111 protein-coding genes, 1 tRNA gene and 1 pseudogene (2 of these 113 running past the window's edge) are annotated in these 115,104 nt (G+C 70.2%); 63 read left to right on the top strand and 50 right to left on the bottom strand.

Annotated elements, in window-relative coordinates:
- From LV79_RS17370 to LV79_RS17330, 8 genes are all read left to right on the top strand, one after another.
- On the top strand, positions 1-92 hold the final stretch of the coding sequence (locus LV79_RS17370) for a YncE family protein (RefSeq protein WP_253837984.1). 547 nt of this gene lie to the left of the window's left edge; only the last 92 of its 639 coding nucleotides appear in the window; its start codon lies off the left edge, out of view; its stop codon occupies positions 90-92.
- 846 nt (positions 93-938) lie between these two features.
- A complete protein-coding gene (locus LV79_RS17365) occupies positions 939-1,595 on the top strand; it encodes a hypothetical protein (protein WP_253837983.1) in 657 nt (218 codons plus the stop codon).
- A complete protein-coding gene (locus tag LV79_RS17360; protein ID WP_253837982.1) occupies positions 1,592-2,002 on the top strand; it encodes a phage holin family protein in 411 nt (136 codons plus the stop codon). Before LV79_RS17365 ends, LV79_RS17360 begins: the two co-directional genes overlap by 4 nt.
- A gap of 10 nt (positions 2,003-2,012) precedes the next feature.
- Complete coding sequence (locus LV79_RS17355) at positions 2,013-2,612, top strand: DUF3618 domain-containing protein (protein ID WP_253837981.1); 600 nt, start codon at positions 2,013-2,015, stop codon at positions 2,610-2,612.
- A 1,203-nt stretch (positions 2,613-3,815) separates the two neighbouring features.
- Positions 3,816-4,199 carry a hypothetical protein gene (locus tag LV79_RS17350; RefSeq protein WP_253837980.1) on the top strand — a complete coding sequence of 128 codons (384 nt, stop codon included), beginning with the start codon at positions 3,816-3,818 and terminating at the stop codon, positions 4,197-4,199.
- Positions 4,200-4,664: 465 nt separating this feature from the next.
- Positions 4,665-6,776, top strand: a complete 2,112-nt coding sequence (gene tkt, locus LV79_RS17340) for a transketolase (protein WP_253838547.1) — start codon at positions 4,665-4,667, stop codon at positions 6,774-6,776.
- 40 nt (positions 6,777-6,816) lie between these two features.
- On the top strand, positions 6,817-7,917 hold the full coding sequence (gene tal / locus LV79_RS17335; RefSeq protein ID WP_253837978.1) for a transaldolase: 1,101 nt from the start codon (positions 6,817-6,819) through the stop codon (positions 7,915-7,917).
- Between the two features lie 328 nt (positions 7,918-8,245).
- A complete protein-coding gene (locus LV79_RS17330) occupies positions 8,246-8,635 on the top strand; it encodes an ATP-binding protein (RefSeq protein ID WP_253837976.1) in 390 nt (129 codons plus the stop codon).
- Positions 8,636-8,696: 61 nt separating this feature from the next.
- Here LV79_RS17330 and LV79_RS17325 read toward each other — a convergent pair whose 3' ends face one another.
- Both LV79_RS17325 and LV79_RS17320 read right to left on the bottom strand, forming a co-directional pair.
- On the bottom strand, positions 8,697-8,942 hold the full coding sequence (locus LV79_RS17325; protein ID WP_253837973.1) for a helix-turn-helix domain-containing protein: 246 nt from the start codon (positions 8,940-8,942) through the stop codon (positions 8,697-8,699).
- 68 nt (positions 8,943-9,010) lie between these two features.
- Positions 9,011-9,214: a hypothetical protein gene (locus LV79_RS17320; RefSeq protein ID WP_253837972.1), complete on the bottom strand. Its 204-nt coding sequence runs from the start codon at positions 9,212-9,214 to the stop codon at positions 9,011-9,013.
- A gap of 216 nt (positions 9,215-9,430) precedes the next feature.
- On the opposite strand from LV79_RS17320, the gene LV79_RS17315 reads away from it, so the two are divergent.
- Positions 9,431-9,673, top strand: coding sequence for a hypothetical protein (locus LV79_RS17315; RefSeq protein ID WP_253837970.1), 243 nt, complete (start codon positions 9,431-9,433; stop codon positions 9,671-9,673).
- Between the two features lie 202 nt (positions 9,674-9,875).
- Here the strand turns inward: LV79_RS17315 and LV79_RS17310 are convergent, their stop codons facing one another.
- Positions 9,876-10,178 carry a hypothetical protein gene (locus LV79_RS17310; protein ID WP_253837968.1) on the bottom strand — a complete coding sequence of 101 codons (303 nt, stop codon included), beginning with the start codon at positions 10,176-10,178 and terminating at the stop codon, positions 9,876-9,878.
- Positions 10,179-10,242: 64 nt separating this feature from the next.
- Positions 10,243-10,671 (bottom strand): hypothetical protein, encoded by a 429-nt coding sequence (locus LV79_RS17305; RefSeq protein WP_253837966.1) that lies wholly within the window; start codon positions 10,669-10,671, stop codon positions 10,243-10,245.
- 381 nt (positions 10,672-11,052) lie between these two features.
- Here LV79_RS17305 and LV79_RS34805 point away from each other — a divergent pair, with 381 nt between their 5' ends.
- Genes LV79_RS34805 through LV79_RS17295 form a run of 3 tightly spaced genes read left to right on the top strand, consistent with a single transcriptional unit; the run spans position 11,053 to position 12,579 of the window.
- The gene (locus tag LV79_RS34805; protein ID WP_372495350.1) at positions 11,053-11,463 is read left to right on the top strand and encodes a helix-turn-helix domain-containing protein; all 411 of its coding nucleotides are present in this window, start codon (positions 11,053-11,055) and stop codon (positions 11,461-11,463) included.
- Positions 11,424-12,092 carry an NsdA family TPR-like regulatory protein gene (locus LV79_RS17300; protein ID WP_253837964.1) on the top strand — a complete coding sequence of 223 codons (669 nt, stop codon included), beginning with the start codon at positions 11,424-11,426 and terminating at the stop codon, positions 12,090-12,092. The genes LV79_RS34805 and LV79_RS17300 overlap by 40 nt, the downstream gene beginning before the upstream one ends.
- Before the next feature lie 31 nt (positions 12,093-12,123).
- The gene (locus LV79_RS17295; RefSeq protein WP_253837962.1) at positions 12,124-12,579 is read left to right on the top strand and encodes a hypothetical protein; all 456 of its coding nucleotides are present in this window, start codon (positions 12,124-12,126) and stop codon (positions 12,577-12,579) included.
- 291 nt (positions 12,580-12,870) lie between these two features.
- Here LV79_RS17295 and LV79_RS17290 read toward each other — a convergent pair whose 3' ends face one another.
- Complete coding sequence (locus LV79_RS17290) at positions 12,871-13,569, bottom strand: hypothetical protein (RefSeq protein ID WP_253837960.1); 699 nt, start codon at positions 13,567-13,569, stop codon at positions 12,871-12,873.
- Between the two features lie 741 nt (positions 13,570-14,310).
- On the opposite strand from LV79_RS17290, the gene LV79_RS17285 reads away from it, so the two are divergent.
- Entirely contained in the window at positions 14,311-14,655 is a 345-nt protein-coding gene (locus LV79_RS17285; protein WP_253837958.1) for a helix-turn-helix domain-containing protein, read from the top strand.
- 8 nt (positions 14,656-14,663) lie between these two features.
- On the top strand, positions 14,664-15,419 hold the full coding sequence (locus LV79_RS34910) for an NsdA family TPR-like regulatory protein (RefSeq protein WP_486303580.1): 756 nt from the start codon (positions 14,664-14,666) through the stop codon (positions 15,417-15,419).
- Between the two features lie 516 nt (positions 15,420-15,935).
- Here LV79_RS34910 and LV79_RS17280 read toward each other — a convergent pair.
- A complete protein-coding gene (locus tag LV79_RS17280; protein WP_253837956.1) occupies positions 15,936-16,475 on the bottom strand; it encodes a hypothetical protein in 540 nt (179 codons plus the stop codon).
- 278 nt (positions 16,476-16,753) lie between these two features.
- Complete coding sequence (locus LV79_RS17275) at positions 16,754-16,954, bottom strand: hypothetical protein (protein WP_253837954.1); 201 nt, start codon at positions 16,952-16,954, stop codon at positions 16,754-16,756.
- A 1,463-nt stretch (positions 16,955-18,417) separates the two neighbouring features.
- On the opposite strand from LV79_RS17275, the gene LV79_RS17270 reads away from it, so the two are divergent.
- From LV79_RS17270 to LV79_RS17260, 3 genes are all read left to right on the top strand, one after another.
- On the top strand, positions 18,418-19,842 hold the full coding sequence (locus LV79_RS17270) for a hypothetical protein (protein WP_253837952.1): 1,425 nt from the start codon (positions 18,418-18,420) through the stop codon (positions 19,840-19,842).
- Between the two features lie 106 nt (positions 19,843-19,948).
- Positions 19,949-20,476, top strand: coding sequence for a hypothetical protein (locus LV79_RS17265; protein ID WP_253837951.1), 528 nt, complete (start codon positions 19,949-19,951; stop codon positions 20,474-20,476).
- Between the two features lie 498 nt (positions 20,477-20,974).
- A complete protein-coding gene (locus LV79_RS17260; RefSeq protein ID WP_253837950.1) occupies positions 20,975-22,255 on the top strand; it encodes a chymotrypsin family serine protease in 1,281 nt (426 codons plus the stop codon).
- A 574-nt stretch (positions 22,256-22,829) separates the two neighbouring features.
- On the opposite strand, the gene LV79_RS17255 is transcribed toward LV79_RS17260, so the two are convergent.
- Positions 22,830-23,153, bottom strand: a complete 324-nt coding sequence (locus tag LV79_RS17255) for a hypothetical protein (protein ID WP_253837949.1) — start codon at positions 23,151-23,153, stop codon at positions 22,830-22,832.
- Between the two features lie 322 nt (positions 23,154-23,475).
- On the opposite strand from LV79_RS17255, the gene LV79_RS17250 reads away from it, so the two are divergent.
- Positions 23,476-23,859: a hypothetical protein gene (locus LV79_RS17250; RefSeq protein ID WP_253837948.1), complete on the top strand. Its 384-nt coding sequence runs from the start codon at positions 23,476-23,478 to the stop codon at positions 23,857-23,859.
- 62 nt (positions 23,860-23,921) lie between these two features.
- Here the strand turns inward: LV79_RS17250 and LV79_RS17245 are convergent, their stop codons facing one another.
- Together LV79_RS17245 and LV79_RS17240 are read right to left on the bottom strand one after the other, a co-directional pair.
- Entirely contained in the window at positions 23,922-24,740 is an 819-nt protein-coding gene (locus LV79_RS17245; protein ID WP_253837947.1) for an NAD(P)H-binding protein, read from the bottom strand.
- Positions 24,737-25,117, bottom strand: a complete 381-nt coding sequence (locus LV79_RS17240) for a hypothetical protein (RefSeq protein ID WP_253837946.1) — start codon at positions 25,115-25,117, stop codon at positions 24,737-24,739. Before LV79_RS17240 ends, LV79_RS17245 begins: the two co-directional genes overlap by 4 nt.
- Before the next feature lie 114 nt (positions 25,118-25,231).
- On the opposite strand from LV79_RS17240, the gene LV79_RS17235 reads away from it, so the two are divergent.
- Positions 25,232-26,095, top strand: a complete 864-nt coding sequence (locus LV79_RS17235) for a LysR family transcriptional regulator (RefSeq protein ID WP_253837944.1) — start codon at positions 25,232-25,234, stop codon at positions 26,093-26,095.
- 159 nt (positions 26,096-26,254) lie between these two features.
- On the opposite strand, the gene LV79_RS17230 is transcribed toward LV79_RS17235, so the two are convergent.
- Positions 26,255-26,848, bottom strand: coding sequence for an NADPH-dependent FMN reductase (locus LV79_RS17230; RefSeq protein WP_253837942.1), 594 nt, complete (start codon positions 26,846-26,848; stop codon positions 26,255-26,257).
- Between the two features lie 430 nt (positions 26,849-27,278).
- Here LV79_RS17230 and LV79_RS17225 point away from each other — a divergent pair, with 430 nt between their 5' ends.
- Together LV79_RS17225 and LV79_RS17220 are read left to right on the top strand one after the other, a co-directional pair.
- The gene (locus tag LV79_RS17225) at positions 27,279-27,806 is read left to right on the top strand and encodes a hypothetical protein (RefSeq protein ID WP_253837940.1); all 528 of its coding nucleotides are present in this window, start codon (positions 27,279-27,281) and stop codon (positions 27,804-27,806) included.
- 147 nt (positions 27,807-27,953) lie between these two features.
- Positions 27,954-30,368 carry a polysaccharide lyase 8 family protein gene (locus LV79_RS17220; protein WP_253837938.1) on the top strand — a complete coding sequence of 805 codons (2,415 nt, stop codon included), beginning with the start codon at positions 27,954-27,956 and terminating at the stop codon, positions 30,366-30,368.
- Positions 30,369-30,390: 22 nt separating this feature from the next.
- Here the strand turns inward: LV79_RS17220 and LV79_RS17215 are convergent, their stop codons facing one another.
- On the bottom strand, positions 30,391-30,867 hold the full coding sequence (locus LV79_RS17215; RefSeq protein ID WP_253837936.1) for a hypothetical protein: 477 nt from the start codon (positions 30,865-30,867) through the stop codon (positions 30,391-30,393).
- A 179-nt stretch (positions 30,868-31,046) separates the two neighbouring features.
- Here LV79_RS17215 and LV79_RS17210 point away from each other — a divergent pair, with 179 nt between their 5' ends.
- The 5 genes from LV79_RS17210 (at position 31,047) to LV79_RS17190 (ending at position 33,595) form a co-directional block, all read left to right on the top strand.
- On the top strand, positions 31,047-31,475 hold the full coding sequence (locus LV79_RS17210; RefSeq protein WP_253837935.1) for an SRPBCC family protein: 429 nt from the start codon (positions 31,047-31,049) through the stop codon (positions 31,473-31,475).
- A gap of 174 nt (positions 31,476-31,649) precedes the next feature.
- Positions 31,650-31,943, top strand: coding sequence for a DUF6480 family protein (locus LV79_RS17205; protein ID WP_253837933.1), 294 nt, complete (start codon positions 31,650-31,652; stop codon positions 31,941-31,943).
- Positions 31,944-32,092: 149 nt separating this feature from the next.
- Complete coding sequence (locus LV79_RS17200) at positions 32,093-32,686, top strand: DUF6000 family protein (RefSeq protein WP_285470007.1); 594 nt, start codon at positions 32,093-32,095, stop codon at positions 32,684-32,686.
- An 87-nt stretch (positions 32,687-32,773) separates the two neighbouring features.
- A complete protein-coding gene (locus tag LV79_RS17195; protein WP_253837929.1) occupies positions 32,774-33,055 on the top strand; it encodes a hypothetical protein in 282 nt (93 codons plus the stop codon).
- Positions 33,056-33,223: 168 nt separating this feature from the next.
- Positions 33,224-33,595, top strand: coding sequence for a hypothetical protein (locus tag LV79_RS17190; RefSeq protein ID WP_253837927.1), 372 nt, complete (start codon positions 33,224-33,226; stop codon positions 33,593-33,595).
- Between the two features lie 30 nt (positions 33,596-33,625).
- Here LV79_RS17190 and LV79_RS17185 read toward each other — a convergent pair whose 3' ends face one another.
- Positions 33,626-34,540 carry a phosphotransferase family protein gene (locus tag LV79_RS17185; RefSeq protein WP_253837925.1) on the bottom strand — a complete coding sequence of 305 codons (915 nt, stop codon included), beginning with the start codon at positions 34,538-34,540 and terminating at the stop codon, positions 33,626-33,628.
- A gap of 176 nt (positions 34,541-34,716) precedes the next feature.
- Here LV79_RS17185 and LV79_RS17180 point away from each other — a divergent pair, with 176 nt between their 5' ends.
- Entirely contained in the window at positions 34,717-35,142 is a 426-nt protein-coding gene (locus tag LV79_RS17180; protein ID WP_253837924.1) for an Imm1 family immunity protein, read from the top strand.
- Between the two features lie 40 nt (positions 35,143-35,182).
- On the opposite strand, the gene LV79_RS17175 is transcribed toward LV79_RS17180, so the two are convergent.
- Complete coding sequence (locus LV79_RS17175; RefSeq protein ID WP_372495349.1) at positions 35,183-35,824, bottom strand: lytic polysaccharide monooxygenase auxiliary activity family 9 protein; 642 nt, start codon at positions 35,822-35,824, stop codon at positions 35,183-35,185.
- 240 nt (positions 35,825-36,064) lie between these two features.
- Between LV79_RS17175 and LV79_RS17170 the strand changes: the two genes are divergently transcribed.
- The 9 genes from LV79_RS17170 to LV79_RS17130 all read left to right on the top strand — a co-directional run bounded on the left by LV79_RS17170 (position 36,065) and on the right by LV79_RS17130 (position 46,324).
- A complete protein-coding gene (locus LV79_RS17170; protein WP_253837922.1) occupies positions 36,065-37,054 on the top strand; it encodes a M4 family metallopeptidase in 990 nt (329 codons plus the stop codon).
- 132 nt (positions 37,055-37,186) lie between these two features.
- Positions 37,187-37,597 (top strand): ATP-binding protein, encoded by a 411-nt coding sequence (locus LV79_RS17165; RefSeq protein WP_253837920.1) that lies wholly within the window; start codon positions 37,187-37,189, stop codon positions 37,595-37,597.
- Between the two features lie 334 nt (positions 37,598-37,931).
- A complete protein-coding gene (locus tag LV79_RS17160) occupies positions 37,932-42,020 on the top strand; it encodes a CLIPPER-2 domain-containing protein (RefSeq protein ID WP_253837917.1) in 4,089 nt (1,362 codons plus the stop codon).
- A gap of 352 nt (positions 42,021-42,372) precedes the next feature.
- Positions 42,373-42,465, top strand: a complete 93-nt coding sequence (pqqA, locus tag LV79_RS17155) for a pyrroloquinoline quinone precursor peptide PqqA (RefSeq protein ID WP_253837915.1) — start codon at positions 42,373-42,375, stop codon at positions 42,463-42,465.
- A 3-nt stretch (positions 42,466-42,468) separates the two neighbouring features.
- A complete protein-coding gene (gene pqqC, locus LV79_RS17150; protein ID WP_253837913.1) occupies positions 42,469-43,152 on the top strand; it encodes a pyrroloquinoline-quinone synthase PqqC in 684 nt (227 codons plus the stop codon).
- Positions 43,149-43,418 carry a pyrroloquinoline quinone biosynthesis peptide chaperone PqqD gene (pqqD, locus tag LV79_RS17145; protein WP_253837911.1) on the top strand — a complete coding sequence of 90 codons (270 nt, stop codon included), beginning with the start codon at positions 43,149-43,151 and terminating at the stop codon, positions 43,416-43,418. Before pqqC ends, pqqD begins: the two co-directional genes overlap by 4 nt.
- Positions 43,415-44,479, top strand: a complete 1,065-nt coding sequence (gene pqqE, locus LV79_RS17140) for a pyrroloquinoline quinone biosynthesis protein PqqE (RefSeq protein ID WP_253837909.1) — start codon at positions 43,415-43,417, stop codon at positions 44,477-44,479. Before pqqD ends, pqqE begins: the two co-directional genes overlap by 4 nt.
- Complete coding sequence (gene pqqB, locus LV79_RS17135) at positions 44,476-45,336, top strand: pyrroloquinoline quinone biosynthesis protein PqqB (RefSeq protein ID WP_253837901.1); 861 nt, start codon at positions 44,476-44,478, stop codon at positions 45,334-45,336. The genes pqqE and pqqB overlap by 4 nt, the downstream gene beginning before the upstream one ends.
- Before the next feature lie 202 nt (positions 45,337-45,538).
- Positions 45,539-46,324: an AfsR/SARP family transcriptional regulator gene (locus LV79_RS17130; protein WP_253837899.1), complete on the top strand. Its 786-nt coding sequence runs from the start codon at positions 45,539-45,541 to the stop codon at positions 46,322-46,324.
- On the opposite strand, the gene selA is transcribed toward LV79_RS17130, so the two are convergent.
- Together selA and LV79_RS17120 are read right to left on the bottom strand one after the other, a co-directional pair.
- Complete coding sequence (selA, locus tag LV79_RS17125) at positions 46,311-47,585, bottom strand: L-seryl-tRNA(Sec) selenium transferase (RefSeq protein WP_253837897.1); 1,275 nt, start codon at positions 47,583-47,585, stop codon at positions 46,311-46,313. The genes LV79_RS17130 and selA overlap by 14 nt on opposite strands.
- Positions 47,586-47,606: 21 nt before the next feature.
- Positions 47,607-47,698, bottom strand: a tRNA-Sec gene (locus tag LV79_RS17120).
- 35 nt (positions 47,699-47,733) lie between these two features.
- Between LV79_RS17120 and selD the strand changes: the two genes are divergently transcribed.
- The 10 genes from selD (at position 47,734) to LV79_RS17070 (ending at position 55,820) form a co-directional block, all read left to right on the top strand.
- Positions 47,734-48,711, top strand: coding sequence for a selenide, water dikinase SelD (gene selD / locus LV79_RS17115; protein ID WP_253837895.1), 978 nt, complete (start codon positions 47,734-47,736; stop codon positions 48,709-48,711).
- Positions 48,712-48,734: 23 nt separating this feature from the next.
- A complete protein-coding gene (locus LV79_RS17110; protein ID WP_253837893.1) occupies positions 48,735-49,388 on the top strand; it encodes a DUF899 domain-containing protein in 654 nt (217 codons plus the stop codon).
- A 16-nt stretch (positions 49,389-49,404) separates the two neighbouring features.
- Complete coding sequence (locus LV79_RS17105) at positions 49,405-50,991, top strand: selenocysteine-specific translation elongation factor (RefSeq protein WP_253837892.1); 1,587 nt, start codon at positions 49,405-49,407, stop codon at positions 50,989-50,991.
- A gap of 437 nt (positions 50,992-51,428) precedes the next feature.
- A complete protein-coding gene (locus LV79_RS17100; protein ID WP_253837888.1) occupies positions 51,429-52,109 on the top strand; it encodes a hypothetical protein in 681 nt (226 codons plus the stop codon).
- Between the two features lie 5 nt (positions 52,110-52,114).
- Positions 52,115-52,576, top strand: a complete 462-nt coding sequence (locus LV79_RS17095; RefSeq protein ID WP_253837886.1) for a hypothetical protein — start codon at positions 52,115-52,117, stop codon at positions 52,574-52,576.
- On the top strand, positions 52,548-53,090 hold the full coding sequence (locus tag LV79_RS17090) for a hypothetical protein (RefSeq protein ID WP_253837884.1): 543 nt from the start codon (positions 52,548-52,550) through the stop codon (positions 53,088-53,090). The genes LV79_RS17095 and LV79_RS17090 overlap by 29 nt, the downstream gene beginning before the upstream one ends.
- Positions 53,091-53,248: 158 nt before the next feature.
- Positions 53,249-53,791 carry a hypothetical protein gene (locus tag LV79_RS17085; RefSeq protein WP_253837882.1) on the top strand — a complete coding sequence of 181 codons (543 nt, stop codon included), beginning with the start codon at positions 53,249-53,251 and terminating at the stop codon, positions 53,789-53,791.
- A 65-nt stretch (positions 53,792-53,856) separates the two neighbouring features.
- Positions 53,857-54,207 carry a hypothetical protein gene (locus LV79_RS17080; RefSeq protein WP_253837879.1) on the top strand — a complete coding sequence of 117 codons (351 nt, stop codon included), beginning with the start codon at positions 53,857-53,859 and terminating at the stop codon, positions 54,205-54,207.
- A 59-nt stretch (positions 54,208-54,266) separates the two neighbouring features.
- Positions 54,267-54,974, top strand: a complete 708-nt coding sequence (locus tag LV79_RS17075; protein ID WP_253837877.1) for a hypothetical protein — start codon at positions 54,267-54,269, stop codon at positions 54,972-54,974.
- 120 nt (positions 54,975-55,094) lie between these two features.
- A complete protein-coding gene (locus tag LV79_RS17070; RefSeq protein WP_253837875.1) occupies positions 55,095-55,820 on the top strand; it encodes a dienelactone hydrolase family protein in 726 nt (241 codons plus the stop codon).
- A gap of 516 nt (positions 55,821-56,336) precedes the next feature.
- Here the strand turns inward: LV79_RS17070 and LV79_RS33965 are convergent.
- The 7 genes from LV79_RS33965 to LV79_RS17035 all read right to left on the bottom strand — a co-directional run bounded on the left by LV79_RS33965 (position 56,337) and on the right by LV79_RS17035 (position 65,494).
- Positions 56,337-59,105 carry a S8 family serine peptidase gene (locus LV79_RS33965; RefSeq protein WP_285470015.1) on the bottom strand — a complete coding sequence of 923 codons (2,769 nt, stop codon included), beginning with the start codon at positions 59,103-59,105 and terminating at the stop codon, positions 56,337-56,339.
- Positions 59,106-59,645: 540 nt separating this feature from the next.
- A complete protein-coding gene (locus LV79_RS17060; protein ID WP_253837873.1) occupies positions 59,646-59,909 on the bottom strand; it encodes a hypothetical protein in 264 nt (87 codons plus the stop codon).
- Between the two features lie 179 nt (positions 59,910-60,088).
- Positions 60,089-60,964 (bottom strand): NAD-dependent protein deacetylase, encoded by an 876-nt coding sequence (locus LV79_RS17055; protein ID WP_253838543.1) that lies wholly within the window; start codon positions 60,962-60,964, stop codon positions 60,089-60,091.
- A gap of 287 nt (positions 60,965-61,251) precedes the next feature.
- Positions 61,252-61,863 carry a dienelactone hydrolase family protein gene (locus LV79_RS17050; protein ID WP_253837871.1) on the bottom strand — a complete coding sequence of 204 codons (612 nt, stop codon included), beginning with the start codon at positions 61,861-61,863 and terminating at the stop codon, positions 61,252-61,254.
- Between the two features lie 66 nt (positions 61,864-61,929).
- Positions 61,930-63,987: a xanthine dehydrogenase family protein molybdopterin-binding subunit gene (locus LV79_RS17045; RefSeq protein WP_253837869.1), complete on the bottom strand. Its 2,058-nt coding sequence runs from the start codon at positions 63,985-63,987 to the stop codon at positions 61,930-61,932.
- Positions 63,984-64,976, bottom strand: a complete 993-nt coding sequence (locus LV79_RS17040) for an FAD binding domain-containing protein (RefSeq protein WP_253837866.1) — start codon at positions 64,974-64,976, stop codon at positions 63,984-63,986. The genes LV79_RS17045 and LV79_RS17040 overlap by 4 nt, the downstream gene beginning before the upstream one ends.
- Positions 64,973-65,494: a (2Fe-2S)-binding protein gene (locus LV79_RS17035; RefSeq protein WP_253837864.1), complete on the bottom strand. Its 522-nt coding sequence runs from the start codon at positions 65,492-65,494 to the stop codon at positions 64,973-64,975. The genes LV79_RS17040 and LV79_RS17035 overlap by 4 nt, the downstream gene beginning before the upstream one ends.
- 205 nt (positions 65,495-65,699) lie before the next feature.
- Between LV79_RS17035 and LV79_RS17030 the strand changes: the two genes are divergently transcribed.
- Positions 65,700-67,355, top strand: a complete 1,656-nt coding sequence (locus tag LV79_RS17030; RefSeq protein WP_253837857.1) for a sensor histidine kinase — start codon at positions 65,700-65,702, stop codon at positions 67,353-67,355.
- A gap of 183 nt (positions 67,356-67,538) precedes the next feature.
- Positions 67,539-68,345, top strand: coding sequence for a hypothetical protein (locus LV79_RS17025; protein WP_253837855.1), 807 nt, complete (start codon positions 67,539-67,541; stop codon positions 68,343-68,345).
- A gap of 151 nt (positions 68,346-68,496) precedes the next feature.
- Here the strand turns inward: LV79_RS17025 and LV79_RS17020 are convergent, their stop codons facing one another.
- On the bottom strand, positions 68,497-69,129 hold the full coding sequence (locus LV79_RS17020) for a response regulator (RefSeq protein ID WP_285470019.1): 633 nt from the start codon (positions 69,127-69,129) through the stop codon (positions 68,497-68,499).
- Positions 69,130-69,283: 154 nt separating this feature from the next.
- Here LV79_RS17020 and LV79_RS17015 point away from each other — a divergent pair, with 154 nt between their 5' ends.
- Genes LV79_RS17015 through LV79_RS17005 form a run of 3 tightly spaced genes read left to right on the top strand, consistent with a single transcriptional unit; the run spans position 69,284 to position 71,754 of the window.
- Positions 69,284-70,195 (top strand): hypothetical protein, encoded by a 912-nt coding sequence (locus LV79_RS17015; protein ID WP_253837851.1) that lies wholly within the window; start codon positions 69,284-69,286, stop codon positions 70,193-70,195.
- A 9-nt stretch (positions 70,196-70,204) separates the two neighbouring features.
- The gene (locus tag LV79_RS17010) at positions 70,205-70,942 is read left to right on the top strand and encodes a hypothetical protein (protein WP_253837849.1); all 738 of its coding nucleotides are present in this window, start codon (positions 70,205-70,207) and stop codon (positions 70,940-70,942) included.
- Positions 70,943-70,998: 56 nt separating this feature from the next.
- Positions 70,999-71,754 carry a homocysteine S-methyltransferase family protein gene (locus tag LV79_RS17005; protein WP_253837846.1) on the top strand — a complete coding sequence of 252 codons (756 nt, stop codon included), beginning with the start codon at positions 70,999-71,001 and terminating at the stop codon, positions 71,752-71,754.
- Here LV79_RS17005 and LV79_RS17000 read toward each other — a convergent pair.
- The 7 genes from LV79_RS17000 to LV79_RS16970 all read right to left on the bottom strand — a co-directional run bounded on the left by LV79_RS17000 (position 71,729) and on the right by LV79_RS16970 (position 80,126).
- On the bottom strand, positions 71,729-73,375 hold the full coding sequence (locus tag LV79_RS17000; RefSeq protein WP_253837844.1) for an ABC transporter substrate-binding protein: 1,647 nt from the start codon (positions 73,373-73,375) through the stop codon (positions 71,729-71,731). The genes LV79_RS17005 and LV79_RS17000 overlap by 26 nt on opposite strands.
- Positions 73,376-73,398: 23 nt before the next feature.
- The gene (locus tag LV79_RS16995) at positions 73,399-74,655 is read right to left on the bottom strand and encodes an ABC1 kinase family protein (protein WP_253837842.1); all 1,257 of its coding nucleotides are present in this window, start codon (positions 74,653-74,655) and stop codon (positions 73,399-73,401) included.
- A 17-nt stretch (positions 74,656-74,672) separates the two neighbouring features.
- The gene (locus tag LV79_RS16990) at positions 74,673-75,311 is read right to left on the bottom strand and encodes an NHL repeat-containing protein (protein ID WP_253837840.1); all 639 of its coding nucleotides are present in this window, start codon (positions 75,309-75,311) and stop codon (positions 74,673-74,675) included.
- Positions 75,308-76,198 carry a class I SAM-dependent methyltransferase gene (locus LV79_RS16985; RefSeq protein WP_253837838.1) on the bottom strand — a complete coding sequence of 297 codons (891 nt, stop codon included), beginning with the start codon at positions 76,196-76,198 and terminating at the stop codon, positions 75,308-75,310. The genes LV79_RS16990 and LV79_RS16985 overlap by 4 nt, the downstream gene beginning before the upstream one ends.
- 70 nt (positions 76,199-76,268) lie before the next feature.
- A complete protein-coding gene (locus LV79_RS16980) occupies positions 76,269-77,465 on the bottom strand; it encodes a DUF6004 family protein (protein ID WP_253837836.1) in 1,197 nt (398 codons plus the stop codon).
- A 691-nt stretch (positions 77,466-78,156) separates the two neighbouring features.
- A complete protein-coding gene (locus LV79_RS16975; protein WP_253837834.1) occupies positions 78,157-79,380 on the bottom strand; it encodes an ATP-grasp domain-containing protein in 1,224 nt (407 codons plus the stop codon).
- Between the two features lie 95 nt (positions 79,381-79,475).
- Positions 79,476-80,126, bottom strand: coding sequence for a winged helix-turn-helix transcriptional regulator (locus LV79_RS16970; protein ID WP_253837832.1), 651 nt, complete (start codon positions 80,124-80,126; stop codon positions 79,476-79,478).
- Between the two features lie 175 nt (positions 80,127-80,301).
- On the opposite strand from LV79_RS16970, the gene LV79_RS16965 reads away from it, so the two are divergent.
- The gene (locus tag LV79_RS16965) at positions 80,302-81,162 is read left to right on the top strand and encodes a class I SAM-dependent methyltransferase (protein ID WP_253837830.1); all 861 of its coding nucleotides are present in this window, start codon (positions 80,302-80,304) and stop codon (positions 81,160-81,162) included.
- 51 nt (positions 81,163-81,213) lie between these two features.
- Here the strand turns inward: LV79_RS16965 and LV79_RS16960 are convergent, their stop codons facing one another.
- The 8 genes from LV79_RS16960 to LV79_RS16925 form a co-directional block, all read right to left on the bottom strand.
- Positions 81,214-81,750: an EF-hand domain-containing protein gene (locus LV79_RS16960; RefSeq protein WP_253837828.1), complete on the bottom strand. Its 537-nt coding sequence runs from the start codon at positions 81,748-81,750 to the stop codon at positions 81,214-81,216.
- A gap of 109 nt (positions 81,751-81,859) precedes the next feature.
- Positions 81,860-82,420, bottom strand: a complete 561-nt coding sequence (locus tag LV79_RS34520) for an EF-hand domain-containing protein (protein ID WP_253837827.1) — start codon at positions 82,418-82,420, stop codon at positions 81,860-81,862.
- Complete coding sequence (locus tag LV79_RS16950; protein ID WP_253837826.1) at positions 82,417-83,313, bottom strand: homocysteine S-methyltransferase family protein; 897 nt, start codon at positions 83,311-83,313, stop codon at positions 82,417-82,419. Before LV79_RS16950 ends, LV79_RS34520 begins: the two co-directional genes overlap by 4 nt.
- Before the next feature lies 1 nt (position 83,314).
- Positions 83,315-84,187, bottom strand: a complete 873-nt coding sequence (locus LV79_RS16945) for a class I SAM-dependent methyltransferase (protein WP_253837825.1) — start codon at positions 84,185-84,187, stop codon at positions 83,315-83,317.
- A gap of 196 nt (positions 84,188-84,383) precedes the next feature.
- Positions 84,384-86,132 carry an ABC transporter substrate-binding protein gene (locus tag LV79_RS16940; RefSeq protein ID WP_253837824.1) on the bottom strand — a complete coding sequence of 583 codons (1,749 nt, stop codon included), beginning with the start codon at positions 86,130-86,132 and terminating at the stop codon, positions 84,384-84,386.
- Positions 86,129-87,598 (bottom strand): ABC transporter substrate-binding protein, encoded by a 1,470-nt coding sequence (locus LV79_RS16935; RefSeq protein ID WP_253837818.1) that lies wholly within the window; start codon positions 87,596-87,598, stop codon positions 86,129-86,131. Before LV79_RS16935 ends, LV79_RS16940 begins: the two co-directional genes overlap by 4 nt.
- Before the next feature lie 23 nt (positions 87,599-87,621).
- Complete coding sequence (locus LV79_RS16930; RefSeq protein WP_253837815.1) at positions 87,622-88,932, bottom strand: aminotransferase class V-fold PLP-dependent enzyme; 1,311 nt, start codon at positions 88,930-88,932, stop codon at positions 87,622-87,624.
- Positions 88,929-89,564, bottom strand: a complete 636-nt coding sequence (locus tag LV79_RS16925; RefSeq protein ID WP_253837813.1) for an NHL repeat-containing protein — start codon at positions 89,562-89,564, stop codon at positions 88,929-88,931. The genes LV79_RS16930 and LV79_RS16925 overlap by 4 nt, the downstream gene beginning before the upstream one ends.
- Before the next feature lie 125 nt (positions 89,565-89,689).
- Here LV79_RS16925 and LV79_RS16920 point away from each other — a divergent pair, with 125 nt between their 5' ends.
- The gene (locus tag LV79_RS16920; protein WP_253837811.1) at positions 89,690-90,508 is read left to right on the top strand and encodes a methyltransferase domain-containing protein; all 819 of its coding nucleotides are present in this window, start codon (positions 89,690-89,692) and stop codon (positions 90,506-90,508) included.
- Positions 90,509-90,572: 64 nt separating this feature from the next.
- On the opposite strand, the gene LV79_RS16915 is transcribed toward LV79_RS16920, so the two are convergent.
- Entirely contained in the window at positions 90,573-91,925 is a 1,353-nt protein-coding gene (locus tag LV79_RS16915; protein ID WP_253837809.1) for a cytochrome P450, read from the bottom strand.
- A 199-nt stretch (positions 91,926-92,124) separates the two neighbouring features.
- Here LV79_RS16915 and LV79_RS16910 point away from each other — a divergent pair, with 199 nt between their 5' ends.
- The 3 genes from LV79_RS16910 (at position 92,125) to LV79_RS16900 (ending at position 94,398) form a co-directional block, all read left to right on the top strand.
- Positions 92,125-92,775, top strand: coding sequence for a winged helix-turn-helix transcriptional regulator (locus LV79_RS16910; protein ID WP_253837803.1), 651 nt, complete (start codon positions 92,125-92,127; stop codon positions 92,773-92,775).
- A gap of 140 nt (positions 92,776-92,915) precedes the next feature.
- Positions 92,916-93,605 (top strand): crotonobetainyl-CoA--carnitine CoA-transferase, encoded by a 690-nt coding sequence (locus tag LV79_RS16905; protein ID WP_253837802.1) that lies wholly within the window; start codon positions 92,916-92,918, stop codon positions 93,603-93,605.
- A gap of 46 nt (positions 93,606-93,651) precedes the next feature.
- Positions 93,652-94,398, top strand: a complete 747-nt coding sequence (locus LV79_RS16900) for a DUF899 family protein (RefSeq protein WP_253837801.1) — start codon at positions 93,652-93,654, stop codon at positions 94,396-94,398.
- On the opposite strand, the gene LV79_RS16895 is transcribed toward LV79_RS16900, so the two are convergent.
- The 5 genes from LV79_RS16895 to LV79_RS16875 all read right to left on the bottom strand — a co-directional run bounded on the left by LV79_RS16895 (position 94,395) and on the right by LV79_RS16875 (position 104,089).
- Complete coding sequence (locus LV79_RS16895) at positions 94,395-94,808, bottom strand: acyl-CoA thioesterase (protein WP_253837800.1); 414 nt, start codon at positions 94,806-94,808, stop codon at positions 94,395-94,397. The genes LV79_RS16900 and LV79_RS16895 overlap by 4 nt on opposite strands.
- Positions 94,805-100,189 (bottom strand): type I polyketide synthase, encoded by a 5,385-nt coding sequence (locus LV79_RS16890; RefSeq protein ID WP_253837799.1) that lies wholly within the window; start codon positions 100,187-100,189, stop codon positions 94,805-94,807. The genes LV79_RS16895 and LV79_RS16890 overlap by 4 nt, the downstream gene beginning before the upstream one ends.
- Positions 100,186-101,151 carry an enediyne biosynthesis protein UnbU gene (locus LV79_RS16885; protein ID WP_253837789.1) on the bottom strand — a complete coding sequence of 322 codons (966 nt, stop codon included), beginning with the start codon at positions 101,149-101,151 and terminating at the stop codon, positions 100,186-100,188. The genes LV79_RS16890 and LV79_RS16885 overlap by 4 nt, the downstream gene beginning before the upstream one ends.
- A complete protein-coding gene (locus tag LV79_RS16880) occupies positions 101,148-103,052 on the bottom strand; it encodes an FG-GAP repeat domain-containing protein (protein ID WP_253837787.1) in 1,905 nt (634 codons plus the stop codon). Before LV79_RS16880 ends, LV79_RS16885 begins: the two co-directional genes overlap by 4 nt.
- A 74-nt stretch (positions 103,053-103,126) precedes the next feature.
- A complete protein-coding gene (locus LV79_RS16875) occupies positions 103,127-104,089 on the bottom strand; it encodes a DUF1702 family protein (protein ID WP_253837785.1) in 963 nt (320 codons plus the stop codon).
- A gap of 344 nt (positions 104,090-104,433) precedes the next feature.
- Between LV79_RS16875 and LV79_RS16870 the strand changes: the two genes are divergently transcribed.
- From LV79_RS16870 to LV79_RS16860, 3 genes are all read left to right on the top strand, one after another.
- Positions 104,434-105,723 (top strand): aminotransferase class V-fold PLP-dependent enzyme, encoded by a 1,290-nt coding sequence (locus tag LV79_RS16870; protein ID WP_253837783.1) that lies wholly within the window; start codon positions 104,434-104,436, stop codon positions 105,721-105,723.
- A complete protein-coding gene (locus LV79_RS16865; RefSeq protein WP_253837780.1) occupies positions 105,723-106,853 on the top strand; it encodes a trans-sulfuration enzyme family protein in 1,131 nt (376 codons plus the stop codon). The genes LV79_RS16870 and LV79_RS16865 overlap by 1 nt, the downstream gene beginning before the upstream one ends.
- A gap of 79 nt (positions 106,854-106,932) precedes the next feature.
- Complete coding sequence (locus tag LV79_RS16860) at positions 106,933-107,997, top strand: cobalamin-independent methionine synthase II family protein (RefSeq protein ID WP_253837778.1); 1,065 nt, start codon at positions 106,933-106,935, stop codon at positions 107,995-107,997.
- 48 nt (positions 107,998-108,045) lie between these two features.
- On the opposite strand, the gene LV79_RS16855 is transcribed toward LV79_RS16860, so the two are convergent.
- The 5 genes and pseudogenes from LV79_RS16855 to LV79_RS16835 form a co-directional block, all read right to left on the bottom strand.
- The gene (locus LV79_RS16855; RefSeq protein WP_253837776.1) at positions 108,046-108,618 is read right to left on the bottom strand and encodes a carboxymuconolactone decarboxylase family protein; all 573 of its coding nucleotides are present in this window, start codon (positions 108,616-108,618) and stop codon (positions 108,046-108,048) included.
- Between the two features lie 17 nt (positions 108,619-108,635).
- Positions 108,636-108,911 (bottom strand): annotated as a pseudogene (locus LV79_RS16850) (helix-turn-helix domain-containing protein); the annotation flags it as partial.
- 194 nt (positions 108,912-109,105) lie between these two features.
- Positions 109,106-110,389: a copper resistance CopC/CopD family protein gene (locus tag LV79_RS16845; protein WP_253837774.1), complete on the bottom strand. Its 1,284-nt coding sequence runs from the start codon at positions 110,387-110,389 to the stop codon at positions 109,106-109,108.
- The gene (locus LV79_RS16840) at positions 110,386-110,889 is read right to left on the bottom strand and encodes a hypothetical protein (RefSeq protein WP_253837772.1); all 504 of its coding nucleotides are present in this window, start codon (positions 110,887-110,889) and stop codon (positions 110,386-110,388) included. Before LV79_RS16840 ends, LV79_RS16845 begins: the two co-directional genes overlap by 4 nt.
- A 78-nt stretch (positions 110,890-110,967) precedes the next feature.
- Positions 110,968-111,834, bottom strand: coding sequence for an SDR family oxidoreductase (locus LV79_RS16835; RefSeq protein WP_253837771.1), 867 nt, complete (start codon positions 111,832-111,834; stop codon positions 110,968-110,970).
- A gap of 196 nt (positions 111,835-112,030) precedes the next feature.
- Between LV79_RS16835 and LV79_RS16830 the strand changes: the two genes are divergently transcribed.
- The 4 genes from LV79_RS16830 to LV79_RS16815 form a co-directional block, all read left to right on the top strand.
- Entirely contained in the window at positions 112,031-113,146 is a 1,116-nt protein-coding gene (locus LV79_RS16830; protein ID WP_253837769.1) for a M4 family metallopeptidase, read from the top strand.
- A 143-nt stretch (positions 113,147-113,289) separates the two neighbouring features.
- The gene (locus LV79_RS16825) at positions 113,290-113,877 is read left to right on the top strand and encodes a hypothetical protein (protein WP_253837760.1); all 588 of its coding nucleotides are present in this window, start codon (positions 113,290-113,292) and stop codon (positions 113,875-113,877) included.
- A 107-nt stretch (positions 113,878-113,984) separates the two neighbouring features.
- Entirely contained in the window at positions 113,985-115,016 is a 1,032-nt protein-coding gene (locus LV79_RS16820; RefSeq protein WP_308208941.1) for an MDR family NADP-dependent oxidoreductase, read from the top strand.
- Between the two features lie 8 nt (positions 115,017-115,024).
- Positions 115,025-115,104, top strand: partial view of a MerR family transcriptional regulator gene (locus LV79_RS16815; protein WP_253837756.1) — the 5' portion only. It continues 301 nt past the right edge of the window; the window shows 80 of its 381 coding nt (coding positions 1-80); its start codon is at positions 115,025-115,027; its stop codon lies beyond the right edge, outside the window.

The following is a 115,104-nucleotide window of genomic DNA, read 5'->3' as shown; positions in this document are numbered from 1 at the left end:
GGGGACGGACGTTGTTCGCCTCAGGTCATCGCAAGCAGTCCCACGCTGCCGCAGGCGGCGTGACCGCGCGCGTGCGGCTCCTCGGGATGTAGGAAACAGAAGGACTATGAACCGGCACCTGGGTTGAACCTGATCACCCAGAGCAGGAGCGTCAGCCTGTCATGGCCCATCGGGTCGAGCGGAGCAGAAAGTGCTCGGAGACTGGCAGCGACGTGCCGTCAAGGCCGGGCAACCCAGTTGTGACCGTGTCCCAGGATGGAAGCGCGGCGAACGCGGTTGTTGCCATGGCGGCGTAGGGCATCCGCGCGAGCCAGGGGAGTGGTGGGTCGAGCAGCGGGAACCGGGCGTCGCGGGCCCGCAATGCGGAGCGCGCTGTTCGGGCCGGAACGCCTCCCAGGCGTGCGACCAGTTCCGCCTGGTCGCGTGATGGGTCGGTGAAGCCCAGTGCCGAGGCGATCCGCGCGGTGCAGGCGACGTAGTTGTGGTGTCTCGTCTGTTGGAGTGGGTGCGGTCCAACAGACCGCTGATGCGCACGCAGAGGCTGGTGAACGTGGCAGCGCGCGTCCAGTCAGCAGGGGCGGGTCCGCAGCGTTGATAGGTCACGTCGCCGTCGTGCGTCCGAGTTTCGCTCGTGCCCACCGCACCTACGGTCCATTTGGGACCAAATATCTTGGGTTGCGCCGAAGGGCTGGTGGCCGAGGAGGTACTGGTGCCGAAACCACCCCCACGGTGGCCGCGGTAATCGATGTGCGCCGCTATGGCAGTCATCGTCAGCTAGTGCGGTAGCGGCACTCGCAACCGATTGGTTGGTCGATTCGACGAACCACTGAAGGCTGCCCGTTGTCCGTCCTGTGAAAACCTTGCCAGCACGGTGTTTTGCCGCAGATCTCACGGGTAGGCCGTTGCCACGAAGCCGTCCCAGTCCCCAGGAGGACCGAATGACGCAGCAACCCGGCGGCTACGCGCCGTCGCCCCCCACCCGCAGCGGCACCGCCGAGCCGGGTGTCCGCGCCGCTGTCGCCTCGGGCGGGTCGCAGGTCGCCGACACCGCGGCGGAGGGGGTCAAGCAGGTTACCGCACAGGCCCGCGACCAGGTTGGCGGCATGGTCGACAAGGGACTCGACCAGGTGCGCGAGCAGGCCAAGGACACCCAGCGCAAAGCCGCGGACGGGCTGCACACCATCGCCGATCACCTCGATGGTCTGTCGGAGCACTCCGAACAGCCTGGTCTGGTCGACAACGTCGTCCGGGAGACGGCCCGGCGGACCCGGACCGCGGCGTCCTGGCTATCGGACCGCGAGCCGGGTGACCTGGTGGAAGAGGTGCGCGAGTTCGCCAGGCGCAAACCGGGCGCCTTCCTCGCGGGCGCATTGGCCGCGGGTGTGCTCGCCGGTCGGTTGACCCGCGGTCTCACCGCTGCCAGCCGGTCCGACGGTGACCGGGACAGCGCCGCGGAGCACCGCGACCCCATCCGGCCCGCTGTCGCGGACACGGCTTCGGCGCGGCACGCGGTGGCGGAAACGCCGTTCGTCCCACCCGTCCCGGTCCCCGCGGGCGCACCCGCCACATCGGTGCAGAGGCCCGGTCTCGCATGACGCCGCCGACACCGGCCATCCCGCCGCGCGACGTCGAAGGGGTCTCGGTCGGTGCCCTCATGGGCGACATCTCGCGGGACCTGTCCACGTTGGTGCGCCAGGAACTCGCGCTCGCCAAGGCTGAACTGACGTCCGAGGCGAAGAAGGCGGCTCGCGGTGCCGGGATGCTCGGCGGTGCGGGTTTCGCGGGCTACATGGTTGTGCTGTTCCTGTCTTTCGCCCTGTGGTGGGGGCTGGCCAACGTGATCGACGAGGGCTGGTCCGCACTCGTCGTCGCCGCACTCTGGGCGGTCGTGGGCGCCGCGCTGTACGCGTCCGGCCGCAGTGCGCTCGGCAGCGTCGACCCCGTCCCGGAACGCACCGTGGACACCCTCAAGCAGGTCCCCGACACGCTCAAGCCCCAGTGAGGAACACAACGTGAGCACAGATCCCGAGCAGTTGCGCAAAGAGATCGAGGGCACGCAGCGTGTGCTCAGCGCCGACGTCGACGCGTTGGCGGAGAAGGTCACCCCGAGCAGGGTGGTGCACCGCAAGGTGAGTCGTCTGCGCAGGTCCGTGTCAGGCGTCCGGGACACCGTGATGGGCGCGCCCTCGCCGAAGCCCGGTCCGAGCCGAGGGCAGGCGCACCAGGCGGCGAGCGGGGTCACCGACGCCGTGTCCGCTGGAGCGTCGGCCGCGGTGCAGGCCGTGCAGGAGGCTCCCGACGCGATCCGCCGGAACACAGCGGGCAACCCGCTGGCAGTGGGTTTGATCGCTTTCGGTGCCGGGTGGTTGGTGGCCTCCCTCGCCCCGGCGAGCGAGCCCGAACAGAAGGCTGCCGAGAAGGTCAAGGACCAGGTCGCGGGCCCGATGGGTGAACACCTCGGCGCGGCGGCCCAACAGGCGGGTGAGGCCTTACGCGAACCGGCACAGGAGGCCGTCGAGTCGGTGCGATCCAGCGCCGCGGATGCCGCCCAAGCGGTGACCGACGAGGCCAAGTCGGCGTCACAGGATGTCAAGAGTACCGCGAAGTCGTAACCAACCGAACGCGGTCGTCCGCGCGGTCGCCGGAGGGTGTGAGCATACCCAGCACCCTCCGGCGCCTCTCGCAGGCGCAGATCGTCGCTACTCGACGCCTATCGCCGTGATTCGCCAGCCGACACCGCAGGCAACGACGCGGTCCAATTACAGGTGGTCTTTGGCAAGCAAGCGAGGTAACCGCCAAACCTGGTTCACCACGAGTCCCCATGTCCACTCCCTCGATCACTAACCCTATGGCGGCATGTTCTTGGTGCCGACGCAGGGGCGCACGCCCAGCAGTTCGCGGTTGTCTTGGGGGACATTGGCTGCAGGCCGTCGTGGGGACGGCTCGTTGGGCTCCATCGTGCGCCGGGGTTGTCGTCCGAGTTACGATGGGACCACTTCGTCGGGACGTGCCCAGATCCCGCGCTGACGGCGATCCCTTCAACCTTCGCTAGCCATGGTCGGCGGTCGGAAGGTCAGGAGCCGGTCGTGCACTCGAAGCCAACCCTTCGCCCACCGCTCGACGCAACTGGCCCTGGAGTTCCTCGATCGCGGCGAGCCACATGTTCCAGTGGGCGGTGTCGCGGGCCGAGCATGTCGCGCACACCGGGATCGTCGGTCACTTTGTCGAGCCGGGCGGTCTGCAACCTGGCCTGCTGCGGGTCCATCCCGCCCGCGATCGTAGCGACCACTGGGTGATCGGCCACGGCCGCAGCGGTGACGTCCGAGGGCCACTACCTCGCGTACCGGACCGCGATGGCCGCAGTGCACGCAGACCCGCTGCGGAAAGTGCACAGAGGACGCTCGTCGAAGTACACCTAGCCGTGGGCAATCTGGCCAAGGCGTCACGACTGAACCGCCGGTTTAGCGCGCAACTGCGCGCGGAGCTCGGACTCAGGCCTTCGGCCGCCATGCGTGACCTGGTCCGCCCCTTGTGCGGCACCTGACCCGAAGCCGCCAGGCCGAGCTCGACGCGTCGTGACCGCCTTCGCCGTGGTGAGGTTTGCGCACGGCGGGCTGTGGTAGCCGTCATCTGTGATCGAGGCCGGCTTTCGAATGTTGGCCCGCCTCAGGCGGGCTCGTGCTTTCCATCCGCGAGGGAGGACTTTCATCGCCACCCTCAGTGCCACCGCTCACTGCCCCGAGTGGTTGCGCCTGCCGAGGGAAGGCGGTCAAGCGGTCGTCCGTCTGTCCAGAGGGATCGGCCTACCCGGGAACGTGCCGGACATCCTGGGACTGGCCATCCGCGTCGCCGCGGAAGAGCCCTGGGACCTCTTGCTCTCCAGCAGCGCCGCGCGTTTCCCGTTCCCCGCCCGGGCCTGGACCTCAGCGCACTTCAGCACGATCACGACGTTCATCGCCGAGGTCGTGACCGCTCGCGCCACGCACGCGCCCGCTGACGCGAGACTCGACTCCCTGGAACCGTTCGCGCCCCTGCGGTTCACGCTCACCGTGGCGGACGCCGTGGTCGGACACCTGGTCCTCACCACCGCGACGGATACCGAAATCGCCTTCGTCCCGCCGTCCTCCGGTCCGCGCTGGCTCGCCACACTCCGCCGACGGTCCTACGTCGGCAGTCGCGAAGGCAGAACAACGCGATGACCCGGTCGTCGTCCCGTCCCGCCGGTTCCCGACGCGAACCTCGTGGTGTTCGGTCACTCCCACATCCCGATGGACATCACCGGCGCCGGAACACGCGTCTTCAACCCCGGCCCCCGACCGACCACCGCCGCCAACCCCATGGCGCGCTCGGCCTGGGGTGGACTGGGACGCCCGCGATCGTCGTGCGGTCCGGCGGCTTCGGGGACGAGCTCCAGCAGGACTGCGCCACCACCTACGACACCTCTGGCGACCTCGCCAAGGCGTTGAACCACACCCCACTCGCCTGACCCGCTCGCCGCCGGAATGTCCACAGCCGCACCCCAGGGAGAACCGCATCTGATGACTGCCGACGAGACTGATCCCGCTGCGGGGACGAAGAGCACTCGGGCTGAGGCACCCGCCGAGGCCGCGAGTGACGCGCCCACCGGCAACCCCTCCCAGCCGCGCCCCGGCCTCCCTGAGGGGATGGGGGATCTCGACCGCCGCGCGATCCACACCGGGCGTGTACTGGCTATGGACGCCGTGCAGAAGGCAGGCAATGGCCACCCCGGCACCGCGATGAGCATGAGCCCCACCGCGTACCTGCTGTTTCAGAAGTGGCTGCGGCACGACCCAGGCGACCCGAACTGGGCCGGTCGCGACCGCTTCGTCCTGTCAATGGGACATTCCAGCCTCACCCTCTACATCCAGCTGTTCCTCTCCGGTTACGGCCTGGAACTCCCAGATCTGCAGGCGTTGCGCACCTGGGGCTCCCGCACACCGGGCCACCCCGAGGTCAACCACACGCCCGGTGTGGAGACGACGACCGGCCCGCTCGGCCAAGGCGTCGGCAACGCCGTCGGCATGGCGATGGCCGCTCGTCGCGAGCGCGGCTTGCTCGATCCCGATGCCGGCGGGGGTGAGAGCGTGTTCGACCACACGATCTGGGTGTTCGCCTCCGACGGCGACCTCCAGGAGGGGGTCAGTGGCGAGGCGTCGTCGCTGGCAGGCACCCAGGAGTTGGGGAACCTGGTCCTGATCTACGACGCCAACCGGATCTCGATCGAAGATGACACCGACATCGCGTTCACCGAGGACGTCGGCGCGCGGTACCAGGCGTACGGCTGGCACGTGCAGCACGTCGATGACGGCGAGGACCTGGCAGCGGTCGACCGCGCGCTGGCCGCCGCCAAGGCGGAGGCGGGCCGCCCGTCGCTGGTCGTGCTGCGGACGATCATCGGCTGGCCCGCGCCGACCAAGCAGAACACCGGCGCCGCGCACGGATCGGCGCTGGGCGAGGACGAGGTCCGGGCGACCAAGCAGATCCTCGGTTTCGACCCCGACAAGACCTTCGAGGTCGCCCCGGAGGTGCTCGAGCACGCCCGACGAGTCGCGGAGCGCGGCAAGCAGGCGCACACCCAGTGGCAGCAACGCTTCGACCTGTGGCGGGCGGGCAATCCCGAGGGCGCCGCGCTGCTGGAGCGGCTGTCCACCCGGACGCTGCCGCGAGACTGGGCGGACGACCTCCCGACGTGGGACGCCGACCCCAAGGGCGTGGCCACCAGGAAGGCCTCCGGTGAGGTCCTTGCCGCCCTGTACCCGGTCCTGCCGGAGCTGTGGGGCGGTTCGGCCGACCTCGCGGAGAGCAACAACACCGCCGTCAAGGGAACGGCCTCGTTCCTTCCGGCGTCCCGGCAGACCAAGATGTGGTCGGGCGGCCCGTACGGGCGCACGCTGCACTTCGGCGTCCGCGAGCACGCCATGGGCGCGATCATGAACGGCATCGCGGTGCACGGCGGAACCCGCGTGTACGGCGGCACGTTCCTCACCTTCTCCGACTACATGCGCGGCGCGGTCCGCTTGGCCGCACTCATGCAGCTCCCGGTCGTCTACGTGTGGACACACGACTCCATCGGACTTGGCGAGGACGGCCCCACCCATCAGCCGATCGAGCACTATGCGGCACTGCGGGCCATCCCCGGCCTGGACTTCGTCCGCCCAGCCGACGCCAATGAGACCGCGGTCGCCTGGCGCACCATTCTCGAGCACGACGACCGCCCGGCCGGGCTCGCGCTGTCCCGGCAGAACCTGCCCGTTCTCGACCGCGCGAAGTTCGCCTCCGCCGAGGGAGTGGCCAGAGGCGGGTACGTGCTGGCCGAGGCCTCCAGCGGCACGCCCGAAGTCATCCTGATGGGCACCGGTTCCGAAGTGCAGATCGCCATCACCGCCCGAGAGGTGCTGGAGGCCGACGGCGTCGCGACGAGAGTGGTGTCGCTGCCGTGCTGGGAATGGTTCGCCGCCCAGGACCGGGCCTACCGGGAGCAGGTGCTGCCACCCACGGTGCGCGCCCGGGTGAGCGTCGAGGCAGGCATATCCCTGGGGTGGCGGGAGTTCGTCGGCGACGCGGGCAGGATCGTCAGCCTGGACCACTACGGCGCCAGCGCGGCTTACACCGTGCTTTACGAGCAGTTCGGGCTCACCGCCGACGCGGTCGTCGCCGCGGCGCGGGACAGCCTCATCGCGGCCGCGGCGCCGCCGATCGCCCCCCTCGGCCCGGACAACGCCGGCGTGCTGCACACCCCCACCGGTGACCGCTGACCCACTGCTTCCCCACCCCGCGAACTCGGAAGGCACTGCCATGGCACAGAACGACAACCTGGCCGAACTGTCGGCATCAGGAGTCGCGGTCTGGCTCGACGACCTGTCCCGCGATCTCATCCACAGCGGCAAGCTGCGCTCGTTGGTCGAGGACCACTCCGTCGTGGGTGTCACCACGAACCCGACCATCTTCGCCGCCGCGATCAGCGCTTCGGACTCCTACGACGACCAGGTGCACGCGATGGCAATCCGCACGATCAGCGTCGGGGAGGCATTGCGCACGATCACCGCCGCCGATGTCCGCGACGCCTGTGACGTGCTCGCTCCGGTGGCGCAGCGCACCGGCCGTGACGGCCGGGTGTCGTTGGAGGTCTCGCCCGGGGTGGCGCACGACGCCGATGCCACCGCCGCGGAAGCGGCTCACCTCTGGTGGCTGGTCGACCGGCCCAACCTGTTCATCAAGATCCCGGCGACACGGGAAGGCCTGGCCGCGATCACCACATCCATCGCGCGGGGTATCAGCGTCAACGTCACGCTCATCTTCAGCCTCGAGCGGTACCGGGCAGTCATGGACGCCTACCTGTCCGGTCTGGAGCAGCGCTTGCGGGACGGAGGATCCCTCGACGGGATCGAGTCGGTGGCGTCGTTCTTCATCTCGCGCGTGGACACCGAGATCGACAGGCGCCTGGACGAGACCGGAGTGGACCCCTCCCTCAAGGGAAAGGCCGCGCTGGCGAACGCCCGGCTGGCCTACCAGGCCTACGAGCAGGTGTTCTCTTCCGACCGGTGGCGAGTGCTGGAGCGGCAGGGTGCGGCGACGCAACGCCCGCTGTGGGCCTCGACCGGCGTGAAGAACCAGGACTACCCCGACACCTCCTACGTCAGCGACCTGATCGCGCCCAACTCCGTGAACACCATGCCGGAAAGCACCCTGAAGGCCTACGCCGACCACGGCAACCCCGGCGATCCCATCCCGAAGACCTACGACGAGGCGATGCAGGTCATGAAAGCCGTGGCTGATGCCGGTGTCGACCTCGACGACGTCTTCGCAGTCCTCGAGGACGAGGGCATCCAGAAGTTCGTCGACTCCTGGGACGAGCTCACCGAATCGGTCCGCTCGGAGCTCAGAGACAAGGAGTAGGCGGCCGCACCCACGCCATGACCTGCACTTTGTGCGCGCGGAGCCAGGTTCGCCGGTGCTTCCCGATGCTATTCATGTCGCCGCACGTTGGCGACCCGCTAACGCAGCGCGGGAACCTCGGTGATCGTGGTGCCGACGCGATCGGCTCACCGCACCGCGTCCTGAAGACCCCGGCCCGCTCGACCTGCTCACCGTCACCACCACCGTCCACGAAGCACTCCATCCCCCTCGTGCTTGCCCGTACCGTGCGACGACGCTGTGCGGTCGGTCATAGGCGGCCGCACCAGGCGTGAAATTCGCGGGGGCGGGGCATCCGAACCATATGAGCGTGATTGAGTGGGCGGTGTTCACCGCGAGGGTGCCAGTGCGAGTCGAGCAGCTGGCCTCGATCCGTGCCCGGGTCCGGGGCTGGATGGCGGACTGCGCCATCACCCACCACGCCCGCCACGACGTGGTCTGGGCGGCCAGCGAAGCCCTCAGCAGCGCCATCGACCACCTCCGCGGCCGCCCGGGCAGCACCGGCTCCGAAGCCACGCTCACCCTGCACGTCGACCCCGACGTCGTCGTCCTCACCGCCACCGACCACTTCGCCTGGACCGACCCCGGCCCGGCGGCGGTGGACGGACTACGCGTCATAGGCGAAGTGACCGACAGGGTGACCCTCACCACCGACCCCGACACCCGGGTCAGCACCCTCGTCGCGGTCTTCCCACGCTGACAACCGTATCCGTACTCAAACATTGATAAGCCAGTACGCCAAGGCCGTCGAACAGAACTATCTATAGATCACCGGTGGGAGCACCGCGCGCGAGTGCGGCCTCGAGCCCCGCCAGTGATCTCACGGCGGGGCGGTACGCGATGCGGTGGATGTGGCCGGGGTCGAGATTGAGTGCCCGAGACAAGCGCGAGAGTGTGAGGGGGTTGCGGCTGCGCTGGAGGGTGTTGTGGGCGAGTTCGTTCAGGGTGGCGCGCGAGACGCGTGATCGAGCGGCGAGCTGTTGTTCGGTGATGCCCAGCTCGGCCATGCGTTCGCGGATGGTGGCGGCGACGTCGTCCCAGTTGCCGGTAGGACCGGTGCGGGGTTGTGGTGGGGTCATGGTGTCCAGAGCGTGGGTGTGCGGCCGATGATCAGTTGTGGTGCGAGGGGGTCGTCCGGGTGGGGGAGGGCGGCGAGGTGGGTGATGACCTCGATCAGGCCGCCGTCGCGGGTCCAGACGAGGTCGCCGTCGGGGGAGATATCGACGACCCACGCCCGCGCCCGCTGTGGCGCCGCGCGGGACCGGGTCAGCGCCCGCACGCGTAAGTCACCCACCATCCGAAGCCGCCGAGATCGGCGTGGCCCGGTGTCACGTGCGCCTGGAAGCACGGGTGCCTGACCAACAGCGCTCCAGGTCGCGCCGCAGATTGGCTGGCGACAGCAGGGCATCAGGAGACACTCCGGCTGGCACGAGCGGTCCATCAACAAGTTGCACAGGTCGGCCGCCGGCGAACCCTAGGTCGCCAGCTTTGCGAGGTGAGCCTCGGCCACCTTCGCGCGACGAGTCCGCTGTTCAGCCTTGGCCTCACCACGCAGACCGATCAACGCCCCATCGGCAACACCGCGGTCAGCGGCGCACCGGGCGGGGGCTGGTCCCTGCTGTCGCCGGTGGCCCACCACGCCCGCGGCCAGCACCGCGTCGTCGTGGACCAGCGCACCGCGCGCACCACCGCGCCACCGACCCGGCGGGAGCGGGCATCGAGCCGCAGGCCGGGTTGACGCCCACACTGACAGCGGACTCCTGGCGGCGACCCTCGCCTGGCCGTCCATCAGCCGCCATCGCGCGCCGGTATGGTCCTCGACCAGTGCGGTGACCTCAGGGCAAGACAGGATTTCCGTGGCCCGAGCGGTGTTCCCGGCCGCGCACTGCGCGGCCGCCCAGGCCACCAGCGCCCGCAACCGCGTCCCGACGAACAGTCCGTCATCCGCGCATCCAGCGGCGAGGAACCCGGCCTCCACCGCACTGACATAGTCTCCCGCGCGGACGGCCACCTCGCACCACCGAGTCGCCGCCACCATGACCGCGCTGTCGTCCCGACGCCTTTCCGCCGCCACGGTCGCCGCCAGTCGCGCCGCGCAGCGCCTCCTGCTCCTCGCCGATCCAGCCCGCGACGACGGCCAGCGCTGTGTTCACCGCGATCACCTCGTCGGCGTGCGTGACGCCGCGCGACAAGGCGGTCAGCCGTGGCCATTCCCGCACCACCCACCCGCGCGCCAGCTCCACGTCCCGGGCCACCGCCCCCACGGGCCTGCGGATCAGCGGCAGGGGGTCGAACGGCGAGAGGTCGTCATGAGCAACTCCCCGAGGACACGGCACGCCGGATGCGGGTGCCGGAGGTGGACGAACCGGCGCAGACCGGCGAGCCCCTGCCCGTGAGGCGGTGACCGGCGCGCGGAGACGGAATGCCGGACGTATCGGTGGGCGAGTCCGAGGTGTCGACCGGTGGGCACAGACCGCACGATCCGTAGCGGTCGGGCACCAGATGCACCGACGCCACGACCTGGTCGTCGACCAGGACGTCGAGCACCACGCGCCGCCCGGCGCGCGAGCCGTTCTCGACCCGGGTTCGCAACGCGCCCCGCGGGTGCGAGACCCGCTCCGGGCGCGGCCACGTCGAGTGCTCCCCGCCGACATGCAGCACGACCTGCTTGGCCGCCCCCTTGTGCCAGCAGGCGCTCATCGCCCACGACGCCGCCCGGAAACAGGTCGCCGTCACCGTCGCGGGCGCGCCATCACGGGCGCCGGACCTCGCGTGACGACAGTGGATGTGCGCACCGGGCACCACATCGAACTCTGACTGAGCGCCCTTTACGGCCGTCGATGCCGACACTCCGGTCATGCCGCCACCGGCCGTCCGGTGACCTGTTTCCGAAGGAGCGCACGTGGCCGATCGGTGTCCCGCGATGATCGGCGCGCTCGCACCGGTTCCCTGGCAGCGGCCGTCCACTGGAAGGCCACGTACAGGCTGTTCATCGGCGTGGCCTCAGTGGGGAGCGCTAGTCCCGCCACGCGAGCGTGGAGCGGGGCGGTTCCCGACGTGCTGGTGTCGCGGTTCCCGACGTTTCCGGACTCTCGAATCTCATCTCGCACGCTCACAATGAATCGACATCGCGGATCGACTCCACCGTTGTGTCCTCCGGGGAGGTGTTCGCATCGGTGTGTGGTGCATGGTTGTGGCGTCGGATGTGACATAACAGCGCCAGCCATGCGGCCAAGATGGGGCACTTGTGGTGCACCTGCAGCCTTGGCCTGCGGGAATACTTGCTTGATCGTCGACAGGATCGGTGCGCGGAGGTCACCGATGGGACGAATCCAGCCCCGGCGGGTCGGCTTGGTCGCGGCTCGAAAGTGGGCAGGTTTCACCCAGGAAAGGTTCGCCGAGGCCGCGGGTGTGGATCGCTCGACGGTCGGGCGCTGGGAATCCGGTAGTCGGAGTCCGTTGATCTACAAGCATCCGTTGCTGGCCGATTGCTCAAGATCCCGGTGGAGCGGCTGGGCGAATTACTGAGCGAGCCACCAGGCGAGGGGCACATGGCGACCCTCCCGATGCAGAGCGGGTCAACGCACCCGGATACGACACCCACGCCGCTCGACGCGCCATCGTCCACACGACGAACGGATTCGGCCCCTCCGAGTCGGGCCATCACCTCGGATGGCCGAGCCCTCGTCGCGGGCGGGGACCGTCTCGGCGACGAATCCATGCCGGCGGGTTCGCGGAGTGAACCGATCACCGCCGAGTACATCGAGTCGGTCCGTCTGAAAATGTGTCATCTCCTGATGATGGATGCCCAGTTCGGCGGTAATGAGGCGTCGGCGCAGGCTCTGCGCTTGTTCCACTCGACACATCGGCGAGTTGGCGCCAGTCGGTGGCCGCGCTCGTTGCGGCGTGATCTTTACTCGACCGCAGGGGAACTTGCCGAAATTGCTGGCTGGCTGCTCTGCGACGCGGGTAGGCAGCGCGAGGCGCGGCGTCTCAATCACGAAGCGCTGCACTATTTGCGATTGGCAGGAGATCGCAGTCTGGAAATCTTGACGCTCCAGAACATGTCCATGCAAGCCGAATATCTTGATCGTCCTGTCGAAGCTCTGAGTATCGCGGAGTCAGTGCTGGAGAACGATCGTCCCCCCGCGGGTTGAGGCGCTGTTTCAGGCGCGCAGCGCCCACGCGTTGGCGCTGCAAGGACGACATGCCGACGCCGACAGGGCGTTCTCCAAGGCGCACAATCTGTTCCTGGACGGCCTCGGTGCGGATGGCCCGACGTGGGCCTACTGGGTAGACGGTATCCAGTTCGCCTGGTTTGAAGCGAAGGTGCGGACCGCGCAAGGCAACCATGGTCGTTCCGCTGATATCTTTGCTGATGCACTCGCGCATAGCCCGAAGTATCGGGTAAGGGGATTGTACAGTCGCACAACATACTTGTTCGAGAGCTTGGTCGCGGTCGGTGCCTGGCGACAAGCGGAAACGCTCGTATCGCATCTCGAACCATACATCCGCGAAGTCGGATCCGGGCGAACGGCCACGATTCTCGCGGGAGCATTGGGGGCTGTCGATGCCGCGAAGGTGCCGCCCACTTTGCGTGATGGCGCAGTGCACCTACGCGGCTTGCTTGACGGCGCACTTTGAGGGTGCTTAATTCTTGCGACTTGCCATGCTTCGATGGTGTCGAGTCGCTAGGAGTGCTTCGGCAACGCCGTCCTCACCTGGCCCGGTTCAAAGGCTGGGCCAGGTTCGGCTCACCGACGGTACCCGCCGCGCGGTACTCACCGTCGAAGAGGCCATCGGCCTGCTTCCCGACGCCATCTACCGCGCACACTGGCCGTCGCCGGGAGACCGAGTCAGTGCGAACCCGGTCCCCGGCGGGAGCGGTGAGAAGCCTGGATCGTGTCGGACCGCGATGGGTGCGGTGACGAGTGGTCATGCCATTGAGCGGGCTCTGCGGAAGGCTTCGGTCAGGGTGCCGCCGACTCCGGTGTGGTAGTAGCCGCCGGTGCAGGAGATCTCGGCGCTGTACCCGCCCGGGATGGGGTTGTGCCGGGTGTAGCCGCAGTGCTTGCCGGTGTTCGCCGCGAGCTGTGCGAGTGCTCGGGATTCGGTGGTGGCGTCGGTGAGTGTGGTGCCTGCCGCAGGGTAGTAGTAGCCGCCGGTGCATTGGAGCTCGAGGACGTACCCGCCCGGGATGGGGTTGTGCCTGGACTGGGCGCAGTGCTTGCCTGTGCCTGCGGCCAGTTGTGCGAGTGCTCGGGTCTCGGTGGTGGCGTCGGTGAGTGTGGTGCCTGCCGCGGTGTGGTAGTAGCCGCCGGTGCAGGAGATGTCGACGATGTATCCGCCCGGGATGGCGTTGTGCCGGGTGTAGCTGCAAGCGTTGCCCGTGGCGGCGGCGAGTTGCCCGAGGGCGGCTGCTTCGTTGTAGGCCTCGTTGAGCGTCGTTCCGACGGCGGTGTGGGTGTTGCTGCCGCATCGGAGGTCGACGAGGTATCCACCCGGCACAGAGCGGCTGTCGTTCACCGAGCAGCTGGGTGCGGCCGTCGCCGGTGGCGCCGTTGTCACCGATAACCAGAGCGCCGCCACGGACAAGAGTGCCGCGGCTGCCTTCGACAGGATTGCCGTTTTCATCGTGAACCCCCTGCTCGTCAACGCTTCCGGGCACTCCCCTGCCCGCGTGCGCTCAGCGTGCCAGTTTCGCCCTGGGGCTGACCGCCGCCAACGGAGTGATTCCCGCGTCCGGCCAGGCCTGGCTCACGCATGCGAAACGCCCGCGCGGCTGGCAGTCCGACGCCGCTTTCGCTGTCGCGGTACCGATCCACGCCATACACCGTGGGCAGCCTGACTGACCACGAGTTCATGCCGGGGACCTGCACCGTCGACCCGAATCGGTCCACGGTCCGATTCACGCCATGCACGTTCTCGGCCTGGTCTCCGGTTCCTTGCCGCTCGCCGACCGGAGTGTCACAGTCCGGGCGGCCATCGCCGACCCCACCGCCCCGGCGATCCGCGTCGTCGAGGTTCACCGGCGGCGACACATGCCGTGGCGCCCAGGTCCTGCTCATCGACCTACCTCGACGCGGCCTGGCTTGGACATCACCTTCACCGGCGCCCGCCTCGACCCGCACCACCGACACATTGCGCGGCGACCTGACCGTCAAGCGGGTCACCGGATCTGTGGCGGTCGTCGTTGGATCCATCGCTGCCGCGGGCCACTGTCGAGGTAACAAGCACCGCCACCGTGAGCGGCGGGGTTCCGTCGAGCGAACATCCATGCCGGTAGCGAGATCACCCTTACCGGCACGACCACGAACGATCCCTCAGCCACACGCTCGGCGTGCAGGTGGTATTCGAACTCGGCGTCGGGGATTGGTGGCGGCGCGGAAGCGGGCCGGTTTCACCCAGGAGAAGTTCGCCGAGGCCGTGGGTGTGGATCGCTCGACGGTCGGGCGCTGGGAGTCCGGCACCCGGAGTCCGCAGTTCTACCAACGTCCCGAGCTGGCCGACTTGCTCAAGATCTCGGTGGCTCGCCTGGTCGAATTGTTGGACGAGACGTCGACGCCCACCGAACAGACGACCTCCCACACCACAGATGATCTTTCGGCAACGTGTCTTGTGGCCTTCCTGTCGGATCGGAACTGCCGATCGGTACCAGGGGATGGCACGCTCGTCCCGGCGGACACGTCGGTGACGGGCTGCCCGGCGGTGATGCCGTAAGGTCGGTGATGGGGTCGGGAGGCGCGGACGTTGACCAGCTTGTCGACTGCGTTGAAGACCAACCGATCACCGCATCGACCGTCATCTCTTCCCAACCGCCCTTGACATCGACCGTCGACACGGTCGACCTCGAGTTGGCGTGGGAACTGGCGCGAAGGGTCGAGGCCAGCGACGTCTCCAACGAAACCGTCACTCGCATCGAACAGTCTTTCGACTACCTCGCTATCGCCTACTCGACCACCCCGCCTGCTGCCTTGCTGCCGCAACTGCGCACGTACCTGGGCTACGTGAACTCGCTGCTGGACAAACGATCCACGATCGCCGAGAAACAACGCTTGGTAGTGGCTGGTGGGTGGCTATCACTCCTGGCGGCCACCTGCCATATCGACCTGCAACATCAGCGTTCCGCGACCGAATACCTGCGCACGGCCGCCAGCCTCGCCCGACACGCCGGGCACGCCGAGATCCGTGCCTGGTGCTACGAAACCCAGGCATGGCGCGTCCTGACCGACGGCGACTACCCCCGGGCGATCGAGCTGTGCCGCGCCGCCCAACACCACGCCCCCACGGGAAGCTCGGCCGCGATCCAGGCCACCGCGCAAGAAGGCCGAGCCCACGCACGGCCAACTCGGCCGCGACCAGCCTGGTGCCCACCCAGTCCGCGGCCACGAAGTCGAACCTCGCGGGGTCCTCCCGCATGGTTGTCGCCACCCGGTCGACCAACCAGGCCAGCAGCCGTCCGCGGGCCCGCCACTGGTCGGTGAGTCCCGCGCCGATCAGCCACAGCCCGATCGCGAGCAACCAGCCCCACAGACCGGCCTCCCAGGCCAGCACGGCCAGGACCAAGACACCGATCGCCCGGCGGCCCAGCCGCCGGACAGCGCGCCGTATCCGCCACCGCCGGATACTCCGGGTGGCCATCATCAGCACCACCCACACCCCGACCGCCACCCCGGCCGGCAGCAGCGAGAACCCACTGACCGGCCAGAACACCGTGATGGCGCCGACGGTGAGCCAGCCGGGCGCGCGGCGGCTGTCGTGCCAGGCCAGCCGGGTCTCGTCCGCGCCGATCGAGGTCCACCACATGGCCACGGCCTGGCGCGCGACGGTGCGCGAGTGCAGCCACCTTGGCACCCACCGACGCCGACGGCGCGGCCGCCGACGGAGGACAGGCCCGGCGATGTCACCACCGCTTGGTCCGCCCGCGCTCGGCGGCGACTCCGCTGGCGTTGGGGGAGGCGTTGCGGGTCGGTCGGGCCCGAGCGATTGTTCGGTGGTGGTCACAGCGGCATCCGAGCGGCCTCGCCCGCGACGTCGTAGGCCGCCCGCTCGTGGTCCCGTTCTCCGCGCCGCGCTTCGTTGATTCCCCATGACGGGGGCCGGGTGCCGCGTAGTTCGGCGGGGTATCCGGCGGTGGGGTGGCGGCCGTGCCCGCCGGGGTAGACCGGCACGGCCGTGGGGTAGCGGCCCAGGACGGCCGCGGCCACCTGCCGGGGCATCACCCAATCGCGCAGTGGGATGCGGTGGTACTTGGCCGGTGCGCCGGGGAGCAGCCCGACGGGCACCCGGGGCACCTCGACCCCGACGCGGACCCGGCCCCATCGCTCGGCCGCGTAGTCGACCAAGGCGTCAAGACCCTCGGCCAACTTGGCGACGTAGCGGGCGAAGGCGACCCAGTCGTCCTCATCGTTGAACGCCGTGCGGTCGAGTTCGCCGCGGGCGTCGATCGGGCCCATGGTCCAGCCGTGCACCGCGGTGTCCCCGACGCGCAGGACGGCGGCGGTCCAGGTCTGGCCGGGGTCGACACCAACGACCGGCAACGGCGCGGCATCGGGTGGTGGGGGGGACTGAGTGCGGGCGGTTCGGGCTCGTGGGCTTGGTGCTCGACGGCGACGGCCGTCTTGGGCGTACTCAAGGCATCCCCCATGGGTCAGCCACGCCGTCGACCAGACCGCTCGTATTCGCGGTACTGGGGTCGACGTCAGTACCGCCTACTGGGGAGGGACAGGGCCGCGCCTATGTCCCAGGATGCCATGCCAGATCCCGGCCTCGCTGCGACCAGCGCAAACAAGCTCTAGCGGCCAGGCGGGCGTTGGGATCAGGCCGTGGTGCCTGCATCGAGGGTGGCTTGCACGGCGTCGAGCTCGTCGTGGGTGCGCGGGTCGGCGGGATCGACCCCGGCTGCCAGGGCGGCGGCGGTGATGGTCAGGAGGCGGCCCATGACGGCGTGGTAGTGCGGCACCATCTCGATCCCGGCGAACCGTCGACCCGGCGAACGGGCCCTGCACCAGCCCGCCATGGGGTGCGATCCGCACGAGTGGTCGCATGAGAGTCAACGGCTTCTCAGTGCCGTGCAGGCGGATACGCGGCGCTTGGACGACATGGTTGCCGGGAGCCGCTCTCCCATCAGCGCCCGGAGGCCGTGCGCGCCCGAACGCTCTGGATCTTGGCACCCGCGATCACCAGGAAACGGCGCGATGACCGGGTGTTGCGGTGGAGCCCACCTATGCTGACGGACTCCAGCAGTATTCATCTCGCGACGGGGGATCGTTCGAAAAGTTGATCGTGGATGACTCGTGGAGCAATGGGGGTGTTCGCGATGGTGCAGGGGCTGCGCAGGTTGCGGGAGATCGGCGGCGAGCGGGTGAGCGTGCCGCCGATCGAGCGGCGGGTGGGTTAGGCGGCGGATGGTCGGCGCACAGTCATGACCACGGACGCGGCCAAAGCCTCCCAGGAGTGGTCGATTCCAGGATCCCACATGATGTCGTCGCCCGGGGCGGGTCATGGTGTGGCCTCTCTCGGTGAGGACGACGCGGAAGTGGCCGTTGACCAGTATGACCCTGGTCAACGCATGGCCGGTCCAAGCCGCTCGATGTTTGCGCCGGGCGGTGGAGATCCGTAACCGGGTGCTGCACGCGCGCCCGGCGACGGTCAATGATCAGCAGACTGCACCGATGGCTCCAGCCAGGCGTTCACGTCGACTCCGCATACCTACTCGACGGGGTTGTCGAGATGGAACAGATGGTGCGTGAGCTGTCCGCGCTGCGCGCATGCAGCTTGAAGGGCTCCGGTTGTGATGGAGACTCAATTCTTTGGGGGTGGTGTCGGGTGCCGGGTGATGTGAGCGGCACTGCTGGCGCAACCGGTATCCATCGCTGGATCAGCCCAGTGATATCGCCGGACTGCGCCAGTCGGTGACCTAGACCGAGGCCCGCGTTGTCGCCGTGGACTTCGACGACATCATCCTGTGCGCTCTCCTGGGGGCCACTACCCGAGAAACCCATGACAGACCAGCAATCCCGTGGGCGGAGCATCCTAGGTGGTTGGTCACCCCGGCGAACCGGCATTCGCGGCAAACGTCCCTTGTGTCTGGGTGAGGTGGACTGCTTGGCTGTAGTCGATCGACGTGCCTGGGGGTTGCTGTCGGCTGGGGTCTTGTGGCGTGGTTTTTCGCGTGTGCGCGGTCAGGCTTTCTGTCGGCGGTGCGCACCTGGGCGTTTGTGCACCTACGACCTTGAGGTGGTCTACAAGATGGAGATGAATACGGGTCGATTGCGAGTCGTCGGATCGGTCGTGTGTGCGGCCGCGGTGGCAGCGGTTCTGGGGTCTGCCAACGCGGTTGCCGACTCTGGTCAAAGCCCGCGGGTGGACCAGGTGGTCGCTGGGCTACTGGCTCCTACGGCGGTCGAGCAGCACGGGCGCCCACAGCCCGCTCCCTTGGCGTATCCGACGATCACCAGCCCTGGGGAGGCTTCTGGCGCGGTGACCTCTTCAGCCGATGAAGTGGCCTCGTTTCCGCGGCTGCGCCCGTTCGCCGGTGCCGCTCAGGTACCGGTTCCCAGGGTTCCGGCCAAGAACGTGGTCGATCCCGACCGGAAAAGGAACGCCGGGGCGGGCGGGTTGTTCTTCCAGAACGACGCGGCGGGGTTGGACAACAGCACCTTCCCGGGTGGCCAGCCGCCGGACCCGAGCGGGATCGCGGGCGATAACCACTACGTGCAGGTGGTCAACCGGTCCACGATGGCTGTCTACCGCAAGTCGGACCTCACGCGGTTGCGGACGAGCAACCTGCAAACCTTCCTCGGAGCCCCCTCGCCCGTGTTCGACCCGCACGCCACCCTGGACTACACGACGCGACGCTATGCCGTGGCCGCCACGGATGGGACCAGTGTCCACCTCGCTGTCAGCAGCACACAGGACGCCATGGGGTCGTGGTGCGTCTACCACTTCGGTGGCCTCAACGCCGACAACCCGGGCGGCTTGGCGGATTACCCGCTGATCGCGTTCAACGACGCGTTCTACATCAGCGTCACCGAGTTCAACAGCGCGCGGCAGTTCACCGGCAACCGGATGATCATCATCAACCGTGAGGACCTGCTGGCCTGTCGGGGGGTAAGGGTCGGGTTCTTCGCCAACCTCACCTATCCCGGGACGACCGACCGGGTGGGGGCCATCGCGCCGGTCACCAGCACGTCGACGACGAACGTCACCGGCGGGATCGACCAGTGGGTCGCCTCACACGCGGGCGGCGGCTCGGACATCACGATGTTCCGGTATGACACCGCAGGTGGATTGGCCAGCTACCGGATGCCATCGCAGAACTACGCCACACCACCGGACGCGGCACAGCGGAACTCGACGAGTCGGATCGACGCAGGTGACAGTCGGATCTTCCAAGCCACCGACATCCTCTACGCCAACGGCAGTGGAACCGGGTCGATCGTGTTCGCCCTGGCGAGCGCCTGCACCTTCGACGGCAACCCGAACACCTTCGGCTGCATCGAGTGGTTCCGCGTGGCCATTGGCTGCGCGGGTTGCGGCCACAGCATCTCCGACCAGGCCATCTTCGGCTTTGGCGCCGACACCTGGGCGACCTTCCCGTCCACGGCGATGGACGTCGACGGCAACATGATCTTCAACTACGCGTTCTCCGGGACGAACTTCCACCCCTCGGCCGGGACCATCGGCATCCGCGTGCTGCAGGGGTTCACCGACAACTACTTCCAGAACTACGGGGTCAACGTCTATAACCGGGGAGATCCATCGCGCTGGGGCGACTACACCTCCATCTTCCTGGACCCCATCGGGCAAAATCCCGGCAAGACGTTCTGGTCTGCCAGTGAGACCGCGTTGCCGGACAACCAGTGGGGTACGCACATCTCGGGCGTCCAGATCCTCGGCAAGTAGGAGCAACCACTGGGCGTGGGTGTTCCGTCCTCGGATCGGCTCCCCGTTCACGGCGTCGGGGCGACAGGCCAACCCGAGGGCCGACAACACGAGGAAGGGATGCCGCATGGGCGTTCGCCGAGGTGCGAGCACACGGCTGCTCACCGTTCTGGGTGGCACGACCACGATCCTGCTGGCAGCGGGATGTCAAGCGAACGAGCCCGGACAAGGCGCGGTGGCCTCGATCGCCGCCACGACCTCCTCCGCCACACCCACCGTCTGGCAAGTCGCCCCACCCGCCACCGGCACAGTCCAGGTCCAGGCCACCAACCTCACCTCTGCCTGCCTCTCGGGCGACGCCGATTTCACCGACACCGCCACGACCCCCCAGGCATACGAGGCGTGTGTCACCACCGCAACCCGCATCACGCTGCGCCTGGACCCCACCATCGGTCTTTGGGAGACGCCAATCCCCTCGGACCCGTCAACGGTCGCTGTCAAGTCCTCCTCAACGAGCCAGGACGGCACGCTGACCGCCCAACTCGTGGCCCTGCGGCCGGGCACCTCGACCATCACCACCCACAGCGGCCACCCCGGAGACCCACAAGGCCCGCCGTCACTCACCTGGTCCCTGAGCGTCACGGTGTCACGCTGAGACCACCCACCGCTTGGTGCGGTGGCGGCGCGCCAGCCGGTTTGGCCGCGCCCGAGGGCACGCTTACATGGGCAACGAGACGGCCGCGCATGGGGCCGACTTCGACCTCCCCAGCGAGTCGAACGCTCCCGTGCGCGGCAGTGGAGGGTGCGCTTCGTCGTCTACTTCTTGGACCCGAGTACCACAGTTGCGGAGGTAAGGCGGAAGCACGGTGCTCCAGAAGTGGGACAGCGGCCGATTTCAAGTGGAGCGGAAGCCAACAAAAAGCGAAAAGTGCTCCTTGTATCACTGCACTTGTGCGCTTTGCGGATAACTCCTCGAATCTCCACAACGGCCGGTGGGCTCAACCGCTGTCTCGCGGTTGAGTCGACAATGATGGCCGAACAATGGTCGCTTGTTGACACGATCTTCACCCGTCGCCCTTACGGACTATTGCCATTCGGGGTTCGCGACGCCGGACAGGCGGTGTCGTGCCAGATCAATCTTGGGGGATTGATGATGAGAAAGCGAAGGTCGTTGTGCGCCGCGTTGGTTGTGGTCGCCGGTATGGGCCTGGCCGGGATGGCCACGCCTGCCGCCGGGTCCGCGGACGCTACGCTCGGCGAGAAGGTGGAGGCCGCCGCGGCCTCTTCGCCGAACCGATCGACGAGTCGGAAGGAGGGCTCTCCCATTCAGCGGCCAAGGAACGACAAGATGGTCAAGCAGCAGCCGCTGGTCGATTTCGTCCAGCGGGTGCGTGATCTCGTGGTAGCCGAGAAGCTCGATGGCCTGGTGGGGACGCGTATCGATGTGGACGGGTTCTCCGTCACGGTCTACTGGCACGGCCAGCAGCCCGCCGCCCTGGGGGACCTGGTCGACAGGGCGCCGGAGGGTGCTCGTGTCTCGGTCGACTCCGTTCCGTTCTCGGCGACCCAGCTCGACCGAGAGGCGGAACGGCTGATCGCCGAGTACCGCGGCACTGTGCTGCGGGTGGGTAGGAACGACGACTTCACCGGTCTTGATGTCGGCATCTCGACCGGCGTCGCCGCGGCGGAGACGGTGATCCGCAGCGCGATGCCGTTGACATTCCGCCCGGCGGCTCCGCCAAAAAAAGCGGCGGCCCGCTTCGGTGACGTCTCCCCGTACTGGGGCGGCGCGATGATCAGCACCCCGGACAGCTCCACTTGGTGTACGGCCGGATACACGGTCAACCTCGCCGACGGACGCAAGGGGGCGGTGACCGCCGCGCACTGCCACAAGGACGGCAACAGCGTCTGGGAAGCGGGCCTGAACTCGACCACCTACGGCGCCGAGGTCCGGATCAGCCAATCCACCGACTCGATGCTGCTGACCGGCCAAGCCTATGACGACTCGACCTACATCGACGCGTGGGACTCGCCCTACGGGGTGGACGTGCAGGGTTGGCGCAGCCCCATCCTCGGTGAGTACATCTGCGACAACGGTGCGTTCTCCGGGATGGTTTGCGAGAACGTGCTGGTCTGGGACGTCGACCAGATCATCGATCTCGGCGGCGGGAACGTGGTGCACTCGGTGTTCACCACCACCACCGGCCCGAGGTTCGGCAGCGCGGGTGAAGGCGACAGCGGCGGCGCGGCCATCACTTTCACCCAGGCCGGTGGTGAGGACCGTGCTCTCATCCTCGGCGAGATCATCGCGATCTGGACCGAGGCCATCTCCGACGTCTGCCACGGGGTCCAGGACCGACTCTGCGGTCTGTTCGTCGACCACGTCGACGTCAACGCGATCAACAGCGCCTTGAACGTGACACCCATGAACTGAGTTCCGTCCGGACGCCAAGGGGGCGGCAGGCACATCTGCCGCCCCCTTGGTCGCCGTACATCAAGACCATGTCTGGTATCTGTGCTGGCAACGCCTTTGCCGGGGACGCTATACGGCTGATCGACTAGGCGGTCCGCGGCCTTGATCCCGGGCTCGACTCCGGTGCGGGCTCCGACGCGACTACCGTGGTGGGTGGCGGGCAAGGACTGCTCTCGGTCCACCATCCGGCCGATCTCGTCCACACCCGCCGGAAGGCACGACTAGTACTCGAGCCTGTTCCAAGGATATTTGCGTCGGTAGTGGGCGCGGTGCCCCCTTGGTGGTGAAACGCGAGGTACGTCAACGCACTCTGCTCCAGTTGGAGAAGTGACCGCCGCAGTCGCCGCGGAGTAGCTGGCAAGAGGTGATCAGCTGATGCCGGGAGGGCGACCACGGACGAAGGTCACCGTTGCGTTGCTAAGCGGGATGCGTGCGGACGGGCGATCGCGGCGGCATTACCGCGGCCGCCCGTCCGCACGCGCGGATCGTCGACAACCGCTGCTCCTGGAGCACCGGACTCACGGCGACCTGCGGGTCAGCACTCGTACGCGTAGTCCGCCTTGCCTGCGGTCGAGTCCCAGGTGACGGAGAGGATGCGACCCGGGTTGATCGCGATGCAGTCGGGGTCCCAGGCCCAGTCGACCGAGACGGTGGCGTTGATCCGCTTGCTGCAGATGTTCTTGATCTGTGCCCTGCCGGGCTTGTTGCTGTACAGGGACGCGCAGCCCTGGAACACCCCGAGATGGGTGGAGCCGTCCGCCACGGTGGTGGCCGCCGCGGGCGAGGCCCCGGTCACGGCGAGGGTGCCAGCGGCGGCCGTCATGGCCAGGGACATCAGGACGGTGCGAATTCGAGGCATCAGGTGTTCCTCCGGATCTTGGACTCTAGGTGGCTGTTCCTCAGGCGGTAGCTCGTGTCGCTTGATGCCAAGGTGTCCGATCGAACTGGAGCAAACCTTGGGACAACCTTGTATCGAGGGCGGGATGCCCTACAGGGTTGATGTTCGCCAAGGCGCTCCAAGGCTGGTTCCAGTACGCACCACCACCCGGAGCCGCCGGTGATCGACCTATCCGTGGCAGCCTGGTCGACGCCCACAAGATCCGGTCGCGCGACTGGATAACGAGGGGAGCCCGGGAGGCGAGTGAACTGGTGTGCCACTCGTTGATCGACAAGGAGACGCGATGCCCCTTCTCCCCAGGAGCCCTCGCTGGAAGTACCTGGCGGCCGCGCTCGCCCTGGCAGGGGCGACCGGCCTGCTGATCTCCCAGACGTCGACAACCGCCGCCGCGGCCACCGGTCCGCTGTCGTTGAAGTCCTACAGCAGCGACACCGGTCTGCAGACCAGCACCACGTCGTTCAGCAGCCCCGCCGAGGGGGCGTGCCTGGCCGTGAACCAACCACCCCCGCTGACCAACCCGGTCTGGACCGGCATCAACGACACCAACCGCATCGTCGAAGCGTGGTCAGGAGCGAACTGCACGGGCTCCTGGACCCGCATCCTCCCCGGCGTCCCGATGTCGCTCACCACCCTCAAGCCGGTCTCGGTCCGAATCGGCGTCCACTGAGCTACTCGGGACGTCGTGCCCGGTGCTGGGGGGGGCACCGTGGCCGGGATGCGCGGCTTCGATCAGGCGCCGAATGCCCTCGCGTGTTCGCGCAGGAAGTCGTCCAGCGAGCGTGGGGGGCGGCCCAACAGCTGTGCCACGGTGGCGTTCGGGTGTTCCGGGTGGGTGGTGGCCAGGCTTTGGATCTCCAGAATGTGGTCCACGAGCCAGGGGGGTGCGCCGGTCAGGTCGGCTCGGAGTTCGGCCGCGGTGAGGGTGACGCACCGGGCGGGTTTGCCCATTGCTGTGAGTAGAGCCGCGACCTCGGGGTAGGAGAGCGCCTCCGGGCCGGTGAGCAGGTGGGTGCCGGTGCTCTTGCGGCGCAGGGCGGCGACGGCCACGTCCGCCACGTCCCGCGCGTCGACCATGTTCAGCGGGGTGTCGCCGGTCGTGGTCGGGAACGAGCCGGTGGCGCGGATGCGGTCGGCGTGGAAGAGCAGGTTCTGGAAGAAGGCGTACGGCCGCAGGAAGGTGTGGTTGATCCCGGACGCGCGCACCGCGTCCTCGACTCGGTGGTGCATGCGGGCGATAGCGACCGGCGAGTCGGCCGGTCCTGGCGCGGACAGCTTGACCAGGTGGTCGACACCCGCCCGAGCGGCCTCAGCGACCACACCGAGTTCGATCTCCTCCTGGCGCGGACCGTTGCCCATAGCCAGGAACACCCCCGACACGCCCGTCAGCGCGGCCCGCAGCGATCCGGGGTCGGCCGCGTCGCCCACGACCTGTTCGACGCCCGGCGGGAGGCTGCCGGGCGTGCGGACGAGGGCGCGGGTCGGCACGCCGTGGAGACTCTGCAGGACAGCGCGTCCGGTGGTTCCGGTGCCGCCGATGACGAGGATCATGAGTCCTTCTTCCGGTTGGGGAAACGCGCGGCCGTGATGGCACCGCCGAGCGCGGCGGACGGCACAGCGTCGAGGAACAGGGTGGAGTCGAATAGTCCGAAGTGGACAAGGACGATGCTTGCCGCGAACGCCAGGGCCGCACACACCCCGGCGCCGACGATCGCGCGGACCGTCCGGCGTCCACCGCGCGGTCCGAAGGTGACGGCGAGCGCGGCGAGAGCGGACGGGATGGCGATCGTGGTGACCGAGGCCGCCGCCAGCCGTGGGTCGGAGATGGCCAGCGCGCTCGCGTAGCTCATGAGGGCGGGCATGGCGTAGGCCGGGATGACGTTCGCCGCGACCGCCGTGAGAGGTGATCGTTGGGCAGTTCGGGGCACGGGAGCGCTCCTGGAGGTTGGTCGTGGTGACACCTCCCAAGGTAGGAGCGTTGCCTGACGTGCACTAGTGGGTGAGATCTGAACGGACTGTTCCACTCGTGGGACAATGGCCGCATGGAGGAACTGGGTGACGTGGCGGTCTTCGTCCGGGTGGTGGAGGCGGGCAGCTTCTCCGCGGCCGCACGGGCGATGTGGATGCCGAAGTCGTCGGTGAGCCGCCGGGTGGCGCGGCTGGAGAACCGGCTGGGTGTGCGGCTCCTGCACCGCACCACGCGGTCACTCGCGTTGACCGACGCCGGACGCGCCTACCACGCACGGGTGTCGGTGGCGTTGGCAGAACTGGACTCGGCGGCGGGAGCGGCGGCCGACAGCCGGGAGGCACCGCGCGGTGTTGTGCGGTTGGCCGCGCGGCCGGACGTGGGTGTGGAGGTGCTACCGGAGTTGGTGGCGGCGTTCCTGACCCGGTACCCGGAGGTGCGGGTGGAGGTGGAGCTGTCGGTCTCGGCGGACCTGGTCGAGGGCGGTTTCGACCTGGCACTGCGCGCGGGCCCAGGTGGCCGCGGCTCAACCCGGTTGCAGGACACCCGTTTCCGGCTCTACGCCTCACCGGTCTACCTGGCGCGCAAGGGAATCCCGCAGCGACCCACCGATCTGGCGGACCACTCATGCCTGCGCTTCGGCGACGCGGACCAGTGGCTGCTGCACGGCCCACGTGGAGAGGTGCAGGTACCGGTGACCGGCCCACTAGCGGCCGACGACCTGTCCTTCGTGCGCCGTGCAGCGGTGGCCGGGGTCGGGATCGCGCTGCTGCCGGACCCCGCGGTGGCACCGTCGGTGCGCGCGGGCTTGCTCACCTCGGTGCTACCGGACCACCACGCCGAGGGACAACCGCTGCACCTGGTGGTGCCCTCAGACCGCCACCTGCCGTCGCGAGTGGCGGTGCTGCGGGACTTCCTGTTGGCCAACTTCCCGAGGTGACCCCACGGCGTGCTGATCGCGGGGTGACCAAGTGGTGCGGTGAGGGGGACCAGGCGGTCGTAGCGGGGGAGTGGCGGTGCCGAACGACGGTGAGCGGGAGCTAGTCGCGCTTATCCATGCCCGGCAACAGCGCACTGCTCCACTGTGGACGTCCTCGGATCAGAACGCGTACGGGCTCTTCGCTCGCGCCTCTCGCAGCGCCTCGCCCCACCAGACGAGCTGGTCGAGGAGGTCCTTGGCGGCCTGGTCGCTGCCCGCGGGGCTGACCGCGGTGCCGTCCGCGTCGAAGTCGGCCCAGGCGTTGTGGAAGCTGATCATGTTGCGCACGGTGGTGGCGTGCACCTCGGCGAACACCTGGCGCAGGTGCCCGGCCGCGCGCAGGCCACCGCCCATGCCGCCGTAGGAGATCAGGCCGACCGGCTTGGCCTTCCACTCGGCGAGGAACCAGTCGATGGCGTTCTTCAGCGACGCCGGGAAGGTGTGGTTGTACTCCGGGGTGACCACGGCGTAGGCCTCGGCGTCGTTGATCCGCTTGCCGAGGGCGGTGCGGATCGCCTCGACCTCGGGCTCGGCGGGCTGGCCGTAGGCGGGCAGTTGCACCGGCAGCGGGTAGTCGGCGAGGTCGATGACGTCGACCTCGGTGCCGCCGTGGGCGCGGGCCTGCTCGGTGAACCAGGAGGCCACGGTCGGGCCGAAGCGGCCGGTCCGGACGCTGCCGATGATGACGGCCAGCTTCAAGGGGGTGTTCGACATGGTGCTCTTTCCTCTGTCGCGGGGTGGCTGATGATCATTCTGGTGGGTCCTGGCGCCCGGGGTGGCCGGTGGGGTTGATCTTGCCGGTGGCCACCTGGGCCTCGAGCCGACCCTCAACCTGGCTCGGAGTGCTGGGACTCGTCGCTGTCGCCACCTTGGTGGCCGTCACGCACAGGGACCTCGGGAGCGTTCTGGCCACCTGGTTCTACGGCAAGCAGACCTCGGGCACGTCGCTGTGGGGCCTGTCCCTGGTGTGGTGGGGCCGCGTCGGCAAGCTCCTCCAGTTCTTGGCGGGGTTCAGAGGGCAATCTCGGGGTGGCTCATCACCAGGGTCGGTTCCATCAGCAAGGTCAACGGAGACACCCGTCGGTGGCAGCCAGTCGGCCACGGCAATTGGCACCTGCCGGAACAGCCGTGGTTCACCGCGGCCATGATCGACGACCTGCGCGCCACAGTGCTGAGCCGCCTGCCACAGGCGCACACCTGCGCCCACGTCCACCCGCACGAGCTCTGCACGACACAGGTCGAATACGTGTTCGCCCAGGTCACGGCGTTCGTGCGCGACGGCCTGCCGCCTCGTGAGCGGGAGCTCATCGACCAGCGCGAGGCCGTGTTCCGGGTGGAGAGGCACGGCTGCACGGCCATCGTGGTGACGTTCCTGGCGCTGTTCGCGGGTTGGGCGACCTTCATCGTGCACGGCGCGATCACCGGGGCGCTGCCCGAGTGGTTCGCGGTAGTCGGCCCGCTCGGGGCGATCGCCCTGTTCCTGGCCGCGGTGCTGGTGGTCATGCGAGAGCGTGCGCTGCCACTGGGCCTGGTCCTGCGTGGCACGGTCGTCGCCAGCATCACGACCGCGACAACGAAGGTGCTCGACCGCGCCGCGCCCGGCCACCAGCTGCGCTGGCTCGAGTCCCTGCTGTTCGTCACCGGATTCGGATTGGACCTGCTGAGCAGCTAGCGCTGGTCACGGCTGGGCTGGGCGTTGCGTCAGCACGGTAGACGCGCGTCCCCCGGATGGCGCTGCCCCCGTGTTGAAGGAGGCTGGCAGGGTGGAGTCGTTGCCAGCGGGGAATCGGGGGATTCGATGGGCGGCCGGGGTGAGTGGATGGCTTCGAGTGCCTGGACGAGGATGTCCAGGCGGGGCTTCTTGGTCGCGGGCGGCGTGGCGCTGGGGCTGGTGACCGGGGCGGTTCCCGCCGCGGCCACTGAGTTCGCGGCGCTGCGGGTGCGGTGGCGGGATCTCGTGCTGGGCAGCGGGTTCAACCCGACGGTGGAGCCGTTTCGCGGGCGGTTGGTCGGGTTGGGCACCAACGCGCGGAACTGGTGGGGTGCCATGAATCGCGCGACCGGGTCCCTGTGGCCGGACGCGGTGTTCGCTGATCCGGAGCCCGACGAGGACCCGGAGTCGATCGCCTACTCGGGCAAGATCCGCGACAGCTACGAACGGCTGCTGGTGATGGCCACCGCGTACAGCCAGCCCGGCACCGGCCTGACCCACGACAGCACGCTGCTCACCGACGTGCTCCTCGGGCTGCGGCGCCTCCACGACCAGGTCTACAACAAGGACCAAGCCGAGTTCGGCAACTGGTGGCACTGGCAGATCGGTGCCCCGCAGGCGTTGTTGGACATCTACGTGCTGCTCTACGACCGCATCCCCGCCACCGATCGCGCCGACTACCTGGCCGCGGTGGACCACTTCGTGCCGGACGGGGCGGTCGCCGACCGGCCGGGTGTCAGTCTCGGCTCCAACCGCGTCGACCTCTGCCGGGTGCTGGCGCTGCGCGGCGCCGTGGGTGACAACGCCGGGAAACTGGCGGTGGCCCGAGACGCCCTGACCCCCGCGATGGCGCACGTGACCAGCGGCGACGGGCTGTATCCCGACGGCTCGTTCATCCAGCACCAGCGGTTGCCCTACGCAGGCGCCTACGGCGTCACCTACGTGCACAACCTCGGCACGTTGTTCACCTGGCTGGCGGAGTCGTCATGGCGGATCGTCCACCTCAACCGGGAGATCGTGCTCGGCTCGGTCGAGAAGACCTGGGCGCCGCTGATCCTCGACGGCCTGGTGTTCGACGCCGTGTCCGGCCGGGCGATCAGCCGCGGACTGCGGACGGGCGCGACCACGACGTCGATTCCCGAGGACGACCACGCCCGCGGTCACGTGCTCATCGCCGGGATCGCCCTGCTGGCCAAGGGCGCCGAGCCCACGACCCGCGCCCGGTGGCAGGGCCTGGTGAAGGGCTGGATCGAGCGCGACGGGTACAAGCCGGTCCTGAACGACCCCGCTGTCGACTTCGCGAGCCTGGTCCGGCTCAACGCGATCGCCGCCGACCCCGCGGTCGTGGCGGCCCCGGAACCCACTGACCACCGGCTGTTCCCCGAGACCGACCGCGCCGTCCACCGGCGCCCGGGGTGGGCCGCGGTGGTGAGCATGGCGTCCCGGCGGATCGCGCACTACGAGTTCCTCAACGGCGAGAACTCCCGCGGCTGGCACACCGGGGCCGGGATGGTGACCTGGTGGGGTGATCGCGGCCAGTACTCCGACGGGTTCTGGCCGACCGTCGACCCGTACCGGCTGCCGGGTACCACCGTCTCCACCAAGCGGCTGGTCGACGGCCAGGAAGGCGACGGGAGGCTGCCCGTACCCGACGCCGACTGGGCCGGTGGTGCCACCGACGGGACCTACGCCGCCCTGGGGCAGGACCTGCGCGGCCTGGCGAGCAGCATGTCCGCGCGCAAGTCGTGGTTCTTCGTCGACGACGCCGTGATCTGCCTGGGCTCCGCCATCAAGGCAGGCGATGACGTCGCTGTGGAAACGGTGGTGGACAACCGCAACCTGCGAGGCTCTGCCACGGCGGCGCTCACCGTCAACGGGGTCGCCGTGCCAGAGGGCGTGACGGTCACTCCCAAGACCCGCTGGGCGCACCTGGACGGTCACGCCGGGTACCTCTTCCCCGTCCCTGACGGCGCTACCTTGACCACGCTTCGGGAGCAACGCACCGGCCGGTGGCGCGACATCAACATCGGCGGAGCCACGCTTCCGATCACCCGCCGCTACCAAACACTGTGGCTCGACCACGGCGTCAACCCCACCGACGGCACCTATCGCTACGTCGTCCTCCCCGGTGCCACCGCCGCCCGCACCGCCGCGCGCGCGACGACCCTGACCAGTTGGCTCCCGTTCGTGGTCAACACGCCTGCCGCGCAGGGCATCGAACTGCCCGAGATCGGGGTGACCGCCGTGAACTTCTGGGCAGCGGGAACCACTTCGCGGCTCTCGGCCACCGTCGCGTGCTCAGTGCTGGCCCGAGTCCACCCCGACGGCACGGCCACCTTCTGCGTGGCAGCCCCGACTCGGAAGGTCAACTCCCTGACCGTGACCTGGCACCGCCCCATCGCCGCGGTGTTGTCCAAACCCACAACAGTCGCTGCGACCCACGTCGGCACCTCCCTGCGCGTGGACTTCACCGACCTCGCCGCCACGAGAGGCGCGACCCAAGTCGTCCGCGTTCGACTCTGACGGCCCAGCGTCCTTGCCTTGGTCACCGCCAGTCGAAGGGTTCCAGCGTGCGGACGATGGTGAGGCAGCCCAAAAGGATGACGAACGCCAAGCTCACCCAGGCGGCGGTGTCGAGGGTGCCTTCGCGGAGGACTGAGTTGAGGTACACGATCGTGCCCGCGGTCACCAGGGCGACCACACCGACGGACCGGCGCAGAACAGTGGCCTTGGCCGAACTCGCCGCGAGCAGGACTGAGCCAAGCGCGGTCCCGACCACAAGCGCCAAGACCAGCAACGCCTCGAACCCGACGCTGTCCACCATGCCCCACAGCGTGAAGCGCACTTCGTAGACGTTCTCACGCCATGTGCCGCAGGTCAGCGCGAGCAGCGCGCCGGACAGAACGGTCACCAGGAGCGCGCCGCGAAGGTGCTTGGCGGAATCGGCCCGCTCGGCGTCCATGCGCTGCACCTGGATCTGCAGGGACCGCAGTCTCGCCTCGACGAGATCGGGGTCGGTCATCGGGATCCTCCTCCGCCCGGACGTGTTAACGAAGATCACCATAGGGGCGCGGCGAGCAGCCGAAGGGCCGTTTGACCACACCCGGGCACACCGGTAACGACCGCATGGCAGATCGAGTTGCTGTTGGTGGTTGGGACCCGTGCGCACCGGGTAGTGGTGCAGGGCGACAGGAGGCCAAGATGACCAGTCATCAGTACGAAGCTCCGGTAGACCTACCAGCAGAGCAGCTGTTCCGGTACGTCGCGGACCCCGCGAACTTGCCGCGGTTCCTGACCGTCGTTTCCGAAGCTCGTGCGACAGCCCCGGATCGCGTCCAGGTCACGGCCGATGTCGACGGACACCACAGCGAGGTCGAGGCTCGGTTCAGCACGGATGAGGCCACCCGAACCATCCGCTGGGGGAGCCCTGGCCACGACGAGTACCACGGCGAGTTCGTGGTGCACGAGGTCGCCGTGGACAGCAGTCGGGTGGTCGTCCAGCTGAGTACTCCCCACGACGACGGGAACGTCGAACGCGAGTTGGCCGAGGCGGTGGCCGCACTGACCCAGGGTGCGGCCGCTCAGACCGACGCTGAACGCGCCGACCAGCAGGACGGTTGGGCGGGCTAGCACCGGCAGGTTCGACGTGAACTCGCACGCTGCGGGCCCCGCACAACGCGAGCAAGTTCGCACTACACGCGTCGACGCCGCACGGAGACTGTCAGAGTAGGCAGTTCCACGGTTCCATAGAGTGGCCGCGCAGCAGGAGCGGGTAGAACTGACCGGTGCCGGGTAGTCGCGAGGATGACTGATAAGCGCGCAGACCAAGAAGGCACCTTGAGATTGCCTCCCGACGGAGGCCCGCGTGACACCCCGCCGGACCCGGATCCCGATCGGACGCCGGGATTGGAGCCCGGCGGGGGAGTCGCTCCGGGGGACACGCCGCCCGCGTCAGCACAAACGTCCGGTTTGTCGCACCCGCAGCCGATGCCATCGCGGACCGGTGCGGTGATCGTGACCGTGGTTGTGGCGGTCTTGGTGGTGGTGATGCTCGTGTTTGTCGTGTGGGCGATCTCGACCGGGCTCGATGGTGACTGAGAACCTGGCGGCCCGCACCTCGTGGTTGACGATCTCACGGCTGAGGACGGGGGAGCGACGAGGTGCCGGTGCTGGATGTGTTGGCGTGCCGGGGCTTGACCCCGCCAGGGCACAAACACGGCCGTGGGGCCGATGCCAGGTCCGACAGAATGGCGAGTGTGGAACACAACGACGCGGTCGAGCGGTATGTGACGACTGAGCGTAGGCACATGGTGTTGCTTCACGCCAACGTCGTGGTGCGGGGCGAGGAGATGGCCGCGCAGTACGGACCCGGGCTCGCGAGAGACGCGGCGGCCATCTCCGACGGTGACCTCGAGCTACTGTTGAACGGCACCTGGCGGGAGCGGCTGACCGCTGCGTGGCTGGTGGGCATGGACCGCCGTGTGCGGCTCCGGGGTCGCATCGGTGAGTTGCTGCTCGCGAGTGAGGTGGCCCACGCGGGCCAGGGCTACTGCTTCGCGTTGGCGCGGTTCGGCGGCCAAGAGGACTGCCTACTGCTAGCCGCGTACCTCGACAAGTACCTGGCGGTCGACAGGTACTACGACCAGACCTGGGCGATGGGCGCGTTGCTGCACCTGGACTCGCGCCTGGTGACCCGGTATGCGGGGCAGTTCCTGGTCAGCGGATCGTGGCAGCGCTGGTCGGACAAGAACGCCCCGCGTGAGGTCTACATCGGAGCGCACCACCAACTCATGGACAAGCTGTGCGCCTTCGCCGACCAGTACACCCGAGCTACGGCCTGACCCGAACCGAGGGGCATGACCAAGGAACGTGCATCGCGGTCCGATCGGTCGATTGCCTGGTCGATCATGTCCTGCGAGCATGGTGTGATGGCCACACTCGCGAAGGTGCTCGTGCTCGCTGTTCTGCTGACCGGGATGGTCCAGACTCCGGCATCGGCCGCGGACTACACGGTGCCCCGGTCCGCGACGGTGGTCGCGGTCGGTCAGGCGCCTGCCATCGCCAAGGCGAATGCCCAGCGGCGGGCTCGGGCCGAGGTGCTGGAGGCTGGTGTCGACTGCGTCGACTGGGTGGTGACCGAGGTGGCGTCCGGGTGGGTCCCGCCGAAGTACTACCACACGGCCAAGGCCACAGCACTGTGCGTCAGCTGAGGTGCCCTGCGCTTCAAACACCAGGTAGCCACCGCCCCCAATAGAGATCGCGCACAAGTTCACCGAGGGGAAGAACCTGCGCGATCCCCCGGTCGCGGTGCCAATGGTTGGGTGGCGCGATCCGCACTGCGGCTATCGGCGGCACCTGAGGAACTAGAGACTGTCCACGTGGACTTCATCGGTATCCAGCCCTTCGGCGAGACGAGCCAGATCGACGTCGTGCTCGACGAACTGGGGGAGATCGACCTCCGCAACGATGGCGCGGTGGTCGGTATCCGGTTCGTCGCCGGTGCCAAAGCGCTGTCGGTGGTGGTCGACTTCTCCATCGAGGGTCGGGCCGTGTCGCTGGAGTTCGTCGAGGCCGAGGTGATCCAGGTCGAACCAGACCTGCCGATCATCGTCGACCCGACCTACGGACACGCGCTCCTGATCGGCCTCTGGGCTTGGACCGCTCCGGGTGGGAGACGCGGCTGCACGGTCGACACGACGATGATGTCGATCGACCTGTACGCGACCCGGGTGATCGCCAACGTCGAGTAACGCGCGGACCTGCACCTACTCGTCGCTTGCTCAAGGGCCGATCTGGAGCTTGGCGAACCGGGTGGTGAGGTCGTTGATCCAGGTGGTGGGGGAGTGGTGGCCGGGGAGGGGAACTCTGGCTTCGCTGCGCCAAAGGAGGTCGTCCAGGGTGGTGCGGAGGTGCCAGGCCATGATGCGGTCGAGGGAGAGGGACCGGCCGCTGAGGTGTTCGTAGTGCTGGGTTGTGGCGGTCAGCAGCTCGCAGTCGGGGCCGGTGCTGGGGAAGGCGCGCAGGTCGTATTCCGGTTCGGCGGCGGACGTGGTTTCGAAGTCGACCACGAGGGACAGTCGGTCGCCGTTCCAGACCTGGTTGTCGCCGTGGAGGTCGCCGTGCACCAGTACGGATGGGCGCGGTTCGGCCAGAACCTCGTCGGCCCAGGCACACCAGGTGGTGACGGCGGCGTGTTGGTCGGGGCGGACCCATCGGCCGAGACGGGCACGGATCTCGTCGGTCGAGGCCTCCGCTCGTGGGGCGGGTAGCGGGCCGAGTGCTCGCTCGACGGCCGCGCGCGTACTCGGGTCGTGCAGTGCCACCAGGAACTGCGCCAGCTGCCTGCCGGCGTGATCACGGTCGATGGAGTCCACCACAGCGAACAGCGACTTTCCCGGCATCCGCCTGGTGACCAGCAACACCGGCTCGGTGCTACTCGCGACGACCTCGGGCATGAACGGCACCGACAACGCCGTCAACACACCGATCTCATGAGCCAATCGCCGCGCCGCCGGAGCCGACCACGCCACCTTCGCCACGAACTCCTCGCCCACAGCAGCACTCGACGCCATCCACAGCGGCTCGTCCCGCCCCACCAGATCGGGCAGCGTGATCGGGAGCTCAGCCAACCCGGGCGCGACAACCCGCAGCGCGTCCCGCACTGTGTCCACTGAGCACTCGGTCAACCACCGCACGAGCCTGATGGTTCCGCACGTGGGAGAGGCGCGCCAGATGCTTACATCAGCGCCTTGTGTTAGATGTCGCCGCCGGAGATGGAGACTTCGAAACGATTCGCGGGCGAGCTCACGGTCCTGGGGACCGACGCCCGCGGGCCCCCCTTCAAGCGGACCTACCACGGAGAGGCGACGAGGTGACCAAGCCCGATGAACCGATCACCCACCGCGGCGCGATCGCGATCGACGAGATTCCCGCCGGTGTGGACGTCGTGGCCGAGGTGTGTGCGCTGAACTCCGCGGGGGTTGACGTGCCGTGGCTGTGGGAGTTCACGCGGACCCGGCAGAGCTCGCCCAATGACGAGCAGCCCATCTTGACCGCGGGTGTGAACAACTCTGTCGGCGTCCTGGAATGGCGGCAGGGTCAGGACGTGTGGGTACCTGCGTCCGGCGCTAATCCGGACTGGACCGACTATGCGGCCGCGGGTCTTCACCCCTACGCGGTCCGACCGCACACAGGAGTACCCATCGACGCGGTATACGCCGCCATCATGGAGTTCATCACCACGGGCGACCGACCCGCCGGCATCGAGTGGCGCGGCGGGATCTCGATATTCGACTGACCTGACCGCGGGTGGGACGGTGTCCCGCGGCCTGGGTGGGTTAGTTGAAGAGGACGTCGGAGCAGCTGTAGAAGGCTTCGCCGCTGTCGGGCTTGTGGCGTTGCCAGATGGAGAAGATGAGGTGGCGGCCGGTGCGGCCGGACGGGATGGTGGCCTTGAGCTGGTAGGAGCCGCTGGCGCGCGGGGGGTTGAGTTGCTTGTAGAACGGGGTGGCCTCGAGGTCGGACCACTTGAGGGGCTTGGTGGGGTCGTAGCCCTGCTTGGTGACGTAGAGCTCGAAGGTGCCCGGGTGCGGCGCCGTGGCCTTGTAGGTGAACGTGTACGCGCCCGTGGGGAGGGTGGTGGCGGGCCAGTCGGCGCGGGGGAGGTCCAGGCCCTTGTACTTGTCGCGGCCCGCGCTGCAGAGCTTGCCGTCGGGGATGATCTGGCGGCTGTTGCCGTTGGCGTTGGGCTGGTTCACCTCGTCCCAGTCGTAGATCGGCCAGCTCTGGCCGACCTGCACGGCCGCCTTGCACGCGGCCGACCTCGGGTTCTCCGGTCCCTCGGTGAAGCACTGGTAGATGCGGCTGACCGGGTTGCCCATCGACCCGTGGGCCATGGCTGGCGCGGCGACGAGCACGGTCGAGGCGAGCAGCGCCCCGGTCATGGCCACCACGGCGGTGGCGGCGCGACGGATCCCCATCGGTGGTCTCCTCTGCGGCAGGGAACAAAGGTCTAGACCATCATGACCCGCCGACCCACCTCGAGTCCACTGTTGGGAATTCGCCAACCCGCGTGAGCGTTCCGGGTGGTTATCTGTTCATGGCCGGGATCTCTTGTGCCGCAAGCCATTCCGGTCGACCCTGGAGCCGAGGCGGCGAACCTGGGGGACATCGTGGGGAAACGGACAATCCACACGCGTGGACTGGTCATTGGTGCAGTGGTGAGCCTGCTCGCGGCCACACCGTCAGCAGCGCAACCCTCGGGCACGGGGACCGGCGCGTGGAACCAGAACCCGGTGCCGGTGGTGACGACGTTGTCCGGCTCCACCTACGTGATGCGCGACCCGCGGTGGATCGGCTTGGACTGCGTGGACGCCGTCACCGGCGTGGTCTTCAGCGGTCCGGACGACGTCTGGGGCAACGGCGACCCGACTGACCGCGAGACCGGGTGCGTCGACGCCTACTACGCGGCGCAGAACTTCCAGCGGATGACCGTGCGCTGGTTGGGCCGCAACGGCGCCGAGGGCAACGGCCGCCCCGGCTTCGGCCTCCGCGTGGGGGATTCGCGCCTGGGACTGGGTGTTGTCGCCGGGCGGATCTCGGTCGGCCGCAACTCCGCGGGCCAGTGGGTCGGCTCGCTGGACCTCATCGGCCGTGAGTACGGCCGGTTGATCGACCAGACCACTCCGGGCGGCCTGTCGCGCAACGGCACCGGCGAGTTCATCGCGGACGCGTTCGGCACGGCCAACGAGTGGTTCGCCGGTCAAACAGCTGGGGACGTGCCAGACCTCTTGGTCGGCGAACGACCGAGCACCCCGCGCGACATGTCGAACCCAGCCGCCACCGGTGGTATCAACTGCTACACCAGCGCCGTCCCCACCGCCGAGGTGTACTCCGCAGCGGGCGTCGGCAACCACTGGTTCGCGCTTCTAGCGGCAGGATCCCGCCCTACCAACGGCCTCCCGCCAAGCCCCACCTGCGAGGGTACGACTGTCACCGGCATCGGCGTCGATAGGGCTATCCGGATCCTCTACACCGCGATGCAGTTCAAGGTGTCCGGCATGACCTACCAGAAGTACCGCATCGCGACGCTTAAGGCCGCGCAGCTTCTTACTCCAGGCAACTGCACTGACTACAACGCAGTGAAGGCCGCGTGGAACGCCGTCAACGTCCCAGCCCAGGTAGGAGAACCCACGGTCGTCTGCGACTAGAGCGTGCGTACACCGTCTCGCCCGCTCACGCGGTGACAGCGCGCCCTGTCCACTCACCCGATCAGTGCAGCCCCGATGTGATTGGTTGAACCATCGGGTGTGGCGCAGGGCGACGGTGGGCAGTCCTCTGGCATGACGACCCACCAGGACTTGGCCGTGTTCAGCACGACCGTGCCCGCGCGGGCCGAACACCTGGCGCCGCTGCGCCGCCGCGTCTGGGGCTGGCTCGACGGCCTGCGCGTGCCCACCCCGGTGCGCCAGGACGTCGTGCTGGCCGCCCACGAGGCGCTCAGCGACGCCATCGACCAGCCGAGGGAGGGCCGCGACACCACCGTCAGCCTGCTCTGGGACCGCGAGGTCGTCGTGCTCACCGCCGTCGACCACTTCACCTGGACCGCGCGCGCCCAGCACGGCGACCAGCCCGGCGAGCGCAGGCTGCGGGCCATCGCCAGGATCGCCGAGCGGGTCGACCTCGACGTCGACGACGAGCAGGGCACGCTGACCGCCTACTTCGCGGTCCCGCCGACCGATACCGGCCGGTAGCACGGGTCCCCGCCCGAGCGGGACGAGTGATCCAATCGCGCTGATCATGGAAGCGTTACAGTGGCGATCTCGCTCGATCCGGTGCAAGGACGGGAAATCGGGTTAGCTCGCCCGGCCGAATTTAGAATAGATCGGTGACAAGTAGCCGCACTCTCATCACTACTGGCCACTCTTCCGGGTGGACAGTGGTCACCCGCGTTGTTCGCCGCCCCACCGGCCCTAGTCTTTGAATCCACCCAGGGAACTTCCTGGTTGGTCCGACCATGTGGTGAGGTGCGGGATGCTCAAACGCAAGTCGTCCCCAGAAGCGGGGGGCAGGTCTTTCCTACCCCCATTGACCCGCAGATCGGGCGCGAAAGTCGCGGTCGTGCTGCTGGTGCTGGCGACCCTGGTGTCCACGGGTGGTCCCGTGCTCGCCGACCCGGACCCGGTCGACCCGGCCCAAGTGGAGGTCGCGGGCGAGGCGGCCACCGCGACCGAGGTCTCCGATCCCGCGTCCCCCACCCCCGCGACCGAGGAGTCCCCAGTGGACCCCCCGGCGCAAACCCCTCCCGCGGAGCAATCCCCGAGCGAGACCGCCCCGGTCGACGAGGCGCCCTCGGGTGAGCCGCAGGAGGAACCCACGATCGAGGAAGCACCGATCGTGGAGGACGCGCCCAGCGGCCAAGAGGCTGATCCCCGCGCGACCGTCGACCTCGCTTTGAGCGTTTACGCCCCCGAGGCCGCTAACGCGGGTGCCCCGATCTCCTGGACCCTCACCGTTCGAAATAACGGTCCCGGTTCTGCATCGTCTTTCACTGTTACTGACACCGTGCCCGATTCGGTTACCGGCGTCTCTAGCCCTACCGCGGGCTGCGCGGTTTCAGGCAATGTTGTCTCTTGCGGTGGCGGCGCACTCGCGGCGGGTTCCTCCGCGACGTTCCGAATCAACGCGAACACCCCGACGCCGTTCACCTTCCCCCTGGTGAATAGCGCCTCCGTGGCGACAGGCCCGACCGACAGCGATGCCAACACCGGCAACAACGTGGCCACGACCGTCACCACTACCGCCGCCCCCGCGCCCTCCGTGGCGCTGCTGGCCTCCGCCAGCCTCAACGACACCAACGGCAACGGTGTCGGCGACGTCGGCGAGAACATCACCTACGCGCTAGAGGCGCACAACCAGGGCAACGTGACCCTGTTCAACCTCTCCGTGCAGCACAACGGCGCCGGTACCGTCACCTGCGCGTCCACCACGCTGTCGCTGGGGCAGAGCACTACCTGCTCCGCGCCCGCGCACGTGGTCAACGCCGCCGACGTCACCGCGGGTCAGGTCGTCACGACCAGCACCGCGAGCGCGACCGCCCCCGACGGTGAACTGGTCGCCTCCGCGCCCACCGTCACCAACATCCCGACCTTCGCCGCCGCCCCCGCGATCGAGCTGGTCCGCACCGCGAACCTGATCGACACCAACGGCGACACCGTGGGCGAGGTCGGCGAGGAGATCGACTACCGGTTCTTGGTGTCGAACTCGGGCAACGTGCCGCTCACCGGCGTCGTCGTCACCGGCGACGACCTGGTGGCCAACCCCTGCGCGGGTGTCATCACCACGCTGCAGCCCAACCAGACCGTCGAGTGCGTCCGCCCGACCCGCTACGTCATCACCGCGCAGGACGCGGTGAACGGCTCGGTCGCCCACACCGCGACGGCCAGCGGCGTCGCGCCGAGCGGTACCACCGTCACCTCCGCGCCGTCGACCTCGAGCACACCGACCTTCGTGCCCGCCCCGGCGCTCACCATCTCGCAGACCTACACCCCCGGCGACGAGAACAGCGACGGCCACATCGAGGCCGGTGAGACCGTCCGGTTCCAGTCGACCATCACCAACAACGGCAACGTGGCGCTCAGCAACGTCGACGTCGTCATCGTCACCGGGTCGCAGTCCCCGTCCGGCTGCGCGCCGGGCCTCACGGTCCAGGCCGGTGCCACCGTGGTCTGCACCCAGTCCATCCCGTACGTCGTGACACCCCAGGACGCCGCGGCCGGTGTGGTCACCCGCACGGTCCGGGCCAGGGGCACCTCGGCGGGCGGCGTCGTGGCGCTGTCCGAGCCGGTCACCTCCAGCATCCCGGTGTTCGTGCCGAGCCCGTCGATCGGCCTCACGCACACCGCGACCCTCATCGACGCCAACGGCAACGGCCTCGGCGACCTCGGTGAGCAGATCCAGTTCAGCGTCACCATCAACAACACCGGCAACGTGGTGCTGACCGACGTCATCGTCGAGGGCGTGCTCAGCGGCAACGCGGAGACGCTGTGCCCGCAGGCGGCCATGCTCCCGGAGGCCAGTGCCTCCTGCCCGCGCGGGCTCTACACGATCAACCAGCACGACGTCGACGTCGGCGCGGTGCTGGGCATCGGCACCGCGGTCGGCACGGCCCCCAACGGCACCCGGGTCCGCTCGGTCCCGATCACCGTCAACATCCCGGTGTTCGACCCGGCGCCGGTGCTGGGCCTGGTCAAGGACGACATCCTCGTCGACGCCAACGCCAACGGGCTCGCCGACGCGGGCGAGGCCATCAACTACACCTTCGCGGTGACCAACGTCGGCAACGTGACGGTCACGGGCCTGAACATCGTCGACCCGCTGCTCACCGGCACGACCTGCCCGAAGACGACGCTGATCCCGCAGGAGAGCACCACCTGCACGTCCAACGCCCCGCACATCACGACCGCCGCCGACGTGGCCGCAGCCGAGGTCGTCAACGTCGCGACGGCCCGGGGCACCGCGCCGGACAGCTCCACCGTCATCTCGTTGGAGTCGCGGACCAACACGCCGACCTTCGTCGCGGTCCCGGGCCTCGCGCTCGACAAGATCGCGGTGCTCGGCGACACCAACGGCAACGGCCTCGCCGACCTGGGCGAGAACATCCAGTGGTCGTTCCTGGTGGTCAACAACGGCACCACGCCGCTGTTCCGGCTGCACATCGTGGACCCGGTGGCCGGGGTGGTCACCTGCCCGAGCACCGACCTGGCGGTCCTCGCCGTCACCACCTGCGTGGCCACCGCGCCGCACCAGGTCACCGAGAGCGACATCCTGCTCGGTGAGGTCACCAACACCGCCATCGCCGTCGCCGACCTCGGTGACGCCGTGCAGACACAGGTCGTCTCACCGCCCGACTCGACCACCACGCCCACCGCGGGCCCGAACCCCGGGTTGACCCTGACCAAGCGGGCGGACCTGGTCGACACCAACGAGAACGACCTCGCCGACAAGGGCGAGATCATCCTGTACTCGTTCGTGCTCACCAACACCGGCAACCTGACGCTGAGCCAGTTGCGGGTGGACGACCCCAAGGCCGGGGTGGTGACCTGCCCGGTGGCGATCCTGGCCCCCGGCGCCAGCACCACCTGCACCGCGGCGCCGTACCTGGTCACCGGTGACGACATCGCCGCCGGGATCGTGCGCAACGTCGCGGTCGGCTACGGCACCCCGCCGGTCGGCCCCGAGGTGCAGACCCCGCCCGCCATCGCCGAGGTCCCGATCGCGTACCCGGGTCTGACCCTGGACAAGATCGCCACCCTCGACGACGTGGACGAGGACGGCTTCGCCAGCGTCGGTGAGACCATCGTCTACACCTTCGTGCTGGTCAACATCGGCAACGTGCCGATGACCGACATCAAGGTCGACGACCCGAAGGCCGGTGTGGTCACCTGCCCGGTGACGACCCTGCAGCCGGGGGAGACCACGACGTGCTCCTCGGAGCCCTACGAGGTCACCGAGGCCGACGTCGCGATCGGGGTCGTGCACAACGAGGCGACCGCGTCCGGCCAGCCGCCGGGCACCGACCCGCCGTACGTGACGCCGCCCGACACCGAGGACGTGCCCACCACCGAGATCGTCTCCGGTGAGGACCCGAACGAGGCCGCGGACGCCCCGGCGATCACCCTGGTCAAGTCGGCCGCGCTGCGCGACACCGACGGCGACGACCTCGCCGACGAGGGCGAGCTGATCGACTACACCTTCCTGGTCACCAACACCGGTGACGTGGCGCTGGCGAACATCCGGGTCGACGACCCGAAGATCACCGGCGTCGTCTGCCCGGACACCACGCTCGACCCGGGCGAGTCGGTCACCTGCGCCAAGCTGGGCTACGTGGTCACCGCGGCCGACATCGCCGCGGGCACCGTCCACAACGTCGCCACCTCCTCCGGTGACACCGGCGGCGGCGACACGGTGACCTCCCAGCCCTCGGCGGTCGACGTCCCCGTGGACGACTCCATCCCGGGTGGCGGCGACGCCGAGGAAGCCGAACCCGCTGCCCAGGGTGGTCTCGCCGCCACCGGCACCACCGCGACCATCGCCCTGTTCGGGTGGTCCCTGGTGTTCCTCGCGGCGGGCGTGCTGGTCCTGTTCAGCAGCAGGGACAGGCGCAAGAAGGCATAACCGCAGAAAGCACGCGTCCGGCCACGCCGGATGTGGTGACGCTGTGGCCCGCGGGGATCTCCACCCCCGCGGGCCACAGCGTTTCCGCCTGTCCGAAGGTCGATCGCCCCCGGTCCAACCCGGGTTTACAGTCTCGGTCTCGGTATCCATTATGTACTATCGAGATATTTACTAGCTCTTGCTCACGAGGTCAGAGCCACAAAACAAGAACAAGACAAAAGCGCCAGGACGACATGGAAGCCGGTTCGGCGTGGATGCTCGGGTCGAGAGGGGCCGGTCCAGCAGGGGTCCAAGAGGGCTCCAAGGGACCGGGTCAAGCTGGGGGAGTTGGCGCTAACCGAGAGGAGCGGGCATGGGTGACGAGCGGGAGTTGTGGGTGGTGCCGGAGTTCGAGGACTACGACACGCCGATGGAGGTGACCGCGTACGTGGCGCGGCAGGACTAGGTGTTGGGTCGGGACGAGTTCCTCGGGGCGTTGCGGGCGCTAGAGGGCCGGTACTGGGGGACTCATCCATTCCACGAGCGCATGCACGCGGGAGCTCTTACCCCTGCCGAGCTGCGGACCTGGGCGGCGAACCGGTGGTACTACCAGGCCGCGTTGCCCCGCAAGGACGCCGCGATCATCAGCAACTGCCCGCTCCCGGATGTCCGCAGGCTCTGGCTGGACCGGATCGTCTATCACGATGGCGCCAAGGAGGGCGAAGGCGGCCGCGAGGACTGGCTGCGGCTCTGTGAGGCGCTAGGTCTCGACCGCGCCGAGGTGCTCGACGAGCGGCACGTCCTCCCACCGGTGCGGTTCGCGGTCGACGCTTACGTCACCTTCGCGCGAACGCAGCCCTGGGTGATCGCGGTGGCCTCCGGGCTCACCGAGATGTTCGCCGGTCACCTGATGCGCCGTCGGGTGGTCGATGTCCTCGCGCACTACCCCTGGATCGCGCCGCAAGACCTCGCGTACTTCACCACGCGCGTAGAGGCTGTGTCCGGCGAAGGGGTCCAAACTGTCGAACTCGTCCTAGAGCACTGCCGGACGAGGGCAGAGCAAGACGCCGCCGTGGCCGCGCTCGCGTTCAAGTGCGATGTGCTCTGGTCCATGCTCAGCGCCATCGCAGGCGGGACGGCGGGAAACCGGTGAGCGAGTGGGCGCCCCGGTTGCGGCGCGGAGCGCGGCTGGGGTTCGACCCGGTGCGGCGAACCCCGGTCGTGCTCTACCCCGAGGGCGTCGTGGTCCTCAACGGCACCGCCCGGGCCGTGCTCGGCGCGTGCGACGGCGTGGCGACGGTGCCCGACATCGTCGCGGCGATGACCGCGCGCTACCGCGGTGTGCGCCCCGATGACGTGCTGTCCCTGCTGCGCGGGTTGGTCGCGCGCGGCGTGCTGCACCCCGAGGAGGCCGGATGACCCCGCAGCCCCCGCTCGGCATGCTCGCCGAGCTGACCCACCGCTGCCCGCTGCACTGCTCGTACTGCTCCAACCCGCTCGACCTGGTCCGCCGCGAGCGGGAGTTGACCACCGACCAGTGGCGCTCGGCGTTGACCCAGGCCCGGGAGCTCGGCGTGCTGCAGGTGCACCTCTCCGGCGGCGAGCCGCTGGCCCGGCGTGATCTGCCCAGCTTGGTCAGCCACGCGCACGGCCTCGGTTGCTACGTCAACCTGGTCACCAGCGGACTCGGTCTGTCCGAGGCGCGCATGGTCGACCTGGCCCGGCGCGGTGTCGAGCACGTGCAGCTCTCGGTGCAGGCCGCGGACGAGGACCGGGCCGACATCATCGCGGGAGCGCGGGCGGCCAAGCACAAGAAGGCCGCCGCGGCCGCAATCCGGGCCGCTGGGCTGCCGCTGACCATCAACGTTGTCCTGCACCGCCGCAACCACGACCAGCTCGGCGCGATCATCGACCTGGCGGAGGAGTGGGGCGCAGACCGCTTGGAGTTGGCCAACACCCAGTTCTACGGGTGGGCGATGCGCAACCGGGCCGCGTTGATGCCGACCCGCGCCCAGCTCGACGCCGCCGAACCGGTGGTGCGGGCGGCCAGGCAGCGGCTCGCGGGCCGGGTGGAGGTGGTCTACGTGCTCGCCGACTACCAGGACCGGCACCCGAAGCCGTGCATGCACGGGTGGGGCGCCCGTCAGCTCACCGTTGCGCCTGACGGCACCGTGTTGCCCTGCCCGTCGGCGCACGTGATCACCGGGCTGCGCTTCGACAACGTGACCGAGCGCCCGCTGGCCGAGATCTGGTACGAGTCATCGTCGTTCAACGCCTACCGGGGCGAGGACTGGATGCGCGACCCGTGCCGCACGTGCGATCGACGGGGAGTCGACCTGGGTGGATGCCGCTGCCAGGCGTTCCTGCTGACCGGGGCGGCGGAGAACACCGACCCGGTGTGCGTGCTGTCCCCGCACCACGACGTGGTCGAGCAGGCGGTCGTACCCGCGGCGGACGTGCCGTTCGTGATGCGCCGATGAGGGTCGTGGTCCTCGGTACGGCGGCTGGGGGCGGTTTGCCGCAGTGGAACTGCGCGTGTGAGCTCTGCGAGCGTTCCCGCGAAGGTGACCCTGCCGTGCTCCCACGCTTGCAGGACTGCGTGGCCGTTAGCGCTACCGGCCGAAACTGGTACCTGCTCAACGCTTCCCCCGACCTGCGCGCCCAGATCATCGCCACACCCGAGTTGACGCCCGGCCCCGGTAGGCGCCAGACCCCGGTGCGCGGGGCCTTGCTGACCGACGCCGAACTTGACCACACCCTGGGCTTGGCCCTGCTGCGCGAGGGTCCGCTGACGGTGTGGGCGCCGCCGCCGGTGCTCGACGCTGTCGCGGTCCGGCCGGTCGTCGCGCACTACCAGCACTGGGACTGGTACCCGGCCGAGGGCGTGTTCCGGCTGGACGAGGGTCGGCTGGAGTGCGCGGTGTTCCCGTTGTCCGGCAAGCGACCGCGGTACGCGCGGGACGCCGCCGACGCGCCGGACTGGGTGGTCGCCTACCGGCTCACCGACGTCACCACCGGCGGGTCGTTGGTGTACGCGCCGTGCCTGGCCAGGTGGCCCGAGGGCTTCGACGAGTTCGTCTCCGGCGCGACCCTCGGGCTGCTCGACGGCACCTTCCTCGGTCCGGACGAGATGTCGCGGACGACCGGCCGCGACGACCAGGTCGGGATGGGGCACCTGCCGATCGCCGAGTCGTTGCCGCTGCTGGGATCGACCCGCTGGCACTACACGCACCTGAACAACACCAACCCGGTCGTCGCGCGGGACTGCGCCGCGCGGGGGCGGATCGAGGCGGCTGGGGCCGCGATCGCCGAGGACGGCGCGCGGTTCGACCTGTGATCGGCGGAGCCTACGCCGACCGGCCGGGGTGAAGTCAGGGGCCAATGGCGGTTGCCGTCTCCACGCGTAGCCGATTGACTGCCGGGATCGGGAAGGTTCCACTGACTGGACCGCCGTCACGGTACCCGGCAACGACGGCGGTCCGGTGTCCTGCTGCCCCGTCCCCGCCAGGTCGTGTCCCGCCACCATCCAGGGGTTACTCATGCAGGTCAGCGTGCTCGGTCCGCTCACCGCCGCCGGTGCCACCGCCAGTGCCGCGCCCAGCGCCACCAAGCCCAAACAGGTCCTCGCCCTGCTCGCGTTGCGCGCCAACACCGTCGTGTCGACCGCTCGGCTCATCGACGAGCTGTGGGGCGCCCGGCCGCCGCAGAGCGCCGTTGTGACTGTGCAGACCTATGTTTTGCGTCTACGTCGGTTGTTGACACCGCTGTCGGACGTTCCCATCCGCTCGGTCCTCACCACCGCGACCGGCGGGTACTCGTTGTGCCTGGACGATTCCCAGCTCGACTACGGGCGGTTCCGGCAGCGCTCGGCCCTCGGCGTCGACGCGCTCGCCTGCGGGGACTTCGCCAGAGCCGCGTTGCTGCTGCACGGTGCGTTGGCCCTGTGGCGTGGTCCGGCGCTGTCGGATGTCCGAGTGGGACGGTTGCTGGAGGCGCATGTGACGACGATGGAACAGGAGCGGCTCAGCGTGCTCGAGCAGCGGATCGATGCGGATCTGCGGCTCGGGCGGCACCTGGGCGTGCTGGGGGAGTTGGCTGGGCTCACCAGGGAGCTGCCGTTGCACGAGAACCTGCACGCCCAGTACATGGTCGCCCTCTATCAAGCCGGTCGCCGCTACCAGGCGCTGGAGGTGTTCCGGCAGCTCCGACAGGCCCTGGCAGACGAGTTGGGGCTATCGCCGACAGGTTGGGTCGAACGCGTGCACCGGGCGATCCTGACGTCGGACGAGGTAGGGCTGCCGATACTCGAGGTCAGTCGACGCTGAGGACGGCGTTGAGGATCGCGTCGTCGTCGGACTCCATGACGCTGCGGAGGTCCAAGAGGCAACGGCCCTGTTCGATCCGTCCGACCACGGGCGTCACGCCGACTCGGAGAGGTTGCGCGTAAGACTCAGGCAAGCTCACCGCAGCGCTGGGGAGCTCTACGCCCGGGGCGCCTCCGCCGCCGACCACCGCCAGAGACGACACGGCGACCGCGTCGATACCGCGCTCGGACAGTGCCGCCGCAAGCCGGTCGGCTCGGCTGCCGAGTTCGGTGAGGTCGGCTTCTAGCGCGGAGACGACGGGTGGGCGCGGTCCGCGCAGTGTTGCCTCGAGGGCTGCCAGGGTCAGCTTGTCGACGCGCATCGCGCGGGCCGCCGGGTGCCTGCGCAGCCGCTCGATGAGCGCTGCCGCGCCCAGCAGCAGACCGGCCTGCGGGCCGCCGAGCAGCTTGTCCGCGCTCGCTGTGACCAGTGAGGCACCCGCCCGCAACATCGTGGCCACGTCGGGCTCGTCCGGCAGCGTCGGGTGCGGGGCGAGGAGGCCGGAGCCGATGTCGACCACCAGCGGCACCCCCAGCCCGGCCAGGTCCGCGACCTCGGGCGTGCTGGTGAACCCGGAGACGACGAAGTTGGACGGGTGGACCTTGAGCACGAACCCGGTGTCACTGCTGATCGCGTCGGTGTAGTCGCGCACGGTGGTGCGGTTCGTGGTGCCGACCCCACGCAGGCGCGCGCCGGTCGAGCGTAAGAGGTCGGGGATGCGGAACCCGTCGCCGATCTCCACTAACTCGCCTCTGCTGACCACGATGTCCCTGCTGCCCGCGAGGACGATCGCGCATAAGAGCAAAGCGGCGGCGTTGTTGTTGACGACGTGCGCGTCGTCGGCTGCGGGCACGGCCGCTCTTAGCGCGTCCATCGTGCTGCGGCCGCGTTGGCGTCGTGCCCCGGTCGCGAGGTCGAACTCGACGTCTGTCGTCCCCGCCGCTGCCTGGATCGCGGTACGCGCGGCGGTCGACAGGGGAGCGCGGCCGAGGTTGGTGTGCACCAAGACCCCGGTGGCGTTGATGACCGGACGCGGCCCGGTGCGCAGGGCCGCTCTGGCGTGGCTGATCACCTGGTTGGGATCGATGATCCCGGCGCGGACCTGGTCCTGGGCAGAGTGGATCGCGGCCTTCACGGCGTCTCGGCCGTGGGCGTCGACCTCGGTGGTCATCGCGCTGAGGACGGCGTCGGTGCGCGGCACCTGCCTGCGTGGATCGGTCACCGGTCGACCGGGACCGGGCGGCGGAGGCGGACGGGAATCGAACCCGCCAGCGGCAGGACCTGTCGCTCACCGGTGTTGAAGACCGAGCCGGCCACCAGGCCGGAGACGCCTCCCCTGAACACTCAGTGATCATGACACACTGCCGGGTGTGACCGATCGGCTGACCCAGTACGCCCACGGTGGCGGCTGCGCGTGCAAGATCCCGCCTGGGGAGTTGGAGCGGGTCGTCGCCGGGCTGCACCGCACCCCGACCGACCCGCACGGTGAGCTGATCGTCGGCTTGGAGAACGGGGACGACGCCGCGGTGGTGGGGCTCGGTGGTGATCTCGCGCTGGTGGCCACCACGGACTTCTTCACCCCCGTGGTCGATGACGCCTACGACTGGGGCCGCATCGCCGCCGCGAACGCCCTGTCCGATGTGTACGCCATGGGTGGACGGCCGGTGGTGGCGTTGAACCTGCTGGGCTGGCCCCGCGACGTGCTGCCGGTAGAGCTGGCGGGCGAGGTTCTGCGCGGGGGTGCGGACGTCGTGGCCTCCGCGGGTTGTCATCTAGGGGGCGGGCACAGCGTTGACGACCCGGAGCCCAAGTACGGGCTGGCTGTTACTGGTGTCGTCGACGTCAAGCACGTCATGCGGAACTCGACTGGTCGCGCGGGTTTGCCCCTATCGCTAACCAAGCCTCTAGGGCTCGGCGTGCTCAACAACCGCCACAAGGCGACCGGGGAGGTGTTCCCGCAAGCAGTCGAGGTGATGACAACGCTCAACCGGGATGCCGCAGCAGCAGCGGTAGCCGCCGGGGTCAACTGCGCGACAGACGTAACCGGGTTCGGTCTGCTCGGACACCTCCACAAGCTGGCACGTGCTAGCGGCGTCACCGCGGTCATCGACTCCACCGCCGTCCCTTACGTCGAGGGCGCGCGCGAGGCTCTACGCGACGGTTTCGTCAGCGGCGGCACTCGACGCAACCTGGACTGGGTAGCGCCACACGTCTCACTTGGACCGGACTCACTTCTCCTCGCCGACGCCCAGACTTCCGGCGGACTGCTGATCGTCGGCGAGATCCCCGGTGCGACCGTCATCGGCGAACTGTTGCCCAGCGACTGTCATACCGTCGTGGTGCGATGAACGCTCCCGACGAAGGAGGACCCGTGAACCGACCCCCGGTCGTGTCCCAGCAGGAATGGCAGGCCGCGCGCGACGAGCTGCTGGTGAAGGAGAAGGTGCTGACCCACGCGCTGGACGCCTTGGCCGCCGAACGCAGGCGCCTGCCCATGTTCCAGGTGCGCGCCGACCACCGGTTCACCGCGCCCGACGGCGGCACAGTGGACTTCGCGGCGCTGTTCGACGGTAAACGTCAACTGGTCGTCTACCACTTCATGCTGCCCGCGGGCGCCGACTCGATCTGTGGCGGCTGCGCCACGTTCACCGACAACATCCCCGACCTCCCGCACCTCGCCGCCCGCGATACCCGACTGATCCTCATGGCACCCGCGCCCCAGGACGAGATCGAGCCTGTGCGCGCCCGCTTCGGCTGGACCACGCCCTGGTACTCCAGTCACGGCAACGGCCTCTATGAAGAGATCGGTCTCGGCGGCGGCTTCGCCCTGTCGGTGTTCCTGCGCGACGGCGACGACATCTTCCGCACCTACGCCACCACCTCGCGCGGCGTCGACCGGCTTCGGACCGACTTCAACCTCCTCGACCTGACCCCGTACGGGCGGCAGGAGGCGTGGGAGGACTCGCCCGAGGGCTGGCCGCAGACCCCCACCATGCAGTGGCTGCGCCTGCGCGACGAGTACTAGCCCCGGGGGTGGTCGAGTGCGGGTGATCGCGACGGCCGGGCACGTCGACCACGGCAAGTCGACCCTCGTCCGGCTGCTCACCGGCATGGAACCCGACCGCTGGGAGCAGGAGCGCCGCCGGGGGCTGACACTCGACCTGGGGTTCGCCTGGACCTCGTTGCCGGGCGTGGGCGATGTCGCGTTCGTCGACGTCCCCGGGCACGAGCGGTTCGTCCCGACGATGCTCGCCGGGGTCGGCCCCGCGCCCGCCGTGCTGTTCGTCGTGTCCGCCGACTCGCCGTGGATGCCGCAGGCCGAGGAACACCTGGCCGCCATCGACGCGCTCGGGGTGGCGCACGGGCTGCTGGTGATCACCCGCGCCGACCTGGCCGATCCCGCGCCGATCCGCCGGGACGCGCTGGCCAGGATCGCGCGGACCTCGCTGGGGACGGTGCCCTCGGTCGTGGCCAACGACGGGGTTGACGGGCTGCGCTCGGCGGTGGCGGACCTGGTCGGACGGCTACCGGTGCCCGATGTCGACGGTGATGTCCGGTTGTGGGTGGACCGGTCGTTCACCGTCGCGGGGGCGGGCACCGTCGTGACGGGGACCCTGCAGGCGGGCACGATCCGCCCGGGCGACGAGCTTCTGCTGCGGGGGACCCCGGTGCGGGTGCGCGGGGTGCAAGCGCTGGGGGAGGCGCGTTCGGCGGTGTCGGCGGTCGCGCGTGTGGGGATCAACCTGCGCGGTGTGGACCGGTCCGACGTCGAACGCGGCGACGCGTTGCTGACTAGAGGCGCGTGGTGGGATGCCCGCGTCGTTGACGTCACCGCCGCCGGTTTACCCCGACAGGTCGTGCTCCATATCGGGGCTGCCGCTGTTCCTGCCCGCGCGCACGTGCTGCCTACCGGGAGCAGGCTGTTCCTCTCGCGGCCCTTACCGCTGCGTGTGGGGGATCGTGTGCTGCTGCGCAATCCCGGTAGCCATGACATCGTCGGCGCCACGGTTGTCGACCTGGACCGCTTAGGCCGGTCACCGCTGTTCATGGCCAGTCAACGCAAGCCGTTGGGGCGCACGGGACGGTTGGTCGCGGGGGAGTGGTACACCGACGACTGGGACTCGTTGGCGGCACGGGCCCGGACAGAGCTGGCTGCTTGGCGTGCTGGCCATCCGCTCGAGGTAGGGCTACCGACGGAGACGTTGCGCCAGAAGCTAAGGCTGCCCAGCGTCGAACTCGTGGCGCCACTGTTGGCCGGTCACGACGAGGTAGAGCTACCGCAGTCCGTCGTGGTCGCAATGGCCGCGTTGAGTGTGGACTTCGCGACCAACCCGTTCGGCGCTCCGGACGCGACTCGGTTGCGGCAGTTGGGTCTAGGAGGCCGCGAGATCGCGGCAGCCGTGCGGGCCGGGCGGCTGCTGAAGCTCGCCGACGGCATCGTCGTGTTGCCAGGCGCGCCGGATCGGGCGGCGAAGGTCCTGTCTGGTCTTGCGCAGCCGTTCACCACGAGCCAGGCACGCCAAGCACTCGGTACGACTCGCCGCGTCGTGTTGCCGCTATTGGCGTTTCTCGACCGCACGGGCGTGACCAAGCGGCTGCCTGACGACACCCGTCAGCTGAGGCAGTAGCCACCACACCATCGCCAGCACGAACCCACCCGCTAGCGCTACCGCGACCGGCAGTTCTGGCTCCACAGCGGCCCCTACGGCGAAGAACACCGCTCTAGCCACGGTCAGCCACGTGATCGGGCCCTCGGCTCGGAAGCAACCACATGGAGCACCAGGTCTGCGTCTCTTACGGTCAACGAGATAGAACGTGAAAGCCGCATAGAGAACCACTACGGCATAACGGGTTCCGAACACTGACGCGGCAACCGCTACCTCTAGACCCGCCAGCCACCGACGGTCGGTAGCGTGGTCGAACGCCGCCAGCAACAACAGGATCGCCCCACCAGCGGCGACGGTTCCCAGCACGACATCACGCTAGACGCCCTACTGGGAAAGGGAATCCGACATTCGGTGGAACTAGTTGATCGCGTGTTCCCGCTGCTCTAGCGTCATGCCGCGTGACCACGGCACAGCGGCTAGACCTGGTGGCGCCCAGCGGTGCCCGGGTCGCCATCACGCTCCCCGGCCCCGAACCGGTGTCCAGCGTGGCCGCCGCCATCCGCTTCGCGGGCGGCTCGTACGGCACCGGCTTCCAGATCGGCCCCCGCGGCTACCACGCCTTCGCGGGCACCCACGTCGCGCCCGCCACAACCACCGACCGCTTCCTGGTCCACGGCCGCGAAGTGATCGTCGCCGAAGCCCACGACGGTCACTCCTCCACAGCCGCGCTGATCGGTGACCACCACGAACTCCTCACCGTCTACGCAGGCCCCGCGCCCCGTCACGACCGCGTGTTCGCCCTGTTCAACTCCCTGCGCGTGACCGACAGCCCCCGCGGCATGATCGTCACCCCCCGGCGCTCCACCCTGCTCGACACCATGAGCGAGCACCTGGTCCTGGCGGTCCGCGGCTACGGCCAGATCGCCATCCCCGGCCCCGCCCAGGCCCACACCCACATCCCCACCCACGCGGGCGCCCGCACCGACCACGGCGAGGTGTGGAAGGTGCCGCTGGCCGGGTCCGGCCACATGTTCGTCCTCGGCTTCCCCGCGGGCGTCGCCGAGGTCCAACTCGCGGGCCACACCCAACCCCACCTCGACTGGCTCAACGCCATCAACGTCTCCTGGGCCACCCCATGACCCCGATGACCGCGTTCCTGGTGATCACGTGGGTCGCGATCGTGGTGTTGTTCCTGGGGTTGGCGGCAGTGCTGCGCGAGGTGCGGCTACTGCGGGCGACCGTCGCCAGGGACCCGGGTGGGTTCGCCTCCGCTGGGGCCGAGATCGACTTGGGGGCGCGGTTCGCGGGGCGGGTCGTGGTCGCGGCGGACACGGGATGCCCGCTGTGCCGCGAGGTCGTCGGGCAATTGACCGGCGCGGTAGTACTGACTCACGAACCGGCGGAAGCGTGGGACACCGAGCTGGAGGTCGTCAGCGACCGCGAGGCGTGGCGGGCGGTATCGCACTTGGCGCCGCCGGTGTTGATGCTGGTCGGCACTAACGGAGTGGTGCGACGGGTAGCGCTACCGGTCCGGGCCGGGCAGGTGGACGAGGTGCTCGACGACTGGGGGGTGCGCGGTGGCGCTCACGCTGGAACAGATTCCTGACCACGAGTCCGGCCCCGGCAGGTCGGTCGCGCTCAGCGCGCTCAAGACCACCGGCAAGCGCCGCACTGTCCTGCGCGCGATCACCCTGGGCGCCCTCACACTCGGCACCGTCGCCCTGACCTTCCCCCGTCGCGCCAAGGCGGAGGTCGGCCCGAACGCCCTGAGCGGCTGGGACCGGACCGACTGCCGCGACGCCTACCCCGTCGGCTACGACGAGGACCAAGACACCAGCGGCGACCACGTCAACGCCTACGGCGCGTGCGTCGGCGGCGCCTGGCGCAGCAGCGACTTCTGCGAGTCCGGCTGGCACAAGTACGGCACCTACACCGAGGGCGACGTCCAGGTCGACCACACGGCCGTCTCCACCACCTGCGGCACCACGACCATGAAGAACGCCTGGCGCTGGACCACCCCCGACGGCAAGACCTACCGCTGCTCCGACGGCTTCAGCACCTACTGGGGCCCCGACCAGGCCGGATACACCTACCTGACCATCTGCCGCTCCCGGCTTTGACCATGCGCCAACCCCGTAGCTGGTGGCACCCCATCATCCTCGCGGTAGGGCTAACTCTCGCGGCCGTCGGTGGGGCGCTGTGGGTGCCATGGGTGTTCCTCGGTGCAACAGCCGGGTTCGCGACCTCGGGCTCCACTTGAAGTCGGAACTCAGCACACGTGCTGAGCTCGCCGGTCTGGCGAGGTTCTCCCGCTGTCGCGTTCCGCGTCGGACTCCTCCTCGGTGGCGCTATCACCGCGATGGTGCTGGTCCTGTTCGGGTCGCTTGTGCGCGCCCCGCTGCCCTGGTGGGCACGGTGGGCGTTGGTCGGCGCGGTGCTGGTGCTCGTCGCGCTCAAGGAGTTCGGCGTGGTGGCCATGCGCTTCCCCGAGAACCGGCGGCTGGTGCCCGAGGGCGTCTTCCGCCTCGGCCGACACCTGGGCCCGCTCCAGTTCGGCATCGAGATGGGCACCGGCGCCCGCACCTACCTGCCCAGTGGCCTGCCCTACATCGCCGCCACCGCCGTCCTGCTCACCGCGTCGCTCCCGCAGGCACTGCTCGTCGGCGCGGGCTTCGGACTCGGCCGCGCTCTTATGACTACCGCCAACCTCAACCACCCCGACGACTGGCACCTCGCGTGGACCCGCCACGCCGCCCTCCTCACCCCACTGCTGGCGGGCGCGTTCCTCGTCTCCCTGCTCGGTGCCGTCCACGCGACCTAAAACCCTTGGCCACGGCCCGTGAGCGCTCGATAGGTTGCCTTCCGCGAACCGAGGAGAGGTGCACCGTGGCCCAGAACCCCACCACCGTGCTGTGGCGTCCCACCGGCCCCGAGGAACTCGACCTCGTCCGCCAGGCCGACTGGCGCGCCTGGCCGCCGCGGCGCCCGGACCAGCCGATCTTCTACCCGGTCCTCAACGAGGACTACGCCATCAAGATCGCCCGCGACTGGAACGTCCCCCACCACGGCGTCGGCTACGTGACCCGCTTCCACGTCGACACCGACTACCTCCAGCGCTACCCCGTCCAACAGGCCGGTGGCCGGACGATCCTCGAGCTGTGGGTCCCCGCCGCCGACCTCGCCGAGTTCAACACCCACCTCGTCGGCCCCATCGAACTGGTCCACGAGTTCCGCTGACCCACCCCGGACCTGGCCGCCACCCGTAACGCGACGGCCAGGTCCACGCACATACGGTTGTGGCCGACTACCCGCAGCCGTGGCACCCGGATCGACTCGACCGAGACGCCTTCTTCGACAGCCTCCTCGACGAGGCGCTGACACACCCCGAGGTCCGTGAGGTTCTCGGCAGGCAGCGGATCACAGAGGAGGCGTTGCGGCTACACGCGCGCGGCGCCGCCGAGGCGGTGTTCGCGGTCGGGCGGCGCGAGGAGGGAGCATGGCGGACGGTCAAGACCCGCGTCCGGCGGGTCCTGCCCAAGCTCCTGCCGTTCGTCGTCATCCCCTCGATCCACGATGACTCGCTCGTGCGGCCTACCCGGTTCAGCGAACTGGAGGCGGCGGCGCGGCGGTGTTTGTCGGAGATCAGGTATGTGCGCACCTACGGCAGTGAGCGCGGGGCGAAGGCGGGGTTCAAGGGATTCGAGGTCAGCGGTAAGACGGCGTTGAGCTTGGCGGGGCGGGCGTTGACGTACCCGGAGGCGGGTGATCATCGGGATCGACGAGCTGGACCGGATCGGGCGCGGGTGTACTTCACGGCCACGGTGATCGACGTGTTCACCGAGGACCTCACGAGGGCCCGCATGCCGGACTACGACTTCGACATCCTGGCTCGCGCCAAGCGCTACGCGGGAACCAAGCCCGCGACAGCCCTGGCGTTGATCACCGACCTCCGGACAGAGTGGACACTGCCGATCATCAACCCCAGCGGCCCGAGGAACTCCTAGTGCCTTCGCGCTGACAATGCTGCCGCGGGTACCGGTTTGTGATCTTGTGGGCGATCGCGCTGTTCTGCCTGCGGTGAACCCCGGCCCGACCGGGCTCGACGGTCACTACCGTCGAGTCCCATGACGACGATCACCACGCGCACGGTCCAGTACCCAGCCGACGGCCTGGTGATGACCGGGCACCTCGCACTCCCCGCCGGTGTCGACCGCGGGCCCGCGGTGCTGCTGGGACCAGAGGGCCCGGGGCTCAGCGACGTCGAGCGCCGCCGGGCCGACGCGCTCGCCGAGCTGGGCTACGTCGCGCTGGCCTTCGACCTGCACGGCGGGCGCTACCTGAGCGACCCCGAGGAGATGCTGGCCCGGTGCCTGCCGCTGCTCGCCGACCCCGACCGGATGCGGGGCATCGGCCACGCGGCGCTCGACGTGCTGCGCGCCGAACCACGCAGCGACCCCGACCGGATCGCCGCCATCGGCTACGGCACCGGGGGCGCCATCGGCCTGGAACTCGGGCGCGATGGCGTCGACCTGCGCGTGATCGGGACAGTCAACGGCCTGACCACGGGCCGACCAGGCGAAGCCGCCCGCATCCGCTGCCCGGTGTGGGCCGGGGTCGGCTCGGAAGACCCGATCATGCCGCCCGCCCAACGGGAAGCCTTCACCACCGAGATGCAGACCGCGGGCGTCGACTGGCGCCTCATGACCTACGGCGGCGCGGTCCACGCCTTCCACCACCCGCCGGTCAACCACACCATCCTCCCCGGCGTCGGATACCACCCACTGCACGCCCAACGAGCCTGGCACGACATCGTCGCCCTACTCGCCGAGTGCCTCCCCGTAACGTCGTGACCTGCTCAGCCCAAGCCCGCCGCGACCCGAGGTGTCACCGTCTCCGTGCGACGACGGCGACCGAAGACGCGGGAGCACCAGGCCCGGATCTTCATCACCGACCCGACTTCCGCGCCAATGCGAGCCCAGGCATTGAACCTGCCGCAACAATCCTCCGCCGCACTTGCTGAAGCGATCAGCCCGGAGGTTGTGCCGTGCCGACCACTTGGTAATCGCAGCCGCTCTTGCCTAAGCGGCCATCGCCGGTACTCGACAACGATGCACCGGTTCTGCTCGCCTGTCGCGTGGGCTACGGCGGACGTTGGGTCGCCGCACCCGGCACCGCAGCCCCTGGTGCCGCGTGGCGGATGGTGTGACCGCCGCTGGTGTCACGCAGGCAGACGGTGTGAGTGCCCGGTGTTGTCGTTCGGCTGGGTTGGCGTCGCGACGGTGCTTGGGTGATCACCTCCTGGGATTGAGGGGTGGCGGGGGGCTCGGGGGTGCCAGCCGGGTGCGGGCGGGCACCCCCGAGAGGGGTCAGCGGACCTGGTAGGCGCGGAGGATGGTTTGGGTGACGGTGTTGCCTTCGGTGTCGCGGGCGGTGATGCGGAGGGAGACGAAGGCGGGGGAGTTGGGGTTGGTGAGCAGGGCTAAGCCGTCGCCGGTGGGGATGTGGAGGGTGGGGGCGGGGCGCCAGGTGCGGCCGTCGTTGGTGGAGTAGTCGGTGCGGAGGGTGGTGATCCGGGGAGTGGGGGCGCCTGCTTGGCGTTGGGTGGTGAGGCGGAGGGGGAGGTAGGTGCCGGGACGGGCAGTGCCTTGGTCGTCCACCTCGGCGGAGGTGCGGACGGCCAGGAGCGGCGGGGGAGTGGTGGTACCCGCGCCTGCCTCGTGGAAGGTCCAGGTGATGTCGGCATGGGTACCCAGCACCGACCAGGGCACGACCCGGTCGACCGTGGTGCGCAGGGTGTACTGGCCAGGGGCGTCGGGGATGGTGAACGATCCGAAGCCGGGTAGGTCGCTGTGGCCGAGGGAGACGCCGTCGCGGGACAGGTCTGTGGTGCCGGTCGCGGCCACGGGAAGCACGGTGGACTGGTCAGGGTCACCGCTGGAGAGCGGGGACACCGCGACGGAGAGCTGATCGCCCACGCGAGCGACGCCGAAGCCGATCTCGGGAGCACCCAGGGACGGGCTCAGCGGCGCCCGGTTCCAGTGCGTCGTGTACTGCCCCGGCCGGTAACTCCGGTACGCCACGGTCGACTCGCTGTCCGAGGTGTCCTCCGGGAACACCGCCACCACGTGCTGCCACGTCGGCCCGGTCGTGAAGTACTCCGTCCGCCGCCCGGGAATCGGGGTGTCGCGGACCTGCAGCGCGCCCGTGTTCACCCCAGGTGCGTCGAGCAACGCGTAGTCGGCTCGCAGTGACTTGCTGGCCGCTCCCTGCGCGTAGTACCGGGCATCGACACGAGCGAGGTCCCGTGGACGAACCGTGAACCGCCCGTCCGGGATGTTGCCCTTGGACACGAACACCAGGTGGTAGACCGAACCGGGTGCCTCCAGGATCGCGCGGTGCGCCAGCAGGAACGTGTGGTCGGTGACCTCGCCCTGGGTCGGCACCAGGTACACCTTCTGCCCGGACTGCGAGAACCACGCCAGCGCCGATGTCCGCTCACCACTGGCCTGCCCCGACACCAGGGACAACTCGCCACTTACCTGGGTCGCGCGCGCACCGTCGACGCTCGTCGACACCAGCCGCCCACCGCTCGCGTCCAACGCGACCGCCGAGTCCCGGTCCACCGCCACCCCAGGCCGCGCAACCAGGCTGACCTCACCACTCGCAGCGACCTCGATCGCCTGGAAGTCGTACCGCCCCTTCGGCACTCGGGCCAACCCGGTCCCGTTGACCAACCGGACACCGACAGCGGCGCCCGTGTCCACATTGACCGCTTTCGTGACAGTTGACGCTGTCGCCCCGGTCCGCCCCTTGAGTGTCACGGTCACGTTGTAGCTCTCCGCCTCCAGCACCGCCGTCAACCCGGTCCGGACCACGACCCCGTCGCCTCTAGCGGTCAACCGGCCACTCTGACGCTCAGGCGCCTTCCCGGCCGTGTCCGCGTAGACGGTTACCTCCACAGTGCCGTGCGCGGGAACCGAGACTCGATCCACAGCCGGGACGAACATCGGGTTGTCGCTGCTCAGCACCAGATCAGCGGCCGCGTCGCCGTCGTTGCGGTAGGTCACCACCTTGCTCAACCGACCCGCGCGCGGCCACGGCACGAACCCGTACCCAACCCCGCCGCCGACCGCGCTGACCTGCTGCTCGACCGCCCGCGCCGCGTCCACCCGGCCCGCGCCCTGCTCGAACACCTCCGCCGTCGGCTCCGCGCTGCTCACCAGCACCGACTTCAACCGGTCCGCCGTCCATCCCGGCCTGCGCTGCGCTAGCAACGCCGCGGCCCCCGACACGTGCGGGGCCGCGAAAGACGTCCCCGACAGCGCCGCGTAGTGCTCATCCACCGGTGCGGTATCACCCGCTGGAGTCCCGGGCACCCTGGCCGACACGATGTCACTCCCAGGCGCGGCGATGTCCGGTTTCACCGCGTAGTCCCGTTTCCGGGGCTGCCGAGGGGAGAACGGGCTCGTCGTGTCCTCTTTGGTCACACTCCCGACCGCGAGCGCCGAGTCAGCGGCCGCAGGCGTGGTCACGGACGCGAGCGGATCGGGATTGCCCAGCGACCGGTCGTTGCCCGCCGAGGCCACGAACAGCGTGCCGTACCGGGCTGTCAGCGTGTTGACCGCGCGGGACACCGGGTCGGTACCGTCGCTGTAGCCGCCGCCCAGGCTCAGGTTCGCCACCCGCACCTTCGGCGCGATCCACTCCAGGCCCGCGATCACCGCCGAGTCCTGGCAGCCGATGGCCGTGCACACCTTGCCGCTGATCAGGTCCGCGTCCGGCGCCACACCACGGTAACGGCCACTAGAGGCCGCCCCGGTCCCCGCGATGATCCCCGCGACATGCGTGCCATGCCCCACCAGGTCGGCGGTGCCCGTGCCGGTGAAATCGTTGGTCTCCACGACCTTCCCGACCAGGTCCGGGTGCGCGCCATCGATGCCGGTGTCCAGCACACCGACAGTCACTCCCCGCCCGGTGTAACCGTTCTCCCACGCGGTAGGAGCCCCGATTTGAGGCACGCTCACGTCCAACGCGGGCTTCGACACCCCGTCCAGCCACACTGACGCGCCAGAAGCGGTGAACCAGTTCCAGAACCCTGGTTCCGGTGTAAGAGCGGCGCCATCGACACTAGGCAACGCTCGTAGTCCTGTTCCCGGTAGCGGAGTCCTGGCAATCGGCCCAGTGTCCGTCACGATCACCGGCGCCGGTCTGTCCCTCGGTAGCGTTGACAGGTCGAACAACCGCGGATCAAGTCGACCGGTGTCGACCAAAGGTTGTGCGTCCGAAGGCACCAACGTCGTGCCTTCGCGCAAGAACCCCACGTGCTCGCGCCCCGGTGTTGGCAGGACGTGGATGACCAGCTCCCCGCGCGGTCCCGTGAGGACTCGCAGCCGGTCACCCGTGATGAGCGTGAGCGACCCGCCCAACTGTGGTGCCGCGGCGGCCGACGCCGCTGTCGCCTGGACCGCTGTTCCCAGCAGCGTTCCCGCTACGAGGCAGGCCAGCACCCTGTACCGGCTCTTGTGACGCATGACGGATCTCCGTTCCCCTGGATTGGCGCCACAAGTGGTACCAGGGGGCGGTCACGGCGTGCGCGGATTTGTCCACAGGCCCACCCGGACGGCCGTTTCCCGCCGTCGGTGTGCGGTCGAGGACCAGCGGATCCGGAATCCAGCTCATGATCGGGGGTACTCGACGCCGTCCTCGGCCATCTGCGCGTCCCCCTCGCCGAGCTGTCCCTCATCCGCCTGGTTGGTGCGACCGAGGAGCTTGAGCCGCAGGATCAGCTTGGTGTTGCGGAGCAGGAGCTGGCGGACGACGGACGGGCGGAGGGACTCGGTGGCGGCGGTGGCGGTGGACGAGGTGGTGACGGCGGTGGTGGTCAGCAGGGCGAGCAAGGTGGTGGCGACGGTGACGACGGAGGTGAGTGCGCGAGCCATGACGCGTCCTCTCGGGGCGTGCTAGCGGAAGTCGGTTGCCCTTGGGGGATGGTTCAGGTGCGGTTTGGTGATGCGAGAAGCTCGCCAACCACCCCAACGGGAATTCCGGTCACCGACCGTGGAGCGCGCTCCGTCGGACCGCCTGCCCCATACGACCAACCGGTGAGCGCCGCGGTCCGCTAGTTCAGCCGACCCACCAGTTCCGTGAGCGCCTCGCCCAACGGCCGGTCGACCCGCACCGTCGCGTGCGCGTCACCCCGGGTCGGACCAAGCGTGATGATGACGACGGGTGTGCCGTTCGTGGCCGCGCGGCGGACGAAACGCAAGCCGGACATGACCGTCAGCGATGAACCCAAGACCAGCATCGCCGCCGCGTCGTCGACCACGTCGTTGCACTGCCGCACCCGCCCGGGCGGCACGTTCTCGCCGAAGAACACCACGTCCGGCTTCAGCACGCCGTCACAGGTAGCGCAACCGACGACGGTGAACTTAAGCGTCTCCTCTTCGGGCAGGTAGACGTCACCGTCGGGGTTGACCGTGTCTGGTGCGATCGCGTGGAAGTCGGGGTTCGCGTCCCGCATCCGTTCGTCGAGTTCGACCCGCGGCGTCGACGCCTGGCAGTTGAGGCAGATGACGCGGTCGAGGTTGCCGTGCAGGTCGATCACGCCGGGTGTCCCGGCGGCCTGGTGCAGGCCGTCGACGTTCTGGGTGATGACCCCGCTGATCAGACCGGTGCCGTGCAGCGCGGTGACCGCGTGGTGCCCCGCGTTCGGCGCGGCCGCCGCGATGGTGCGCCAGCCGATGTGGCTGCGGGCCCAGTACCGCTGCCGGGCGTGCGCGCTGCCGGTGAACTCGCCGTAGGTCATCGGGATGTGCTTGCGCAGGCTCCCGGCGGCGCCCCGGTAGTCGGGGATGCCGGACTCGGTGGACAGCCCGGCGCCGCTGAGGATCGCGACTCGGCCCTTGCCGACGACGTCGACCACCGCGTCGAGGCTCGTGGTGCGGGGGAGGGGGTCCCCGGTGGCGGTCCAGGTCAGCGTCGGCCGGACGCGCAGCGACGGCAGGCCAGGCGAGTGGTGGGCAGCCATGGCCCGAGTCTACGGATTTCCACTCGACCGGCGCAGGCGCTGACCCCCTAATTCGGCTCTGACCTGCTCCAACACCGACCCCGTTACCCTATTTTTGAAAATACACTATATCCTATCAAGATTATGGATGGCGCGTTTCACCAGGCGCGGGGCTCAGTCGGAACAAGAACAAAAGACGCCACGACGGCCAGCCGCATCAGCGCGGCTTTGCGGATCAGGACGCCCCCGTTCGCGGCGTGGCTGGGGGAGGGCTGCTAGTGGTGGGTGAGGTGGGTGGTGAACCAGTCGGTGGCCAGCTCGGTGACTCGGGCCATCGCGCCGAGTTCGGGGAACAGGTGGGTGGCTCCGAGGACGACACGGAGGTCGGCCGGTCCGCCGAGCTGGCGTAGCGCGTGCTGGTTAGCGCTAACGACGTCCGGATCGTGTTCCCCAGCGATGAGCAAGGTCGGCGCCGCGACCATCTCGAGCGCGGTAGCCGTGTAAGGGCTACCTCCGCGCGTCACCACCGCGGCGACAGTCCACGGACGAGCAGCGGCGGCGTGCAGCGCGGCAGCGGCTCCGGTGCTGGCGCCGAACACGCCGACCTTCATCCGGCGGACCGGTTCGTGCGCCTCCACCCAGTCGATGGCGGCCAGCAGGCGGCTGGTGAGCACGACGGTGTCGAGTTCGGCGTGGTCCTCGTCCTCGGTGTGCAGGTCCATCAGCAGCGTCGCGAGGTCGTGGTCGTTGAGGGCCTTGGCCACGGCCTGGTTGCGGGGGCTGTGCCGCGAGCTGCCGTGGCCGTGCGCGAACAGGACGATCCCCGGCGCGCCGGGCGGGGCGACCAGGTCGCCTTCGAGCCGGGCGGGCAGTTCGATCACCGACATGCCGGTCTCCTTCCTGCCAGCGGTGCGTTCCCACCCCTGGATCCGGCGAAACCGCTGGTAGCCCGATCAGGGGAGGCCAGGAAGGAGCTTGTCCAGGGTGAGCGGCAGGTCACGGACGCGGACGCCGGTCGCGTGGTGGGCGGCGTTGACGATGGCGGCCGCCGTGCCGACGATGCCGATCTCGCCGATGCCCTTGGCGCCGAGCGGGTTGACGTGCGGGTCCTCCTCGTCGATCCAGTACGCCTGGACGTCGGTGGCGTCGGCGCAGCTGGCGATGTGGTACTCGGCGAGGTCGTGGTTGATGACGTGGCCGAAGCGCGGGTCGAGCGAGCTGGTCTCGTGCAGCGCCATGGACAGGCCCATGGTCATGCCGCCGGTGAACTGGGAGCGGGCGGTGCGGGGGTTGATGATGCGCCCGGCGGCGAAGACCCCGAGCAGCCGGGGCACGCGGATCTCGGCGGTGTCGGCGTGCACCCTGACCTCGGCGAACTGGGCGCCGAACGCGTAGGTCGAGTAGTGCTCGTTGAACGGTCCAGTGTCGTGGGAGCCCTCGGCCTCATCGCCTTCGGTGGGGTCGGTGCCGAACTTGTCGCGGAACGTCTCGGCAGCTACTAGAACCGCCGAGCCCCAGGTAGCGGTACCTGTCGATCCACCGGCCACGGACGCGTACGGGTAGGTGGTGTCACCTATGCCGATGTCCACTAGATGCAAGGGGACGCCAAGAGCGTCGGCGGCGATCTGCGGGAGGACTGTCCACGCGCCGGTGCCCAGGTCCGCGGCGCCGATCTCGACGACGTAGTGGCCCCGTTCGTAGCGGATGGAAGCCGTGGCGCGGTTGGTGAAGGCCGGGAAGACGGCGGCGGCGACACCAGTGCCGACGAGCCAGTCACCCTCGCGGCGGGGCGCGCGGTCGGCCCAACCAAACCGGTCGGCGCCTTGGCGCAGGCAAGCGACGAGGTTGCGGCTGGAGAACGGCTTGCCGGTCTCAGGGTCGACCTCGGGTTCGTTGGCGACGCGCAGGTCGATCGGGTCGATGCCCAGGGCTGTGGCGAGCTCGTCGATGGCGACCTCGGGGCCGAACATGCCCGGGCACTCGCCGGGGGCGCGCATCCAGGTGGGGACGGCGATGTCGAGGGCGGCGAGGCGGTGGCGGGTGGCGCGGTTGGGCGCCGCGTACATCATGCGGGTGGGGGCGGCGGCGTGTTCGACGTACTCGCGCATGGCCGAGGTGGGGCTGGTGGAGGTGATGGCGATGGCGGTGAGCGCGCCGGTGTCGTCGGCGGCGAGGCGGGTGTGTTGGACGGTGGGTGGGCGGTAGCCGACGAGGGTGAACATCTGGGCGCGGGTGAGGGCGAGGCGGACGGGTCGGCAGGGCAGGGCGCGGGCGGCGAGTGCGGCGATGACGACGTGGGCGTGGGGTTCGCCCTTGGCGCCGAAGCCGCCGCCGACGTAGGGGCAGATGACGCGGACCTGGTCGGGGCGCAGGCGCAGGACCTCGGCGAGGTCGGTGCGGACGGCGTGGACGCCCTGGGTGGAGTCCCAGAGGACGAGGGTGTCGTCTTGCCAGAGGGCGGTGGTGGCGTGGGGTTCGAGGGGGTTGTTGTGGTTGGTGGCGGTGGAGTAGGTGTGGTCGATGGTGTGGGGTGCGGTGCGCATGGCGGTGTCGACGTCGCCGGTGGTGGTGTCGGCTGGGGCGCCCGTGACGAGGGCCTTGGGGGTGTGGAGGTCGTCGCGGTCTGCGGTGAAGGCGCTGTCGTGGTCGTCGACGTGGTAGCTGAGGTGGATGAGTTCGGTGGCGTGGCGGGCGATCTCGGAGGTGTCGGCGATGACGGCGCCGATGATCTGGCCGCGGTAGGCGATGTGGTTGTCCTGGAGGACGGCGAGTTCGGGGTTGTCGACGTGGGCGAGCTTCTGGACGTCGCCGGGGGTGAGGATGGTGAGGACGCCCGGTAGGGCCAACGCGTCGGTGATGTCGATTTCGGTGATGTGGCCCTTGGCGATGGTGGCTTGGAGCAGGGCGCAGTAAGCGGCGTTGTCGACGTCTGTCTCGTAGGCGTAGGTGGCGTTACCGGTGACTTTGGCGTGGCCGTCGCGTCGGGGGATGTCTTGGCCGATGGCGTTCATCGTTGGTCCAGGTTGCGCAGGGTGGCGATGACGGTGCGGGTGAGAAGGGGGACTTTGAAGCTGTTGCCGCCGTCGAGTCCGTTGAGTGGTTGGGCGTCGGTTAGTTCTGCCTCGGCGGCGGTGCGGTAGGTGGTGTCGTTGGCGGGTTGGCCTAGGAGGGCTTGTTCGGCGCGGTAGGCCCGCCAGGGTTTGTGGGCTACTCCGCCGAAGGCGAGTCGGGCGTCGGTGATGATGCCGTCGGTGGTCTCGAGTGCGGCGGCGACGGAGACGAGCGCGAAGGCGTAAGAGGCTCGGTCTCGGACCTTGCGGTAGCGGGATCGGCGCGCGAGGGGGTTGTGGGGGAGTTCGATGGCGGTGATGAGGTCGCCGTGTTCGAGGACGGTGTCGCGGGTGGGGTCGGTGCCGGGGAGTCGGTGCAGGTCGGTGCACGGGAGGGTGCGGGGTCCGTCGGGGCCGAGGATGTGGAGGGTGGCGTCGAGCGCGGTGAGGGCGACGGCCATGTCCGAGGGGTGGGTGGCGACGCAGTGGTCGGAGGCGCCGAGGATGGCGTGGCCTCGGGTGTGGCCGCCGATGGCGGCGCAGCCGGAGCCGGGGCGGCGTTTGTTGCAGGGCGTGGTGGCGTCCTGGAAGTACGGGCAGCGGGTGCGTTGCAGTGGGTTGCCCGCTGCGGTGGCCATGTTGCGGAGTTGGCCGGAGGCGCCGGAGAGCAGTGCCTCGGCGAGGGCGGGGTAGCGGGTGCGGACGCGGTGGTCGGCGGCGATGTCGCTGTTGCGGGTGGCGGCGCCGATGAGCAGGCCGCCGTGGTGGTCGGTGATGCCCGCGGTGGTGATGGCGGCGGTGTCGACGAGCAGGTCGGGGTGGGTGATGCCGAGTTTGAGGTGGTCGACGAGGTTGGTGCCGCCCGCGAGGTAGGTGGCCGTGGGGTTGGTGGCGACGGTGCGCACGGCGGTGGCGGCGTCGGTGGGGGCGAGGTAGTCGAAGGGCCTCATGCGCGGGCCGCCTGTTCGACGGCGGTGATGATGTTGGTGTAGGTGCCGCAGCGGCAGAGGTTGCCGCTCATCCGTTCGGCGATCTCGGCACGGGTGAGCTGGGGGTCGGTGGTGACGTCGCCCGCGTGGCTGGGGTGGCCGTTGGCGAGTTCGTCGAGGGCGCCGACGGCGGAGCAGACCTGGCCGGGGGTGCAGTAGCCGCACTGGAGGGCGTCGTTGTCGAGGAAGGCCTGCTGGACGGGGTGGAGGTGGCCGTCGGGGGCGAGGCCGTCGGCGGTGGTGACGTCCTTGCCGGTGGTGGTGACGGCGAGGGTGAGGCAGGCCAGGACGCGGCGGCCGTCGAGCAGGACGGTGCAGGCGCCGCACTGGCCGTGGTCGCAGCCCTTCTTGGGGCTGGTGGTGCCGAGTCGTTCGCGCAGGGCGTCGAGCAGGGTGGTGCGGGTGTCGACGAGCACCGTCCGGGTGACCCCGTCCACGCGGGTGGTGATCTCGGTGTCGACGCGTCGGTGGTGGTCCACGGTGCGCCTCTCTCGCGGTGTCGGTTCGGTTGTCCTCCGGTGTACCGCATCCGGCGGGTGTTCACCGGGGGACGGGTGACGGAGGGTGCCGGGATCCAGCGGGTGGCCTCCCCGGACGAGGTGATCTTTGGGGGTGCCACTATCGGGTTTCGGCGGTCCGTGACAACCTGCGTTCGGCCACAGCCACTACCTCGGGAGGGTCGCCATGGGGCAGCCCGGCAGGGCAACCGACCTGATCTCCGGGCTGCGGCTCGACGAACTGCTGCGGGAGTTGCACGAGCGGCTGGGCGACCTCATGCACACGCGCGACAGCCTGCAGGGGTTGTTGGACGCGGTGATGGCGGTCGGCGCGGGGTTGGAGTTGGATTCGACGTTGCAGCGGATCGTGCGGGCCGCCACCGATCTGGTGGACGCCCGGTACGGGGCGCTGGGTGTTCTCGGTGACGGTGGGTTGTCGCGGTTCGTGCACGAGGGCATCGATGCGCAGACCCGGTCGACGATGGGGCACCTGCCGGAGGGGCGGGGGTTGTTGGGGTTGCTGATCGAGCACCCGGAGCCGATCCGGTTGACGGACCTGGCCAAGCACCCCGCGTCGGTGGGGTTCCCGCGCAACCACCCGCCGATGGGCAGTTTCCTGGGTGTTCCGGTGCGGGTGCGCGGGGAGGTGTTCGGGAACCTGTACCTGACGGAGAAGCGGGGTGGGCCGTTCACCGCCGATGACGAGGCGGTGGTGCAGGCGTTGGCGGCGGCGGCCGGGGTGGCGATCGAGAACGCGCGGTTGTTCGAGCGGTCGCGGGACCGGGAGCGGTGGCTGACGGCGGCCGGTGAGGTCAACACGCAGTTGTTGGCGGGGGCGTCGCAGGGGGAGACGCTGGACCTGATCGCGCGGCGGGTGTTGGAGCTGACCGAGGCGGATTGCGCGTTGATCCTGCTGGTGGACGAGACGACGCGGGACCTGCTGCGGGTGGGGGCGGCGTCGGGGGACGTCTCGGCGGAGCGCGACGTGGCGGCGTTCGGGCCGTTGATCGAGTCGGTGCTGCGGGCGGAGGAGCCGCGTTCGGTGGCGGACCTGTCGGTGGAGGTCGAGTGCGGCGGGTTGGGGCCCGCGGTGGTGGTGCCGCTGCGGACCGCGGGCGGGGTGTTGCTGGCGGCGCGGGAGAAGGGGGCGCGGACGTTCGGGGCGGACACGGCGCCGATGCTGGCGTCGTTCGCGGGTCAGGCGGCGGTGGCGTTGGAGTTGGCGGAGAAGCAGCGGGCGCAGCGGATGCTGGACGTGCTGGCCGACCGCGACCGCATCGCCCAGGACCTGCACGACCACGTGATCCAGCGGTTGTACGCGACGGGCATGAGCTTGCAGGGCACGTTGCGGCGCATCGAGGACCCGGAGGCGCGGGCGCGGGTGCACCGGTCGGTGGAGCAGCTGGACCAGACGGTGCGCGAGATCCGGACGTCGATCTTCGACCTGCAGGCGGTCGACGACTCGGCCAGCTTGCGTCGGCGGATGCTGGACGTGGTGGCTGAGGTGGGTGCGGGTGCGCCGGTGTCGCCTGCGGTGTCGATGGCCGGGGCGATCGACACGCTGGTGCCGTTGGACGTCGGCGAGCACGCGGTGGCGGTGCTGCGGGAGGCCCTGAGCAACGCGGTGCGGCACTCGGGCGCGGGGGAGATCGTCGTGGAGGTCTCGGCGGGTGACGCACTCGCGGTCAACGTCCGCGACAACGGCGTCGGCGTCGGTTCCCCCTTGCGCCGCAGCGGCCTGGAGAACATGCGCCGCCGCGCCGAACAGTGCCACGGCCGCCTGGACGTCAACTCCCCAGAAACCGGCGGAACCTGGGTGCGCTGGGAAGTCCCCCTCGGCTAACGGCCCGAGCGGTGGCCCTGCTGGCCCAATGAAGGGTCGTGTAGACCGCCTTAAGGAAATTGTCCGAAGTTCGACAATTGGTCGAGCGTGCGACTGGTCGGTCGCTATCGGCGTGAGGTTGGCCGAAACCCGCCGCACGTTTGGCGGATCACTCGCGGCTGACTCCTGCCTACCATGTCGACTATGGACCCTCGAGGTGAGAAGCCCTCGGATGATGGCTTGCTCGGCACCAAGAATGTGGCCCTTTGGCAAGTGTTGGGTGGCGTCAGTGGCACGCTGTCGGCAGCTGGATCGTTCCTCGGTTGGTGGACGAGTCGTGTTCCGCTCTCGCTCAGCGCGGGCTTCGTCGGCTTGGCATCCGGGATCGTTTCCGGGATCTTCTTGTGGCGCGCCAAAAGGACAGGCGAACAGTATGTCGGCACACGCTTCGCCACTCTCATGGTGATCGTTTTACTCGGCCTCGCGGCGACCGGATGGGCAGCCGCATCGCTTGTTCCTGAAGCGGCGAGAGGTGGTCAAACCCCGCCGGGCGGAACCTCTGCCTCTGCCGGAGCTCCCCCTTCGACAACAGTTGCTCCTGGCGTGAGCCCTACGATGACCTCCTCCGTCGCGTACGTGGGCCCCGATCCGGCGACATTCTGGCCGGAGGCGGCCATCACGATTGGCACCAACGACGGGTACGACCTGGACGCGGCGACACCGGACAGCGGTCGCGTCCAGGTGGTGAACTCGAAAGCCGACATACGATTGATCACCGACCTGGCCGCGACACAAAGGATGACCGGCGCGGAAGCCGTTTCGAGCTATGCGGACTGTGTTGGCGCGCCGACGCGCAAAGCCATCCCCGCGGGTGAGCTGAAAGTGGGATCTACCTTCTGCGTCGAGACGACCGAAGGCCGGTGGGCGCGGCTGGGTATCGCCGACGTCCGGGTCGAGCCCTCGAAGACCGAGGTGGACCTGAGCGTCATCGTGTGGCAGAGAGCCGCGTAACGGGGCGACGCCCGATCGTCGGCTCACGCACCCGAGGGGCGGAGTGGCGTGGCCGCGTGGTCGCTTCAGTCCGCCGGTGGAGTGGTGCGCGAGGTGATCAAGCCGCCATGAGAAGCCTGTCACGACCGACAGCACACGCCCCGGGGTCTGGCTAGCGGCGGCGGAGTTCGGCGGCGAGGACGGCGGCTTGGGTGCGGCGTTGCATTTTGAGTTTGGCCAGGAGGTGGGAGACGTAGTTCTTGACGGTTTTCTCGGCCAGGAACATGCGTTCGCCGATTTCGCGGTTGGTGAGGCCTTCGCCGATGAGGTCGAAGACGGTGCGTTCCTGGTCGGTGAGGTGGGCCAGGGGGTCGGTCTCGGTGCGTTCGCGGCGGATGCGGTCGAGGAGGGCGGCGGTGGTCCTGGGGTCGAGCAGGGAGCCGCCGTCGGCGACGGTGCGGACGGCGGCGACGAGGTCGGTGCCCAGGACCTGCTTGAGGACGAACCCGGACGCCCCGGCCATGATCGCGTCGAAGAGGGCCTCGTCGTCGGCGAAGGAGGTCAGCATCAGGCAGCGCAGGTCGGGCAGCGCGGAGCGCAGGTCGCGGCAGAGCTCGACGCCGGTGCCGTCGGGCAGCCGCACGTCGAGCACCGCCACGTCCGGGTTCGCCGCGGGCACCCGCACCAGCGCCTCGGCGACCGAGGCCGCTTCCCCGACGACCTCGATCCCCGGCTCGTCGAGCAGGTCAGCCACCCCACGCCGCACGATCTCGTGGTCGTCGACCAGGAACACCCGCATATCCACCCCTCCTCAGCCACCCCCACTGTAGGGCCGCCCACCTGCCCCCGCGCGCGCCGGAGGACCGGGACCACCCGGGACCTTCGTCCCTGGCAGCGGGTCCACCAAGGTCAACAACGTTCTACGATTGCCCGTACGGCGATCGAGGAGCGGGACAGGGGTGGCGATGCATCCGGCGAAGCTGAGGTACCTGCGGCGGTGGTACTTCGCGGCGCTGCTCGGGGCGCTGGCGTTGTTGCTGGTGGTCCGGTTCTTCGTGGTCGGCGAGGTCACCCCCGGAACGGGGTCGCCGCTGCGCAGCGTCTCGGCGCAGGTGCTGGAGTCGTTGATCGCCGCGACGGTGGCGGGGGCGTTCATCGCGGTGCTGCTGGTGTGGTTGTTGCCCGCCGACGACCGGGTGCCTGAGTCCGATGTCGTGCAGGCCCGCGAGATCGAGCCGCTGATCCGGGCCGAGGCGGCGGCGGCCAGGGAGTGGCGGGTCCGGGCCCGGACCGCGTCCTACTTCCGGTCGCGCACCTTGCCGTGGCTGGCCGAGGCGACGGTGGCGCGCAACGTGTCGATCACCGTGCGCGCGCAGTTGATGGACCCCAACGACGAGCGGCTGCTGCACACCTACATCCGCTACCTCAACACCCGCGAGGGCGCCGCCCGCAAGTGGGACGTCGATCGGGTCCGGCACGAGATCCTGGCCACTGTGCTGTCGGTGTACGCGTGGCGGGAGGCGTTCCCCCGGCTCGACATCGAGATCGGGCTGAGCCCGACGTTCTGGATCATGAGCCTGGACATGTCGCAGCGGGTGGCGGTGGTGACCGGCCAGTACAAGGGGCACCCGGCGCTGGGGCACCGCGACGGGACGGCCTTCTACAACGCCCACCGGGACGAGTTCGACGCGGGCATGGCCGGGTGCCGCGTGCTCGACCCGGCTGTGCGCGCGCCCAAGCCGGAGGACCTGGACACCGAGTCGGTCAAGGCGACGTTGACCGCGCTCGGGCTCGACCACTCGGGGATCACCGAGGAGGGTTTCGCGACCATCGGGCAGTACATCCGCCGCCCGGAGCACCGGTACGAGTGAGGGGGAGCGATGAGCGATCTGCTGGCCTTCCCGGACGACCCGTTGTGGACCGAGGCGCACGGACGGGTGCACAGCGCTCTGCGGCCGTACTTGGGCCGGTCGACGCTGGAGTGCGCGGTCGAGCTGACCGGTCTGGTCGGTGGCGTGGTGTTCACGGACGCGGTGCGCGATGTCGTCGCGGGCACGGTGGCCGACGAACGGCTGCTGGCGGTGTGCGCGGACCGGTCGCAGTGGCACCCCCTGGGGTTCGTCAAGGTGCTGGTGATGTCGAACGCCGCGTTCCAGATCCGGATGAACTACTGGCCGAGCCCGGTCGGTGAACGGGAGGACGTGCACGACCACCGGTTCGACTTCGTCTCCACCGTCGTGCACGGCGCCTTGGTCGCCGAACAGTACGAACTGGCCGCTGACGGTGAGCTGTTCGACCGCTATACCGATCGCCTGCCCGGCTCCGCGGAGGAGCCGTACCTGCTCGACCGCGTCGACCAGGCCCACGTCCGCAAGGCCACCGCGCTTCGGGTGCACCGAGGTGGGGCTTACGCGACCAGCGGGCGGGTGCTGCACCGGGTGATCCCGATCGGCGCGCCGGTGGTGACGCTGTTCGTGAAGTTCGCCTGCTACCGGGCCGACACGACTGTGCTCATCACGCCGGGCGCCGCCATCGGTGCCAGGCAACCCCGTCGCTACACGCGGTCCGACGAGGCGCGAGATCTGCTGGGTCAGGTTCTCGCGCTCTGGGAACTCTGAGCACCGAGAAGCTTCAGTTTCCTGTGGTAACTTGGCGTGACCTGAGGAGGTGCGCCGTGTTGCTGGATGCCAGTCTGCCCGCGCAGTTGGGGCTCGCGGGGGTTGTGGTGGAGGCGCCGTGGTGGACCAATCGGGCGTTGTTGACGGGGGTGGGGCGGGCGGCGGTGCGGGCGGTGCACGAGGAGAACATCGCCGCTGGGGTGGATGTGGTGACGGCGGCTACTTTTCGTTGTGCGGAAGCCGATCTGCTGGAGTTGGGGCTCGCACCGGGGTCGGGGACGGCGTGGATGGTGCACGCGGCTGTGGGGGTGGCCAAGGCGGCGGCGGGGAACGCGGTGACGGTGGCCGGGTCGGTGGGGCCCGGGGATCCGGCGGGGCACGGGTGGTTGGTGACCGAGCTGGTCCGATGTGGAGTGGACGTCGTCCTCGCCGAGTCGATGCCGTCGGTGTCCGAGGCGGAGGCGGTGCTCGACCACGCTGTCGCGGCCGGGGCGACGGCCTGGGTGAGCTTCCAGTGCGGACCGAACGCGGCACTGCCCTCCGGTGAGTCCGTTGTGGACGGTGTCGTGTCCGCCTGGGAGCGCGGCGCGGCGATGGCGTTGCTCAACTGCGCGCCACCGGAGCGGATCGAGGACGCCCTCCAAGCCGTGCGCCGCCACTACGAAGGCCCCCTGGGTGCCTACCCCGACGCCACCGGGGAGGGGTTGACCGATCTCCTCGCCCGGTGGCGCATGGACTACGACCTCGCCGTGGTCGGTGGCTGCTGCGGCACCACCACCGCCGACCTCAGGGCTCCAGCCACACGTTCGTGAGGTCCCCGTTGAGCACCGGGTAGGGCTCCCAGCCGCGCACCCTGGGGGAGTGGAACCAGTACTGGTGCGCGAACAGCACCGGCACCACCGCCATGTCCCGCAGCACCTCCGCCTCCACCGCCCGGTACGCCGCGTTGGCCGTGTCGCGGTCGAGCGCGTCGCGCCCCTCGGCGAGCAGCCGGTCGACCCGAGGACTGGCGTAGAACCCGAGGTTCCAACTGCCCTCCGGTCTGCTCTCGAACAACGGCTGCAGGTACGTGCGCGCGTTGTCGCCGTGCCAGTCCGGTTCCCACCCCGTGAACGCCAGGTCCCAGTCCCCGCGCACCGCCGGTTCGGGCGAGGCGAAGTACGTGGCGAACAGGTCGGTGATCGACACCGGCACCGGCTCCACCCGGATCCCCGCACGCGCCAACGAGATACCGATCTCGTGCACCGACTCCGGGTGGATGTCGCGGTCGCGGTGCAGCAGCCGCAGCGTCAGCCCGTCGGGGTACCCGGCCTCCGCCAGCAGCGCCCGCGCCGAGTCAGGGTCGCCGGTCGGTGACCCGGGTGGAACCGGCTCGACCGGGGTGTGCGCCGAGCACAACGGGGGCAGCACCCGCCACGCCAGCTCGCTCAACCGGGGCCCGCCCCACACCCGCGACACCGCCTCGCGGTCCAACGCCACCGACACCGCGCGCCGCACCTCGACCTTGCTCGTGGCCAGGTCCTCGTTGGGGCTCACCATGTTCACCGCCAGGTACGGGCTCAGCAGCCCCGCCGGGTGGACCTCCAGGCGCGGGTCGCCGAACAGCCGCGGCAGCTCGGCGGTCATCGGCTGGATGTCCCACAGCATGTCGACCTCGCCGGTGTCGACCAACCGGAACGCCTCGGCCTCGTCGACGCCCATCCGCACCGACACCTCGTCGAGGTGCGCGGCCCGCACCGGGTCGGTCGCAGGGTCCCACGCCGGGTTGCGGCCCAGCACCAACTGCTTGCCCGGCACGTACTCGCGGACCGCGTACGGCCCGGTGGAGCGCAACCGGCGGATGATGTCGTCGCTGCCGGGCAGGAACCCCGAGTACTCGATCGGCGCCGGGCTCGCGGCGGGCAGCGCGAGGATGTTGAGGAAGTCCACCGAGTGCCCCAGGGTCCGCAGCACCAGCGTGTCGGTGCCCATCACCTCGATGCCGTCGAGGGTGCGGCACTCGATCGCCGTGCTGACCTCCGTCGGGTCCAGCGCGGCCAGCTCGTCGCGCAGCCGCGCCAGGCCCCGGATCGTGCGGGCGAAGTAGGTCAACGACGGGCTCGGCGCGTCCGGGTGGGCCAGCCGCTTGATGCCGCGCGCGAGGTCGGCGGCGGTCACCGGGCGGTGGTCGTCCCACCGCACCCCCGGCCGGATCGTGAACACGTACTCCTGGCCCGTCGCGTCCAGGCGGCCGTTGGACCTGGTCGGCAGCTCGGTCGCCATGTCGGCCACCACCTCGCCCGCCGCGCGCTGGTCACGCCCGGCGCGGTAGGTGACCAGTTGGCGGGTGTAGGCGCGCAGGACGCCGCGCGTCGCGGTGTGCACGGACAACGCCGGGTCGAGGTTGTCGGCGTCACCGGCGCCGACCAGGGTGAGCGTGCCGCCAGGGCGCATGCGGGGGAGTCCTCTCGGGGCGATCAGCGCCGGGTGCCGAACAGGCCCCGGTTGAGCACGGGTTTGGCGGTCTCCTGGAAGTCGACGTCCGGGTCCAGGTCGCGGATGGTGCCCTCGATGACCAGCAGCGACAGCAGCGGGAAGATCAGCTCCGGGGCGGCGTGCACCCCGTGGCGGCGCTGCAGGTCGAACATCTCGGTGGCGAACCCGATGAGGCTGAACTCCCGCGCCGGGAGCCCGTGCACCCGCACCACCAGCTCCGCCATCCTGGTCAGGAACCCGGGCAGGTCGGCGTCGGGGCGCTGCCCGGCGGAGCTGTCCACGACGATCTCGGCGCACCGGTCGCCGCGCCCGACGGCCATGTTGAGGAAGAACTCGGCGAACAGCACCCGCAGCCGCTCGGTGAGCTGCACGCTGAACCCGGCGTCGAGGACCACGACCTCGCCGCCCCGGGTGAAGTACAGGTTGCCCGGGTGCAGGTCGCAGTGGACGAACCCGTCGACGAAGAGCATGTGGTAGATCGCGGTCAGCGCGGACTGGGCGAAGCGGCGCCGCAACGCGACCGGGCAGCGCTGGGCGGTGCGCAGGTCCAGGTTCGGGATGAACTCCATCGCCACGCAGTCGGGCCGCGTCAGCTCCGGGTACACCTGGGGGACCCAGATCCGGGGCACGGCGCTGAGGTCGCGGCGCAGCCGGGTCAGGTTCGCGGCCTCACGGGGGAAGTCGAGCTGGGCCAGCACGGCGGCGCACATCGCGTCGACCACGTCGGTCACCGGGACCCCGCGCAGCACCGGCAGCCGCGCGGCCAGACCGGCGCCCCACCGCATGATCCGCAGGTCCGCCGCCAGGATCGACGAGATCTCCGGGCGCAGCACCTTCAGTGCCACCCCGCGGCCATCGGCGTCGGTAGCGCGGTAGACGCAGGCGACGCTACCGCCCGCGATGGGCTCGTAGTCGATGACGGGAAACAGCTCGGTCAGTCGTGGCCCATAGATGTCGCGCAAGACCTCACGGCTGCGCGCGGAGTCCAACGGCGGCACGGAGTCCTGCAGCACCTCCAGCTCCGCGCACAACGCGGGCGTGAGGATGTCGCGGCGCGTCCCCAGCACCTGTCCCGCCTTGACGAACGCGGGCCCTAGCGCCACCAGCAGCCGACCGACCTGTCGATACAGGTGGGCCAACCCCCTCTCTCGACCCTGGACCGCCACTCTTATGCCAGCCGGGGCGAGCATCACGACAGTGGTGACCATGACTCTCACCGCACGCAGGACCTCACGCATCAGCGCCACTCCCCACGCTAGGACCGCTGGAAACCCGGTAGTTCCACCGCGCGCAGTTGCAGCGTGGCCTGGTCGCAGTACCAGATGAGGCTGCCGTCCCAGGTCAACCCGGACGGCTTGCCCCACACCCGAACCGACACCTGCTCGCGGCGGGTCGCGGTGTCGACCACCGTGAGCATCGAGCCGCCGTGGTCGGAGTACACGAGGTACCCGTCGGACACCGTCACCCCCGCCGGTGGGCGCCGCACCGCGACGCAGTCGATCAGGTGGAAGTCCGAGGAGTCCCGCAGGTCCAGCACCTTGAGGTCCGCGTACCCCAGCCACAGCCCGTCGCGGCACGCCTCCAGGCCGGTCAGCGTGTGCCCGGGGCGCGGGTTGGCGAACTCGGCGACCACCGCCCCGGTCTCCGGCGACAGCATCCGCAGGTCGCGCCGCTCACCCACCACCTGGACCAGGTAGCCGTCCATCGTGGTCAGGTCCGCGCGGATGTCGTCGCAGGCGATCTCCCGCGACCGCGCCCCGGTCACCGCGTCGACCGCGGTGATCTGCCCGGTGAACGACTCCGAGTACCACAGGAACTCCCCGGACCAGGTCACCCCGCACAGCTCCAACGCCTGCACCGGCAGGTCCCGCACGATCCCGGCCAGGATGGTCACGACGGCTCCCGCCTGCTGATCCCGCACTCCAGCCGCCAGTCCGTCGCCACCCGCACACCCTCGGGCAGCACCACCCGCGCCCGCACCGCGTCGCCCTCGGCCACCGGGGTGTGGCGCACCGGCCAGATCCACACCCCCCAGTTGCAGCCCGGGTACGACGGGAAGTTCGACAGCGACACCCCCGGCGCCAGGTTCGCCGTGAACGACCCCATCACCGCGTGCAACGTCCCCGGCCGGGTGATCCGCAACGTCCGCGGCGCCGTCGACACACCCTGCTCCGTCGCGCCCAACACGCTGTCGCCGATCGGCACCGCCGCGCTCAACCGCACCGGCGGCCGCTGGAAGAAGTGCAGGTGCGCGGCCGGTTCGGCGTACTGCTGCACCACGTCGAGCCGGTAGCCCAACGCGTCGGACCCCCAGATGCCCCAGCCCTCGTCGTCGAACTCGATGGCGGTCAACGTCGTGGTCAGCCGCTGCGGCACCACCCGCCCACCCGGCACCAGCACTCGCTTGGCCACCGCCGCGACGATCTCCGGCATCTCCTCCTCCGGGCCGATGTTGCCCATCAGCTCCGCCACCAGCACGTCGGCCTTGCGCGGCAGGTCCACCGTGCGCGCGTCACCCTGGATCACGGTGAGCTTGCCGGACAGGCCGTTGTCGTCGGCGATCCGCGCCGCCACCGCGGCCGTCACCGGATCACCCTCGATGGCGTAGACGTGCGCGGCGCCGTGGCGCAACGCCATCATCCCCAGCACCAGCAACCCGGCGCCCACGTCGACCACCACGTCACCCGGGCGCACCGCCCACGCCAACGCGTCGTCGTAGGCGCGCACCCGGGTGCGGTCGGCGAGCATCGCCTGGTGCATCACCAGCGACCGTGTGTCCATCCCAGCTCCAGACGCGCCAGGACCTCGCCCCGGCGCGGCGGCCGGGGCGAGGTCGGGGGTGAGCGGTGGCTCAGACGTTCACCGCGGCGTGCTCACCGACGATGGACTCCCGCATGACCAGCGACAACCCGGTGATCCGGGCCTTCTCCACGTCACCGGTGGTGACCAGCGGCGCGCCCTGCCCGGACAGCGCCAGGTTCGTGCCTTGCGGGTCCAGGTCGCGCAGGCTGCCCGACAGGTGCACCGGGTTGGTCGAGTACAGCACCTCCGACGGCGTCACCAGGTCGAACTCGGCGTCGAAGTGCAACTCCGCCGGGAACCGCACCCGCGACAACGCGTCCTCGGTGCCCTCGCCCAGGCTGCCGCCCGAGGGCTTGGGCCAACTCGCCCGCAGCATGATCCGACCACCGAGCTCCGGGCACTCGCCGACCAGCGCCACCCTGGCCAGCTGCGCCAGCACCCCGACACCCTCGTCGTGCTTCTCCGGGCCGAACAGCAGGATCTCCAGGCCCGCCGCCAACCCGTGGTTGCCCGACAGGTCCACCCGCACCGTGCGGCCCCCCACCTCCAGGGTGAGCGTCGCCTCGGTGGAGGTCTGGATGATCATCGACGGGTCCACCAGCATCGACATGCACGCCGCCGGGCTGTCGGCGAAGAACACCGTCGGGGTGATCCCGATCGACTCGTTGTCGTCGGTCGAGGGGTACCACGCCTCCGGCAGCGTCGTCCCGCGCACCACGTTCGGTGCCTGCACCAGCTCGATCGGCTGGTCGCCGCGCGGCACACCCAGGTACCCGCCGGTCAACGGCTTCTTGAACGGCGGGATCGCGTCCACCACGCCGTAGATGTCGATGACGTTGCGGTGCACCAACCGCAGCGTGCTGGTCTCCAGGATGCCGAAGCGCTGGATGTGGAACTCCGCCGGGAAGTTCTTGCCCGGCGAGATCTGCCGCACGTGCCCGGTGTTGGGCAGCAGCGGGTTCGACAGGATCTGGATGCGGTCGTTGAGCTCGTAGCTGAAGCCCTTGATGCCGACCTCCGGCGCGCTGATCAGCTCGGTGTCGAACACCGCCCGCCCGCGCTCGTCCACCCGGTGCTCGAACCCGGGCATCGGCCACTTGTTCATCTGCACGAAGCCGGAGAGGTTGATCGTCTCCCGCTTGCCGTTGTAGTAGTCGTCGCCGTAGACGATGGTGGCGGCGGCCAGGATGTGCGGCCGGATCGGCTTCGGTGCGAGGTTGAGCGACTCGTAGGTTTCCCGTGCCACGGTTGGCCTCCAGTGCGGGGCAGGACTTGGGTGAGTACCGGTGAGCTGGCTGCGCCTGGGTGAGCCGGGGAGCGGTCGATCCGCTCGAGACTGGCTCCAGTCCAAGACGCTATATATTTCCGAAGTAAGAGTCAACGCCCCCAATGGGTGCTTGCCTCCCGGGGCGCTTGGAGGTCCGCGGACTGCGCCTTGGTGGCGGTGTGGGACAGGCGCCCGCTTGCTTGGCGGTGCCGGGGCGCGGCTGCGACGGCTGTTGGTGAGCGGCGCGGCGTCAGGGCTTTGCTGAGCGGCGCCGTTCGCTTGCGGACGGCATGGGTGGGCCGGCGCCGGGCGCGGGAGTTGTCCACAAGGGTCCGAGCTGTCCACAAGCCACGGCGAACCCTCTTGACAGCGGCCGGAAAGCGGTAGGCTGAGTGTGGGTGGCCCCCGGGTGGGTGGGGGTCTGCCGTCGGCCGGGGTGGACGCGGCGAGCGCGGTGGAGGTGGTGGGGGCCCGCCCGGGTTTGGCGTCGCGTGGCTGCGGTTCGCGTTGCGGACGATCAACGGCAGGCACGCCTCGGCGTGCACAACGAGCCTCGGTTGACCGGCACGCCGCCCGTGTCTGGGCGCAGCCGGAAGTTCGCGGTTGGGCATCCGCCAGTGGCCCGGCGAGGGCCCGGCAACCCGTCGAGGTACTGGCGTGGGACCGCGAGTTAGGCGGGCACCAGGGAGACGGCGGCTTCGGCGGCGTCCAGGAGCGGGGTGCAGGCGGCGGGGGTGGGGGCGGTGACGGCGACCATGGCGTAGCGGCCCCAGACGTGGCCTTCGGGGGGTGGGGCGAGGGTGGTGCCGGGGTCGGCGAGGGGGCGGGCCAGGAGGGCGCCGCGGGGGAGGGCTGTGGGGTTGATGCGGATCTCGCCGACCGTGGTGGGGGCTGGGGGGTAGAGGAAGCGGATGGCGGTGACCGTGTTGTGGGTGGGGGTGAGGGTCGGGGGGCGGCCGCAGGCGATGGCTGCGGCGATGCGGCCCGCGTCGATGCCGGTGGATTCCATGCCCAGGTAGGGGACCAGGTCGCCGCCGAGGCGGCAATTGACCTCGATGACCGACCAGCCGCGCGGGGTCAGCCGCAGTTCCGTGTGGGTCATGCCGGAGTCGAAGCCGAGCGCGTCGTGGGCGGCCGAGAGGACCGCGCGTAGTTCCGGGTCGGTGAACAGCGGGTCGGCGCCGTCGACGAGGTGGCCGGTCTCCTCGAAGTACGGGGCGAACCCGCTGGTCTTGCGGGCCAGGAACAGCGGTGTCGTCGCGCCGTCGACCACCGCGGAGTCCACGCTGAACTCCGGGCCGGACGCGTACTCCTCCACCAGGACACCGAGTTCGTAGTACCGGGCCTGGTCGACGTGCTGCGCGCGGGTGTGCTCGTAGGCGGCGGGCAGGTCCTCGGCGCGGTCGACCTTGGTGACCCCCATGCTCGCCCCCAGCGCCCGGGGTTTGAGGACGACCGGGTAGCCGATGTCGGCGGCGGCCGCGGTGGCGTCGGCGAGGGAGGACACCGCGACCGAGCGGGGTTGCGGGACCCCGGCGGCGGCCAGGGCGGCGCGGGTGCGGTGCTTGTCGCGGCAGCGGTCGATGACGTCCGGCGCGACCCCCGGCAGCCCCAGGTACTGGGCGACCGCGGCGGTGTTGGCCATCTTCAGCTCGTCCCAGCACAGGATCCCGTCGACGGTGCGGCCGTCGGCGACCCGCGTGGCCGCCGCCATCAGCTCGGCCCCGTCGCGGATGTCGACCGCCGTGCCGCCCACCACGTACGGGGCCTCCCAGCTGACCGGTTCGTGGTCGAGCAGCCACACGTCGGTGGTGGCCGCGATCGACCGCAGCAGGTAGCCCCGGTGCGGCTCGTAGCCGATGCCCACCAGGATCATCAGCGGCCGCTCACCCACGCCGCGCCCCAGCGCCCTCGTCGAACACCAGACAACTCCTCCCGGGTGACCGCCAGCCCCGTCGACTATATAAACCCGAAGTGAGGTTGGGAAGCTCAGTCGAGGCCGAGCATCCGGATGCAGCGCAGCGCCGCGCCGGGGTCGCCGGACACGCGCACCGCGCCGCTGGCGATCACCTCGGCCGGGCTGGTCATCCTGGCCCCCACCCGGATGAACGTCTCGGCGTCGCACGCCACGGTCAGGTCCGGCTCGGTGGCCGCGCCCCTGGTGAAGCGCACCCGCCCCTCCCGCACGGCGATGGTGAAGTCCTGGTCGTCGACCCGGAACTGGTAGGTGTCGTCGACCTCGGGCACCGCGTCGCGCCGCACCATCGACTGCACCGCGAGGAACCCCCACTCGGCCCTGGTCGTGCCGCCCCGGTCGTCCTCGCTGAGGAACCCCAGGCCCCACTTGGCCAACCCCAGCAGCGGTTGCCGCAACTGCTCGCCCAGCTCGGTCAGCTGGTAGCGCAGCGCGCGGCCCTCACCGGGGATCGCGATCTGCTCGACCACCCCGTGCGCGCCCAGGGTGCGCAGCCGGTCGGAGAGCAGGTTCGGGCCGATGCCGGGCATGTTCTCCAGCAGCGCGGTGAACCGGGCCGGGCCGATCAGCAGCTCGCGGATCACCAGCAGCGTCCAGCGCTCGCCGACCACGCCCAACCCCACCGCCAGACCGCAGTCGCGCCGGGTGTCCTGCCTGATGGCCATGAGCCCCTCGTCCGGATCGCTGGTCGCCCGCGCGGAGGAACGCGGATGTCGCCGCCAGGGTGTAGTTTTCCCAGAGCTTATAAGGCGTTCGGCACCCGCGTCGAGGCGGTGCGCGCCGATTCGACCGGTATACACCGACAACCCTCGCCGATGACCACCCTGATGGAGGACGCGGATGACCGTCGCGGCGCTGCGCGCGGAAAAACACGAGGAATGGCGGCTCTCGGCGGTGGGCTGGGTGCGGTACCGGGCGAACTTCGCCGACGCCGCGGTGCCCAGTGCCCGCCGGATGGTGGAGCTGTCCGGGGCGCGACCGGGGCAGCGCGCGCTGGATCTGGCTTGCGGCGTCGGGGTTCCGGCGCACCAACTGGCCCAGGCGGTCGGTCCGACCGGGTACGTGCTCGGGGTGGACATCGCCGAGGACATGGTCGCCGGTGCGCGCGCGTGGGCAGCGGCCGCCGGACTGGACACAGTGGACTTCAGGACCGTCCCGAGTGAGCACGAACTGGGCGTTGAGCCGCGCAGTTTCGATATCGGCACGTGCCGGGCGGGATTGCAGTACATGGTCGAGCCGGGTGCCGCGCTGCGTGCGATGAAGGCCGCGTTGCGCCCGGGGGGCCGAATGGTCGCGATGACCGTCGGGTCCCCGCAGCGGTGCACCTCGTTGCGGATCCTGGAAGAGGTGGTGGCCCGGCACATCACCATGCCGACGCTGATCCCCGAACCGGACAAGGGCGTGCCCGGCACCGTGGCGCTGTCGGACCCGGCGGACCTGGAGGCGCTCTACCGCGACGCCGGGTTCACCGACGTGCGCACCGAGATCGCCGACCACCCGATCGTGGGAGCGGAGTCCGCCGAGGAGTACTGGGACGTCTGCGAGCAGAGCGCCGGACCGTTCATCCTGCTGCTGCGCTCCATCGGCGCCGACCTGCGCGCCGCCATCCGCGCTGACGCCATCGCCACGCTGCGCGCGGAGTTCGACGGCGGACCGGTCGTGATGACCGGGGAAACGCTGATCACCGTCGGGACGAGCTGAGCGGTCCCCGGTGGACTCGCCGCGCGGTGGGTCCACCGGGGAGTGCGGCGCTCAGTCCAGGTCCCCGACCATCAGGTTCCCGACCGCGTTCGGGTCGTCGCTGAGGTAGAACTCGCGGATCGCCGAGGCGTACTCGTCGCGGTGCACCTCGCCGTCGTGGTCGGCGTCGAGCGCGTCGAACATCCGGCGGGTCTCCTGCTCGCTGATCCCCGAGCGGCTCTGCGCGGCGATCATCTCCTGCACGCTGAGCCTGCCGCTGCCGTCCTTGTCGGCCAGGTCGAACACGGCCAGCGCGAACGGCAGCGCCACCTTGTCCACGAACTCCGGGCGCTCCATCGCCTGGTTCCACTCGGTCTTGCTGACGGTGCCGTCGGCGTCGGCGTCGGTGGCCGAGGTGATGTCCTGCCAGAGCTGCTCGGCCAGCCGGTCGATCCGGATCGCCTCCTCGGTGGCCTCGGCGACCGCGAAGGTCTCCCGCCAGATCTTGGCCATCGCGGTGATGTCGTTGCGCTGGAGCACCCCGTCGCGGTCGACGTCGAAGCGCTCGAACGCCTTCTCGTACTTGCGCTGCTGCAGTTGGGTCGCCATCGGTGTCCCTCTCCCTGTTTCGTCCTGCCAGTGCCACCCCGGACCTCGCCCGGGGTCCCCGCCTGATCCGCCCCCGACCCGGTTCCCGGCCGGGGGCGGGGGTTTGCCGCTAGTCCGGGCGCACGCCGAAGAACCACGCGCCGGGGGAGTCCGGGTCTGCGGAGGTGAAGGCGTCGCGCACGACCGCGACGAACTCCCCCCGGTCGATCCGCCCGTCCCCATCGACGTCGATCTTGGTGAACGCCTCGACCGCGATCTCCCTGGTCAGCCCGGAGGCCAGGTAGACCGCGACGTACTCGTCGGTGCTGATCGCGTCGTCGCCGTCGGCGTCGAGCACCCGGAACACCGTGTCGGCGATCGGGCCGACGGTCGCGGCGAAGAACGCGTCGTCGTCGACCAGCCGGTCGCGCATGATCGTGGCGCACTCGTCGGTGGGGATCGCGGACCCGTCGGCGTGCGCCTGGGTGCCGCCGTGCGCGACCAGGTGGTCCCACCAGGCGTCGAGCGCGGTGTGGATCGTCGTCCAGTGCGGCGACCCGGCGGGCAGCCGCAGCGCGCCGCAGGTGCTCTCCGCGTGCGCGGCGAAGTCGGCGGCGGTCAGGTAGCCGTCGCCGCCGACGTCGAAGATCTCCAGCATCGCCTCGATGTTGCGCTGCTTCTGGCTGGTCACGTGCGCGCCTCCGCGGGGATGAGTGGCCTGGCCTGCGACAGGTGGGCCGGGGTGGTGCCGCAGCAGCCGCCGAGCACGTCGGCGCCGTGCTCGGTGTGCCAGCGGGCCAGCAGCGCGCCGAACTCGCCCGCGGGCAGCGCGGCGGGCAGGTGCCGGTCCACGGGGCCGTCGGTGCCGGTGCGGTCCTCGATGTTGGGGTACGCGCCGACCGGGCCCGCGCACGCGCGGCGCAGCACCGGCAGGCAGGTCTCGGTGTCGGCGGGGGTGCTGCAGTTGACCAGCACCGCGGTGGCGCCCGCGCGCTCGACCTCGTGCGCGGCGTCGGCCAGCGGTTCCCCGGACAGCAGCCGGGCGCCGTCGCGGCAGGCGAACGACACCCAGGCGCGGACCCCGGCGGCGAGCGCGGCGGCCAACGCTATCCTGGCCTCGCGCAGCGTGTTCATGGTCTCCACCAGCACCAAGTCGACCCCGGCGCGGACCAGGGCGGCGGCGAGCCTGCCGTGTTCGGCGTGCAGCACCTCGTCCGGTGGGATCAGGTCGGGGCGGTAGCAGTCGGCAACCGGGGCCAGCGACCCGGCGATCAGCGCGGTGCTGGCGGTGTCGGCGCGCGCGGCCCTGGCCAGGCCGACGGCGGTGTCGACCACCGTGGCCTGGTCGGTGCCCAGTCCGCGTAGCGTCCGGTCGTGGCAGCGGAAGGTGTTGGCGGTGATGACGTCGGCACCGGCGCGCAGGTGCGCGGCGTGGATGCCGCGCAGCACCCGCTGCTCCGCCGGGGCGAGCAGCGCCTTGGTCGTCCACCACGGCGCGCACACCGCGATCCCGGCCCGTTGCAGCTCGGTGGCGACCGCCCCGTCCAGCAGGACGGGGTCCGCTCGGGTGCCGGGTGCGCTCACGTCAGCGCCGGGCCCGGATGATCCGGGTGCGGCTGGGCAGCTGGATGGTGCCGTCGGGGGCGCGCAGGTCGGCGACCGAGTCGGCGATCGCGGCCCAGGTCCCGGGGTCGTCGGCGCTGCCGTAGCGCTTCTCGATCATGGTGAGCAGCCCCGGCGGCGAGCAGACCCGGTAGAACTCGACGTACTCGCTGGTGTCGGTCAGCCAGAACGGGGCGGTGAAGTCGGTGATGGCGATGTCGGTGAACCCGGCGGCGCGCAGCTCCAGCTCGGTCTGCTCCTGGTCGGCCATGCTGTACGGGTTCGGCTCGTCCGGTGGCGGGGTGGGCAGGTCGAGCCGTTGGGCCAGCACCCGGAACCCGCGCGAGACCATCGGCGCGTCGGCGGGCTCGCCCCACACGGACGCGGCCAGGGTGCCGCCCGGCCGCAGGACCGAGGCCACGGCGCGGAACGCGGCGATGTGGTCGACGGCGAACATCAACCCCCACCGGCTCAGCACCGCGTCGTACCCGGCCTCGGGCAGGTCCAGGGTCTCCACGTCGCCTTGGCGGACCTCGACCGGCGCGGCGGTGTCGTCGAGCTTGGCAGCGCGGTCGGCGGCGATGGCGACCATGTCCTCGGCGAGGTCGATCGCGGTGACGTGCCCGGTGGGGCCGACCACGGCGGCCGCCGTCAGCGCGGGTTCGCCGGTGCCGGTGCCGATGTCGAGCACCCGCTGCCCGGGGCCCAGCCCGGCGAGCGCGATGAGGTGTCTGCTGACCGGGGCCGCGCCGCGCTCGAACTTGTCCCGCCAGGACAGCCAACCGCCGCTCATGGCGTTCCAGTTGGCCCGTTGGGTGGCCTTGAACCTGGCCGGTTCGAACCCGGTGGTGGTCACCAGTTCGCTCCGCTCCTGTGTCGACGCTGATCGGGAATCGGGCACTCGGTCTCGGGGAAATCCGTCGTCCGCGCCGTGGAAATGGTGAACTGCCCCCGTCACGGTGGTTCGCCGCTGGTCCCCGACCTGCCGGAAATGATGTTACTCCGGCGGCGAAAGCCCGCAAGTCACCAGATCCAGCGCGCTATTTACCCGATCAGCGCACAGCGCTGCTACCCACGGTGGGCGCGGGCGGGTCGGGTTCGGCCAACCACAGGTTCGACAGGTCGAACCAGCGGTCCACCGTGGGCATCGCGACGGCGTCGCGGACCCGGGCGCCGCGCAGGTGCGGGATCGTCGGCGCGTGGACCAGGACCGGCACGATCGCCGCGTCGCGCATGATCGCGTGGTCCACCTCGTGCCACGCGGCGCCCGCCTCGTCGGGGTCGGTGAGCGAGAGCGCGTGGTCGATCATCCGGTCCACGTCGGGGTTGCTGTAGCAGCCGTAGTTCCCGGTGCCGTGCACGGCGTTGGTCTGGAACATCGGTTGCAGGAACGCGCGGCCGTTGTCGCCGAACCAGTCCGGTGTCCACGCCGCGACGGCGATGTCCCAGGTCCCGGCGCGGGCGTTGGCCGGGTTCTGCAGGTGCGGGTAGTGCTCGGCGTGGCCGAAGCCGACCAGCCGCAGCGTGATGCCGATCCGGGCGAGGTCCTGCTCGAGCTGTTGGGCGACCTCGGGGTTGGCGTCCATGTCGCGGTGCACCACGGTCAGCTCCAGGCCGTCCCCGTAGCCCGCCTCGACCAGCAGCCGCCTGGCCCGTTCGGGATCGCCCTCGTCGTTGGGGGTGGGGTAGAGGTCGTAGTCGCGGTAGCCGTAGTTGCCCGGTGGGATGGCGGTGTGCGCGGTCCACATGACGGTGCCCGCGGCGAGCTCGTCGAAGATCTTGATCATGGCGGTCTTGTTGACCGCGAACGCGATCGCCTGGCGCACCCCGAGCTTGGTGACCGCGCCGCCTGCGTTCGGGCTGACCATGTTGAACGCCAGGTACGGGTTGACCGCGTAGCCGAGGTTGTCGGCCGGGTCGTCGGGGTTGAGGTCGTAGGGCTCGGTCACCGGCGACGCCCACGACAGGTCGGCCTCGCCGGAGCGGATCTTGCGGCCCACGTCGGCCGGGGTCGCGGCCCGGTCCATGGTCACGTGCACCCCGTCCAGGTGCTGGCAGCGCACCGGGTCCGCGGCCTTGGTCCAACTGCGGTTGGGCTCCAGGTGCAGCATCTCGCCGTGCACGTACTCGGTGAGCCGGTAGGGCCCGCACGAGCGCACCCCGCGTCGGAACTCGTCGCTGTCGGGCAGGTACTGGTCGTACTCAACCGGCGCCGGGGAGGTGAACGCCGTCGCCAGGATGTGGATGAAGTCGGTGGCCGGGCGCAGCAACCGGAAACGCAGCGTGCGGTCGTCGAGCGCGCGCAACCCGGCGATCTCGTGCGCGTTCTGGAAATCGGCGAGATCGACCGGGGTGGGATTGTCGGCGGGCACCGCGGCGGTGTACGCGGCGCAGTATTCCTGCATTCCGACGATGGTGCTGGTGAAATAGTGGATCGCGCCGCTGCGCAACACCGGGTTGCACATCCGCTTGAAGCCGCGCACGAAATCCGGGGCCGTCACCGCCCGTTCCGGCGTGGTGTCCCAGCGGACCCCCTCGCGCAAGGTGACGGTGTAGGTGAGCCGGTCGGCGCTGATGCCGCCGTTGTCGACCGTGGGGATCTCGGTGGCAACGTCCGCGACCGGGTTGAGGTCGCGCCAGTCCCGCAGCCCCTTGATCGGCGGGTACGCGAACAGCTGCCGGGTGAACAACCGGATGATCTGCCCGGAGAGCATGAAGAACGAGCTGGCCGGGTCGACGTGGTCCATGCTGCCGGGGCCGTAGAGCCGCAGCACACCGCCACGGCGGGGGGACTCGCTCATCGGCTGACCTCGCTGACGTGCCGGGGGGACGGGAGGCGGTCCGGGACCTCGGCGGCGGTCGCGGTGAGGTCGACCAGCCCGCCGAGTGCGTCGAGCACCGGCAGGTCGGCGGCCGGACCGGGGGGCGCGCGGAACGACAACGGGACCACGATCGCCTCGGCGAGGGCGTGCAGCTCCGCCGACCGCAGCGCCGAGATCGAGCCGGTCGGGTCGTCCAACGACGCCAACGCGACGTCGATCAGCTCGTCCACCCACGAGTCGCCCGCGCCGGTCGCCGAGTGCCGGGAGTGGCACAGCGGCAGCAGGAACGCCCTGGCGTTGTCGCGGCCCCAGTCGGGGAACCAGCTGTCGAGCAGGATGTCCCAGTCCCGCACCGCCCCGGTCACCGCGGTGTGGACCTGCGCGGGCGCCAGCGGCCGCAACTGGATCGTCAGGCCGACGGTGATCAGGTCCGCCGCCACCGCCAACGCCGTGGTGCGCGCGTGCGGGGTGTCGGCGTGCGCGAGGGTCAGCGTCAACGCCGCCGGGAGCGCCCCGTGCGTCTCGGTCGGCGCGATCGGCTGATGGCCGACGTTGCCCGGCGGGATGATCGAGTGCGCCGTGCGCGTCAGTGCCCCCGCGATCGCGAGCCGTGCCGTGTGCTCACCCAGCGGCCCACTCGGGTCGAGCACCAGGTAGTCCAATCCGAGCAGACTCGACGTGGGCTCACCCTCGACAGTCAGGTCTAGGTGCGGGGCGTGCTCGTCAGGGCCGACGGTGAACACCGAGGCAGGCCTACCGCGCACGAGATCGGACTCCGGCCGCCACGCCGGGTTGGCCTCGAACCGCAGCAGCCCCTCCGAACCCGCCACCGGCCGGTAGGGCCCCGTCGACCGCAGCGCGCGCCGCGCGTCGGGGCTGTCGGGGAGGAACGCGTCGTACTCCACCGGCGCGGGCGAGGCGCACGGCAGCGCCAGCACGTCGATGACGTCCACCGCCGGGCTGCTCACCTCCACCACCAGCGTCTGCTCGTCCAGCGCGAACACCCCGGCGATGTCGTGGGTGCCCGCGTGCTCGGCCAACTCCGCCGCGGTCCGCAGCGACGCCGGGTGCCCGTCGCGGTACTCGGCCATGCCCCGGATCGTGCTGAGGAAGTACGGCAGCGCCGTCGACCGGTGGAACGGCGTGCACAGCCGCTTGAGGCCCCGCACCACGTCCGCCGCCGTCACCCGCCGGGGCGGGCTGGTGTCCCAGTACGCGTCCGGCCGCACGTGCACCACGTACGAGGTGCCGCGCGCGCCCAGGCCCGCGTTGTAGATCGAGGGGATCGCCGTCGCCAGGTCCGGCACCGGCGCCGCCGACTGCCAACTGCCCGCGACGGCGTCACCGCGGTAGGTGAACAGCTGCCGGGCGTGCAGCCTGGTCAGCGCGGCCAGGGGATGGCGGTGGGCGGCGACCGGCTCGGGCAGGTCGACACCCGCCCGCACGCGAAACTCCTGCACAGGACTCCTCACGACATCCGCTCGGCGAGCTGACCCATGACCGCCACCGCCCGGTCGATCTCGGCGTGGTCGTTGAACAGGTGCGTGCACAACCGCGCCGCGTAGTGCTGGTGCGGCGACCCCTCGACGTCGAACTCCGTCCAGCGGGTCCAGATCCGGTGCTCGGACTCCAACCGCGACACGAACTCCGCGACCTTCTTCACGTTCCACGCGTCCGCCGCGTCCCGGAACGGGTGGAACGCGATCAACGGCGACCGCAACCGCTGGTCGGTGCCGGGGGAGTACATCGCCCCGGTGCCGAACCGCTCGGCGATCGCCGCCCGCGCGTGCTCGGCCAACTCGAACACCCGCCGCTCGATGCGGTCGCGCCCGATCTCGTCCCACAGCTCGCACGCCCGCGCCAGCGCCGCGCCCCTGGCGATGCTCGCGCTGCCCGCGCTCTGCAGGAAGTCACCGATGTTGCAGCTCTCCACCGACGTCGTCGTGCGCGGCGGCGGCATGCCCTGCATCGGGTACCAGGTCGAGATGATCGGCCAGAACGTCGGCAGCGGCACCGGGTTGTGCTCCGGGTGGACCTTGTTGCGCACGTACAGCAACCCGGTGCCCAGCGGCCCGCACTGGAACTTCGACCCCGAGCACGAGATGAAGTCCGCGCCGAGCGCCCGGAAGTCGCAGTCGAGCATCCCGGCCATCAGCGCGCCGTCGATGACCGTGGTCAGCCCGTGCCGGTGCGCCAGCTCGCACAGCGCCCGGATCGGCAGCATCGTGCCGGTGAACAGGGTGATCCCGGCGAACGCCAACACCTTCGTGCGCGGGGTGATCGCCTCGGCGAAGCGGGCCACGATGTCCTCGGCGCGCACGTCGAACCCGGTGGGCAGGGTGATCGTGGAGACCACCACGCCGTGCCGGTGCCGCAGCAGGTTCAGGTTCGACAGCACCGAGTAGCACTCGTGGCTGGTGGTGATCACCTCGTCGCCCGCGCGCAGGTCGAGGCCGTGGATCACCCTGGCCATGCCCTCGGTGGCGTTGTGCGTGATCACCAGCTCGTCCTGGTCGACCCCGTAGGCCTTCGCGATCGTCGCCCGGTGCTCCGGGTAGAGCCCCGGCGGGTACACGTCGAGCAGCCCACCGGTCCACTCCCTGGTCACCCGGTCGACCACGTCGAGCACCTCGTGCGGCACCGCCCCCACCGTCCCGGTGTTGAGGTGCGTCGCGTCCGGGTCGAGCGCGAACAACGACCTGATCTCCGACCACGACCGGGTCCGCAGACCCGCCTCCATCACATCCACTTCGGCCGTGTCCCCTTCCTGCTCGGTCACCCGACGATGTCGTTGAGGTCCAGCGCGCAGATCCGCTTGCCGGGGAAATCGCAGTACCACACCAGGGACCCGTCCCAGGTCATCCCGGTCGGGTTCCCGTCCACCACAAGGGAACCCAGCTCGGCGCCGGTCACCGGGTCGGTCGCGCGCAGGCGGCGCTCGACGTAGTCGCCGTGCACGACGACACCGTCGGCGTAGGTCAACCCCGACGGTTCCCCGCCGCCCACGGGGTGCTCCACGAGCACGGCCATGGTGGCGTAGTCGCGCAACTGCAGCACGGTGGGATTGCGCAGCACCATCCAGATCCCGTCCGGACCGTGCTCGACGCCGGTCAACCGGCCGCTGGCCGGGGGGACCTCCCGCCGCTCCACCTGGGCACCGGTCTCGCGGTCGATCAGCACCAGCCGCTTGGGCCGGAAACCTACCTGGCCCAACAGGTTCCCGTCGAACGCGAGGTCCGCGCGCACCGACGGGCACCGCAGCGTCCGCACCACGGACCCGTCCACCGGGTCCAGCGCGTACACCTCGCCCGCCGGTTGGTCCGAGTGCCACAGGTGCGTGCCGTCCCAGGTGAGCCCGCACGGGTAGTCCCCGGGGATCGGGAGGGTACGGCGGATGGCCGCGCTCGTCACTGCCGACCTCCCGCGTCACCGGGCACGATTACTTCAGGAACATAGCACGGTACGCACAACCTTGGTCAGATCAACCGGAGCTGCTATACAAGCCAGCAGTGACAAGTGAAAGAGGGGTGGTCGCGGTGTCGGAACAGGTCATCGACCAGGTCGGCGAGTACTACGACGACATCGGCGAACTCGTCGAGCTGGTCGGCGGCAACCTGCACGTCGGCTACTGGGAGTCCGATGAGGACGACACCCCCTTCCTCGCCGCCATGCAGCGCCTCACCACCGAGGTCGGCGCGCTGCTGGCCCCGCGCAAGGGCGAGCGGGTCCTCGACATCGGCTGCGGCGTCGGCGAACCCGCCGTCCGGCTCGCCCAGCGCTACGCCATCACCATCACCGGCATCACCGTCAGCCACTGGCAGGTCGCCGAGTCCGCCCGCCGCGTCATCGCCGCCGGGCTGCGCGGCCGGGTCGCCACCCGCTACGCCGACGCGGGCGCGCAACCCTTCCCCGACGCCGTGTTCGACGCCGCCCTCGCCTTCGACTCCCTGCCCAGCGCCCAGGACAAGGCCCGGTGGCTGCGCGAGGTCCACCGCGTCCTGCGCCCCGGCGGCCGGTTCGTGTTCACCGAGTACCCCCGCACCGCCGAACTGACCGCCGCCGAGCGCGACATCCTCACCGCCAACACCATCCACCACCCACCCGCCACCCTCGACGAGTCGATCGCGCTGGCCGAGGCCGCGGGCTTCCGCGTCACCGGCGCCCACGACTGGAGTGAGCGCGTCCACCGCACCTACGACGAGTTCTTCACCGCGCTGGCCGAACAGACCCCCGCCCTGGCCGAGGAGTACGGCGCCGAGCGGGTGGCGATGTTCACCGAGGGCATCACCACCATGTTCTCCCTGTGCCGCGCCAAGATCGGCTACCACGCCATCGCCTGCGAGAAGCCCGCCTGACCCGCGCCGATCCGCCGGACGTCACCGCGTCCGGCGGATCGACTGGGCGGCAACAGAAAACTCCCTACCCGGCCGGGAAACGACGGCGGGGCACCATGGGCAGTGAGTCCACCGGCATCGTCAGCGCCACCTTCGGGCGCGGGGTGTGGCCGGGCACCGGCTCCAACCGCCACCGGGCCGCGATCGAGGCCAGCGTCAACGTCATCTCCGTCAACGCGAACGGTTCCCCGATGCAGGTGTGGTTCCCCGTGCCGAACGGGATGTAGGCACCGCGCGGCACCGCACGGGCCACGCCCACCTCCCACCGGTCCGGGTTGAACACCCCTGGGTCGCGGTGCAGCGCCGGGTTGTGGTTGAGCGCGTGCGGGCTGTACATGATCGCCGCGTTGGCCGGGATCAGGTAGCCGCCGATCGTGGTCTCCCGGGTGGTGGTGCGGCTCAACGCCCAACCCTGCGTGCGCAGCCGCAGCGTCTCGCTGATGACCTGCTTGGTGTAGGTCAGGCTCGCCAGGTCGATGTACTCCGCGGCCCGCCCGGCCAGCACCCGGTCGGCCTCCGCGCACAGCCTGGCCTCCACCTCCGGGTGGGTGGCCACCTCGTGGCACGCCCAGGCCAGCGTGTTCGCGATGCTCTCCGCGCCCGCGATGAAGATCGTCATCACCTCGTCGTGCACCTGCTGGTCCGACATCGTCGCCGCGCCGTCGCGGGCCAGCACCAGGATCGACAGCAGGTCGCCGCGGTCCTCCGGCGCCGCCCGGTACGCCGCCACCACACCGTCGATCACCCCGCGCAGGTGCGCCTCGGCGTCGCGGAAGCGGCGGTTGGCCTGGGTCGGCAGCCGCGCGAGCAGGCCCGTCGGGTCCATCACCCGCCGGTACAGGCCGTTGAGCACCGTCGCGGTCGCCTCGCGGAACCGGTCGGCGTCGACGTGGACACCGCCATCGGTGGCGAACATGGCCCTGGTCAGGTTCGTCAGCGCCAGGTCGGCCATCTCCTGGTGCACCGCGACCTCGACGCCGTCCTGCCACCCGCCGAACCGGGTGCGGGCCTGCTCGGTGATCCGCGCGGCGTAGCCGACGATCCGGGAGTGGCTGAACGCGGGCTGCATCAGCGCCCGCTGCCTGCGGTGCACCTCGCCGTCGGAGATGCCCAGGCCGTTGCCGAACATCGCCCGGAACCGCTCGGTGATCGGGCCGCCCTTGCCGAAGGTCTCCGGGTCGCGCAGCGCCGCGCGGATCAGCGCCGGGTCGTTGATGACGTACACCGTCTGGCGGCCGAGCCGGATCCCGATCACCGGGTCGGTGTCCTGCAGGGCGAGCAGGAACTCGCGCGGGGCGCGCTTCATCGCCAGCGCGTGGCCGAGGACCGGGACCGCGCCGGGGGCGATGGCGGGGGTCAGCACATCCGTCACGGTCACCGAGAGACCTCCGGGGATGGGGAGTTAGCTTCTATAATGTATAGCGCCACGGTCAACCCCGATCAGCGGCGGGACCAGGCATTCCGCTGCCGCACGTCCTCCCAATGGGGCAGCTGTTAATACCATCGGGTGGTTCTCGGTGTTACTATTTGGATCGGAGTGGGCGGGCGGCTCGGGCGAGCCAGGCGGGGACACGGTGATGGCGGGCAAGCGCGACTACGGGCAGTTCTGCGGGTTGGCCGCCGGGCTGAACATCATCGGCGAGCGGTGGACCCTGTTGCTGGTCCGCGAGCTGCTGGTGAACGCGCTGCGCTTCACCGAACTGCTGGAGAACCTGCCCGGTATCGGCCCCAACCTGCTCGCCGAGCGGCTGCGCACCCTCGCCGAGCACGGTCTGGTCGAGCAGCTCGCGGTGGCCGGGGACGGCCGCGCCAAGCAGTACCGGCTCACCGAGCGCGGCCAGCAGCTGCGCGGTCCGGTGCTCGGGTTGGCCCGCTGGGGCATGCAGTTCCTCTCCGCCGACGACCGCGACGGCGGCGAGATCCGCGCCGAGTGGGGCATCATCGCCGTTCAGGCCATGGTGGACACCGGCCGCGTCCCCGAGGTCGACGAGACCTACGAGTTCCGCGTCGGCGAGGAGACCTTCGGCGTCACGGTCACCGCGGGCGAGGTCGCGTTCATCCCCGGCCCCGCCGACGCCGCGCGGGTCGTGGTCTCCAGCGACCCGGACACCTTCATCCAGATCGGCGCGGGCATGGTCAGCCCGTTCGACGCCCTCGCCGCGGGCCAGATCAAGCTCGAGGGCCCCGCCGACGCGATCCGCCGCTGCACCCGCCTGCTGGGGCTGTGACACTCTCTCCCGCCACCCACCCCCACGTCCCCACCCGGCAACGTCCCCGGCTCGGGTGGTCGCCGCTCGACCTGTGGCAGTTGCGCCGTTGATCGCGGCGAGCGGCGCGTGATCGCTACTGGAACTGATAGCCTGATCCGGTGCCGGTTGACCTGCGCGCGGTGGCCTCGGACTACCTGGCCCGGCGCTTCCCCGGCCGGGACCCCGACTACCGGCGGCCCCTGGTCCGCCTGGACACCGACTTCTGCCGCCGCGTCGCCCGCCACCACGACCAGGCTCCCACCCGTGCCGACGTCGGCGACGCGTACCTGGTGCTGTGCCAGGAAGACCTGGCCCAGTACGCCGCCATCCAAGCCGCGGGAATCGTCGTCCGACCCTGGCGCGGGGATGGCCAGCCCTACCCCGACTCACGGGCGTTGATCGACCAGGTGACCCGCACCGGGGTGCTCTGGCTCTACCTCACCCGATGCGGTCATGGCACCGGGACCGTGGCCAATCACCCCCTCCTCGAACCCAGCGGCGTGGAGGTCGACGGCGAGCCCCTGTGCCACAACGACATCCTCCGCGTGGTGCACGACCTGTTCGGCCACGTCGCCGCGCGCGCCGGGTTCGGACCGCGTGGCGAGTTCACCGCGACCGGCGCCCACCTGCGGCTCTACCCCGATGCCGCGTGGCCCGCCGTGTTCACCGAGCAGGTCGGTCAGATCTGCTGGTACTTCTACGGCGACCACCTGGCCACCGGCGGGCCGCGCTACCCCGAGCAGAAAGTCTTCCTTTACCCGCAACCCTTTCTCGACGAGTTCCGCCGCCAGTTCCACCCCGCGCGGTGACCCCGGGTGCCGATACACTCGCTGGCGATCACGAGGGGAACCGGCGATGAGCACAGGGAGAACCACGGTGAGCACTGGCGCCGAGACCGAGCACTCGGTCGCGATGTGGCCCAAGGGGGCCAGCGCGGAGTACACGGCCGCGCGGGTCGAGCTGGACCGCGCCGAGCACGCGCTGCACAAGGAGGTCCACCGGCTGGCCGCGCTGCGCCGCGACATGCCGCAGGGGCCGCTGCTCGACGACTACGAGTTCGACGAGGGACCGCTGGACCTGGGCCTGACCGAGCCGCTGTCGAGGACGCGGCTGGTCGACCTGTTCGGCGAGCACGACACCCTGTTCGTCTACCACATGATGTTCCACCCGGGCGAGGAGCAGGTCTGCCCGATGTGCTCGCTGTGGGTCGACGGGTTCCACGGCGTGTCCCGGCACATCCTGCAGCACGCGGCGTTCGCGGTGATCGCCAAGGCCCCGGTGCCGGAGATCCGGCGGTGGGCCAACCGGCGCGGCTGGGACGGCATCCGGTTCCTCTCCAGCCACGGCAACTCCTTCAACCTCGACGTCGGTGCCGAGACTGAGGACGGCGACCAACTGCCGATGGCGAGTGTGTTCCGCCGCGAGGGCGACCGGGTGCGGCACTTCTACACCCAGCGGGCGAACTTCATGGACGACGCCGAGGGCGGCTTCGACCAGCTCAACCCGGTCTGGCACATCCTGGACCTGCTGCCGAGCGGGCGCGGCGAGTGGTACGCGGAGAACTCCTACGCCGGGCGGCTGCGCGGAAACCTCGCGCCCTAGGCGTACTCGGCCAACGCGGCCCGCAGGTCGTCGGGGGGATGGACCGGTTCCATCCCCCCGTCCCGCCTGCGCATGCACGCCACGGTCTGGGTGCCGGTGGCGATGACCGTGCCATCGCGGGCGAAGTCGAAGTCCATGGTGATCCGGTTGCCGCCGCGCGCGCCCAACCGCATCGCCACCTCGATGACGTCGAACGCGAAGCACTCGGTGTAGAAGTTCATCCCGCACGACACCGTCACCAGCGCCAGCTCGCCCGAGCGCAGCGCGTCGAGCACGCCGGGTGCGTGGTCGGCGAGGAAGTGCTCGCGGCAGTGGCCCTGCCAGTGCAGGTAGTTGGTGAAGTAGACGTTGCCGACCAGGTTGGTCTCGTCGAAGGTCACCCGGTGCCGGTAGGTGTAGGCCCGGGTCACCGCGGCACCACCGCCGCGAGGGCGTACCCGTCGACCGCGAGGCTGGCGACGCGGAACGCCTCGCCCGCGCCGAGGGTGACGCAGGTGCCGTCCACGGACAGGATGGTCGGCTCGCCCGCCAGGCCCGCACGGACCAGGGCGTGGTGGATGGCGCAGGAGCGGGCCGTGGAGTCGGCGGTGCTCTCCCCGGTCTTGTCCTGGAGGGTGACGGACAACGGGTCCGGTCGCCCTGTGGCGTTTGAGACCGCCGTCCATACAGGATCCGGTGAGTCCAGGTGGAGTTGCCCCTGCACGAGCGCGGACCGGATCTCCAGCCGGTCGGCGATGCCGCACTCGATGAGCCTGCGGCTGAGCAGCGGACCCACCAGTGCGGCGGGCAACGGGGTCGACCACGTGCGGGTACCGACCGCTCGCAGGTGCAGGCCGTCCCAGCGGGCGATGTAGTTCCCGTCGGGTGCGATGACGTCGACGGTGTAGGTGAACTCGTCGGCGGTGTGGCGCAGTTCCCGAGCGCGGACATAGGCGGGGCCGGTGTGTTTGCGCCACAACGTGATTGTGTCGGCGCCGATCGGCAGCACGGCTCGATGCGGTAGGCAGGCGAGTAGGACGTGGATGCTGGCGTCGAGCAGGCCGGGGTCACCCAGGAGCAACTGTTGGGAGTGGACACCGGCGAACCAGTTCGTGTCCGCTGTGTCGATCCACGCCCCGACCTCGAACGCCGACAGGTAGTCGTATCCCAGCAGTCGGGCGAATCGTCCAGTGTGGAAGAACAGTGGCCCGTAGTACGGGTGCTGCGCGCTCCTGGGCGGTGGTGAGCCGGGAGGTTCGGCAGCGGGCGGCGTTGAGGCGGGTCTGACGGTCACGCTTAGCCGCGCGAGGTCGAACCGGTCGCTGTCGTCGGTGATCCGCGCGCGAACCTGGTCGCCGTCGGCGAGGGCCGCGATCCGCACCTTCCTGGTGGTATCACCGGTGATGGGCGCGGGAAGCTCCATGTCGTGGAATGCCCACCTGGTGCGGTCACCGGTGGTCGCGTGCACGGCTTGGGCGACCGCTTCCAGTCCCAGCACCGCGGGCAGGACCGCGACGCCGTCGATGGTGTGCTCGGCGAGATACGGGTCATCGCGGGAGGTGAGGACCGCGTCCGCCACGACCTCCACGCCCGGGGTGACCGTCCGCGTCTCCTCCAGGAACCGCAGCAGTGGGATGTCCGGGTTTGACAGGGTCAACGTCGCGGAATCGGGGAACCGGCCGCTGAGCATGACAGTGGTAGGAGCGTTCGGGCGGGCCAAGAGTTCGAGCAGGGCCTCGGTGCCCGTCGACGGAGTGATGGGTACGACCCCGCGTGCGGCGAGCCCGTCGACGACACCCATGCGGGCGCCCATCCCGACGCCGGACCACAGCGACCACTCGACACAGTGCGCGCGGCACCCCGGCCGCGTAGCCGCCCACTCGGTGACCGTGTGCCGTAGCCACTCGTTGGCCACGCAGTACTCCGACTGCCCGGCCAGTCCCACTCGGCCGATGATCGACCCGTACGCCACCACCAGCCGCAGTTCGTCGCCAGCCGCGTTGAGCAAGGTGCGGAGACCGTCGACCTTGGGTGACACCGCCCGTCTCAGCGTCTCGGGGTCCACTGTGGACATCAGGCGCGGCTCATTGACCGCAGCGCCGTGCAGCACTCCTCGTATGGGCCCCAGTAGGCGGCCTTCTGTCAGAACCGCCTCGGTGGCGACCGGGTCAGTGATGTCACCGGGGTGGTAGTGCGCGGTGACCTGTCTGCGCGCGGCGGCGAGACCGTCGACAACGCCGGGATCGGTAGTCGGACGGCGCCCGGTGAACAGCAGGACGCAGCCCGTGCGCTGGGCCAGCGCGATGGCCGTGTGCGCGGTGATGCCAGTGACGCCACCGGTGACCACGCAGACCTCGCCGGGCCCGATCGGCAGCTCGCCGCGCTCGTCGGAGGTGGACAACGCCGTCGCCAAGTGCTCGACGACACCGTCCGCCCGCACCCGCAGCTCCTGGTGCCCGCTACCCGCGATCAACACCGGGTCCAGATCGGTCGCCTCGTGAGGCACCCGCACGACCGTTGTCGCGACATCGGTCAGCTCGGTCTGCGCGCTCCGAGCCACCGCAGCCGCGGCCGGGTGACCGTGGTGGGCCAGCACGACCACGGCGGGCCGCTGTTCCCCGATGGCCCTGAGCAGCCCGGCGACCTCAGCGACGCCGGCCTCGTCAGGCAGGTACGCGGCGAGCCCTGCCCGGCCGCTCGAACTGACCAGCGACGACCGCAGCCAATGCCCGTCGGGCGCGTGGAACGTCCACTCGACCTCGGCGGCGGCGCGGCGCGAGACTCCCGGCACCCAGTGGTGAGCGAACGGTCGGACCCAGGCGTCGACTCCCCGGACCCCGGTCTCGGTGCGCGCGTCGACCAAGTCGAGTTCGGCGAGCACCTCGGCCGCCTCGCCGACGGTCGCGTCGGCGAACGCCGGGAACGCCTGCGGGGTCTTGCGGCCCAGGTCAGCGGCCACCTGCGTGATGAGCGTGACGATCCGCAGCGAGCTGAGGTGCAGGTCCCGCGACAACGAGGTGTCGTCGGTGATCCCGGCCAGGTCCAGCTCGCACTCGTCCGCCAGCCGGGTGCGCAGCACAAGCGACGCGTCAGCACCGGTGTCGGCCACGGCAGCCACCACTGGCCGCTGTCGTACAGGTGCGGGCGTGGTGTCGCCGTCGGTCTCGCACGGGTTGCGCAGGAACGACATGGGCGTGCCCGGCGGGAGGTACCGGTCGGAGCGGCCCGCGAACCAGACGGCCGGGTCGGCGACACCCGCGGCGATGAGGGTCGCGGTGACGATGGCGTGTGAGCGGGTCGGACCGCCGCAGTCGAGTGCGACGACCGGGACGTGCGGGGCGCAGTCGGCGGCCAGACCGCTGAGCGTGCGACCGGGGCCGACCTCGACCAGCAGCCCGACCCGACCGGCCAGCTCGGTGACGGCTTCCCGGAACCGGACTGGCGCGGTGAGCTGCTCGAGCAGGACCGCCGCCAAGTCCGCGTCCTCGAGCGGGCCGCCGGTGACGGTCGAGAGCACCGCGCGGCGCGGCTGACGGAACTCGACCTCGGCCAGCACCGCGCGCAGCGGCTCCTGCGCGGGAACCATCGCGTCGCTGTGGAACGCGTGCGACACGGTCAGCGCGGTTGCCCCGATCCCAGCGGCGGCGGCGCGGTCCAGCACGGTCGCGATCTCCTCGACCGGACCGGCGACCGTCGTCCGGCGGGGGCCGTTGTCGCAGGCCAGCACGACCGAGGTGCCCGCGATCAAGGCATCGAGCCGGTCGGCGGGGGAGTCCAGGGCGGCCATCGTGGTGCCGGTCCGGCCGTGGTCGGCCATCACCCGGCCCCTGGCGGCGGAGAGGCGCAACGCGGCAGCCGGGTCGAGCGCGTCCGCCCAGACCAGCGCGGCGATCTCGCCGAGGCTGTGCCCGACCGCGCCGTCCGCCGTGCAGCCCAGTCGCGTCAGCCATGCCAGGCCCGCCAGGCTCTGACGCAGGATCGCCGGTTGGGCCGCCGCGGTGTCGGTGTCATGGGCGCGCACCGGAGTGGGCAGCGCGGGGACATCGAGCCCGTTCGCCCAGGTCGACAGCTCGGGCCGAACCGGCGCGGCCTGACCGGGGAACAGCAGACCCACCGAGGGCGCCGCGCCTTGGGCGAGGACGAACCCCGCCGTGGCGGCGACCGTGAGCGTCCCGTCCCAGGCGGCCAGCCGGGCGGCGGCCGCCACCGCGGCGGCCCCGAGCTCGGCAGGGCGGGACGCGACCAGCGCGCACCGCACCGGCCCGTCCGCGCGGCTGCTCGCGGCGACGTCATGCACCTCGGCGTCGCTCAGCCCGGCGAACCAGTCCGCGCGCTCTGTCAGGACGGTCGCCAACTCCGCGGCGGTGTCGGCGGCGAGCAGCACGATGTCGTGGCGCGCCGGGGCGACGACAGGGGCGACCAGGTCAGCGGGTGGGCGGGTAGCGCCGACGACGACGTGGGAGTTGATGCCGCCGAACCCCAGCGCCGACACCGACGCCACGCGGGTCGACCGGTCCCACCCCTCGGCCTCGGCCAGCGCGCGCAACGGGGTGCCGGGGGAGCGCAGCACCGGGTGCGGGTCCTCGCAGCCGGTGGTCGGGGGCAGCACGCCCGCCCGCACCGACAGCACCGCCTTGATCAACCCGGCGACGCCCGCCGCCGCCTTGGTGTGCCCGATGTTCGCCTTCACCGACCCCAGCGCGGCCTTCGGTCCACTCGGGCCGCGCAGCCCGGACAACGCCAGCAGCTCCGCCTCGTCACCCACCGCCGTCCCGGTGCCGTGCCCCTCCACCAGGTCCACAGCGGACGGCTCGACGCCCGCCATCCGGTACGCGCTGTCCATCGCCCGCCGCTGCCCGGACACCGAGGGCCGGGTCAACCCGCCGGCGCCGTCGGCGGAGATGCCCCACCCGAGCAGCTCGGCGTACACCGGCATCCCACGGCGGCGGGCCTCGTCCACAGTGGTCAGCAGCAGCACACCGCACCCCTCACCGGGCAGGAACCCGGTCGGATCGGCGTCGTACACGCGCATCTCGTCCACGCCGAGCACCCCGACGCGGGCGAACCCGACCAACTCCAGCGGGTCGATGCTCAGGTCCACCCCGCCCGCGAGCGCGAACCGCCACTCCCCGGCCGCCACCGCGCGCGCCGCGTGGGTCACCGCGAGCAGGCTCGACGAGCACGCCCCGTCCACGGTGTAGCCGCCGCCGCGCAGGTCGAAGTGGTTGCCGATCCGGCCAGCGATCGTGTTCGCCAGCGCGCCCGCCAGGGTCTCGTCGGTCGGCTCCGGGAACCGGCCCTTGACCTGCGCCTCCAGTTCGGCCAGCACCGCCGCGGCCACCTCGTCGGGCACCGCGCTCCCGCGCAGCGCCGCCCCGGCCGCCCTGGCCACGAACGGCCACCGGGTGCGGATCTGCGCCGCCCGGCTGAACTCCCCGCCCAGCGAGTTGCCCAGCACCACCCCGACCTCGTCGCGCGGCAGGCCGTCCCCGTCCGGGACCCCGGCGTCGGCCAGCGCCTCGGCGGCGGTCTGCAGCGCCAGCCAGTGCGTGTGGTCGACCGCCCGGTGCACCCCGACCGGTACCCGGAACGCGGACCGGTCGAACTCCCAGTCCCGCAGCACCCCGGCGTGGGTGACGTAGGTGCGGTCCGGGTCGTCGCGCTCACCCAGGTAGGCGGGCGAGAGCCGGGTGGGCGGGATCCGGCGGAACGCCCGGCGGCCGGTGAGCACCGCCTGCCACAGTTGGTCCGGGTCGTGGGCGTCGGGGTAGTGGCAGGCCATGCCGACCACGGCGACCCCGGGTGCGCTCACGCGGGCACCCGACCCCGCGCCCTGGCCACCAGCAGCACCCCGCCCCGCAGCAGGCAGGTGATCACCAGCGCGAAGAACAGGCCGAACACGATGCCGAAGGACACCAGCACCCCGTAGACCACGGCCGCGGTGAACCCGAAGACCACCTGCCCGCGCGGCGCGGACGGCGTCGACCCAGGGTCGGTGATCATGTAGTTGGTGTAGAGGATGAACGCCACCCCGGTCATCGGCAGCAGCGCGCCGACCAGCGCGTGGTCGAGCACCAGCCACCGCACCAGGGCCTGCAGCACGAACCCGCCGACCCAGGCCGCGATCAGCGGGGTCTTCTTGGTCAGCTTGGCGTTGAGCATCGTGCCCAGCATCAGGATCCCCACCGGGATCAGCCAGGACAGCGCGCCGTGCAGCCAGTTGGTGAAGTGGTAGGGCGGCGCGATGCCGACCCAGTCGAACAGCACGAGCGTGACGGCGATGCCGGTGTTGGACGGGTTGAGGACGTGCCGCAGCTTCCCCTTGATCCGCAGCCGCACCACGTACTTGCTGGCGTTGCCGACGATGATCGCGAACAGGTAGGGCCAGAGGGAGGAGTTTCCATAGAGGAGCATCGAGCACGCCAAGGCGCCGATGTGGGCGGGCAGGAGGAACACGCCCAGGGCGCGCGCGCCGCCCGCGAAGTCCGGTTGGCGGTTGTAGGCCCACGCGTCGAGCGCCTCGAACCCGATGGCGCTCGCGTACCCGACCAGCAGGCCGACGATCGGGGTGATCGGTGCCTGTTCGAAGCCGAAGAAGATGTGCCCGAGGATGGTGAACGCCGAGATCGACATGGCGAAGCGCTGCAGCGCCAGCACCCTCGGGTCCCGCTTGGGCTTGACCGGGACGGCCTCGGGCTGGGTCTCCGGCTGGGTGTTGATGGCGGTCACGCCGTTGGGGTGGACGAGGGCGGGATTGGTCGTCTCCGTGGTCATCGGGCCGCCACCTCTCCGTTGGGCTGAAGCACGAACCGGTGGTGCCCGGGGGTCAGCCGCACCGGCGCGTGGTGCCGGCCCGCCGCGTCCCGCCAGGTGACGGTCGCGGTGGTGGCCGAACCGCGCGGCAGTGCGACGTGCAGTTGGGCGCCGGAGGCACCGGCGTGGCCGTTGGCCGGGTAGAGCTGCGACTTCTGCGCGGGGACCCCGGCAGTGGCGGGTACCTCGAGTTGGGCGCCGATCGCCGGTCGGGTGCCGGTGCCGCCGGGGGCGAGGAGTTCGACTTGCGCCGAGGGCGGCGCGCCGGTCGCGGTGTTGAGCAACAGGGCCGAGTCGTCCCACTGGTTGGCCACGACCATGTCCAGCAGCCCGTCGCCGTTGACGTCGCCCAGTGCGAACCCGCGAGAGGGTGCCCGCTGGGTCATGCCGAGTTGGCCCGCCAGGTCGAGATAGCGGTCATCGGGACCGTCGACCCAGAACTTGTTGGCGTCGCGGACACCGGACAGGTCGTCGCCCGGGCCGAAGTTGGGCCACGATCCGGGGTACTTCAACAATTCCGCGTTGCCCATCGCCAACTCCTGCAACAAAGCCCACCGGTCCCGGCCGCGTTCACCGAGTACGAATCCGGTCGCCTGGGCGAGTTCGTCGGTGCCGTCGTTGTCGAAATCGCCCGCTTTGATGTCCCACGACCACCCGCTGCGGGCGATACCGCGGCGTTGGCTGTGCTCGGTGTACGGGGCGGTTCCGGCGCGCAGGTCGGCCACTGTTCCGTCGGGGACGAACAGCAGGTTGCTCTCGTGCAAGGCGTAGTTCTCGGTGATGTTGCTGACCGCGATGTCGGGTAGGCCGGTGCCGGAGGAATAGGTGAACGCGACGCCCATGCCCTTGAACGAGTCGTGGCCCAGGACCTCCGACTTCGGGGTGAGCATGTCCCGCGAACCGGAGACCGGGGTGAACGACACCCGGCCGGGCGTGGAGTTGTTGAGCAGCAGGGTGTCCGGGCCGAAGTCGTTGGCCAGGTACAGCGACGGCAGGCCGTCGCCGGTCAGGTCCTGCATGCCGACCGCCAGCACCCAGCCGCCCAACGCGTCGGCTGGCACGTCGGCGCTGACGTCGGTGATCGTCGGTTTGGCGCCGGGCACCCCGGTGGGCTTGGTCAGCAGCACCCGGCTCGGCCCCGCGTTGGCCGCGTCGCCCATGCCGTCCTGCATCGCCATCCGCTCGTCCCCGGCCGCGTCCGGGTCGAGCACCTTCGCGCCGTCGGGGAAGTAGTTGCCCACCACGATGTCCAGGTCACCGGACCCGTCGATGTCACCGACGTTGAGCGCGGTGGTGTTCCACACCTGCATCGGTTCGACCAGTTCCGCCGCCCGGAACGACTCCGCCGACGGGGGTTGGCCGGGGGCCGCCTGGTTGAGGAACAGCACGGGGGAGCGGCCCCAGTAGTAGACGATGATGTCGGAGGTGCCGTCGGCGTTGATGTCGGCGGGCACGCAGCCCATCGGCGCCATCGTCGCGTCGTAGCGGTCGGGCCGCAGTTCGAACGCCGGGTACCGGGGGCCGTCGACCTCGGGCAGCGGGCTGATCCGGACCGAGTCGTCGCGCGGGTCGACCAGGCACAGGTCCGCCGGGCGCCCGAGACCGCGCAGGTCGGTCAGCGCGACGGCGGCGCCCACCGCGGAGATCCACGACTGGATGCCGACCAGGCCGGGTTGCACCGGCCGCACGTACCGCGCCCCCACCGGGGTGGTGTTGACCGGCACCTGGCGGAACCCGAACCGGGCGGCCACCGCGTCCTGCTCGGCCTGGCTGGTCTCCGGCAACGCGGTGACCAGCCCCGCGGCCACGCACAGCGCGACCGCGACGACGGCGCTCGTCGAGCGCCGGATGCTTCCGGGCATGGCAGACCTCTCGGGATCGGCCGCGCGGTCGAGGCCGCGTGGCCGGAAGGGGAAGGAAATGGGGTGCGGCCCGGTCAGCCCCGGGCGCTCAGCGTCCGGATGCCCTCGCGCCACCGCAGGAACGCGGTGACGTCGGCCCGCTCGCCCAGGTCGGCGGCGGCCTCCTCGGACCACCCGGTGGCGATCTCGGGGGTGGTGCCCGCGATCCGCTCGCAGGCCAGCGCCGTGTGCTCGGGGACGATCCCGGAGCGGGTGCGCGCGGTCGCGGCGAACACCACGCCCTGCGCGAGGTGACCGGCGTGCGCGCCCGCGTACTCGCGCAGCGCGTCCAACTCCCGCGGGGGCACGCCGCCCGCGTAGGCGCTGGCGAGGCCGACCCCGCTCCACAGCGCCGGTCTCGTCGGGGCCGGGGCCTCGGCGACGAACTCCCGGATGTCCTCCGGGTCGCCCGCGGTCATGAACCACAGCGCCCGGCCGGACCCGGCCAGCCTGATCAGCCGCAGCGGGTCGGCGCCCGCCCGCTCGGTGCGGCGGCGCAGCGCGCGGCGACCGCCGAAGAAGACCTCGGCGAACCCGGCGCCGTCGAGCGCCAGCCACCGCAACAACGGGGTGTCGGTGAGCCGGACCGGGAATGGCAACCTGCTGACCGCCAGCGCCCATCCCGCGCCCACGTGGATCATGTGCGGGTAGTCCGCGCCGGACTCGGCCAACAGCGCCGCCACCGAGCGGCCCCGGGTGAACACGTCGCGCTGCCCGGCGTACATCGCGGCCCCCTCGTGCGCGAAACCGCGCTCCTCGGCGGGCAGTGTGTCCACCGCGGCCCGCACCGAGCGCCAGTGCGCCGCGGCGAGGTTGTAGCCGGTGAGGAACGAGCGCGCGTGCCGCTCCAGGTGCTCGCGCGGCTGCGGCCGGTCCACCCGGAACCCGCGGCGGGCGAAGTCGGCCATGGCCAACGGCAGTCGGGGCGCCACCCCCCGACCCCGGCTCGGCGCGTCGACCACACCGGGTCGGTCGGGAGAACCGTGCTGAGTGCCCATGCTGTTCTCATCTCTGGCTCGCCACAACGGCGGGGAGAACATTACTTGCGAAATAGATAGTGAGCCGCGCTCGATCTTGCCCCGCTCGCGCTGTCCCCTGTCAAGCGAACAGCGGGCCTTTCCCCCGTTTGTAGCATGTTTTCGCTGGTGTCCTTTGTGGGACCGGGGGTGCCGGTGCGCGGGTATCTCGCTCCTGCCTTCGGTGGTAAGCTCCGCGACGGCGACCAGCGTGGTCGCTTCCTCCTTTGGTGCACGGCGGGCTGGTGGGCACGGGACCGGTCCGGTGGTACAGGCGCGCCCGCACCGGCCGGGCAATGCCGATCCGAGGCGAATCAGGAGTGCGCATGGTCGAGCTGCTGGACACCACGCCGCGAAATCAGGTGACCCCGGGGGAATCGGCCCGCGCCGATTTCCCCATCCTGGCCACCAGACTGGGCGGCAGGGCGCTGGTGTACCTGGACAACGCGGCCACCGCGCAGAAACCGCGCCGGGTGCTCGACGCGATCACCGCGCACTACACCGGCGCCAACGCCAACGTCGGCCGCGGCTACTACCAGCTCAGCCACCTGGCCACCGACGTCTACGAACAGGCCAGGGCCACCGTCCAGCACGCGATCGGCGCCGAGTACCCCGACGAGGTGGTGTTCGTGCCCGGCACCACCGCCGCGGTCAACCTGCTCGCCGACACCCTCGGCCGCGACCTCGTCGGCGCCGGGGACCAGGTCGTGGTCACCGGCATGGAGCACAACTCGAACCTGCTGCCCTGGCGCCGGTTGTGCGAGTCCGTCGGCGCCGAACTCGTCGTCGTGCCCGCCGACGAGCACGGCACCGTCCCCGTCGAGGTGTTCGCCGCCGCGCTCGGTCCCCGGACGCGGCTGGCGGCGGTGACGCACGTGTCCAACGTGCTCGGCACCGTCAACCCGGTGCGGGAGATGGTCGCTCAAGCCCACCACCACGGCGTCCCGGTGGTCGTGGACGGCGCGCAGGCCGTGCCGCACCGCCAGGTCGACGTCCGCGAGCTGGGCGCCGACTGCTACGTCTTCTCCGGGCACAAGATGTACGGTCCGATGGGGATCGGAGTCCTCTACGGCCGCCGCGAACTGCTGGGCACACTGGAGCCGTACCAGGTCGGCGGCGGCACCGTGAAGGGCATCAGCACCACCGAGCGCGTCCGGTACGTCCCGGTCCCCGCGCGGCTGGAGGCGGGCACCCCGCACATCGCGGGCGCGGTCGGGCTCGCCGCCGCCTTCGACTACCTGGCCGACATCGGCTGGGACGCCATCCGCGCGCACGACGACACCCTCGTCCGCGCCGCCGTGGCCGCAGTGTCCGACCTGCCCCGGGTCCGCGTCGTCGGCGACCCCGCCGCCGACCCGAGCGGCATCGTGTCCATCGTGGTCGACGGCATCCACCCCTACGACGTCGGCGGGCACCTCGACGCGCACGGGATCGCGGTGCGCAGCGGCGTGCACTGCGCCAACACCTTCGTCGACACCTTCGGCGTCGTCGGCACCGTGCGGTTGTCCTTCGGGATCTACAACACCGAGGCCGAGGTCGACCTCGTGCGCGACGCGCTGCGCACCGTCCAACCCGGGTTCTGGACCGCCGAGCACCCCACCGAGCGGTTCCTCTGATGCGGTTCGCCACCCGGGTGGTCCACAGTGGACACGAGGTGGGCGGGCCGCACGGCTCGGTCGTGCCGCCCATCCACGTCGCCACCACCTACGACCGGTACGCCCAGGACCCGCCGACGCACTTCTACTCCCGCGGCGAGAACCCGACCATGGCGGCGCTGGAGCAGTGCCTGGCCGCGGTCGAGGGCGCCGCGCACTGCGCCGTGTTCTCCTCCGGTCAGGCCGCCGCGACGACCGCGCTGTCGCTGCTGTCCCCTGGGCAACGGCTGGTGTGCTGCGACGACGTCTACGGCGGCACCCACGCGCTGATCACCGGCCTGCGCCGGTTCGGGGTCCGCGTCGACCAGGTGGACCTGTCCGACCGGGAGCAGGCCCGCGCCGCCCTCGCCGAGGACGTCGCCATGGTCTGGCTGGAGACCCCGACCAACCCGCTGCTCAAGGTCATCGACATCGCCGAGGTCGCCGGGCTCGCCCACGCCAGGGGCGCGCTCGTGGTGGTGGACAACACCTTCGCCAGCCCCGCGCTGCAACGCCCGCTGCGCTGGGGCGCGGACGTGAGCCTGCACAGCACCACCAAGTTCGTCGCCGGGCACTCCGACGTGCTGGGCGGCGCCCTGGTGTGCGACGACCCCGCGCTGCACCGGGCGTTCACCGGCCACCGCACCGTCGCGGGCAACGTCCCCAGCGGCCTGGACTGCTTCCTGGTGCACCGCGGCGTCAAGACCCTGTCCGTCCGGGTCGAACGGCAGGTCCGCACCGCCCAGGCGCTGGTCGACCTGCTGCTGGAAGCGCCCGGCGTCACCCGGGTGCTCTACCCGGGGCTGCCGGACCACCCGGGCCACGAGATCGCGGCCCGGCAGCTCAGCGCACCCGGGTCGATCATCAGCTTCCGGTACGCGGGCCAGGTGGAGAAGCTGCTCGCCGGCACCGAGCTGTTCGCCTGCGCGGTCAGCCTCGGCGGCGTCCGCTCGCTCATCGAGTGCCCCGCCCTGATGACCCACCGACCCGTCCCGGTCGACGTGCGCGCCGCCGCCGGGATCACCGACGACCTCATCCGGCTCTCCGTCGGCATCGAGGACGCCACCGACCTCGCCGACGACCTCAGCACCGCCCTGGCCAACGGCCTCTAGCCGGCCTTGCCCCACCTGAACCTCCCGTTCCCCGACTGGTGACCCCGCACATCCCCCAGCACCACCCGAAAGGAAGCCCATGGCCATCCCGACCGAGCCGATCGGCAGCATCCCGCGACCCAAGACCCTGCTGGACGCGGTCACCGACCACGCCGCGGGGAACCTGGACGACGCGGGCTTGGCCGCGGCGGTCGATGACGCGGTCGCCGACACCATCCAGGCGTTGCAGGCGGCCGGATCACCCGTGGTCACCGACGGCGAGCAGGGCAAGCCCAGCTTCGTCAGCTACCCGCTGCAGGGCATCACCGCGCTCGCCCCCGACGGCGCGGTCATCCCGTTCGCCGACGGCCACACCCGGACCCTGCCCCGGCTCACCGCGGGTCCGTTCCGCTACGGCGCCAACGCCGCCGACTACCTCACCGCCGCGCGCAAGCACGCCACCGTGCCGGTGAAGCAGGCCGTCATCGCCCCCTCGGCGCTGAGCCTGATCTACCCGGCCGACGGCATCGACGGCTACCCCAGGGAGGCGTTCATCGCCGACCTGGTCGACGCCGCCGAGGCCGACATCCGCACCAGCCTCGACGCCGGGGCGGACTCGGTGCAGCTCGACTTCACCGAGGGCAGGCTCTCGCTCAAGCTCGACCCGTCGGGTGGGCTGCTGGCGTCGTTCGTGGCGCTCAACAACCAGGTGCTCGACCGGTTCACCGCCCAGGAGCGCACCCGCATCGGCGTGCACACCTGCCCCGGCGGCGACCAGGACTCCGTGCACAGCCTCGACGTCGACTACGCGGACCTGCTGCCGCACCTGTTCCAGCTCAACGCGGGCCGCTTCTACCTGCAGTTGGCCAGCGAGCCCGACCCGGAGCGGGTGCTGTCGGTGGTGGCCCAGCACTCCCGCGACGACCAGAGGGTGTTCGTCGGCGTGATCGACCCGATCGACCCCAGGGTGGAGACCCCGGAGGAGGTCCGCGACCGGGTGCTCGCCGCCGCCAGGCACATCCCGGTCGACCGGCTGGGCACCTGCGACGACTGCGGGTTCTCGCCGTTCGCCGACGACGTGTCCACCTCGCGGGAGGTCGCCTTCGCCAAGGTCGCCGCCCGGGTCCAGGGCACCGCGCTCGCCGCGCAGGAACTGGGTCTGTAGAGCCAGTGAGTCGGGACCGGCGCTAGTACCGCCGGTCCCGACTCCGGGCTACGGCGTGGGTTGCGGTGTGGGCGCGGTCAGGCCCAGCGTGGTGACCAGGCGGTTGATGAACGCGAACAGGGCCGCGCAGAACACGGCCTCCAGCAACTGCTCCTGGGTCCACTCACGCGCGGCGTCCGCCCACTCCGCGTCCACATCGGACGCACCGACGGTCACCTTCGCCGTCAACCGCAACAGCGTCAGGGTTCGCTCGTCCACCGGCAAGTCCGCCAGCCCGCCGCTGGAGGTGATCGCCGCCGCGAGTTCGGCCGACCCGCCGAACTGCTGCAGGAACCAGCCGTGCGCCACGGTGCAGTACCCGCAGTCGTTGAGCCGGGAGGTCCACGCGGCGATGAGTTCCTTGGTGCCGCGCGACAACGCGCTGTCCGCGAACACCCCGGTGTACCCGCCGACCACCACCTCCAACAGGTTCGGGGTGCTGGAGGCCAACCGGAACACGTCCGGCACGAACGGCAACCCGGTCGCCACCCGCGCCTGCTCGTAGAGCTCGGCGACGCGGCCGGTCGCCGCCGCCTCGGGCACCATCGGCACCCGCTCGGTCATCGGCTTCTGCTCGGTCAACGCTGTCCTCTCGTGGACTCGCGGTACTGCGTCGGGGACGCCCCGACGCAGGTCTTGAACCGGGCGCTGAACGTGCCCGGGCTGCGGTACCCGACCCTGGCGCTGATGTCGGTCACCTTCAGCGTCGTGGTCGCCAGCAACCGCTTGGCCTCCGCCAACCGCAACGTGGACAGGAACCGGGCGGGCGAGACCCCGGTGTGCCGGTGGAACACCCGGCTGAAGTGGAACTTGCTGAACAGCGCCACCCTGGCCATGTCGTCGACGGTGAGCGACTGCGCGAGCCTGCCGCGCATGTCCGCGATGACCCGTTCGACGGCGCGCACCGCCGGTTCGTCCACGTCCGCCCCTCGCTGAGAATGCCCGGGAACCGCCCCGGCACCGGGGTCGGAGGGGTTCCACAGTGGACTGATCGTCGGCGGGTGTGCAGCCGACCGACATCGACGGTAGCACCGCGAGCGGGTGGGTGCCTTCGCCCTGAAAGGTGAATCTAGCCGGGTGTTCCGGTGGTCGCGACGACCGCGGCGATCGCCAGCACGGCGGCGGCGATGGTGACCTCGGTGACCAGGACCCGCCGCAGCGTGGTCGTGCGCACGCCGACCAGCGTGGTGCCGCCGGCGATGCCCTGGCGGGCCGCGACGCGACAACGGTCCGCGAGCGCCAACAGGACGACGAACCCGACGGTCTTGCCCAGCAACAGCACACCGTACGTACTGCTCCACACCGCCGACACCGAACCGAGGTAGGCGGCCGACATGAGCACACCGCTGAGCACGATGACCGCCACCGACACCTTGGCGATGGGGGAGAACCGGGTCAACGCGGCCGCAAGGTCATCGTGGTTGGCCAACAGTGCCAGTTGCACGACGCCGCCCAGCCACAACGCCATCGACCCGTAGTGCGCGAGGTCGGCGATCAAGGACAGGAACATGACCTTCGTCGTGATCGCGTGACCCGCCGCCGCGGAGCTGAGCAGCACCACGAAACCGGCGATGATCGCCGTGTTGGCGGCGGCGGACGTCTCGCGCTCGGAGGTCAGCAGCCGCCGCGCGGCCAACAACAGCACCACCGCGGCGATGACCCGCAGGACGAGCAGCTTCCCGTACGCGGTCTCCAGGGTGTTGGCCAGCAGGTCCGGGGCGAACACCCGCGACAGCCCCGCGCCGGTGACGTAGGCGCCCTCGACTCCCAGTGCCAGGATCCCGGCCCCGGCCACGATCACGCACCCGGCTTGGACGACCTTGCGGCCCACCTGGTCCCGGGTGTTCCTGCAATACAGCAGGAACACCAGTCCGCCCGCCAGCGCGACACCGGTGTATCCGACCCAGCGCACGACCCTGGTCAGGACATCCACTCCGGTATCGGTGCCGTCCGCGTCGGAGACAGCGCCACCGGCGTTCATCAGCGGCCCATCGCCGACCACGAACGCGAACCCGCCCCGCACGGGGTGCGAATCGGCGGACACGAACGCGTAGTGCACCAGGTACGTCCCGTCAGGCAGACCGGGCTTGAGCTTGATCGTCAGCTCCTCGGCGGTCGCGCCCTGGGTGACCCGCCCCTCGCTGACCGGCTCGCCGTGCACGTCCACGACCCGCAGCGCGTCCTTCTGCACCCCGACGTTCTCCGAGAGCTGGATGCGCACCTCGGTCGGCACCTCGGTGAGCCGGGCGCCGTCGGCCGGGGTGGAGCCGAGCACCTCGACGTGCGCCGAGGCCGGGGGAGCGGCCAGCACCGCCCAGCAGAACAGGACGGCCAGCAGTCCCGCGAGCCTCACGCCGCGCGGGCGCGCTGGTGCAGGACGACCGCGATCACCATCGGGATGGTGACGATGGTGTTGTAGAACAGGTGCAGCTCCACCCGGGGCACGATGAGCTGCACGATGCTCGTCGGCACCGCCGCCCCGCCCAGGCGCCACCCGGTCTGCGCCTGGACGAACAGCAGCAGGTGCTCGATGTGGTGCCAGAACTGCAGCGCCAGCGCGAGGTCCCACCACTGCCGCGAGCGACCGGCGAACCCCTTGCGCAGCACGAACAAGCCCACCAGCATGACCAGCGCGTACCCGTAGTGCAGCCACTCCGAGGAGATCAGCGCCGGGAACGGGATGCCCAGCACCCCACGTGCCTGCGCCGTCGGCCAGCCCAGCACGTAGATCTGCGCGGCCTGGGCCAGGTGCTCGGCCCAGTGCGCGAGCACCACCACCATGAACGCCATCAGGGCGATCCGGTGTGGACGGTCGGCCACCCTGGCCGGGACCTCAGTCGACGTGACGCTCATGCCCACCCCATCCGCTCACCAGGTCGGTACCGGTCGACGATAGCGGCGGTGGGGTGGCCGGGACTTATTCCGTCGTGCTCACTTCAGCAGGTTCGCGTAGCTGTCCGGATTCGCGCGCAGGTATTCCTGGAAGGTCTGCGCGGGACGGCCGGTGACGCGCTCGACGGTGTCGGAAACAGTGGCCAGTTCGCCCGCCGCGATGGCCGTGTACGAGGTCACCCACCCGGCCACCTCGAATTCCGGCGCGTCGTAGTGCGCGCGGGAGGCGTACGCCTCGTCCTCGGTCTCCTCCTCGTACCGGACCTCGCGGCCCGCGACCTCGGACAGGATCCGCGCGCCCTCGGCGAAGGTGATGGCCTCCGGGCCGGTGACGTCGAGCACCTGGCCGTCGTGCGCGGGGTCGAGCAGCAGCTCGGCGGCCACCGCAGCGACGTCGTCGAGCGCCACGACGCTGACCCGGCCCTGGCCCGCCGGGCCCCGGAGGACGCCCTCGGTGCCCGCCATCGCGGGGATGCCCGAGGCGTACATGCTGTCGCGCAGGACGACGAACGGCACGCCGGTGGCCTTGAGGTGCTGCTCGGTGTGCCAGTGGTCCTGGCCGAAGGTGAAGGTGCAGTCGGGCGCGGCCCCGAGGAACGACGTGTAGACGATCCGGCCGACCCCGGCGGCGACCGCGGCGTCGATGGCCGTCTTGTGCTCGTGGACCCGGTTGGCCGACTCGCGCGCGGACACCAGGAGCAGGGTGTCGGCGCCGGTGAACGCCTCCCGCAGCGCGGGCCCGTCGGCGTACTCGGCGCCCCGGACGGCGGTCGCGCCTGCCAGGTCGGGCAGCGCGCCCGGGTCCCTGGACAGCAGCCGCTGGGTGGCGCCCTTGGCGCTGAGCAGCCGGGCCACCCGCCCACCGATATTTCCCGTTGCTCCTGTGATCGCGATGACCGGGCTCATCCATCCTCCTCGTGGTTCGACCTCACCAGCATCCCTGACCTGCGCGAACACCGCGCGACCGGGGTCGGTCCCGCCCTTTTCAGTTGATGCTCCTATTTCGGTTGTGCGCTTTATGACGCCGAATGGTGGCTGGTGGAGTTCTCCGGTAAACGGTGATTATCGGTGACCCCTGCTGATCTTGTGTGAGGAGTCCACCGTGCGACGCGCACTTTCCCTGCTCGGTGCTTTTTGTCTACTTCCGTTGATTCCTGTACCCGCTGCCGCCGAACCCGTCGGGTGGCTCGGCGGCGCTTCGCCGACGGGGTGGTCCGCCGTCGCCGCGCCCGCGCCGGGAGCCCGCGCGCCGGGTACCGCGAACGGCTACTACTACCCGAACGCGCCTATCTCCGTGCGGTTCGCCGCAGGCAAGTACTCGCTGAGCGACCCCAACAGCGTCCTGTTCTGCGGCATCCAGGGCAACGGCGCGGTCACCAACACCACCGGCGTGTTCGGCAACCGCTCCGGCACCGACCTGACCACCGCCTGCGCCGACGGGTACTACGCCGCGCAGCAGTTCGGCGGGATGCTGCGCGACTGGCTCGGGCGCGACGGGTTGGACGGCAAGGGCAAGTGGGCGCCGATGTTCGTCGGCATGTCCGCCGTCAACGCCTACTGGAACGGGCACACCGCGAACTTCGGCCGCACCAAGGACGGCGCCCGGCAGCTGGTGAACCTGGAGATCATCGCCCACGAGTTCGGCCACGGCGTCTTCCAGCACACCCCGGGCGGCTTCGACGGCGGCGTGCAGACCTACCAGCTCAACGAGGCCAGCAGCGACATCATGGGCGCCTTGACCGAGCACTACGCCAACAACCCCAACGACCCGCCGGACTACCTCGTCGCCAACGAGACCAACCCCCTGGGCCGCGGTCCCGAGCGCGTCATGTACCAGCCCTCCCTCGGCCCCCGCGACGAACCGGACTGCTACGGCCCCAACATGAACAACGTCGAGGTCCACGACGGCGCGGGCCCCGCCAACCACTTCTTCTACCTCATGGCGGAAGGCTCGTCCCCGGTCGGCAAGCCCGCCAGTCCCATCTGCCCCGGCGGTCCCGCCTCGGTGACCGGCCTGGGAATCCGCGACGCGGGCAAGGTGTGGATGCAGGCCCTCCTGCTGAAGAAGCCGTCCTGGACCTACACCGACGCCCGCGCAGCCACCCTCAACGCCGTCAAACAAGCCTTCCCCGGCGACTGCGCCAAGTTCACCACCGTCCGCAACGCCTGGACCGCCGTCTCCGTGCCACCGGGGGCGGGCGAGCCCAGCACCTGCTGACTCCACTGTGGACTCGATGCGTGCCGGTGAAAGCGGATCGGACCTAGAGGGGACCCCGGTCGCCGATCTACCGGAAACCGCCCGGAAGTCTTGATCACGTCGATATGCTGGCCGCTCACCCTCGGCACGGAGGTGGGCACACGATGACGAACCCCGATCCGGCGAAGGCATTGCCCCCGACGCACAACACCGCCAGCATCCACGCACCGACAACCATGGTCCAGGCAGGCCACATCAGTGGCTCAGTGCACCTCAACCAGCCTCGCAGCAGGCGAAGCCCGGCCGGGGTGGCGGTGGCGGCACTGGGCGCCGTCCTCATCGTCGCGGGCACGTTCGCGGCGCCGTGGGCCACGGGCGGCTTCTTCCGGCCGAACATCACGTACTCCGATCTGGGAACGCTCATGGCGGGGATGGACGCGAGCGGGTTGGAGGGAATGGCAGGCACCGCGCCGTACTTGTCCGCTTACTTCTCCTACGGCGGAGTGCTGTCCGTCGTGCTGGTGTCCGTCCTCGGCCTCGCCGCGACCTGGCCGACCGGTCGCGGTGCCCGCCCCACCACCAGAGGCGTCGCCTTCCTAGCGGCTCTCGGCGCGATCGGCGCGCTGCTGGCCGCCATGATGGAACTCGAGAACCTCGTGACGATGGCGCCGTCGATCGGGGTACCGATCGCAGGCTATGGACTCGTGGTCGTCGCATCGCTCATCGGGCCCGGCCAGGTACAGCGAGGGTGAGACTCACGACTCCGCACGCAATGGCCGTCGAGAACCTGGCGATCCCCACCGGCTTCCCTCACCACCTGTCCACTTTCTCGAGCGGAATCGAGGCTTGACCCTGACCCGTGGGTGAGGGGTTAGCGTCCCGGCGCCCGTGTGAGAGTCGCGCGGGGGAAGGGGTGGTCGTGTCTCGGGAAGTTCGATTGGTGGCGGTGCCGGAGGGGTTGCCCGGGCCGGAGCACTTCGAGGTGGTCGACGTGCCGGTGCGGGAGCCGGGGCCCGGTGAGGTGCTGGTGCGCAACCGGTACTTCCCGGTGTCCGCGCGGCTGCGGACGCTGCTCGTCGGCGGTGTCGAGGGCGCGCCGTTGCCGCCGGTGCGGGTGGGGGAGGTGCCGCCGTCGATCACCCTGGGTGAGGTCGTGGCCGTCGGTGGTGGCGACGGACCGCGAGTGGGGGAGTGGGTGTCGCACTGGGACGGGTGGCGGGAGGAGTCCGTCGTTCCGGTCGACGGCTGCACGCCGCTGGGGGACTGGCTGCCGGACCCGGTGGCGCACCTGGGTTCGTGGTGGACCTCGTACGCGGCGCTGACCCGGCACGCGCGGCTGCGGTCCGGTGAAACCGTCCTGGTCACCGCGGGTGCGGGCGGGGTCGGGTCGATCGTCGGTCCACTCGCGCGGCTGCTGGGCGCGGGTCGGGTCATCGCCACGGCGCGGACACGGGAGAAGGCACAGCGGTTGGTGCACGAGCTGGGCTACGACGCCGCGTTCGTGGTCGGCGAGGAGCGGGTCGAGGCCGCGGACGTCATCGTCGACAACGTGGGCGGGGCGACCCTGCGCGCCCTGCTCGACGTCGCCAAGCCCGGCGCCCGGGTGGCGTTGGTCGGCGCGCTGGAGGGCCAGCTCACCGGGTCGGGTACCACGGCGCCGGTCGAGCTCGACACGTTCGGGCTCATCCTGCGCGGTATCAGCCTGCACGGCGTCAACAACCGCCCTGACCAGGACGAACGCGACGATTGGCTGGGCAGGCTCGGCGGCTGGCTGCGCTCGGGCGCGCTCACCTTCCCGCATGTCCGCGTGTCGGGCATCGACTCGGCGCCCCGCGCGTTGCAGGAGGTGATCGCGGGCCACCACCTGGGCACGGTGGTCGTGGAGCTCTAGGAGGTCGGATGAGGATCGGCGACGCGGCGGCGGCCGCAGGCACAACTCCCCGGGCGCTGCGCCTCTATGAGGAGCGGGGCCTGTTGCC

It is taken from the genome of Actinokineospora globicatena (assembly GCF_024171945.1).
Lineage (GTDB): Bacteria > Actinomycetota > Actinomycetes > Mycobacteriales > Pseudonocardiaceae > Actinokineospora > Actinokineospora globicatena.
Note: the sequence above shows the minus strand (reverse complement) of the source record. Positions and strands in the feature narration are given on the sequence as shown.

Bases quoted from the DNA above. Each gene is read 5' to 3' on its own strand.
- LV79_RS17365 (WP_253837983.1), top strand. From the start codon at position 939: ATGACGCAGCAACCCGGCGGCTACGCGCCGTCGCCCCCCACCCGCAGC.
- LV79_RS17360 (WP_253837982.1), top strand. From the start codon at position 1,592: ATGACGCCGCCGACACCGGCCATCCCGCCGCGCGACGTCGAAGGGGTC.
- tkt (WP_253838547.1), top strand. From the start codon at position 4,665: ATGGGGGATCTCGACCGCCGCGCGATCCACACCGGGCGTGTACTGGCT.
- tal (WP_253837978.1), top strand. From the start codon at position 6,817: ATGGCACAGAACGACAACCTGGCCGAACTGTCGGCATCAGGAGTCGCG.
- LV79_RS17325 (WP_253837973.1), bottom strand. From the start codon at position 8,942: ATGGCCGAGCTGGGCATCACCGAACAACAGCTCGCCGCTCGATCACGC.
- LV79_RS34805 (WP_372495350.1), top strand. From the start codon at position 11,053: ATGAATCGACATCGCGGATCGACTCCACCGTTGTGTCCTCCGGGGAGG.
- LV79_RS17290 (WP_253837960.1), bottom strand. From the start codon at position 13,569: ATGAAAACGGCAATCCTGTCGAAGGCAGCCGCGGCACTCTTGTCCGTG.
- LV79_RS34910 (WP_486303580.1), top strand. From the start codon at position 14,664: ATGGGGTCGGGAGGCGCGGACGTTGACCAGCTTGTCGACTGCGTTGAA.
- LV79_RS17275 (WP_253837954.1), bottom strand. From the start codon at position 16,954: ATGGCGGGCTGGTGCAGGGCCCGTTCGCCGGGTCGACGGTTCGCCGGG.
- LV79_RS17265 (WP_253837951.1), top strand. From the start codon at position 19,949: ATGGGCGTTCGCCGAGGTGCGAGCACACGGCTGCTCACCGTTCTGGGT.
- LV79_RS17260 (WP_253837950.1), top strand. From the start codon at position 20,975: ATGAGAAAGCGAAGGTCGTTGTGCGCCGCGTTGGTTGTGGTCGCCGGT.
- LV79_RS17255 (WP_253837949.1), bottom strand. From the start codon at position 23,153: ATGCCTCGAATTCGCACCGTCCTGATGTCCCTGGCCATGACGGCCGCC.
- LV79_RS17250 (WP_253837948.1), top strand. From the start codon at position 23,476: ATGCCCCTTCTCCCCAGGAGCCCTCGCTGGAAGTACCTGGCGGCCGCG.
- LV79_RS17245 (WP_253837947.1), bottom strand. From the start codon at position 24,740: ATGATCCTCGTCATCGGCGGCACCGGAACCACCGGACGCGCTGTCCTG.
- LV79_RS17235 (WP_253837944.1), top strand. From the start codon at position 25,232: ATGGAGGAACTGGGTGACGTGGCGGTCTTCGTCCGGGTGGTGGAGGCG.
- LV79_RS17230 (WP_253837942.1), bottom strand. From the start codon at position 26,848: ATGTCGAACACCCCCTTGAAGCTGGCCGTCATCATCGGCAGCGTCCGG.
- LV79_RS17225 (WP_253837940.1), top strand. From the start codon at position 27,279: ATGATCGACGACCTGCGCGCCACAGTGCTGAGCCGCCTGCCACAGGCG.
- LV79_RS17220 (WP_253837938.1), top strand. From the start codon at position 27,954: ATGGCTTCGAGTGCCTGGACGAGGATGTCCAGGCGGGGCTTCTTGGTC.
- LV79_RS17215 (WP_253837936.1), bottom strand. From the start codon at position 30,867: ATGACCGACCCCGATCTCGTCGAGGCGAGACTGCGGTCCCTGCAGATC.
- LV79_RS17210 (WP_253837935.1), top strand. From the start codon at position 31,047: ATGACCAGTCATCAGTACGAAGCTCCGGTAGACCTACCAGCAGAGCAG.
- LV79_RS17205 (WP_253837933.1), top strand. From the start codon at position 31,650: ATGACTGATAAGCGCGCAGACCAAGAAGGCACCTTGAGATTGCCTCCC.
- LV79_RS17200 (WP_285470007.1), top strand. From the start codon at position 32,093: ATGGCGAGTGTGGAACACAACGACGCGGTCGAGCGGTATGTGACGACT.
- LV79_RS17195 (WP_253837929.1), top strand. From the start codon at position 32,774: ATGGCCACACTCGCGAAGGTGCTCGTGCTCGCTGTTCTGCTGACCGGG.
- LV79_RS17175 (WP_372495349.1), bottom strand. From the start codon at position 35,824: ATGGGGATCCGTCGCGCCGCCACCGCCGTGGTGGCCATGACCGGGGCG.
- LV79_RS17165 (WP_253837920.1), top strand. From the start codon at position 37,187: ATGACGACCCACCAGGACTTGGCCGTGTTCAGCACGACCGTGCCCGCG.
- pqqA (WP_253837915.1), top strand. From the start codon at position 42,373: ATGGGTGACGAGCGGGAGTTGTGGGTGGTGCCGGAGTTCGAGGACTAC.
- pqqE (WP_253837909.1), top strand. From the start codon at position 43,415: ATGACCCCGCAGCCCCCGCTCGGCATGCTCGCCGAGCTGACCCACCGC.
- pqqB (WP_253837901.1), top strand. From the start codon at position 44,476: ATGAGGGTCGTGGTCCTCGGTACGGCGGCTGGGGGCGGTTTGCCGCAG.
- LV79_RS17130 (WP_253837899.1), top strand. From the start codon at position 45,539: ATGCAGGTCAGCGTGCTCGGTCCGCTCACCGCCGCCGGTGCCACCGCC.
- LV79_RS17095 (WP_253837886.1), top strand. From the start codon at position 52,115: ATGACCGCGTTCCTGGTGATCACGTGGGTCGCGATCGTGGTGTTGTTC.
- LV79_RS17070 (WP_253837875.1), top strand. From the start codon at position 55,095: ATGACGACGATCACCACGCGCACGGTCCAGTACCCAGCCGACGGCCTG.
- LV79_RS17060 (WP_253837873.1), bottom strand. From the start codon at position 59,909: ATGGCTCGCGCACTCACCTCCGTCGTCACCGTCGCCACCACCTTGCTC.
- LV79_RS17050 (WP_253837871.1), bottom strand. From the start codon at position 61,863: ATGTCGGTGATCGAACTGCCCGCCCGGCTCGAAGGCGACCTGGTCGCC.
- LV79_RS17045 (WP_253837869.1), bottom strand. From the start codon at position 63,987: ATGAACGCCATCGGCCAAGACATCCCCCGACGCGACGGCCACGCCAAA.
- LV79_RS17040 (WP_253837866.1), bottom strand. From the start codon at position 64,976: ATGAGGCCCTTCGACTACCTCGCCCCCACCGACGCCGCCACCGCCGTG.
- LV79_RS17030 (WP_253837857.1), top strand. From the start codon at position 65,700: ATGGGGCAGCCCGGCAGGGCAACCGACCTGATCTCCGGGCTGCGGCTC.
- LV79_RS17025 (WP_253837855.1), top strand. From the start codon at position 67,539: ATGGACCCTCGAGGTGAGAAGCCCTCGGATGATGGCTTGCTCGGCACC.
- LV79_RS17010 (WP_253837849.1), top strand. From the start codon at position 70,205: ATGAGCGATCTGCTGGCCTTCCCGGACGACCCGTTGTGGACCGAGGCG.
- LV79_RS17000 (WP_253837844.1), bottom strand. From the start codon at position 73,375: ATGCGCCCTGGCGGCACGCTCACCCTGGTCGGCGCCGGTGACGCCGAC.
- LV79_RS16995 (WP_253837842.1), bottom strand. From the start codon at position 74,655: ATGCGTGAGGTCCTGCGTGCGGTGAGAGTCATGGTCACCACTGTCGTG.
- LV79_RS16985 (WP_253837838.1), bottom strand. From the start codon at position 76,198: ATGGACACACGGTCGCTGGTGATGCACCAGGCGATGCTCGCCGACCGC.
- LV79_RS16970 (WP_253837832.1), bottom strand. From the start codon at position 80,126: ATGGCCATCAGGCAGGACACCCGGCGCGACTGCGGTCTGGCGGTGGGG.
- LV79_RS16965 (WP_253837830.1), top strand. From the start codon at position 80,302: ATGACCGTCGCGGCGCTGCGCGCGGAAAAACACGAGGAATGGCGGCTC.
- LV79_RS16960 (WP_253837828.1), bottom strand. From the start codon at position 81,750: ATGGCGACCCAACTGCAGCAGCGCAAGTACGAGAAGGCGTTCGAGCGC.
- LV79_RS16940 (WP_253837824.1), bottom strand. From the start codon at position 86,132: ATGAGCGAGTCCCCCCGCCGTGGCGGTGTGCTGCGGCTCTACGGCCCC.
- LV79_RS16910 (WP_253837803.1), top strand. From the start codon at position 92,125: ATGGCGGGCAAGCGCGACTACGGGCAGTTCTGCGGGTTGGCCGCCGGG.
- LV79_RS16900 (WP_253837801.1), top strand. From the start codon at position 93,652: ATGAGCACAGGGAGAACCACGGTGAGCACTGGCGCCGAGACCGAGCAC.
- LV79_RS16885 (WP_253837789.1), bottom strand. From the start codon at position 101,151: ATGACCACGGAGACGACCAATCCCGCCCTCGTCCACCCCAACGGCGTG.
- LV79_RS16880 (WP_253837787.1), bottom strand. From the start codon at position 103,052: ATGCCCGGAAGCATCCGGCGCTCGACGAGCGCCGTCGTCGCGGTCGCG.
- LV79_RS16875 (WP_253837785.1), bottom strand. From the start codon at position 104,089: ATGGGCACTCAGCACGGTTCTCCCGACCGACCCGGTGTGGTCGACGCG.
- LV79_RS16870 (WP_253837783.1), top strand. From the start codon at position 104,434: ATGGTCGAGCTGCTGGACACCACGCCGCGAAATCAGGTGACCCCGGGG.
- LV79_RS16865 (WP_253837780.1), top strand. From the start codon at position 105,723: ATGCGGTTCGCCACCCGGGTGGTCCACAGTGGACACGAGGTGGGCGGG.
- LV79_RS16860 (WP_253837778.1), top strand. From the start codon at position 106,933: ATGGCCATCCCGACCGAGCCGATCGGCAGCATCCCGCGACCCAAGACC.
- LV79_RS16840 (WP_253837772.1), bottom strand. From the start codon at position 110,889: ATGAGCGTCACGTCGACTGAGGTCCCGGCCAGGGTGGCCGACCGTCCA.
- LV79_RS16835 (WP_253837771.1), bottom strand. From the start codon at position 111,834: ATGAGCCCGGTCATCGCGATCACAGGAGCAACGGGAAATATCGGTGGG.
- LV79_RS16825 (WP_253837760.1), top strand. From the start codon at position 113,290: ATGACGAACCCCGATCCGGCGAAGGCATTGCCCCCGACGCACAACACC.